Source organism: Saccharopolyspora antiqui (genome assembly GCF_052246905.1).
Classification (GTDB): domain Bacteria; phylum Actinomycetota; class Actinomycetes; order Mycobacteriales; family Pseudonocardiaceae; genus Saccharopolyspora.
In genome coordinates this window covers 115,344-230,686 of record NZ_JBQQBO010000010.1, presented here as the reverse complement: position 1 = coordinate 230,686, position 115,343 = coordinate 115,344, and the positions used below count along the sequence as shown (strand labels likewise).

Genomic DNA, 115,343 nt, shown 5'->3' with positions numbered 1-115,343 from the left:
GCCAGCTGCCGGAGCGGAATCGAGGGTGGCACCGTTGGCGGGATCGCTTTCGAGCAGCCTGGCATGCGCCGAAGCGGGCAGTTCAAGCGCGCTCAACCCGAGCGCCGAGAACATGCAGAGCAGCGCAATGCGAGCGACCCCCCGTCTGACGTCGCGCCGGAAATCCAGAAGTCGGCGAAGACGCTGGATCACACGAGCCTCCCTGGCTGTGCTTGGAACTTGGACTGAAGCCTGCTTCGCCCGAAGGCGGTACGGAGCGACCGCGAAGATACTAGGTCGCATAGTAGAACGCGGTTCGCGGACGCTTGCGCGTGGTGCCCTGACGTGCTCGCGGCCGCATGGGGCAGAAGCAGTCTCGGATCAACTCCGCGTGGACTGCAACTCGTTGGCGTAGAACGGACAACGGCACAAGCGATGGCGTCCTGCGAACAACCGCCGTCCTCACCGCGGCCGGAGCCCGCAGCAAATGGCGGTGGCCCGGAATCCAGCTGCCCACTCGGGCGGCGCAGGTGGCGTACTCGGTTTCGACCACCACCGGTGGTCATTCCCGGCAGTCTTCAGATACCCTACGGGGGTAGTGTTTCGATGTCGAGTCGAGAGGAACGATCTCGTGAGCGAAAGCAAGTTCATCGTCAAGGGGATGACCTGCTCCGGATGTATGACGAAGGTGACCACGGCCGTGACCGGAGTTGCTGGGGTCACCGACGTCGATGTGGACATCAGCAACGGTGAGCTGACGGTTGTCGGCGAATCGCCCGTCGATCCGGCGGCCGTTCACAAGGCGGTCAACGCGGCGGGCTACGAGATCGCCAGCTGACGGATTCGATCGGGTGAAGGTTGGTGTCGATGGAAGAACCGACTCCGGTTGAACCGGCAGTGGTGATCAAGACGGTGGACAACGGGCCGTACCAGGTGAAGGGGCCGGTCCGCGTGGTGGACCACGAGAACAACGCCTTCGACCTCGGCCCAGGTCGGACCCGACTGCTGTGCCGCTGCGGGTTGTCCGCGAAGAAGCCGTTCTGCGACGGCTCGCACGCGCGGGAAGGCTTCGCCGCCACGGAGCGGGCCAACGATCAGAAGACCGAATAAAGGCCCGGATAAAGGCAGTGGTAGGGCGAATCCGCGAGCTCGCCCCACCACTGCTTCGTCGTTATTTTCGCGGTGTGCCACGGCAGGCGGACACCGCTGTTGCAGTGAGTTCGACGGCCACTTCTCCGAACGTTCCTCTCCGGCGGATTCCGGCCCTGATAGAGGGAACGAGCCGCTTGCAGCAGAGGCGCACGGCAGCCGCCATGCTCGTGTGCACCTGTCCCCATCGATGTGTCCCTTGTAGACGAACGATTGTTCGCATCGGTATCCCTTTCGCGTGAGGATCAACTCCGGAAGTTGGAGCGATCTGGCGAGCGACAGTTGCCTCCATCTCGTGATCACTGATGCTGAAGTGCCGCTGCTCCAAGTGAACCAGTCGTTCCTAGGTCAGGTGATGCCATCTTGATACTCCATTGTGGAATGTTGGACGTCGACTGAGTGGTGTGGTTGGCGAAGACGTACTGCAGGTCGACCCAAGGCGCCGTGGAGGATCTCGCGGGTGACTCGGCTGATCCGTGCTGTCGGTGTGGTCCTCTAGGCTGCGGAGTTGTGCATCTCAAGGAGCTGGCCGAAGAGGTTGAAGCCGTGTCGGCGGTTTACGCGCACAAGCACGGCATCGAGCGGACCCCGGAGTGGTTCGTGTTGAAACTGCAGGAGGAGGTTGGTGAGCTGGCCCAAGCTTTCCTGATGAGAACGGGGCAGGCGCGCGACAAGGGCAAGACCACGCAGGAGCTGGACGCCGACTTCCGTGCGGAGCTCGCCGACGTGTTGTGTCAAACCCTGTTGCTCGCGCGCTACCACGGAATCGACCTGGAGGCCGCGGTAGCGGATAAATGGCTGGTGTGGGGATCCAATACCTAGACAGCGCAACCTCCGCTGCTGCCAGACGTGTTGGACGCGATCGGGTGCGGTTGCGGTATTAATCGGAGTCGTGAGCGTGTTCCCGGTCTCGTCTGTTCTGAGCAGATGATTGCCGTCGTGGCTGAAGGTGCCAATGCCGGGATTTCGGTCTCGGTCGCCGAGGTGTGGAGACGCCCTCTTTGAGACGGTTTCGCCAAGGGGTGTGCGGGTTTTCGGCCTGGCCGATGCGGCCCGTCGTGGTCCCGGGCGCCTGCTGCCCGGGTGTCCTTGGGTAAGCCTTTCCTGTGGTTGATAAGGCTTACCTGAAGTATTCGAAATGCGGCGCCAGGAGGGAGGTTAGGCATTCCTTGTTTTTCTCCGGATTAGGTTTGGCTAATTAGCGGAAGGGGAATTTCTGTTGCTATTGTTGTGGTCATGGTCGCCCTCTTGGAGAAAATCCGTGCCGACGAGAAGGTCTTCGTGCTCCGATATGTCCAGCCCGGGCTCGTGGGGCTGATCGACGGCACGCTGTCCACCCTGGCGCCGATTTTCGCGGCCGCGTTGCTGGCCAGTTCGCACGCAGCGCTGTTCGTAGGCCTGGCAACGGCGCTGGGCGCGGGCATCAGCATGGGTTTGTCGGAAGCGCTGTCGGACGACGGCAGTCAGACCGGCCGCGGCTCGGCGGTGACCCGCGGCGTTGTGACCGGCGTGATGACCGCCCTGGGCGGTGTCTTCCACACGTTGCCCTTCGTCATCGACCACCGGCCGACCGCGATCACCTTGGCGGCGATCGTGGTGGCCATCGAGCTCGCCGCGATCGCGGTCGTCCGCAAGCGCTATCTCGCGGTCACGCTGCGTTCGTCGGTGCTGCAGGTCGCCGTTGGCGGTGCGCTCATCGTCGCGGTCGGGTTGCTGCTCGGCAGTGCCTGAGGGCCCGGCGCCTTCCTGCTCCCTGCCGTCCCATACGCGCGGGGTCCGCGTGGTGGTCGCAAACGATCATTCAAGGCCGCCACCGTGTTCAGCTTCGACGCGTTCCCCACCGCTGCCCTCGGCCAACGGCTGGCTGGCAACCTCGCGGGCACTTGAGACGTGTGCTCCGAGACCTCGGGTGGCGTGTTGGAGGGCGGATGGACATCGTCGATGTCAACGAGCTGGGTGTCCGAGTGGCGGTGTTCGAGCTGCGCGCGAGGGACAGCCGGTGTCGTTTCACCGTCTATCCGATGATCCATCTCGCCGATCCCGCCTTCTACACCGAGGTCGCCACGCGGCTCCGAAAGCACGATCTGGTGGTGGCTGAGGGCGTTCGCGGGGGCAGCACCTGGATGAAGGTGTTGACTTCCGTCTACCGGTTCGCCGCGCTGAACCGCAGGCTCGGACTTCAATTGCAACCGGCGAGCCTGTACGACGTTGGTGTGCCGGTCGTCATGCCTGACATCACCGGTGCGGAGTTCGACCAGCGCTGGCGGCAGATCGAGCTTTGGGAGCGGGCACTCGTCTTCGTGCTGGCCCCGTTTTACGGCGTCTACCTGCGGTTGTTCGGATCACGCAAATTCATCTCCTACCACCTTGCCTTCAACGACGACATCCTCAACCTCGAAGAGCCGACCGATTCCGGTCTCGATGAGCTCATCGGAGACCACCGGGATGTCCTGCTGGCCAAGGCGTTGACGCACATCCACGACACGCGGCGCGATGAGGAGATCAACGTCGCTGTCGTCTACGGCGCTGGACACGTGCGTCCCGTGGTCACCCATATGCGGTCTCGTCACGGATATGTCGTCACCAACGGGACGTGGATGACGATCTACGACCTCTGAGCCAGCGGATCGTTCATCGTCCACTTTGGACTTGATTATGGCGCGCGAGTTGTCCCCCGGACGCGGTTCTCCCGTCGACGGTGCCTGGCAGGTATGCGCGGCTACTGGTCTTCGGCCCGAGCTTCCAGACGCTGCGCCAGGTTTTTGACCTGCCGCAGGTGGGTACTACTCGCTCGGACAACACCTGGTGATGAGTCTGGACGCATCCCATGAGGTCGGCTGGGGCTGGTGGGACAACGGCCGAGCCGCCGAAGGGACCAAGAGGTCCTGGTCGATCTACAGCCGAACGGGGGGTCGTTAGCTGACGACGTCGAAAAGGCCAGCTCACCGTCCACCGCTTTCCTGACGGGGCGGTGCGAGGGCCGCGAAATCAGGAGGGTTGTGCTGTCACGAACTCCGGTCTCGCGAGGTGAGCGGACCCTCCACAGCCCATTCCGCAGGGAGGTCTTCCATGTCGGACATCGAGTCGACGACCGCCGGGCGCAAGCCTCGATCGGACGCGTGGCGGTCGGCGATCACCGTGGTGCAGGAGGCGGAGCCTCCCTTCATCCCGGCGGGTGCGCACGCGATGACCATCGTCGTCGAGTTCCCACCGGGCGACCCCGGCACCCCTCCGCATCGGCACACCGGACCGGCCTTCGGCTATGTGCTGGATGGCGAGATGGTGTTCGAGATCGAGGGTGAGCCAGCGCGTGTCGTCCATGTCGGCGAGGCGTTCTGGGAGCCGGGTGGCGACGTCATCCACTACCAGGACGGCAACAACCGCGACGACATCCCCGTGCGCTTCACCGTCACCATGCTCTGCGAACCGGACAAGCCCATGCTCACCCTGGTGGACGAGGAAGAACTCGTTCGGCGCAAGGACCGCCGAGCCCCGCGCACGAGCTGACCTCGAACTCAGGCCGCGCCGCCCGTCGTACCCAACTGCTCGGACGTCTCTCATCCGGGAACGAGGAAGGTCAAAGGACATGAAGATCGCTGTCATCGGTGGGACCGGGCTCATCGGATCGCAGGTGGTCAGGATCCTGAACGCGAGGGGGCACGAGGCGGTGCCGCACTCGCCGTCCACCGGTCTGGACCTGCTCAGCGGGCAGGGCCTGCCCGAGGCGCTGAAAGGGGCTGACGTCGTCGTCAACCTGACGAACTCGCCAACCTTCGACGACGCCTCGCCCGCGTTCTTCCAAACGACCATGGACAACCTGCTTACCGCCGCCAACGCCGCGGGCGTCGGCCACGTGGTCATCCTCTCGATCGTGGGCGCCGATCAGGTGCCGGATCTGGTCTACTACCGCGCCAAGGTGTTGCAGGAGAACATCCTCAAGGCCGGTCCCGTGCCGTATTCGATCGTCCGCGCCACGCAGTTCTTCGAGTTCATCGACGCGGTGCTGTCCTGGACCGCTGACGAGAACACCGTCCGCCTGCCCGCCACGCGCGTCCAGCCCATGGCCGCGGCCGACGTAGCCGAGGCCGTCGCCAGCGTCGTCGTGGGCGCTCCGCTGCGGGGCACCCGCAACGTCGCCGGGCCTGAGGTCTTCGCGCTCGACGAGCTGGGCAGGATCACCCTCGCCGCCCACGGTGACCATCGCACCGTCATCACCGACAACAGCGCCGGTATGTTCGCCGCCGCTTCAGGCGACGTCCTCATCGCCAAGGACGATGCCGTCATCGCCAAGACCACCTACCAGGAGTGGCTCGCGCGCTGACCTGGCGGTCGGCCGGTGGTCGGAAGGGGAGCATGAGCAATCGGTGGGCAGGACGCTCCACCGCGTTGGTGAGCAACCAGCCGAGGACGGTGCCGGTCGCCAGCATCGCGAGTGTCTGCGCGGTGGTGTCCGCGCCGAGGTCATGCAATCGTCGCACCACCAGGTAGCCGACGGACTGGTGCATGAGGAAGACCCCGTAGGAGATGCCCGCGAACCACTGGATGGGGCGTTGGACGGCACCGGGGATGACCGCGTTCCAGTCCGGGCCGCGAGCGACGAGCGCGATCACGCACATGCCTGCGCACACCGCGGTCGTCGATCCCCAGTCCGCCAGCAGTCCTTCGGGTGTGCGCGTGTAGTTGTGCACCGCCTGCGCGGTCATGCAGGCGGCGAGCAAGCAGGCGAAGTGCGGGGTGCGGACGCGCCTGACCGACCACAGCCATATCGCCACGCCCGCGACGAACAGGTGCCAGCGGTGCAGGCCGAATCCGTCCACGACGGCCCGGTAGTCCTCGACCGGGTCGGCGATGCGGATCGGCCACTGGGCCAGCGCAACGATCACCGCCGCCCAGAGCACGACCACCAGCCGACGCCCGTGGCCCCAGCGGCTCTTGTAGAGCAGCGCGGCCGCGGTGAACCCCATGAGCTGCAGGGGAACGGTCCAGTGGGAGCCGTCGACGAACGGGTAGTACTGCGGTTTCCAGTGCCACAGCATCAGCAGGTTCCAGCCGAGATCGGCTGCGGTGGGAACGAACCAGCCCTCCACCGGGAATGCGCGCAGCACGAGGAAGATCACGACTGCCGCGGCGAGGAACGGGGGCAGCAGCCGAGCGACGCGTCCCCACCAGTAGCGCAACGCCGATCCGCGGCCGATCGTCACGCAGGCGAAATACGCCGAGACGACCAGCAGCAGGCTGGCCCCGACCTGGTACGGGAACACGAAGGCGCGGGGCTGCAGCTCGGGGTGCAGGTAAACGCTGAGGAACGTCGCGTGGTACAGCATCACCAGCGCGACGCAACCGGCGCGTACGAGATCCCAACTGATCTTGCGGCGGCTCCCGCCGCGCGGTCCGGGCACTGCTGCCACGCGTTGCCTCTTCTCTGGTCCCTTCCCGGATCGGCAGTCGCCTGCGGCGAGCTGGCTGGTCACCGGTCGGGGTCCTCGCTGGCTCGGATGGTCTTCAGAGACATCGGAAACCAGCTGCGGTTGCTGGACTTCATCCCGGCGGTCGCCGTGTTCGAGGACGGGCGGTGACGCGAACCCCGCACCGCGCCACCGCCTCTGCTCCCACCGTCACCCACGCGGACCAACGCCACCATCCGGTCCAACACCCATCTCTGCGGGAGGCGAACCTGTAGCGGCAACCAGCGCCACCCGCGCACCGCAGCGGAGTTTGAGTGCTGCCACCGATGGACGCCGACGCCACTGACACCCCAACCTGGCATCCAGATGGCCAGGCGCTGGCCAAGGCACGGGCCGACTCACACGAAAGGGTCAGGTGGGTGATAGTGGAGGCAGCGACGGGTGAGGAGGTCGGGCGACGTGTCCCTGTTCTGGCGGGTCTTCCTGCTGAACGCTGCGGTGTTCACGGCGGCGGTGATCCTGCTGCTGCTGAGCCCGGCCACCGTCTCCACCCCGGTCCTGCCCGCCGAGGCCCTGATCTTGGCCGCTGGGCTGGCCGCCATGCTCGTCGCCAACGCCCTCCTGCTGCGCATCGGCTTCGCCCCGCTACGGCGGCTCACCGGCGCCATGACCACGATCGACCTGCTGCGCCCCGGTTCCCGCGCGACGGTTACCGGCCACGGCGGTATCGCGGAGCTGATCAGGGCCTTCAACGCCATGCTTGACCGGTTGGAAATCGAACGCGCGACCAGCAACGCCCGCGCGCTGTCCGCGCAGGAAGCCGAACGCCGCCGCATCGCGCAGGAGCTCCACGACGAGGTTGGCCAGAGCCTCACCGCGGTCCTGCTCGAACTCAAGCGCGTCGCGGACCAGGCACCCGAGTCCGTGGCCGCCGCGCTGCACAACGTCCAGGAGACCACCCGGGACAGCCTCGACGAGATCCGCCGCATCGCCCGTCGACTCCGCCCCGGCGTTCTCGAAGAGCTCGGCCTCGCCAGCGCTCTCAAGTCGTTGGCCAGCGAGATTCCGGGCCACAGCGGGCTTTCCGTGCGCTGCAGGTTGGACAGCGACCTGCCCGAACTCGGCGACGCGGCCGAACTCGTCGTCTACCGCGTGGCCCAGGAGAGCATCACCAACACGGTGCGCCACGCCGACGCCGGACACCTGGAGCTCTCCCTCCAGCGTAGGAAGAGATCCTCAAACTGGTCGCCGAGGGGCACTCGTCCAAGGAGATCGCCGACATGCTGGTCATCAGCGTCAAGACCGTCGAGCGCCACCGGGCCAACCTGATGCGGAAGCTCGGCCTGCGCGATCGGCTGGAACTCACCCGCTACGCGATCCGCACCGGCCTGATCGAACCCTAGCCCGGTGGCGACGGCGATGATGGAGTGCTGTGGCCGCTGGTAGTAGTTGCGTTGAGATTGCTGGGTGAGGCGTTCTGGCGGCAGGCGATCGACTCCTACCGCGAGAACCGGCGACTGTGGTTGGCCTCGGTCGATCACTCGCCGCGCGTGGGCGCACGTTGTCCTTTCGGCCACCCAGCGCCTGGCCACAGGCGGGGTTCAGACTCGATCTGGCGGGACGGCGTGCAGGGCATGCACTTCAGTTCGCAGTTGGCGAACTTCGTCGAGCAGTTGCCGCAGCGTTTCTTCGTCGTCCGGGTCGTGGCCGTGTTCCCGGCCGACTTGGGATTCCATGGCGCTGACGGCGACGGCTGAGAAAGCGATTGGTAGCGGTCAGAATTCGTCGGCGTCGGCGTCTCGCTGGCGGCCGGGAGGCGGGGTGAGCACTGTTTCCGCAACGGTCACGCGTGGCAACAGCAATGATCACCGTTGCGGAGGCGCTTATGCCTCGTGCGCGACTCCCTCGGACAGATGCGCGTGAACGACCTTCCAGGTGCCGTCGATCCTGCGCAGCACGGCGGTGAACCGCGCATCGATCAGACCCTCGTCGAGCAGGTCGATCGTCGGTGTGTCGAAGACCCAGGCGAAGTCGCCGTGGACGAAGCCCTGCGGGTTGGACGCCACGACCTCGCGCGGCTCGTATTCCCCCAGATGGCCTTGAAGCCGTTCCAGTGTGAGTCCTCCGTCTGGTCCGGAAGCGACCGTGTGCACGGCGTTCTCGTCCTCGGTCCACGAGTGTGCCGTGATGAACTCGATGTCGCGATGATGTCCCGCGGCCAACCACTCCTTGACCAGGTTCACGACCTCGGCCGGTGCCGTCGCCATTGCAGTCCTCCTCACCTGTCGGTGTGCGTGGTATCGGAAGGCGAGTGCTTCGGGCCGCGCACGCGGCGGCCGTTCTGCCAGACTTGCGCTATGCGCTCGCCGTAGCCGGTGAGGTCCAGCGGGTCACCGGCCACGAGCACGAGATCAGCGGCCTTGCCGGGTTCGACGGTGCCGATCACGTCGGCCAGCCCGAGCAGTCGTGCGGCCGACGCGGTACCCGCCTTGATCGCTTCCAGAGGGGGCATTCCGGCCTCGGCCAGCAGCGCCAGCTCGTCGAGGTTGTCCCCGTGCGGGAACACACCGCTGTCGGTACCGAAGGCGATCGGCACACCGGCGTCTACCGCGCGGCGGATCGACGCCAGGTGCTCGTCCGCCACCGCCTGTGCCTTCTCCAGCACCGCGGGCGGGAGCCGGGTCATTCCGGCGTCAACATCCCGCAACAGCGCACGACCCGCGATCAACGTGGGCACGAGCCACGTGCCGTTCGCGAGGAGCAGGTCGATCGCCTCGTCGTCCAGGTAGATGCCGTGCTCGATCGAGCGGACCCCGGCGCGCACCGCGTTCTTCACCCCGGCGGCGCCTTGGGCGTGGGCCATCACGCCGAGTCCGGCCGCGGCGGCTTCGGCGACGCAGACGGCGATCTCCGCCGCGGAGAAGTGCGCGTGTCGCGGATCATCGCTGGTGGAAAGGACCCCGCCCGACGTGCAGATCTTGATTACATCCGCGTCGGCACGCACGAGTTCCCGAACTCGCCTGCGCATCTCGTCGGGTCCGTCGACGATCATGTCGGGGCGTCCGGGGTGCGGCACGAGCAGCCGTACGGTCTCGCCGCTCGCGCTCCAGCCATCGGTGTGCCCGCCGGTCTGGCCGAGGACCGTGACGGCGGTGCGCAGCCGCGGGCCTTCGATCAAACCATCGGAGAGGGCCTTCTTGATGCCAGCGTCGGCGCCTCCCGCGTCGCGAACCGTGGTCACCCCGGTGCCCAGCGTCATCGCGAGGTTCCGGGCCGCCGCGTAGAACTGGTACGAGAACGGCTCGTGTTGCATGCGGAACGGATCGACGCCGGAGAACACCACGTGCACATGGCAGTCCACAAAGCCCGGCAGGATCGTCAGCCCGGTGACGTCGACCTCGTCATCGGCGTCCAGCCCGGTACCGACCTCGGCGATGCGCCCGGCATCGAGGACCACGTCACCGTCGGTGGGCGCCGCGCCGGTGCCGTCGACGATGCGGCCGCCGCGCAGTACCGTGCGCGTCATCGCGCCGCTCTCGTATTCGCTTCCACGGGCAAACTCGCTTCCACGGGCGAGAAGTCGACGTCGTAGCCGAACCGTCGCGGGCCCGCCGCGCGCAAACCCACCTCGGTGCGCCACCGGTCGTCACACGGCAGCCCGATCACCGCCACGCGGTAGCCGTAGCGCATCTCCTCCGCCGGAATCGGCGCGCCGCTGTCCAGTTCCAAAGCCATCAGCAGATCGGGAGTTGTGGCCACGATCCGCCCGTCCCGGGCGCCCACCAGGTATTCGTTGCGGAACCGGAGCCGAAACTCCTGGCCTTCGAAATCGTCCAGTCCGCACAGCACGGCCTCACCGACGGTCCAACCGCCCTCGGTGGCTCGTTCGACACCGACGACCTTGCCGTCGAAGAGCCGGGCGCCGCGCTGCTCGGCGACCACCGCGTCCACGGGTGACTCGTGGCGAGCCCGTGCCGTGCGCACCACCTCGCCCAACCGCGTGGCCAGGCTCAGCGCGCCGCGAACGAGCCATTCCTTGGCTTGAGCGCCGGTCATGGGATAGAGCGCCGACATCATCACGCAGCCGGACGTGATCATTGCCGCGCGGGCGATCCGGTCCGCCCAGTCGCTGGACTCGGTCGTGAGCACGATCCGATTACCATGCTCGTCCACAAGGGACAGTGGCGTCGTCGAGGCGCCATAGAGCGCAGGGGTCACCAGATCGAGCGAGGGGAACGCCCGGCCCATGCCGTCGGCGTCGAGCATCGGGATGCCGCGCAGCGCTGCGGCCGTCACGGGTATGACGGCGTTCAGGCCACCGGCCTCCGCGGGCGCGATGTGCGTGAACCGGTATCCCACGTGGTCTTCCAGCGCTTCGAGCGCTGCCACCACTTCGCTCGCCCGAGGCAGCTTCTCGACCACCACGCTGGGCGCGCCCATACTCGCGACGAAGGCGATCCTGGCGTCGTCGGGAACTTCGGCGACGTCGAGCAGGGGGACCGGCCCGTGGTCGCGAATGGACCGGCGCGCCATCAGCTTGCCGATGTAGGGATCGCCACCCCCTCCGGCCGCGAGGATCGTGGCGCCCACCACCAGGTCGTCGAGCACTGACTCATCGAGCTGCATGCGCCTGCTCCCTCTCCGACGTGACGAACGAGCCGATGTCGCCGACGGCCCGCACCCGGACGCGCGTCGCGTGCGGCAGGTAGGCGAGGGGGAGATCCTCCTCGTCCACGATCCGCACCGTCGATGCGACGGCACCGGCCTCGACCGCGCGCGAGTGCGCCTTCTGCCGCGCCTCGGCGAGAACGTTGTCGCGAGTGCGTTCGGCGAGCGAGAAGATCTGGTCGACCTCACCGCCCACGTTCGCCGTGGCCGCCCCCACCGCGTTCGCGACCGGCGCATGGTTCGGCCGAAGCACGGCGGCGACGCCGGGCATCGGCTGGCCGACCACAAAAGCACCGCCGCCCACGGCGATCACCGGAATCTCCGCGGCGCTGAGCTTCGCGCGTTCCACCGCCTCGGCGATGCGGCGCTGCACGTGGTCCATCACCCGGCCGACGAAGGCGGCGTCGAGATCGCCGACCAGTGCGGCGTCACCGACTTCGGCGAGCCCTGCTGCGACGGCGACGTCGGTGAGGGTGAGCGTGTCGCCGCCGAACACCAGCGCCCGCCTGGTCAGGTCGTGCCCGACGCTCTCCGGGCCCACCGTCACGTGGCCATCGCGCTCCCCGACCAGGCTGCCACCACCGAGCCCCAGCGAGACGACGTCGGGAATCCGGAAGTCGGTACGCACTCCGGCAAGCCCGATCGCGATCGCCGACTCGCGGGGGAACCCGCCCTGCATGAGACCGACATCGGTGGTGGTGCCCCCGACGTCGACCACGATGCAGTCCTGCTCGGCCGCCTCGAACGCCGCGCCGCGCATCGAGTTCGTCGGTCCGGAGGCGATGGTGAGGATCGGGAAGGCGCGCGCCAGCTCCAGGTTCATCACCGTGCCGTCGTTCTGCGACAGGAAAAGCGGTGCGTCGAGCCTCGCGTCGGCGAGGGCACCGACGAATCCGTCCACTACGCGGTCGGCCAACGGACGAAGTGCGGCGTTGAGCACGGCCGCGTTCTCCCGTTCGAGGATGCCGAGACGGCCGATCTGGTGGGACAGCGTGACCGACCCGTCGGGATGGACCTCGCGGATGGCCGCCCGGACCGCTTCCTCGTCGCCTGGGTTCACGGGCGAGAACGTGGAGCTGACCACGAACTCGCTGTCCGCGCTCGCCCCGCGCGCAATGGCGCGAACGGCTTCGGTGTCCAACCGCCGCAGGGGTTCGCCGGTGAACTGGTGGCCCCCGCCGACGACGTGCACCTCGGCCCTGACCGCATCGGCGAGTCGCGTCGGCCAATCCACGAGCGGTTCGAGCGTCTGCGGCGGTGTCGCCACCCGGATCACCACGACCGGAGCCAGCCGCCGGGCCTCGACCAGGGCATTGACGAACTGGGTCGTGCCGATGACCACCGCGTCGACCTGGCCCGGCTCAGCGTGCGGCGCTACGTCGCTCAATGCCGTGACGACTCCGGTGAGCACGTCGGCCGTGGTCTCGGTTTTCGTCCACGCGACGATCCGGTCGCCGTCCAGCACGATCGCATCGGTGTTGGTGCCTCCGACGTCGATTCCAATGCGCATCGAAGTCCCTTCCGGACCGGTCGGGGTCTGACCACCACTAATATCCAGTAAGTAGAACAAAAATCCAGTAAACTGAACTTGGCGGGAAGCGTACGAGCCCGATCCGATCAGGTCAACAGGCAGAATCCACTAAATCAAACTTCCTTCCAGGAAACTGGACGCTTCGGGTATCGTCTGCGCCATGTCAGCCGGGCCGAGGAAGCCTCCCGACGAGGCGACTCCCGAGATCGGACCCAGCCTGCGCGCGCTCCGCAAGCAACGGGGGCTCTCGCTGCAGCAGGTCGCGTTGGCGACCGGCATCTCGAAGTCGTTCCTGTCCCTGGTGGAGAACGGCACGAATGACATCACCTTCGGTCGGTTGCACCGGTTGCTCACGCTGTACGGGGTGGACCTCGCGGACTTGTTGCCGACCCGGGAACCGACGGACGACATCGTGGTGCGCGGGACAGCGCGCCGCCACCTCTACAGCCCCGCGCCCGGGATGGACGTTTTCATGGCCTCACCCGACACGCGGCGAAACCTGCTGGCGGGGATCGCGGTGCTCGCCCCGGGGGCATGGATGACGGAGGACTCGACGCACGACGGCGAGGAGTGGGTGCACGTCGTCAGGGGCACGGCCGAGCTCGTGCTCGACGACGGAGAGACGACCGTGGAACTCCTGGCCGGTGACAGTGCGTACCTCCGCGCCGGTCGGCGGCATCGACTCGGCAACCCGTCGGCACACGAAGCCGAGGTGATCACCGTGCTGGCCCAGGGCTAGCTGGCCGCTGCGTGCGACTCGGCGGCCAACGGTTGCGGCGACTACGCCTCATACGAACCGTGGAAGCGGGGAACCCCAGGGGACACAGCCTCAGCCCATGGGGGAGGCCGCGATGGGCCACTTCATTCGAGATCGTACGACTGCGCTGGCCAGCGTCGGGTTGGCCGGTGGTGTGCTGGCTCTCGTTGCCGCATGCGTTCCCAGTGGAGAAGTTGCGGACGGCAGCGGAGTTGGGACACCTCCACCGCCGACGACGGCTCCACCGGTCACCGGCGTTGTCGTTGTGGTCCAGACCCATGAGGTGCCGAACCTGGGTACCGTGCTCACTGGTCCGGACGGTCGCACGGTGTACCTGTTCGACAAGGATTCCAGCCCGCAGTCGACATGTCTTGCCGGGTGCGCGAAAGATTGGCCGCCACTGACCACGACCGGTCCGCCTGTTGCTGGTGCGGCCGTGAACCCCGCTCTGCTGACCACGAGCAAACGCCCGGACGGCAGCACGCAGGTTGTCTACAATGGACATCCGCTGTACTACTACATCGGTGATGAGCTGCCCGGCCAGGCCGATGGTGGGGGCCTGTATTCCGACGGGGGAAACTGGTACGCGGTCTCGCCTGCTGGGGACAAGATCGAGCAACGCTGAGGTTCGTGCCCGCACGCGGTCTGTCTGCCCAAACCCGCAGGTCACGTAACGTGGTTAACCCATTGAGCCCCACGAGGTTCAATGGGTTGGCGCGACACCGCTCGGTTCCTGGGCATCGGGAAGACGACCTGATCTCGTTCGCCCGCCGCAACCTACGGTTTACACGCAGTCACCGGTGGACTTGGCGCTTGATCTCGACGCGGTCAGTGTATGCAGTATACAATCATGATGATGGTGTTGCCCCCAGGCGGCCCTACCGAAGGGAACGGAGGCTCGCGCACTCATGTACTCAGTCACGGACCCGGCCACGGGTGAACTGATCGAGGAGCTCCCGAACACGACCGACGAGGAGGTCAGGGCAGCGATCGATCGCGTCCACCGCGGGTACTCCTCGTGGCGGCGTCGGCCGGTCGCTGAACGCGCGGAGATCGTGGCGCGCGCGGCGGAGTTGTTCGCCGAGCGGGCTGACGACTTGGCCGCGATCATGACGTTGGAGATGGGCAAGCGGATCAACGAAGGCCTCGGCGAGGTCGGCATCGTCGTCGACATCTTCGAGTACTACGCGAACAACGGTCCGGCACTGCTGGCGGACGAACCACTGGCGCTCAAGAGCGGCAAGGCGGCCATCGCCAAGGAGCCGATCGGCGCGCTGCTCGGCGTCATGCCGTGGAACTTCCCCTGCTACCAGGTCGCCAGGTTCGTGGCGCCGAACCTCGTGCTCGGCAACACGATCCTGCTCAAGCACGCCTCGATCTGCCCTCGATCGGCGGCCGCGATCGAGGAGGTGCTGCACGACGCTGGCGTGCCCGACGACGCGTACGTGAACGTCTTCGCGTCCAGCAGGCAAATCCCATGGGTGCTCGCGGACCCGCGCATCCGTGGGGTGTCGCTGACCGGCAGCGAGCAGGCGGGCATCTCCGTCGCCGCCGAGGCGGGGAAGAACCTGAAGAGATGTGTCCTGGAGCTGGGCGGGTCCGACCCGCTGATCGTCCTGGACACCGATGACATGGATGAGACCGTCAAGGTCACCGCGACGGCCCGGATGCGCAACTGCGGCCAGTCGTGCAACGCGCCGAAGCGGATGATCGTGATGGGCGACATCTACGAGGAATTCGTCGAACGGCTGACCAAGCGCGTCGCGGAGTACTACGTGCCCGGTGACCCCGCGGATCCTGCCACGACGTTGCCGCCGCTGGCGTCCATCGCAGCGGCCGACGAGGTAGCCGCTCAGGTCGAGACCGCGGTCCAACAGGGTGCGACACTGCGCGCCGGTGGAAACCGGATCGGGCCCGGCGCCTACCTGGAAGCCACCGTCCTTACCGATGTGACACCGGAGATGAACGCCTACTACGAGGAAATCTTCGGTCCGGTCGTTCTGGTGTTCCGCGCGGAGACCGAGGACGAGGCGATCGCGATCGCCAACGACTCGCCGTTCGGGTTGGGCGCCAGCGTGTTCGGCACCGACCCGGACCGGGCGCGCCGCGTCGCCGACCGGATCGAGGCGGGCATGGTGTACCTGAACAAGTCGGGTGGATCCGTGGCCGACCTGCCGTTCGGCGGGATCAAGCGCTCCGGCATGGGCCGGGAACTCGGCCCGCTCGGCATCGAAGAGTTCATGAACAAGAAGTCCATCCGCCTGTAGTCGACCTCGACGAGGTCTGCTGCGGATGGTGTGCACTCGGTGGATCGTCAAGTCGGGCTTTCGGTTGGCTGAGGTGCTCGTGGAATGCGGCGGTGCGTTCCGCTCGGCGTGACCGCGGTGGTCGGTAACCGGCCACCGCGAAGCGGCGCAACTCGGTCAACTGAGCATCGAGGCGCACCTCTCCGGGCACACTTCCACATCTCATTGCCTTCCGGCAGCAGAACGAGCTGGATATTCGTTGCGTGGCAATGAGTCCTTCCATTCGGAACACGTGCCCGGTCCGGGCAACAGCTTCATCGCGGAGTCGGCAACTTGACGACAAGCTGGCCCAACCTTCTGGATCGCTAAGCCGACAGTGAGCACGTACTGAGCGGGAGGTCTCATGGCGAAGGTTCAAGATACCGCGAAGAAGCTCGTCAAGCGGTTGCGTTTCTGGTTGCGCGTCGTCGGGCTGGTGTTCGCCGCGTTCCTCGTCGCCGTGGTCGTGGTCGCGGTGTTCATCGCGCAGGACCCGTCCCGTGCCGCCAATGGGGTCAACGGGGTTCTTTCCGCTCTCGACGATGGGGCCAAGGCTGTCGTGCACGCGCCGATCGCTTTCTTCCAAGCCTTGCTCAGCTTCGTTGACCAAGTGCTCAACTGACGTCAGCTCTCCGGGAAGAGAATTCCTTTCCACACCGGGACCATCGCGGCGACCGAGACCGGTTAGACCGCCGCGAGGGCCTGGGTCGGGCTCAGGTGCGCGGCGCGGGTTGCCGGGTAGAGGCCCGCGACGAGGCCGGTGGCGATCGCCGCCGCGAGACCTCCGCCGACCGCGACCCATGGCAGGGTGACCGGCAGGCCCCTGCTGAGCGAGTAACCCACGCACACCGCGAGGCCTGCCAGGACCCCCAGTGCGCCACCGATGGTGGACATGAGCGCCGACTCGGCGAGGAACTGCGCGCGGATGTGGCTCCGGGTGGCGCCGAGGGAACGGCGCATCCCGATTTCACCGCGGCGTTCCAGGACCGAGATGATCATCGTGTTGGCCACGCCGATCCCGCCCACGAGCAGCGCCACCGCGCCCAGGCCGAGGAACAACTGGTCGAACGCGGAGCGGGCGGCCAGTTGTGCGGTCAGTGCGTCCGAAGGCCTGCTGACCGCCACGTCCTGCGGGTTCTCCGGATTCGCGGTGGCCGCGAGCACCGCTCGCACCCTCGCGACGGCGTCGTCGTCGGACCGTTCGTAGATCGTCGTCGGGCGGCCGCCGAAGCCCAGCTCCGCCTGGGCGACCGGCCAGCCGATCAGTGCCGCGCGGTCGATCTCCGGCGCCAGCGGCAGCGGTTCCAGCAATCCGGTCACGGTGAACCAGCGGTTGCCCAGGTAGACCTGATCGCCCGCGGAGCCGATACCGAGCCGCGCGGCGGCCACCGATCCCAGGACCACCGCGGGATAGCGTTCGGTCGCCGGGGTGAGGAACGAACCTTCGGCCACCGAACCGCCCAGGGTGCCGAGGAGATCCAGGCGGGACGCGAGCACCGCGATGCCGTTGGTGTCGGCCGGGTCGATCTTGTCCGTGCGCCGCACCGAATGGCCGGTCACCGCGCCCACCGCGCTGACCGACCGCACCCCGTCGATCCGGGCGACCATGGCGACCGACTCGGTCGGCAGTTCGGTCTGGCCGCCGAACAGATCCCGCCCCGGGGAAACGGTGAGCATGTTGGTGCCGAGGTTGCTGATCTGGGCGATCAGGCCGGCCTGGCTAGCCGCGCTGATGCCCAGTACCGCGACCATTGCCGTCACGCCGACCGCGATGCCCAGCAAGGACAGCGCCGCGCGGGCGGGTCGGCCGCGCAACCCGGATGTGCTCTCCCGCAACAGATCCGGCAGTCGCAACGCCGAGGGCGGCGGCAGCTTCCGCGTGGGCGCGCTCATCTGGCACGTGCCGAATCCTCGACCACCGAGCCGTCGAGGACGCGCACCCGGCGGGGCAGCCGGTCGGCCACCCCGGTGTCATGGGTGATCACCACGATGGTCGTGCCCTCCCGGTTGAGCCGGTGCAGCAGATCCAGGACGACCGCGCCGGAGGCGGAGTCGAGATTTCCGGTCGGTTCGTCGGCCAGCACGATCGCCGGATCCGCGACCAGCGCGCGGGCGATGGCCACGCGCTGCCGCTCGCCGCCGGACAGCTGCGCAGGCCGGTGGTCGAGCCGGTGGCCGAGGCCGACCCGGTCGAGCACTTCGGCCGCGCGCTCGCGGCGACGGCGGCCCGGCACACCGAGATACGTCAGCCCGGTCGCCACGTTGTCCACAGCGGACAGTGTGGCGCCGAGGAAGAACTGCTGGAAGACGAAGCCTATCCAGTGGGCGCGCATCGCCGAGAGCGTGCTGTCCCGGACCGCGGACACGTCGTGGCCCAGCACCCGGACGGTGCCGCTGGTGGGCGGGTCGAGCGTGCCCATCAGGTGCAGCAGGGTGCTCTTGCCGGAGCCGGAGGGGCCGACGACGGCCAGCAGTTCACCTTCCCGGACGCTCAGCGAGACGTCGGTCAGCGCGGGCACCCCGCCCTGGTAGACCTTGCTCACCCGGGTCGCTGTGATCATCTCGGTCACCGCGCGGGCACCTGCACCTTCATGCCTTCGGACAGGCCGTCGCCCGAGACTTCGACCTGGCCGGTGGCGAAAAAGCCCAGCCGCACCACGACCCGGCGCGCCGTCCACGACCCGTCTTCACCCGTTTCGATCACGTCGACCGCGTAGTCCCCGTCGGGCATCGCGAGCAACGCGACCAGGGGCACCGCCAGCACATCCCGGTGCGTGTCGCTGACGAACTCGACCGAAACCGGTGCGCCGTCGAGAGTTCCGGCCGCTTCCGGCCTGTCCAGGGTGATCCGCACCGGGATGGTCGCCGCCACCTCGTCGCCGCCCGCGTCGTGCGGCGCGGCGGTCGCCACGGTGCCGACGAACGCGATCTTCCCCGGTGTGAGTGCCCCGCCCGGCAGCAGAACCCGCACCGCCGCACCCGCGACGGCGAGGTTCTGCTGCGCGACGGGCATGTCCAAGGTGACCACGCGGGTGAGGCCGGACGCGGTCGCCACCACGGGAGGCAGTGGAGCACCGAGGGTCGCCCGGATCTCCACGATCCGCAGGTCCGCCGGTGCCACCACGACCTGGCCCGGCCGGACCTTTTCGTCGTCCGGCACGTTGAGCGCGCGCTGCCAGCGGCCGACGGCCGCGCCCACCGCGGCCGAGAAATGGTCGCTGTCCGCGAGATCTGGTCCGAAACCCAGGGCACGCAGGTTGGCGCGCAACAGCCGCACGTCCGGGCCGTCGTCAACGCCGACGGCAAGTTCGCGCCACAACGGGATTTCGCCATGCAGCAATGGAATCGGCCGGTTGTCCACCAGGTACACGCGCTCGCCCAGGCGTATCACCGCACCTTGCGCGGGCAGCCAGGTGGCGATGCCACCGCCCGGTGCGGCGGGAACCGGGAAGCTGCCGTCGAAACCGAGGGTTCCTGCCACCCGGGTGGTCTGAACCAGATCCGTCCGCGCCACCGCGGCGGTGGGCGGCACGGGTCGCGCACCCGCGACCGCGGGGCGGTCCGGGCGCAGCATCACGAAGGCCACCGCGGCGAGGACGACCACCCCGGCCAGGCCAGCCGCCCACCAGCGACGCTTACCTGCCACCGGGCTGCCCTCCGGTGCTCCGCGCGTCCCGGCGGCAGTCCTGCACCGCCTGCATCGCCTTCGGGTCCTTGGTGTCGAGATCGAGCCGCAACGGCTGCCCCGGCGCCGGGTCCTGCACTGGGAGGCCGTGCTCGCGCAGGCACCGGGCCAGCGCGACGGCGCGGTCCTGCGCCTGCGGGTCACCGGCGTTCTTGCCGCTGCCCTGGCCGAGGAAATGCCTGCAGGCGTCGACCGCGGCGGCCATCCCCGGATCGTTCTTGGCCTGGGCGGGCAGTTCGACGGTCTGCGCACCGGCTGGCGGGTCGGGCAGGGGAAAGCCCTGTTCGCGGACGCACTGGGTGAACCGGACGGGACCGTCGGCGGCCACCGGGGTCGCTGGGGTCGGCGAGTCACCGGATATCGGCGAACACGCAGCGAGCAGCGTCACGCCGAGCAGCACCGGCCCGACGAGGCGGACGGACAGCGAATTCAAGGCGAAGACCCTTCCTCCAGGGCGCGCGCCCTTCGCGCGCCACCCGGAAAGCTCTAGTCGGCAGCGGCTTTCCACGGCGTCTCGGTTCGCCGATACGCCGGTGAAACATCGCGACCGCTACCCTGACCGCAACGGGCTCGGGGGAGGACTGGGGAACGTGCGAGTGCTGGTCGCCGAGGATGAGCCCGTGCTGGCCGAGTTGATCGCCGAGGGCCTGCGCCGGGACGCGCTCGCCGTGGACGTCGCGCTTTCGGGGACCGAGGCGCTCGACCGGCTGGCGGTGAACCCCTACGCGGTCGTCGTGCTGGACCGGGACCTGCCCGGTGTGCACGGCGACGAGGTGTGTCGGCGGATCGTGGCGGGCCCGTGCGGGAGCCGCGTGCTCATGCTCACCGCGGCGGCGGCGAAACAGGACCTCATCGCCGGGCTTTCGCTCGGCGCGGACGACTATCTGGCCAAGCCCTTCGACTTCGACGAGCTGCTGGCCAGGGTCCGGGCACTGGGGCGAAGGCCGGCTGGCGTGCTCTCCCCGGTGTTGCGCCGTGACGACCTTGAGGTGGATGTGCCGCGCCACCAGGCAGTCCGGGGTGGACGGTACCTCGCATTGTCCAAGAAGGAGTTCGCGGTCCTGGAAATGCTGCTCGCCGCCCGCGGCGCGGTGGTCAGTGCGGAGAGCCTGCTGGAGAGCGTGTGGGACGAGAACGCCGATCCGTTCACGAACGCGGTCCGGATCACGGTCAGCAGGCTGCGGGCCAAGCTGGGCGATCCGCCGCTGATCGTGACCGTGCCCGGCGTCGGCTACCGGATCTGAGTGCCTGCGGCGGTGCGAGTTGATTAGGTGGGCCAAGCGGCTGGCGCCGCGTGAAAAACCAGATCAAGGACAGGTTCTGCGGCGGCGCCGTCACGGCGTCCGGCTGCGGCTGACGGTGCTCTACGGCGGACTGTGCCTGGCATCGTGCCTGGTGTTGCTGACCGTGGTGTTGCTGCTGTCCGGGCAGACGCTGGCGGGCGGTGTAGAAGTGGTGATCCGCGACGCGTTCGCCGGTGAGCGCCGCACGAACGTCACGGTGCTGCCCAAGCGGTCCGTGGCAGCCGCGCTGACGCCGGGCGAGATCAAGAGCCTGGCCGAGGACGTCCGGGACAAGGCGCTGCAGCAGCTCGTCATGCTGTCCGCGATCGCCGTCGGCGTGATGGTCCTGTTCGCCTCGGTGGTCGGCTGGTGGGCGGCGGGCCGGGTGCTGCGTCCGCTGCACACGATCACCGCGCAGGCCCGCAGCATGTCCGTGCGCAACATCCACGAACGCATCGCCCTCGACGGCCCGCTCGACGAGCTGCGCGACCTGGCCGACACGTTCGACGGCATGCTGGACCGGCTCGACCGCTCGTTCACCAGCCAGCGCCGGTTCGTGGCGAACGCTTCGCACGAACTGCGCACCCCGCTGGCGATCCAACGCGCGCTCATCCAGGTTCGCCTGACCGGCGCCGCACCCGGGGACATCGGTGGCATCCGCGACGAACTGCTCGCCGCCAACCGCAGGCTCGACCTTCTGCTGGAAGGGTTGTTGCTGCTCGCCCGCAGTGAGAACGGACTGCCGCAACGCCATCCGGTCGACCTCGCCGCGGTGGCCGAGCGCGTCGTCGGCGAAGCCCTGGCCAGCGGTGGCCCCGCCAGCATCCGAGGCGAGGTGGTCGTGGCCCCGCTGACGGTCCTCGGCGACGAGACACTGCTGACCCAGCTGCTCGGCAACCTGGTCCGCAATGCCGTGCAGTACAACGTCCCCGACGGCTGGTTCACGCTCCGCCTGAGTACCGATGGCACCATCACCGTCGCCAACAGCGGCCCGGTCGTCCCATCGGACACTGTGGACGGTCTGTTCGAGCCGTTTCGCCGCGGCGCGGCCGAACGGCTCGCCAGCGGCCCCGGCGCGGGCCTCGGGCTGGCGATTGTCCGGTCCATAACTGAAGCCCACGACGGCACCGTCACCGCCACCGGCCGCGCGAACGGCGGCCTCGACGTGACCTTGCGACTCCCGGTGTACCGGCCCGGCCGGACCTGAACCGGTCCCGGGTCCTGACGCCCGCCGATCAGTTTGGCCGTCCCGAGCGCCTGATCCGGCGATCTGCGCCGCAGCGCCCTGACAGGTCGGGGGCGGTTCTTCGTCCTGGCCCATGGGGGCAGAACGAGGACACGTTCGCGGCCCCTCAGTCGAGACAGAACTCGTTGCCCTCGATGTCCTGCATCACGATGCACGACTCTTCGTTGCCATCGGCAGGCAGTAGTCGCACGCGTACCGCGCCGAGCGCGACGAGTCGTGCGCACTCGGCCTCAAGTGTGGCGAGGCGCTCTTCACCCACGAGCCCGGTGCCGACCCGCACGTCAAGATGCAGCCGATTCTTGACGACCTTGCCTTCGGGAACGCGTTGGAAGAACAGTCGCGGGCCCACACCTGAGGGATCAATGCAGGCGAACGCTGAACCCTGATGCTCAGGCGGCAGCGAGCGATCGAAATCGTCCCAAGTAGCAAACCCCTCCGGTGGCGGCGGTACGACGTACCCCAACACCTCGCACCAGAAACGAGCGACGCGCTCAGGTTCTGCGCAGTCGAAGGTGACCTGGAACTGCTTGACCAACGCCATCGGTCCACCATAGTGGCGCGTGCTGTTCACCGAGACCCCGGATGTCATCGCCGCGCGGGTCGAGGTCTCGCGTGACATGAGTTGGTGAGATATGGGACGAGGCCCGTTTTGTCCTTGTTCGCTTGGTGGTCCGGACTTCGAGTCGCGACCGCATTCACAAATTCGTCCGAACCAACCACGAGACGCGGACGGCACACCCATACTCGGCAGGGTTGATCTTCGTAAAAGGAGAGTCATGACCAACCCGCCAGGGCCGTCTTCGGCGTCGGACGGGACGCACCATCCGCCGGAATCGCGCAGCAACGGTCTGGCCATCGCATCGTTGTGCGTTTCGGTGGCCGGGCTCGTCACCTGCTACGGCGCTATCCTACTAGGACTGATCGGAGCGATCCTCGGGCACATCGCGCTGGGAACGATCAAGCGCAACCCAGGTCACTACCGCAACCACGGCGTGGCACTCGCTGGCGTCATCGTCGGCTGGATCGCCTTCGGTCTCGTGGGCATCGGCCTGTCCTTCTTCCTCATCACAGCGCCCAGCCAATCCGCCGACATCCTCAGGACCGTCTTCGGCGGCTAGGTGACTGCGAGTTGATCAGGGCGAACGCGGGCACGTGCTCACTGACAGTGGGGGACTGCAACTGACCACGGGGATCTCAGCGGTCAACACCCCGGGCGCGCTGGCGCTCAAGCCGCTGGTCAACGGCATTGCTGGGGCCGCCGCATCGTAGCCACCCGCGGCGCGCTGGGCGCATTGAACCCGCAGCAGTTCGAGGCCGTGCTCGCGCACGAGCGCGCGCACCTGCGCGGTCGCCATCACTTCGTGCTGATGATCAGCGCAGGAGTCGCAACTGCTCGCGTTTCTCTGTTGAGACTCCCCGCCGCAGTGCGATGGTGGGTTGAACGCTCTGACGATGCCGGTATCGCTGTGACCGAAGGGATGGCGAGCACCGTGTCACCATCCAACGACGGGAACGGCTCAAAGCCGGAACCGTCGAACGGCTCGCAGCCACCAAATGCCGACCAGCCGGTACCCAGCGGAATTGAGGTTGATATCGCTGCTCGGCCAGACCTGCGGACCTTGCTGGATGTCGATGACCGCATCGACCAGCCCGACAGTAGCGGTCAGGCCGCAGGCGGCGGCGAACAGCCGTAGATCCTGATCTGTCGTGTCAGCGAGGCTTGTCCTGGCTGGCCTGGGACCGGTCGTCACTTGCCGAGCAGGTCGTGGATCGCTTGCAGTACGGCGTCGGGTCGGCGCCAGTGGATGGAGGCGTGTCCGGCGCCGTGGACGAGGCGGTTTTCGCCGCGCGGGACCGAGGCGGCCAACGCGTCGCCGAGCCGCCGCTTGCCGTCGATCTCCGCGCGCAGCAGCGCCTCGGACTCACCGATCAGCACCGCCTTCTTGAAATCGTCGATATCCATGGCGGTGAGGACGATCAGCGGCACGTCGGGCAGCGGCCCCGCTTGGCGCATCTCGTCGAGGAACCGGTCGCGGTACGGCACCAGCCGGTACCCGTCCATGATCCATTCAGGGCTGACGTGGCGCTCGACGAGCGGCTCGCGGATCTCCTCCGGCCAGTCCGCCACCATCCGCGCGAACAGTCCGCGGTAGAGCTGGACGGCCTCTTCCGGCAGCTCGTCGGGCAGCTCCTGGTCGGGGTCCCAAGCGGCCCGCATCTCGGTCAGCTCCCGGGGCATGTAGGCGTCGTAGTCCTCGTGGTCGGTCTCCATCAGGACCAGGCCGGCCACCTCGTCGGGAAAGCGCGTCGCGTAGTGCCGGGCGAAGGGGCCACCGAGGGAGTGACCGACCAGCACGTAGGGGGCGGGCACGTCAGCGGCGCGCAGCAGCTCGCGCAGTTCGTCGGTCACCTCGGCAGAGGTGAGCGGCACGGTGACCCGGTCGCTCCACCCCGTCCCGGTCCGGTCGTAGACCACGCTCGTGGTGAGCTCGGCGGCTTTCTCCTGGACGTTCCAGTAGTCCAGGCCGACTCCGCCTCCCCCGGGCAGGAACACCACTGCCGGGCTCCCGCTGCCCGAGCGGTGCAACAGCAACCGTCGGCCCTCCACCTCGTAGTACCGCCCCAGCGGCGGTTGCTCCTGCATCGCTGCCTCCCGTGTTCCCAGTTTTGGGAACAGTACCAGATATGGGATCGTGCCCTGGTGGACACACTCGACCTGCTCTTGCACCCGGTGCGGTTGCGCATCGTGCACGCCATGTCCGGGGGGCGCACCCGCACCACCTCCGAACTGTGCGCGCGCCTGCCCGACATCCCCAAGACCACCCTGTACCGGCACGTCGGCTTGCTGGCCGAGGCGGGGGTGCTGGAGGTGGCGGGCGAGCAGCGGGTGCACGGCGCCGTCGAGCGCCACTACCGGCTGCGCCGGGAGCGGGCGAAGATCGGCCGGGAGGCGGCCGCGTCGATGTCCCCGAACGATCACCGCCACGTGTTCGCCGCGGCCATGAGCGTCCTGCTCGCCGAGTTCAACGCCTACCTCGACCGGGAGAACGTGGACCCGACCGCCGACTCGGTGGGTTACACCCAATTCCAGCTCTGGCTCAGCCAGGACGAGCGTGCCGAGCTGATCGACGAGCTGGTCGCCGCCATCAAGTCCAGGTTGGACAACAAGCCCGCGCCGGGCCGCAGCCCCCACCTGCTGAGCCCGATCCTGTTCCCGACCGAGGAACCACCGCAGCACAACTGACGGCCGACGAAAGTCCGACACACAGCGAGATCACGATCTACAGACACAGCGACTGGCCGTCTGGTTCACAGCGGTGCGCGACACGATTAACCGAGCCGTCGGATACTTCACCGCGACCGCCCGAATCGTCGGTGTCTATTACCGCCAGTAGTAGCGGCCGTTGGCCGTCCAGGGGGTTGGGGCGTACTGGACGATGCGGAACGCCAGCCCTTTGCCCTTGGCGATGAACTGGTCGCGGCGCAGTTTCTCGCGCAGCAGCCCGTCGTGGTGCTGGTTGTCGTCGAGCCACCGCTCGTACTGCTTCAGGCAGCGTTGCCCGGAGTGGTACAGGTTCGAGCACGGCCCAGGTGGGAACCACAACTGCTCGTGCCGGAACCGGATCACCGTCCCGGACGATTCCTCGGTGATGGTTCCCTCGGCGATCAGGCACACGATCGACGAAGGGACCTGCCACGGCACGTAGTGCTGCCGATCCCCGTCTGAGGGGATCGACTGCTTGTTCGTGCAGTCGAGCCCGTCGCCGATTACCTCCGAGTCGACGCGCTGCCGGTAGTAGGTGCCGTTGTCGGACCAGCCGTCCAGCAGCATCCAGCCGCCGGACTGGATGAACCGTTCACTGCCGTCGGGCGGCCACGTTGCAGGATCGCCCCATGCCAAACGGGATTCCGCGGTGCCCTCCTGCGGTGACCACGTCCACTGGTTTCGCCAACCGTTCTGGTCGTGCTGGTTGCTGTCCTCAGCCCAGAACTGGCCACCGGAGTGGACTCCGGCCATCGAGAAATCCGCGTAGGTCTCGGTGGCCGCGGTTGCCGGGGGCGACACGACCACACAAACGACCGCGGCCAGAACCAGCCGAGTCGCCCTCATGAGGCACGCCCCGACGACCGGGCAGGAAGCACTTCAGGGCGCGGCATCCACGGAGAACTCATGACCGGGTCCCACACCGGCGGGCCGACATCGGGTGCGCGGGAAGCAGCTCGCCGCAACCCGCCACGTCTCGTAGGGCGAGTGCGGTTACCGAGGCGCGGCAGGGCCGCCGCTGGTCGCTTCTTGGGTTGTTCATCCGCTACTCCGCAGATCTGTCCACTGTGGTCGCGAAGGGCAGCAAACGGGCAGCATGCCGTACTATTCGACGCTATGCCTGGCTACCCATCGCGTGGTTGCCGCAGCCGGTTTGACCTGCGGTGGAGCCGCCGCGCTACACGGGGCTATGTGGTGCGCTGCGGACCTCGACCGCTGGCTTGGGACGAGACCATCAGGCTGGTAATGGCCGATGTCGCCGCCCGCGGGATGACTGCGGTGATCTCCTCGCACCTGTTCGGCGAGTCGCGGGAGGCGTGCGACCACCGCCGCCAGGCCAGCCGTTTGTCCATTTTTGTGGGGTCTCCACAACAGGGCGGCTGCGGCATGCGCGACGCGGCACATTGGTGTCGCCGACGGTGATCTAGCAGGGTATTGGGCAGGTGTAGGCGACGTTCGGAGCCCCGGGCGTCGCCTTCTGCGCGTGTTTGGGAGGCTTAGCCGGTGTTCAGTCGTGTCGCGATCGTCAACCGTGGAGAGGCCGCGATGCGGCTCATCCATGCCGTCCGGGATCTTTCGGCAGAAACCGGGACGAGGATCGAGACGGTCGCGCTCTACACCGACGTCGATCGCAACGCGACCTTCGTCCGTGAAGCTGACGTCGCCTACTCGTTGGGCTCGGCGTCGGCGCGCCCGTACCTCGACCACGCTGTGCTGGAACAGGCGCTGGTGGAGACCGGGGCCGACGCGGCTTGGGTCGGTTGGGGATTCGTCGCCGAGGACCCGGCGTTCGCCGAGCTGTGCGAGAAGATCGGCGTCACCTTCGTGGGGCCGAGCGCGGAGGCGATGCGCGAGCTCGGCGACAAGATCGGCGCGAAGCTGATCGCCGAGAAGGTCGGCGTCCCGGTCGCGCCGTGGAGCCGCGGCGAGGTCGCCACCCTCGAAGAGGCACTGCGCTCGGGCGATGAGATCGGCTACCCGCTGATGCTCAAGGCGACCGCGGGCGGCGGCGGGCGCGGCATACGCATGGTCGCCTCGCATGCGGACCTGGCGGACGCCTACGAGCGCACCAGCCAGGAGGCGCTGCGCGCCTTCGGCTCCGGCGTGGTCTTCCTGGAGCGCCTGGTCACCGGCGCCCGGCATGTCGAGGTCCAGGTCATCGCCGACGGACAGGGCACCGCGTGGGCGCTGGGCGTCCGGGACTGCTCGGTGCAGCGGCGCAATCAGAAGATCATCGAGGAGTCCGCCTCCCCGGTACTGGCGCCGGAGCAGATCGCCGAGCTGAAGGCGTCGGCCGAACGACTGGCGCTGGCCGTGGACTACCGCGGCGCCGGCACCGTCGAGTTCCTGTACCACCCCGGCGAGAAGCTGTTCGCCTTCCTGGAGGTCAACACCCGGCTGCAGGTCGAGCACCCGATCACCGAGATCACCACCGGCACCGACCTGGTCAAGCTGCAACTGCACGTGGCTGGCGGCGGCAAGCTCGAAGGCCCGCAGCCGGTCGAGAACGGCCACGCCATCGAAGCGCGGCTCAACGCCGAGGACCCGGACCGCGACTTCGCGCCCGCCCCGGGCCGCATCGCGCGACTGGTGCTGCCCGCTGGCCCCGGCATCCGCGTCGATACCGGCGTCAGCGAAGGCGACCGCATCCCAGCTGACTTCGACTCGATGATCGCGAAGATCATCGCCTACGGCCGCGACCGCGACGAGGCGCTGGGCCGACTGCGCCGCGCGATAGCCGAAACCACCGTGATCATCGAGGGCGGCGCGACCAACAAGAGCTTCGTGCTCGACCTGCTGCACCAAGCCGAGGTGGTTGACGCGAGCGCCGACACCGGCTGGATCGACCGCGTGCGCGCTGAAGGCCGCCTGGTCACCCACCGGCACTCCGCGATCGCCCTGGCCGCGGCCGCCATCGAGGCGTTCCAGGACGAGGAGGAGGTCAGCCGCCATCGACTGCTGTCCACAGCGCGCGGCGGACGCCCGCAGGTGCAGCACGAAAGCGGCCGTCCGCTGGGCCTCAAGCTCCGTGGTGTCGGCTACCGGGTGAGCGTGGCCCGCGTCGGGGAGAAGCGCTTCCGCGTCGGTGTCTCCGGCGGCGGCGACGTGCACTCGGCGGACGTCGAGATCGAGCAGTTCGACGCGCACAGCGGTCAGATCCTGGTCAACGGACACCGGTTCCGGCTGGTGTCGGCCACGCACGGCCCGATTCATCTGGTCGAGGTGGACGGCGTCACGCACCGGATCAGCCGCGACGAGGGTGGTGTCGTTCGCTCCCCGGCGCCCGCGCTGGTCGTGGCGACGCCGTTGTCGGTCGGCGATGAGGTCGAGTCGGGCTCGCCGATCCTGGTGCTGGAGAGCATGAAGATGGAGACGGTGCTGCGCGCGCCGTTCCGCGCCCGGGTCCGTGAGTGCCGGGTGTCGGTGGGCAGCCAGGTCGAGACCGGCGCACCGCTGATGCGCCTGGAGCCGCTGGCCGCCGAAGGCGCCGAGGAGGAAGCCGCGGACACCGGCGAGACCGTCAAGATCGACCTGCCCGCCGAACCGGCGGGGTTGTCCGCGGCCGACCGGGTCGAGCGCGGTCTGCAAGACCTGCGCAGCCTGCTGCTGGGCTTCGACGTCGATCCGCAGGACCGCAAGCGGGTGCTGTCCGGGTATCTGGCCGCACGGGGCGAACTCGGTGGCCGACCGCTGCCGGGCGAGTTGGACCTGCTCGCGTTGTTCGCCGATCTGTCGGAGCTGAGCCGCAACCGGCCGGGCCGTGAGTTCGAGGTGGAGCCGGACAGCCCGGTGCACAGCCCGCGCGAGTACTTCCACAGCTACCTGCAGAGCCTCGACGTCGAACGCGCTGGCCTCACCGAAGGGTTCCAGGCGAAGCTGAAGCAGGTGCTCGGGCACTACGGCATCGCTGACCTGGACCGCACGCCCGAGCTGGAGGCCGCGGTCTTCCGGATCTTCCTGGCGCAGCAGCGGATGTCGGCCGACGTCGCGGTCGTGTCGGAACTGCTGCGGCAGTGGCTGGCCGGGGCGCCGCCCGTCGAGTCGCTCAGCGAGCGCGCCGGGCTCGCTCTGGGGCGCTTGATCGAGGCCACGCAGGTGCGCTTCCCCGTGGTGTCGGACCTGGCCCGCAGCGTGGTGTTCCGCTGGTTCGCCCAGCCGCTGCTGCGCCGCAACCGCGCCAAGGTCTACGCCGCGGTGCGCGACGAACTGCGCTACCTCGACCGCAATCCGGACGCGCCGGACCGCGCCGAACGGATCCAGACCATGGTGGCCAGCTCCGAGCCGCTGGTCCGGCTGATCGGCCAGCGGATCGGGCGGCCCGGCCGGGACCACGCGCCGCTGCTGGAAGTGCTGACCCGCCGCTACTACGGCAACCGCGGGCTCTCCGAGGTCACCACGCGGGAGACCGCGGGCTGTCGATTCGTCACCGCCGAGCACACCAACTCCGGCGGCGTGACGCGCTTGGTCACCACCGCCGTCGACATCGCCGCACTGCCCGACGCCATCGGCGCGGTCGGCACGTTCGCTACCGACGTCGCCGAACACGGGCTGGTCGCCGACCTCTACGTCACGTGGGAGGGCCAGCCGGACGCCGACGCGATCGCGGTGCGGCTCGGACAGCTCCTCGCCGAACACCCGCTGCCCGCGAGCGTCCGCCGGATCACCACCACCGTCGCAGGCACCAGCGGCGCGGTGATGCACCACCACTTCACCTTCCTGCCCGACGGCGCGGGCTTCGCCGAGGACCGGCTGATCCGCGGCCTGCACCCGCAGATCGCGCAGCGCCTGCAACTGCAGCGGCTGCGCGAGTTCGACCTCACCCGGCTGCCGTCCGCGGACGAGGAGATCTACCTGTTCAAGGCCGTCGCGAAGAGCAACCCGGCCGACGAGCGGCTCTTCGCGATGGGCCAGGTCCGCGACCTGACGCCGCTGCGCGAGGCCGACGGTCGGCTGGTCGCGCTGCCCGCGGTGGAGGACGCGATCACCACGTGCCTCGACGCGATCCGCAACATCCAGGCGCAGCGCCCGCAGAACAAGCGGTTCGACACCAACCGGATCATGATGTACGTCTGGCCGTCGACCGAGCTGACCACCGACGAGCTCAACACGCTGGTCCAGCGCCTCCTGCCGACCACGGCGGGTACCGGGCTGGAGGAAGTCCAGTTCCTCGCCCGCCAGCGCACCGCCGCGGGTGAGCTGACCGAGGTAGCCGTGCGGATCACCCTGACCCCGGGGCGCGACGCGCGCCTGCACGTCGGCGAGCCGTCGACGGAACCGGTGCAGCCGCTGGACGACTACCGCCAGAAGGTGCTGCGCGCGGCCCGGCGCGGGAACCTCTACCCGTACGAGCTGACCGGCCTGCTCGCCGGGCCGGACGGCAGCTTCGCCGAGCACGACCTCGACGACCACGGCGTCCTCGTGCCGGTGAACCGGCCGAAGGGCAAGAACACCGCCGCGATCGTCGCCGGTGTCGTCACCACGCCGACCGAACGGCACCCCGAAGGCGTCACCCGCGTGGTGCTGCTCGGCGACCCGACGAAGGCGCTCGGCGCGCTGTCGGAGCCGGAGTGCTCGCGGGTGATCGCCGCGCTCGACCTCGCCGAGCGGATGCAGGTCCCGCTGGAGTGGTTCGCGCTCTCGGCGGGGGCTCGGATCTCGATGTCCTCGGGTACCGAGAACATGGACTGGGTCGCGGCGGCGCTCAAGCGGATCGTCACGTTCACCCAGGACGGCGGCGAGATCAACATCGTGATCGCCGGGATCACCGTCGGCGCCCAGCCGTACTGGAACGCCGAAGCGACGATGCTCATGCACACCAAGGGAATCCTGGTGATGACGCCGGACTCGGCGATGGTGCTCACCGGCAAGCAGTCGCTGGACTTCTCCGGCGGCGTCTCGGCCGAGGACAACTTCGGCATCGGCGGCTACGACCGGGTGATGGGCCCGAACGGCCAAGCGCAGTACTGGGCGCCGAACCTGCCAGCCGCTCGCGACGTGCTGATGACCCACTACGACCACACCTACGTCGCGCCCGGCGAGACGGCGCCGAGGAAGGCCGACACCACCGACCCGGTCGACCGCGATGTCTCCGAATTTCCGCACGCGATCGTCGGTAGCGACTTCAAACGCGTCGGCCAGATCTTCTCCGCAGAGCACAACCCGGACCGCAAGAAGCCGTTCGACATCCGCACGGTGATGCGCGCGCTGTCCGACCAGGACCACCCGGTTCTGGAACGCTGGGCGGGCATGGCCGACGCCGCCACCTCGGCAGTGCAGGACGTGCACGTCGGCGGCTGGCCGGTCTGCCTGATCGGCATCGAGTCGCGGTCGGTGCCACGGCGTGGCTTCCCGCCCACCGACGGCCCGGACACCTACACCGCGGGCACGCTTTTCCCGCGGTCGTCGAAGAAGATCGCGCGGGCGATCAACTCGGCGTCCGGCAACCGGCCGCTGGTCGTGCTGGCGAACCTGTCCGGTTTCGACGGCTCGCCGGAGTCGATGCGCAAGCTCCAGCTGGAGTACGGCGCGGAGATCGGCCGGGCGATCGTCAACTTCGACGGGCCGATCGTGTTCTGCGTGATCTCCCGCTACCACGGCGGCGCGTTCGTGGTGTTCTCCAAGGCGCTCAACCCGAACATGACCGTGCTGGCACTGGAAGGCTCGTTCGCCTCGGTGCTCGGCGGCGCCCCGGCGGCGGCCGTGGTGTTCACCGGTGAGGTGAACAACCGCACCGCGACCGACCCACGGGTGACCAAACTGCAGGCGCAGGTCTCGACGGCCAGCGGCGCCGAGCGGGCGGCGCTGAACACCCAGCTCGTCGAGGTCCAGTCCGCCGTTCGGGCGGAGAAGCTCGGTGAGGTCGCCGCGGAGTTCGACCGGGTGCACAGCATCCAGCGCGCGGTCGAGGTCGGCTCCGTGGACGCGATCATCAGCGCCGCGCAGTTGCGGCCGCGGATCATCGAGGCCATCGAACACGGCATGAAGAGCTGACGCTTCGCGAAACCGGCCGCCGCCCAGGAGCGCCGGTTTCGCGGATTCGTCCCGTGCCGCGATGTCCGGCGGCCTGCGGTTGGCGCCGCACGATGCACCGCCTGGTTTCAGATGGTGCGCCGACTGGCGGGCAGCGGAAGATCGGCGTCGCGCACCCCTGTGCCAGGGTTCCACCCGAGACGGCGCGAGATGCTGAACGCGCTGGCCAGCACCGGGGCAGCGACGGTCGTGAGGTCGCGTGAGCCCGATCGGACGACGACGGAAAGTGCCGCGACGACTCGTCCGTCCCCATCGGCGACGCGGGCAGCGACCGAATCGGCCCCCTCGGTCATTTCCCCGTGCACCGTCGCCGTTCCCGAACGCCAGCAAGCCGTGAGCTCGGCACGCAGCTCTGTCGGATCGATCACCGTTCGCGGGGTGAAACGGGGGAGCTCTGCGGCGAAGACCTCGTCGATCAGTTTCCGCCCGCCATGGGCGAGGAGGACCTTTCCCACCGCCGAACTGTGCAGCGGAAGTCTCCCCCCGACGTGCGAGACGAGGCCGACGGCGTTGCGTGCCGAGAAGCGCTCGACCACGACGGCTGCGCGGCCGTCGAGCACCGCCAGCTGCACGTGCTGGTGCAGGGCGGCGTGGAGGTCCTCCATGAATGGCAGCGCGACCGTGCGCAGCGGCACCGAAAGCGGTGCGAGCGTGCCCAATTCCCAGAGCCGGAGGCCGATCGTGAACCTTCCATCCGCTGTGCGGTCGAGAGCCCCGGCAGCGAGAAGCTCCTGGACGAGCCTTCGGACCGTCGTGTGCGGTAATGCCGTGTGACGGGTCAAGTCGGCAAGGGTCAGCGCGCTCTGCTGCGGCCGGAACGAGAACAAGACCTGCAGCAGCCTTGAGCTGACGCTGCGACCTGGCTCGTTCGTGCGTGGCATGACACCTCTGTCCGACCGGCTGGCAGTCGCACCCTACGCTCCGACCCGACTCCCACTTCGTGTTGTTCGTTCAATGAACAACCGCGTTCCGGCGCGGTGGCGGAGGTGTTCACAATTGCGTCTCCGAATCAGGCGAGGGAGGGAACCCCGGTGTCAGTGTCGTCCGCGCATCAGCCTCGAATCGCCGTCGTAGGGGGTGGCATCGGGGGACTGGCCGCCGCCGCGTTCCTGGGCCGGGTGGGACTGCGAACCACGGTCTTCGAACAGGCGCCTGAGCTCGGCGAGGTTGGAGCCGGGCTCGTCGCCAGCCCGAATCTCGTCCGGCTCCTGCGCAGGCTGGGCGCGATGGGCCGGTTGCTTGAGCGCGCGGTCCCGCTCGACGTGGGGTGGGAGTTCCGCCGGTGGGAGGACGGCCGCGTCCTGTCCGCCGAGAACCTCTCCGAGAGCTGTGAGCGCCGGTACGGAGAACGGACCTACACCACGCACCGCGCTGACCTGCTGAGCGTCGTCCAGTCCGCGGTCCCGGACGGCTCGGTCCGGCTCGGTATGCGCTGCCTGCGGGTGGAAATCGGGGACGACCGCGCGGTGCTGACCTTCGCCGACGGCAGCAGGGTGGCAGCCGACGTCGTGATCGGAGCCGACGGCGTGCACTCGTCCGTCCGCAGCGCCGTGATAGGACGGTCGCCCGCGGCCTTCTCGGGACTGTGCGCTTTCCGCGCACTCGTCCCGGCCGAGCGTGCTCCGGCCTTCGCCCTGCGCCGCGCCCAGACGCTGTGGATCGGCCCTGATCATCACCTCGTCCACTACCCGATCTCGGCGGGAAAGTCGGTCAACCTCGTCGCCTTCGCCCCGGCGGGGCCGGAAGCCATCGAATCCTGGAGCGCGACTGCGACCACGGCGGATTTCCTGGCGGAGTTCGAGGGTTGGGACCCCCGGCTTCGCGAACTGATCCGCGCGTCCGGCACCCCGGGACGCTGGGCCTTGTTGGACCGTCCGCCGCTGGAGCGGTGGAGCCGGGGCCCTGTCACCCTCCTCGGCGATGCCGCGCACCCGATGTTCCCGTTCTTCGCCCAAGGCGCCGCCCAGTCCGTCGAGGATGCCGCGGTGCTCGCGCGGTGCCTGGCGGCCGACCTCGCGGATCCGTCCCGGGCGCTGCGGCGCTACGAATCCATCCGCGGGGAACGCACCGCCCGCATCCAGGCGGTGAGCCATCAGCGGGCCCACATTAACCACCTTGCCGACGGCCCGGAACAGCAGGCTCGTGATGCGTCGCTGCGCGGCTCCGACCCGCTGGTGGCCAACGGGTGGATCTACGGCTACGACGCCGAACTGGCGGAGTCGGAGGCTTCGCGGTAACCGCGTCACCGGTTCGTCGGTTTGGGTGATTGCTTGGGACCTCCGTGGTCAGGCTCACGGTCGCGTTTCAGCTGATCTCCGCGAGTCGGGATCCGGGGAAGTCGATCTCGGTCCGGATGGGCCGAGGGCAGGTGCCGACGACGTTGCTGGCTGCCGGTTCCACCCGGGGTGTCCCCACACCGTATGCATGCCCTCTACCAGTGCAAACGTCGCCCGCCGATGAGGACGTGGTGGCGGGTCCGGTGCGCTTGCTCCGGGAGCTGCTCGGCTCCGTTGGTTGGTTTCCCGCTGATCAGCATTTGTCGCTACGGAGAGGAGTCGATTGCGGCATAGACATTGCGCCGATCGGGTGATTCGTTTGAAGCGTTCGCGACTCTTAGTTACGTTGTCGGCAGCAATGCATCACGATCCGGTCACGACGCCTTGCCTCCGAAAGGCCACCGCACCCCGGCGGTGGTGACCGGATCTTCCCCCGACACGGAAGGCGCACGTGCAAAAGCATCGCAACGCGGGCGGCCATACCCCGAAGGCCGCAGTCCGCGCACTCCTTCGCAGGTTCCACCCGAGTACGGGTGGCGCCAGGACTCACAGGGTGTCCGGCAAGGTCCTCTCGGCGGTTGTCGCCGGTGGCGCGATCGTGGCGGTCGGTCAGCCGCTGATGGCGGCCGCGGGTCCGGAGCCAGCGTCCGTCCCGGCACCGGTCCAGGTCCGGGCCGTCGAGGCGGCGCCCCCGGCTCCGGCGGCGCCCCCGGCGCCGGTATCGGCTCCAGCGATCAGCCCGCAGCCAGTCGCCAAATCCCTCACCGTCGACTACCAAGCGCAGCAGACCGGCTACTGGTGCGGACCCACGGCGGCCCGCATCGCACTGTCCAGCAAGACCGACAAGCTGCCGGGCCAGGACGCGCTCGCCGCCGAGCTCGGCACCACCGAGAACGGCACGGACCACATCGGCCAGGTCGTCGACGGGCTCAACAAGGAGCTGGCCGGAACCGGAACCCAATACGTCACCAGGGACTGGGGCGGCCGTCCGCTGACTGCGGAGATGACCGAGCAGTTGTGGTCGGACACCGTCCGCGACGTCGACGACGGCAAGGCGATGGTGGCCAACATCGTCGCGGCACCTGGCAACCAGCCACCCGGCTACCCCTCAAGCCAGACGATCTACCACTACGTGGCTGTCGTCGGCTACAACGCGGCGGACAGGACGGTGCACATCTCCGATCCGGCACGGTTCAGCGGTATCGAGGATTACTGGCTGAGCCTCGACCAGCTCGCTTCGTTGATCCAGCCCAAGGGTTACGCCGCCTGACAGGCCAATAACCGCCCTGGAAGCGGTGAAGGCCCGCCGATCCCCGGCGGGCCTTCACCGCGTGTGCGTGCCTGATCGACACGCCGGAGGCCACCCGCATCCGCTACCGCGTTCGCCGCTGACCCGATCGATCAGCTACCCCTTGCTCACCGCCGGTGGGCGATGGCGATGCTCAGCGGGTGTGGATCGATACCGCGTAGTCGCCGTCGGTGAAGGGAGCTCGGCCCCACGTGGCGAACCGGTCGGTCAGCGTGAGCCCGGCCGCTGCGGTGTGTGCGTCGTAGTCGGTGATCCGGTAGCCGCGGTCGAGGCTGAAACCGGCGACGAGCAGGCCCGCGGGGCGCACGTGGCGGGCCACACCCGCCACGAGCGCTGCTTGGGCACCGGCCGACGTGAACAGCGGAACGTTGCCAGCCATGAGGACCACGTCGAAGGTCCGCCCGAGGGCGAGTTCGGCCAGATCAGCCTGTATCCAAGGGATCTCGGGGGCCAGGTGTCGGGCGGTGGTCAGCATCGAGCTGTCGAGGTCGGCTCCTACCACCTCGATGCCGTGCCGAGCCAGTTCGATGGCCACGCGGCCTGTCCCGCAGCCAGCGTCGAGGACGCTCGTGGGGGAGAAGGAGCGGACGAAGTCGGCCTCGCCGTGCACCTCCACCCCGGAAGCCGCCAGCGCATCGAAGTGCCGCTGGTAGTTGTTGCCGTCCCACTCGGCGGGTCCGTTCGGGGCGGTGCTGCGTCCGGTTCCTTCAGTCATGGTCCGATCTTCGCAATCACGTCGGGCTGGGTTGCGGTCTGGTGCCATGTCCGGCGGCTCGACCGGCACGGCGAGCGCGTCTGCCTCGGGTGACCCGCAAGTACCACCGACAAGCTTGCGCCGAGCTGGCTCTTGGTAGTACTTGCAGGTGATCGGCTCAGGCGACCGGTTCCTCGGGCTCTGCCCGTGCGGTTCGCGGGGTTGCGCCGACACCTGCCGAGTCGGCCTCCGGCGCCTTGCGCACGCGCTGCTCGGCTTCTAGCCGCTCTGCCTCCGCACCGCCGATCGCTTCGCCGCGGGCGACGAGCCCGGCGACGTCCGAGAGCGGGATCTGCTTGAGGAACAGGGCGAGGATGAAGGCGATGCCGATGAACGGCAGGAGGTACCAGAAGACCGGCGCGAGGGCATCGGCGTAGGCCGCGACCACGCCGTCGCGGAGCGGTTCGGGGAGCTGGTTCAGCGTCTTGGGATCGAGTGTCGCGGTGGCGATCGAGGCATCCGACGTCGAGGCGCCGCCGGTGGTGAAGACGCCGGTGAGGTTCTCGGTGAGGCGGGTGGTGAAGATCGTGCCGAACACCGCGGTGCCGAGCGCGCCGCCGACCTCGCGGAAGTAGTTGTTGGTGCTCGTCGCGGTGCCGATCATGGCGGCGGGGACCGCGTTCTGCACGACCAGCACGACCACCTGCATGATCAGTCCGAGTCCGGCGCCGAAGACGAACAGGTAGACGCAGATCAGCCAGATCGGGGTGTCGGCGGCGAGTGTCGTCATCAAGACCATGGCGGCGGCGGTGACGATCGTGCCGAGGATCGGGAAGATCCGGTACCGGCCGGTCTTGGTGATCGCGGTGCCCGAGGCGATCGACGTGCCGATGAGGCCGACCATCATCGGCAGGAGCAGCAGTCCGGAGGCGGCCGCCGAAGTCCCCGACGACATCTGGAGGAACGTCGGCACGAACCCGATGGCGGCGAACATGCCGAGGCCCAGCGCGAGGCCGATCGCGGTGGCGTTCACGAAGATCGGGTTGCGGAACAGGCTCAGCGGGATGATCGGGTCGGCGGCGCGAGCCTCGGTGACGACGAATGCGACCGTCGCCGCGAGCAGTCCGAGGCCCCAGGACCACGTCTCAAGCGCGCCCCAGCCGTGCGCCTTGTCACCGCCGAAATCGGTGAAGAAGATCAGGCACGTCGTGGCGATCGAGAGGAACACGACGCCGAGGACGTCGATCGGCTGGGTCGCCTTCTTGTTCGGCAGGGTCAGCGCCACGAGCGCGATGATGAATGCGGCGATGCCGACCGGGATGTTGATGTAGAACGCCCACTGCCAAGTGAGGTGGTCGACGAAGAACCCGCCGAGCAGCGGACCGCCGACGGCCGACAGGCCGAAGATGCCGCCGAGCGGGCCGAGGTACTTGCCGCGCTCGTTCGCCGGGACGATGTCGGCGATGATCGCCTGCGACAGGATCATGAGCCCGCCGCCGCCGAAGCCCTGCATGGCCCGGAACACCACGAACACCCAGAAGTCGGTGGCGAACGCGCAGCCCACCGAGGCGAGGGTGAACAGCGTGATCGCGACGAGGAACAGCCGACGGCGGCCGAGGACGTCGCCGAACTTGCCGTAGATCGGCATGACGATCGTGGTCGCGAGGAGGTAGGCGGTGGTGATCCACACCTGGTGCTCGACGCCGCCGAGATCGCCGACGATCGTCGGCATGGCGGTTGCGACGATCGTCTGATCGAGGCTGGAGAGCAGCATGCCCGCGATGAGCGCGCTGAAGATGATCCAGATCCGCCGCTGTGTCAGCAGTAACGGGGCGGGAGCGGTGGACGTCATGATTTCCGTTCGAGGTCGGGATTCGGTGCGAGGATGTCGCGGGCGGCGGCGAGCCGACTTGCGAGGATCTCCGCGAAGGGGTCGGTGTTCGTCAGGGTGAGGAACTCCCGCGCAGTCGCCCCGGTCAGGGCGCGGATGAGCTGCACGGCGGCGGCGGCGCGGAGATCGCCGGAAGCGAGGCCCTCGCGGTGCTCGACGAGTTCCACATCGGATTGTTCGTCGCGCAGCATTTTCTCCATGATCCGGGTGAAGAGCCGGGGCTCGCGTTCGAACGCGTTGAGGACGTCGCGGATGCTCTCGGCCGTGATGTCCGAGCGGTCCCAGCGCTGCACTGCCAACTCGGCGAGGTCGTCGAGCAGGGTTGGTGAGAGCCCGGTGCTCGCAGGATCACCGCGCGCCAGGAACCGGGCCTTGAGCGCGTCGTCATCCCCGCGTGCGGGAATTCCGAGGACGGCGTCGTCCTTCGAGGCGAAGTAGTTGAAGAAGGTGCGGCGGGAGATGTCGACCTGTTCGCAGACCTCCTCGATGGTGAACCCGGACAGCCCACGTTCCGCGGTCAGCCTGCGGCTGACGGAGGTCACCTGCGCAGCGGTCGCCGCCATGCGCCGCCTGCGCATGCTTGTTGCACGATTCATATCATAGTGCATTATTGCACTCTCGATCGAAGAGTGCACCAACGCCCGACGGCCTGCCGCGCCCGGTCAACGCTGCCCAAGCTCTGGAGCGGGGGATGGGGGTTTTGCAGGCGTTATCACAGGTGTGATAATTTGATCGCCATGACCACCCCCGCTGCTGCGTCCACCGCGTCGAAGCGCCGCATCGTCGACGCCGTGTTCCGGCTCGTCGCCCGCGGCGGGGTCGGTGAGGCGTCGCTTCGCAAGGTGGCCGAGGAGTCCGGGATCAACATCGGTTCGGTGCGGCACTACTTCGGCAGTCACGAGGGGCTGATGGTGGCCGCCGCCGAAGAGGTCGGCGCGCGCATGGCACGGCGGCTCCACGACGCGTTGCCGAAGACCGCCGGTCACTTGGACGTGGCCGGTCGGCGCGAGTTGATCGAGGCGGTGTGCCGTGCCGTACTGCCCGCGCCTGAGGGCGACCTCGCTGAGGCGATCGTGTTGATCGAGTTGATCACCGCGGCGCGGCTTCGCCCGGAGTTCCGGCCGCTTGCGGTTCGGATGGGCACCGATCTGCGCGCTGTCCTTCGCGAAACGCTGGAGGCAGCGCACGTCCCCGATCCCGGTGTGGAGGCGGAGCGGCTGACCGCACTGGTCGGCGGCTTGACCTTCGAACTGGTTTATCCGCACGGTTCGAACGATGGCGAGCTGATGGCCGAGGTGCTGCGCCGCCACATCGCTGGTCTGATCCCGGAGTAGTTCGACGGCCACCGCCACCGAACTCTCTGCTTTGCGCGCTTAGGAGCCAACCGCTGTGGGGCATGTTGAGTCGCAGAAAGTGCACTACGTTCTGCCGGACGGGCAGATGCTGCTGGACGATGTGTCTTTCCGGGTGGGCGACGGTGTCAAGGCGGCGCTGGTGGGTCCCAACGGTGCGGGGAAGTCGACGCTGCTTCGGTTGATCTCCGGCGATCTGGCGCCGACCGAGGGCAGCGTCACCCGCTCCGGCGGGCTCGGCGTGATGCGCCAGTTCATCGGCCACACCCGCGACGACTCGACGGTGCGGGACCTACTGGTGTCGTTGGCCGCGCCGCGGCTGCGCGCCGCGGCGGAAAACCTGGAGCGGGCGGAGAACCGCCTCATCGAGCACGATGACGACGCCGCGCAGCTGGCCTACGCGGAGGCGATCGTCGAGTACACCGACTCCAGCGGTTACGAGGCCGAGGTGCTCTGGGACCGCTGCTGCACCGCGGCGCTCGGCCTGCCCTACGACCGAGTTCGCTACCGCGAGTTGCGGCACCTCTCGGGCGGCCAGCAGAAGAAACTCGCCTTGGAAGCGCTGCTGCGGGGGCCGGACCAGGTACTCCTGCTGGATGAGCCGGACAACTACCTCGACGTGCCCGGCAAGCAGTGGTTGGAGGAACAGATCCGGGAAACGCCGAAGACCGTGCTGTTCGTGACGCACGACCGAGAACTGCTGCACCGAACCGCCAACCGCATCGTCACGGTGGAACTGGGTGCGGCTGGCAACCGCGTGTGGGTCCACGGTGGCGGATTCGCCAGCTACGACCGAGCCCGCGAGGATCGGGTGTCCAGATTGGACGAACTCCGCCGCCGATGGGATGAGGATCGGGCCAAGCTGGTCCGGTTGGTCAACGACCTCAAGCAGAAAGCGTCCTACAACGACGGCATGTCCGCCCGTTACCAAGCGGCACGAACACGTCTGCGCAAGTTCGAGGAGGCAGGTCCGCCGGAAGCGGTCCCGCGCGAGCAGCGGGTTCGCGTGCGGTTGCAGGGCGGGCGCACCGGCAAACGCGCGGTCGTCTGCGAGGACCTGGCGCTGGACGGGCTGACCAAGCCGTTCAACGCCGAGTTCCGCTACGGCGAGCGGATCGCGGTGCTGGGCGCCAACGGCACTGGCAAGTCCCACTTCCTGCGGCTGCTCGCCCGCGGCGGCAGCGACGACGTCCCGGTACCTGACCAGGAGGCGCTGACCCCGGTGTCGCACACCGGGACCGCGCGCCTGGGGGCGCGAGTGGTGCCCGGGATGTTCGCGCAGACGCACGAGCATCCCGAGTTCGCCGGGCGCACGCTCCTGGACCTGCTCATCGGCGGTGGGCAGCGCCGTTCGGGCATGTCGCGCGAGGAAGCCAGCCGCGCCTTGGCGCGGTACGACATGGTGCGGACCGCACAGCGACCGTTCGACACGTTGTCCGGGGGGCAGCAGGCGAGGTTCCAGATCCTGTTGCTGGAAATCGAAGGCGCCAACCTGCTGCTGCTCGACGAGCCCACGGACAACCTGGACCTGATCTCGGCGGACGCCCTGCAAACCGGCCTGGACGAGTTCGCGGGCACGGTGCTCGCCGTGACCCACGACCGGTGGTTCGCCCGCTCGTTCGACCGGTTCCTGGTGTTCCACGCCGACGGGCGAGTGCGGGAATCCGACGAACCGGTGTGGAGCGAGTAGTCCGCCGCACCTCCTTGCGACCGCCTCGCGGCCCTATCGAGAAAGTCCTTGCACGCTCGGGATTTCGGCTGCCGCGCGGGTCTGAGGTGATGATTCCCGGGCTGGGCTGATCCTCGGTCGATGGAACGCCGCAACCGGTATCCACGCCCGGCTTGATCATTTCTGCTACAGTCCTCTAGTGTGCTAGCTGTATAGAACAATTTGGGCGGGTGGGTGTGTGGAGTTCCGGGTGGATCGGGCCGGGGGTATGCCGCCGTATCGGCAGCTGATGCTGCAGGTCCGGGACGCGGTGCGGTTGGGGTGGCTCAAGCCGGGAGATCGCCTGCCGACGGCACGGGAGGTGGTGGCCGCGAGCGGGGTGAACCAGCACACCGTGCTCAAGGCCTACCGGGAACTCGAACTCGCCGGGGTGCTTGAGGTGCGCCAGGGGTCGGGCACCTTCGTCAAGGACTCGGCAGGCACGTCCGCGGGCGCGGGGGTGCTGACCGAGTTGCAGCAACAACTGGAGAACTGGGTGCGGATCGCACACCAGGCGGGATTGGACGACGAGGACATGAAAGCACTGCTGAGTGCCGCGCTCGCGCGGAAAGTGAGCAAGAAATGACTACCGGCGTTGAGGTGGAGTCGGCTTCTGCCGCCCGTGGGGATAGTGGATTCGCGATCGCCGTCGAGGGGCTGGGCAAGGAGTATCGGCGGTTGTGGCGAGGCGGGTCGACCTGGGCGTTGCGGGACTGCACGTTTCAGATACCGGCCGGGCGGGTCGCTGCGCTGGTCGGTCACAACGGGGCCGGGAAGACCACGCTGCTCAGCGTGCTGGCCGGGCTGCTCGCCCCGACCCAGGGCACGGCGAGCATCGACGGGATCGCCGCAATGGCCACCCAGGGCGCCTGCCAGGGCCGGGTGTCGTTCGTCGCGCAGGACAAGCCGCTGTATCGGCGTCTCGACGCGACCGCGATGTTGCAGATCGCCGCCCGATTCAACCGCGTCTGGGACTCCCGGCGCGCGCGGCGGTGGCTGGAGCGGTTCGAGATTCCGCTGGACCGACCCTGTGGCAGGCTTTCCGGTGGCCAGCAGGCTCAGGTGTCCTTCGCGCTGGCCTTGGGTGCGTGCCCGTCAGTGCTGCTGCTGGACGAGCCGCTGGCCAACCTCGACCCGCTGGCCCGCCGTGAGGTCACCCGCGAGTTGCTCGCCGAGGCGGCCGACACCGGGATGACGGTGCTGCTGTCCACCCACGTGATCGCGGAACTCGGCGGCGTGGCCGACTATCTGCTGCTGCTCGCCCGTGGGGCGTTGCTGGCCGAGGGGGCCGTTGATGACATTTTGGACAGTCACCGGTGCTACCTGGGGCCGCGCGCCGACGCCCCGCCTGTTCCCGGTCAGGTCGTACACGCCGGGCACACCGGCCAGCAGTCCACGTTCCTGGTCCGGACCACATCCCACGACCGGTTACCGCCGATCAGCCCGCCCTGGACCAGTCGCGAGGTGACGCTGGAGGACTTCGTGTTGGCGCATCTGGAAAACAGCAGGGACGCAGGGCAGGAGGCCGCAGCATGACCACCGCGACCGTGTCACCGGACACCACTACCAGCCGGGGTCCCAGTGTTGTCGATCTGGCCTGGGTGGCCTGGCGGCAGCACCGCGGGCTGATCATCCTCACGGCACTCGCGGTGGCCGTGGGCACCGCTTGGTGTTTGTGGGCCTACAGCCGCGCCGGTAGCCTGCCGCCCTGCGACGTGAACGGCTGCCTCGATGGGGAGGACTCCGCCCGAGAACTGTATTCTCTGGCGCAGCAGGCCACGTACCTGGCGTACGGAGTCGCAGCGTTCTCCGGAGTGGTCGCCGCGTTCTGGGGTGCACCGCTGCTCGCCAGGGAATTCGAGCAGCGCACGCACTTGTGGGCCTGGACCCAGGATGTGTCCCCGGTCCGCTGGCTGCTCACCCGAATCCTGTTCCTCGGTGCGGTGATCACGCTGCTCAGCGTCGTGCTGGCAACCACCACCTCGGCACTGGCACGACGAGTGCACAGCTTCAGCGACTGGGTGATTCCGCCGTTCGCAACTGTCGGTTTCGAGCTCTCGATACCGGTGCAACTGGGCTACGCACTGTTCGGCTTCTCCCTCGGGCTCGCGCTCAGCGCGCTGACCCGCCGAACCGTGGCATCGATGGGCATCACCTTGATCGTGTTCACCGCGGCGCGCGTATTCATCGCAACCGTGGCTCGCCCGTCCTACGTTGCCCCGGTACGGCAGACCACCTCGCTGGAAGGCCCGTATCCAGGCATCGCTCTCGGTGCGGACGTCATGCACCTCGACGCTGGTTACCTCGACACCGCGGGCAATACCGTGTCCTACTCGTCTCCGGCTTACGACGGGTGCAGTCGCGTCGCCAGCAATTCCCCTTCCCCGGACACCTACCAAGCCATCCTGAACAGTTGCCTCACCGACCACGGCGTCATCCACCGCTACGCCGACTACCAACCCGCGGACCGGCTGCTCACCTTCCAGCTCATCGAAACCGGGATCTTCCTCGCGCTCGCCGCGGCCCTACTCGCCGTGACCTGGCTCCGAATCCGCAAATCCACCACGATCTGACCGGGCCACGGTCAGATCGTGCCGCCACACTTGGGGGCTGGCGCGCGCCAGCCCCCAAGTCCAACTTTCCGTTGCACAGGGCGCTTTTCAGCCACTGCCTCACAAGTATCTGGAGACCGACGAACGCAGCATCGGTCTCGGGGATTGTTGCAGGCGTAGCGCTACCAGTAGCAGGAGCGCAGCGCTTGTTGCCGAGCCGATCGTGAATCCCGCGGCCAATACCGTGATGATGCCGCCAATGGCGATGACCACACCGGCTGCGGCGAATCCGGGCGTGCGGCGAGCGGCCCCGGTGGTCCCGCGCTCGAACCGGCCCAGCCAGGCGGCGAGCGGGATGAGGACCAGTGCGATTCCAGCCAGCCACATGCCGCGGGTCAGCCACCACGCGGCGCCGAGCGGCTCCGGCCACGGAAATCCCAGCGCCAGCAGTATGGCGGCGAGCAGCACCAGTGCGGGCATGTGCCAGAGATAAATGGTCAGCGAGTGCTTGCAGATCGCGTCGACGCACGAGCGCAGGCCCGGTCGACTCATGAGGACCGCGAGGCGTGCGGCGACGAGTGATTGCAGGCATATCTGGACGACACCGAGCAGCACCAGGTTGCTGGTCGGCGGGTTGAGGTTGGCCAGCATGTCGGCGGGGTAAGGTCCGGCGGCCGTGCTGGTCACCAGCAGCGCGAACGCACCGGAAGCCATGGCCAGCAGTTGACCGTTCGACCGAAACCGGAACCAGCCGTCGGCGTACCAGAAACCGATCTGCTGGATGGCCAGCCAGACGAACGCGAGATTGCAGAACCCGATCTCCGGCGAATCGGTGGCGATCGACAGCAGATCGACGCCGAGTGCGAGCGCGACGAGCAGCGCCAGCGTTGCTCGCGGCGCTCGCTCGTGCTGTCGGCACAGCAGCGGGACCAGTGCGGAAGTCCCCAGGTAGACGCCGATGAACCACATCGGTTGGCTCATCCGGAACCCGACTTGCGCGAGTAGGCCCGGCGAGACCCCGGCCGCGTTCGCCACCGCCAGCGCGCCTGCGATCGCCGCGAAGGCGACGAGTGCGGGCCGGGCGAGCCGGGTGAGGCGAGTCCGGACGAAATCGGCTGGCGTCGCACCGGCGGCGCGCATTCGGCGCCACTGCGTAATTCCGGCGAATCCGCCGACAATGAAGAACAACGGCATTACCTGGATGATCCAGGAGACCGGGACAAACCATTTCTGGTTTTCGAAAGCATTCGTGATCTGAATGCCCGAGGCGGTGACCTCGATGCCCGCCATCATGGCGTGCAGGACGACAACGACAACCAGGCAAGCGGATCGGACCAGGTCGAGAACCCGGTCGCGGGCCGGTCCTGGGCCGGTAGTCGACTCCGGTGTCGGTGCGACAGGTGTGCGCAGAACGGCCACTGTGGCTTCTCCCGTGAAAAGGTCCGGACGAGTTCCGGGCCGGAAAAGCGTATGTATTCAGCGGCTGTGATCGCGTCCGTCCTGGGAGCGCATTGAAGACCCCTACCACGGTAGGGGGTCAGGTGAACTCTCCATCCCCGGTGCTACGGGCCCCTCATGCGCCTGGGGAGACCAGCCCGCATTCGTAGGCGGCGATGACGGCCTGCACCCGGTCGCGGATTCCCAGCTTGCCGATGATGCGGCTGACGTGGCTTTTCACGGTCTGCTCGGAGATGAACAACGCACCGGCGATCTCGTTGTTCGAAAGTCCTTGCGCCACGCGGACCAGTACCTCGCGCTCCCGCTGGGTGAGCGCTGAGAGCTGCGGTGCGGTGGACTGGCGCGGTGGGGCCGACCGGGCGAAGTGCTCGATCATCCGGCGCGTCACCGTGGGCGCCAGCAGCGCCTCGCCACCGGCGATCACGCGCACCGCCGAAACCAGATCGGCAGGCAGCGCATCCTTGAGCAGGAAGCCGCTGGCCCCCGCCCGGATCGCCTCGTACACGTAGTCGTCGATGTCGAAGGTCGTCAGCATCAGCACGCGGGGCACGTGCGCGGCGGGTGCGGGCTGGTTCATCAGGTGCCGCGTTGTGTCGATCCCGTTGAGCACCGGCATCCGCACATCCATCACGACGACGTCCGGGTGGTGGGTGCGGGCGATTTCGATCGCGCGGGCGCCGTTGTCCGCCTCGCCGACCACGTCGATGTCGGGCTGGGCGTCGAGCAGGGCGGCGAACCCGGCCCGCACCATTGCCTGGTCGTCGACGACGAGCACCTTGATGGTCACTGGATTTCCCGCTCCTGCGAATCGTTACCCGTGTGGTTCAGTGGAAGAACCGCTCGCACCTCGTAGCCACCGTCGCCAGTGTGTCCGAAGTGGACAGATCCGTTGACGATCGCGGCCCGCTCTTGCATGCCGACGAGACCGTGCCCACCGCCCTGCACCGGGTTCACCACCCGGTCCGGGGCGCTGTTGCGCACGGTGATCGTCAGCACTCCGCCGGATCGGGCGAAACGCACCTCGGTCCGCGCGCCAGGGGCGTGCCTGGTCACGTTGCTCAACGCTTCCTGCACGATGCGAAACGCCGCGATGCCCGCGATCTCCGTGCCCGTTGCGTCTTCCAACAACTCCGTGCCGTGCGCGGAAACGTCCACGCCTGCGCGGCCTGCGCTGTCGATCAGCTCTGGAATGCGGGCCAGGCCGGGCTGCGGAACCAGCTCACCGCCGGTCTGGCCGTCCCGCAGCACCCCCAGCACGCCACGCATCTCGCGCAACGCCCGCCGTGACGCCGCTGCCATTTCGTCGAACTCCGCGGCGAGACGTGGATCGAGGCCCGGGTGCCGGTACTGCGCGGTGGTCGCCTGCACGTTGATGAGCGACATGCTGTGCGCGATCACATCGTGCAGCTCGCGGGCGATCCGCGTCTTCTCCTCGGCTACCACCCGCTTGGCGTGCTCGGCGGCGCTGAGCCTGCGTTCCTGCACGAGCTGCGAGGAGATCTGCCGCCACTGCCGCACCACCAGCGTGCCGCCGAACGCACCACCGGTGACCGCGCCGAACAGGAAGAGGTTTCCCGCCACGGCATCCGCCGACACGCCTTGCGGTGCGAGCACGGCGCCTCCGGTAGCTGCCACGACACCACCGAGCCAGCACCGCAGGCCGGTCGGCCATGCTTGGTGCGCGCCGAGCACGATGATCAGCAGCCCCTGGCCGATCAGCGTCGTCACCGAGACCGGCCAGATAGTCGTGGGATCGTCGCCGCGGGCCGCCATCGCCAGCAGGAAAACGGCTGAACAGGAGATGACGGTGGCGGACCGCGGGTAGAAGAGCGCGATGCCGACCGATCCGGCGTGGGCGATGCCGAGCAGGAACGCGATTGCCAGCGGCATCCCGAATACCGCGGCGTTGAGCGGGATCGCCACGGCCGCCAGCGACAGGGCGAGAACGCCGAGCGCGGCCGCGAACCAGACAACGGGCTTCACCTGGGGTCGCGGTGGCCCATCCGGATCGCGCCTGCGCTTGGATTTCGCCATCTGGGAAGGTCCAACTCCGCTGGTCGTAGTGGTCTTCGGTGAGGATATCCGCTGCGATCGGCACGCCGAATTGTCGATTTCGTCGTGAATGTGGTGGTCGGCACGCGACGATGCCTTGCGCTTGTTGCGGGAGATCGGGGATCTCGCGAGCCGACCTGCCGTCTGGTCAGCCGTGGTCGCCGTCGACGTAGAACCAGGTCTTGTCGGTGCGCGTGAAGCGGCTGTGCTCGGTGAGCGTCCCCGCTTTACCGTGCAGTCGGTAGTGGGCCCGGAAACGTACGGTGCCTTCGCTGTCGAACAGTCCGCCGCCGGTGCGGTCGAGGATGTCGAGGCGGACCCAGCTCTGCTCGGGATCGAGGCTGAGCTCGGCTGGACGGGTTGTGGGATGCCAGGTCTTGAGCAGGTATGCCGCATCGCCGACGGCGAACGCCGAGTAGCGCGAGCGCATGAGTTGTTCAGCCGTGGCCGCTCGACGCTTGCTGGCGTGCAAAGGTGCGCAGCACTCGGCGAACGGCTCGCCGAGTCCACACGGGCAGAGATGGATCGCGCTCACCTGCGAAGTTTCTCATCCGTGTCGCCCACGGAGGTGCCCACCCTGCGCGCCGCGTCACGTGTTCCAGGTACTCCTGCGTCCGGCGTCGGGGGAGAACCCGCAGACTCCGCTCCTCCCTGCTCGGGGTGGATGCCCAGGTATTCCCCCGCGACTTCGCGGGTCTGGTCCGCGCGCACCGGGCGCTGAGCCGGGGTGCGGCCGTGCTACGACCTGCCGCAGCCGCGGGAGCTGGCCGAGGTGGCCGCGCTGCTGCGGCAACAGGCCGGAGTGGACTGGTTGCCTACCTCGGCATGACCGCGTGCCTTCGCGTGCTGGCGAGCCGTCCGTCCACCGGCGGTGCCGGTAGCCCCGCCGGTCGGTCACCGGTCGCGGTGCGGGTGAAAGCGGCTTCGATGACCGTCTCGGCCTCGGCCCGGGCTTGCCAGCCTCGAATCTCGCCGCTCTTGCGCGGCTCCAAGTCCTTGTAGGTGGCGAAGAAGTGGCTGATCTCCTCCAGGTCGTGCTGCGGCACATCCGCGAGGTCGCGGATGTGATCAGTGCGCGGGTCGCCAGCGGGCACGCAAAGGATCTTGGCATCCTGGCCGTGTTCGTCGTGCATCCAGAACACTGCGACCGGGCGGACGCGGATGGTGCAACCGGGGAACGTCGGTTCGTCCAGCGGCACGAGCGCATCGAGCGGATCACCGTCCTCAGCGAGAGTGCCCGGGAAGTACCCGTAGTCAGCGGGATACTGAGTGGCGGTGAACAGAGTGCGATCCAACCGGATCCGCCCGATCCGGTGGTCCATCTCGTACTTGTTCCGGGACCCCTGCGGGATTTCCACGACCATATCCAATTCCACGGTGCACTCCTTTCACCGCGTCGGAACATGAGGTCGGCACAAGAGCCGCGTCGCGACGCAAACACCGCAACCGACTCAGCTGGCGTCATCAAGCACATTCGTCTCGGGCGAATCCCATCGCCACCACTCCAGTGTCGCGCGCAGGCGACTGTCGAGCAGGACCAGCCGCCCTGGCGGCAGAGGTCACCTCGTGGCGAACCGCCGCAGGTCACGACAAGGCGAATGCCGAGGTGGCGAGCCCTGCGGAGGATGCGGCTGGAGATCTCTCCACGCTGCCTCGCCTCGTATCTGGTGGGGAGCGTCGGTCAGGTCGACGTGACCGGTTTGCGCGCCGGTCAGGGCGACTCGGACCGGGTGGACTTCGGCCGGTCGGCCGGTTGGCAGCCAGCCGCGGCCGGGAGCTGCGAGGATGAGTGTGTGGGCTCGCCTTCCGAGAAACGCGAGACCGTCGGGGCTGTGCGGCTCGCCCAGCCAGATCGTGAGTCCTAGTGCGTCGTCGAGGGCTTCTGCGGCTCGGGCCCTGTTGGGCGTGACCAGGCCGATCTCGGAGACACCGATGAGCTCATCGGCGGAGAATGTCTCGCTGGGCGCCGCTGACTCGGCGAGTCCACGGTGTGCGATCAGTTCGACGATGTTGTCCGCCGGGTCGTGGAAGTAGCAGGCATGAGCGTTCAGGGAGGCGAAATCGAACACCGTGTTCTCGGAATCGAGTTGGGGGAGGATTTCGGCCCGGGCCGCCAGCCACGAATACGCGGGCTCGAACCTGTTTCCGGGAACTAGGAAGGCGAAGTGGTAGAACGGATGCCCTTCCCCGGTCGTCTGGCTGAACTGCACGGTGCTGTGGCCAATGTGCAGCTCCAGCTGCGAATCGCCGTGGACGGCGGTGGGAACACCGAGCCGTTGCCCGTAGAAGGCTTCGAGCGCCTCGATCGATCCGCGTGGAGCCGCGATCTCGACCCTTTCGATCTCCACGTCCGTCATCGCTGACCTCCAGACCTTGTTCGTTGCCTCGCGGCAGAAGCTAGAACCTCGACTGCGGTCGAAGTCAACTTCCTTTCCTCGACGACCAAGTGGCCCATCCCGTTCGAGCTGATCCGGCAAAGACCGTGCTGGTGCAAAGGGAAGCCTGATCAGTTGGCCGAGATCTCTGTTGACTGTGGACTTTGTTTGGGCGAGGAGGCTCTCGCGATGTCGCCCTCGACCAGCTGGATTCAGGTTTTCCGCAGGAGCAGGTCGAAGGCTTCGTCGACCGCTCGCTTCAGTTTCCGGGGGTCAGCACCGGCGGTGGCTTTGCCAGCTCGGTAGCAGGCGAGGGCGAGGTGGGCCGCGAGTGCGGCTTCTTCCGGTGCGGTTCCCTGTGCCGCCAGTGCGGTGATCATGGCGTCGGTGAGGTGCAGCAGTTTGCGCTCGCTGCGGTCGTGCAGTTCGGGGTTGTCGGCGATGAGCTGCTCGTGCAGTCGATACCGCTGTTCATCGACCGTGACCGCCGCGCACATCGCGTCCACCGCCGAGCGGGCCTGATCCAGCGCCTCGCCGAACGTCGGCGGCTTCGATGGAGGCTCGCTGCCCCGCTGGAGCAATTGCTCGACGAGCTCGCGTTCGTCGGCGAAGAGGACTTCCTGCTTGTCGCCGAAGTAGCGGAAGAAGGTGGTGCGTCCCACTTCGGCTCGTTCGGCGATCTCGGTCACGGTCGCGTCGGCGAAGCCCCGTTCGGCGAACAGCGCGAACGCCGCGTCGACGATCGCCTCCCGCGCGCGCCGTCTCTTCCGTTCGCGAAGCGGAACCTGCTGGGTCATGTCCCCATCCTAGCGCGCACGAAACCCGATACTTTATGGTATCCAGTACCAAAAGGGTTCGAGTATCGGAGGATGCGGTGAAACCCACGGGAAGCCTGCTGATGACAGGCGCGAGCAGGGGACTCGGGCGGATCGCGGCCGAGAAGATCCTGCGTGACCATCCGGAATTCCATCTGGTGGTGACGGCGCGGGGTTCGGGTCAGCAGCTGGTCGGGGAGCTGGCGAGGGCGACAGGTAACGCGAACGTGTCGGCGGTTTCGTGTGATCTCGCCTCGATGCAGTCGATTCGTTCGGCTGCTGCTGAGCTGGGGGAGAGTCTGCGGTCGGGTGGGTTGCCGCCGCTGCGCGGGTTGGTCGGCAACGCCGGACTGCAGATGACCAGTCGCACCCACCCGAGCGCTGACGGCATCGAGACGACTTTCGCGGTCAACGTGCTGGCCAACTACCTGTTCGTGCGGCTGTTGTGGGAGGAGTTCACCGTCCCGGCGCGGATCGTCATCGTGGGCAGTGACACGCACTTCGGGGATCTCCGCCACAACATGGGCATGGTGCCCGCACCCCGGTGGGAGAGCGTGCCCGCCCTGGCCAGGGCCCGTGACGACGCAGCGGCGCGGACGGCCGCTGAAGGCCGGACCGCGTACTCCACCAGCAAGCTCGCGGTCCTCTACCTGGTGCATGCGCTAGCGCGGCGGCTGCCGCAGGGGGTGGATGTGTACACGTTCAACCCCGGCTACGTCCCCGGTACCGGGCTCGTGCGGGACGCGGGCCCGTTCGTCCGGTTCCTCTCGCGCACCCTGCTGCACGGGTTGACCGCCACCCCGCTGGCTCTCTCGTCCGCGACGGCCGGTGACCTTCTCGCCCGCGCTGCAACCGGCCCTCGCCCGGGGGAAAGCGGCGCCTACATCGACCGGCGCGCCGTCGACGACTCCTCACCGGAGTCCTATCACCGGGACCGCGAGGACGAACTGTGGCACACCGCGGCCGCGCTGTGCGGTCTTCCCGTCGAACTCGGCCACGGCGGCTGACACCAGAAGGCCGAAATGCTCTTTTTCATCGCGGGTGGTGCGGCGCAATTGTCGAACGGGTACCGGGAATCCGATTTAATGTGACAACGGTCACCCGTCGAACGCGCCTCCTCGCATCGCCAGTGATGCGGGGAGGCGCAGAAATGAATCCGATGCGGACCGACTACTCGCGTGGACCGCGTCCCGGGTGGTTGGAGATCTGTTGCTGTTCCAAGTTATCCGTTCACCCGCGCTGTGGCCGCCTTAGCCGCTATCGGTCTTGCCGTTGTGGTTGTGTCCGTGGGAGTGGCTGTGGCCATCGTGGCCGTTACCCGAGTGGCTGGCCAGCACCATCGTTGTTGGTGCTGCCAGCGGGGTCGCCGTAGCGGCCGACGCCACTCCACCGATGCCCACCGCAGCCGACGCGGCTAGCGCCAATGCGACCATTGCTCGCGCGCTTGTACGCATTGCAGTGTTCCCCTGTCCTACAAGTGGAGATGATTGATGATGTGAGCTCCGATCACCACGACCGCGGCGAAATGGAAGCTCATACTTGTACCCAACACACTTGGACGAGCAAAATATTCCCATTCCTGCCAGTTGGCATTCGAAGATCTTGGGTCGAGCAACTGATTTTTTCGGTTGGTCGTCGCCGTAGGGGACAAGGTCCCGAGATTCTGAGGACTAATTACCTGGAAATGGATCAAAACGCTGACAAAATCGGTAAGACCGCCTTTTTCGAGTGGTAGTCGTCACAGTCTGCGCAGTGCTTCGTGGCCCGGGGGCGACGGCAGCACCTCAGGCGTGAACCGGACTCGGCGTGGTTGTCGGACCATCCGCGTCAAGGCTGTCCCCAACGACTGCCGTTGTCGGTTTCGCGGTGGGCTACGTGGTCGGCGGAACTGCTGGTCGCAGCCTGGATGGTGAGCGACTGGACGAGCGGATCGTGGCGGAGGGCGTCCGCGGTGCTCCGGGGGTCCAGGACCTCGTCCGCGAAATGCACCCCTGGGCGGACCTTTTCTCGGAGAACGGCCACCGCGGCCAGCGCCGCCACCGCTCCGCTGAGCTGGTACGGATCCGCCGCGTGCAGGGCCACTGACGATGACTTTCCGGAGTCGGCGAGAACACGTGCGGACAGCACGTAGTACGGGTCGCGGCCGCGCAGGTCGGACATGGCCGCTCGGGTCAGCGTTTCGATGTAGCCGCCCCGGAACTCGGGGTCGTCCGCCCATGCCATCACCAGGGCGCTCGGGATGGCCTCGGAGACGTAGGCGGTGTAGAACCGCAGCTCGGCCAGGCCGAGATCGGCCGCCATCCGGGTGCTTTCGGTCGGCAGGAAGGGCATCGCGTCGACGGGTTCGGGAAACTCGGGCAGTTCGACGCGGCGCAGCGGCGTCAGGGCGCGCGAAGTCACGGTGCCGCTGCGCCACGCGGCCAGCGACTCCCCGAAATCCGGGCCGTTGGCGAGGAGGATGTCCGCTGCCGAGGCCGGTGTCATGCGCACCGCGCCGCCGACGTGGATCTCCACCCGGTCCCCGGCCGTGGCGACGAGGCGGGGAAGTAGCCCGGTCAGACCTGGCATGAGGCCCGCGGAGAAGACCGCCGCTCGATCCGTGAACGTCGTCGTGCCGAGTGCGCGGCGTGCGGGCACATCTCCGGCCACGTCGACGTAGTGCGCGCCCGCCGCGGCGGCCGCTCGGGCGACCGTGTCGAGGATCCGGTAGGAGGGTCCGGCGCAGTTGAGCACGAGTTCCGCGTCGGAGCAGAACTCGGCGAGGCTTCCCGGGTCGTCGATGTCTACATAGGACACCTCAAGGTTCGGAATCTCGCCGAACAGGGTGCGGCCCCGGATCGGGTTGCGTCCGCCCGCGCGGATGCGGGTGTAGCCGTGCTCGGCGAGTCGGCGGACGGCCGTGGCGCCGACCTCGCCGTAGCCGCCGAGTGCGGCGATGAGCCGATCCGCCATCGGGCCCCTTTCGGAGAACGTTCATCACAACGATAATCGTTTCCATTAGTTCCGACTAGAGGGAGTCAGCGTGTTCGACGTGATCGTGATCGGCGGTGGGCCCGCTGGGCTCAGCGCCGCTCTGGTGCTCGGGCGTCAGCGCCGCCGTGCGTTGGTGGCCGACGGTGGTCAGGTCCGCAACGCACCGGCGGACGAGATGCACATGTACCTCAGCCGGGACGGTTTCTCGCCGCACGAGCTGCTGTCGCTGGGACGTGCCGAGCTGACCGCCTACCCCGGCGTCGAACTGCGGCCCGGCCAGGTCACCGCGGTCTCCGGCGGCATCGACGACTTCACCGCGGAATTCGCCGACGGCAGCCGCGCACGGGCGCGGCGACTGATCCTGGCCACCGGGCAGGTCGACGAGCCGTACGACATCCCGGGAGTGCCGGAGCGCTTCGGCCGCAGCATCTTCCACTGCCCCTTCTGCCACGGCTGGGAAGCCACCGGCAAAACGTTGGCCGTCCTCGGCCGCGACGTGCCGCAGGTGATGCTCGGCCTGTACCTGGCCGATCGCTACAGCGACGACGTCGTCGTGGTGACCCACGGACCGCACGAGTTGCCCGACGAGGTGACCGCCAAGCTGGCCGCGCACGCGGTGGAGGTGCGCACCGAGCCGCTGGCCAAGGTGACCGGCGAACTGGACGCGCTGCAACTGCACTTCGCCGACGGTTCGACGCTGCAGCGGCAGGCGATGTTCCACCGCGCCCCGACCCGGCAGCGCTCCCCGTTCGCCGCCGATCTCGGCTGCGCGATCCTGGAGGACGGCTGCGTGCAGGTCGACGAGTTGCAGGCCACCACGGTCCCCGGTGTTTCGGCGGCTGGGGACATGGCCCGAGTGCCAGCTGTGCCGGACGCCCTGACCCTGGTCAGCCAAGCGGCCGCCGACGGGGTCCGCGCCGCGGTCTGGCTGGAACAAGGCCTCTTCCGCGCGTCCCTGACCTGACCTCGTGAGTGCGCAAGCGGGTTGGAGCCCGCTTGCGCACTCACGACCCGAATGTGGTGGATCAGCGTGCGGGTTGGGCCAGCGCGGCCAGACCGGCGATGGTCGGGGTTTCGAGGAAGTCGCGAATCGCCACGGTGATCCCGTTCTCCCGGGCGAGTTTGCCGAGGATTCGGACCGCGAGGAGGGAATCGCCGCCCAGGGCGAAGAATTCGGCCGCGCGGTCGACGTCGCTGATCCCGAGCATCTCCTCCCACACTTCGGCGATCGCGCGTTCCAGGTCGGTTCGGGGAGCACCGGCCTGGCCGCTGCGGTCTTGGCGTTCGTACCGGCCGATGCGCAGGTCCGTCGGTTCGGGTGCGTCCGCTGCGTGGGGGAGCGCCACCGGAGCGTCCCAACTTCCCGGCGCTGCGAGCGTGCGGGCGATGCCGGTCAGCTCGCGGAACATCGCGTCCACCGCTTCCGCGTCGAAGAGCTCGTCCACCAGCGAGAACACCAAGAACATCTCGTCGCGCAGCTCGAACATCCGCACCTCCAGCGCGACCTGCGGGGTGCGCAGCTGCTGGTGGTGGTCGGCCATGTCGATGCGCCCCAGCGGACCGGCGGTGTCCGGCACGCGCTCACCCATGGCCGCGTCCATCCCCAGGGTGCTTTGGAAGACGATCGGCGCGACGGGCCGGTGCGTGCCGCGGCGGCGACCCAGCTCCCGGGACACCTCCACGCCGCTGATCAGGTTGTGCGCCGCTGACTCGCTGAACCGGCGCTGGCTGTCGGCGGCCAGGTCGGCGAACGAGGCCCCTTCGGTCAGCTCCACCGGGATCAGCATCGTCGAGGCGAACGCGCCGACGATCCGGTGCACGTCGGGGTGCAGCGGCAAGCGGTTGAGCTGCAAGGAGTTCAGCAGCATGCGGCGGTGGCCGGCCCGGCGGGCCAGCACGATCGCGTAGGCGGTGAACATCGCTGCCGACGGCGTCACCCCGTGCTGGGTGCACTGCCGACGGAACGCCGTCCAGGTTTCGGCGTCCACAGTGGTCTGCCGGGTACCCATCAGCTCCGGCCGAACCTCGCGTGGGTCGGCGACCAGCGGCAGGGCTGGCGGCAACGGAAATTCGTCGAGACGGTCCCACCACCAGTCGCGGTCGGCTTCCCACGCGTCGGTGTCCGGCAGCGTGGACACCGAGGTGACGTAGTCGCCGTAGTCGACCTCCAGCGGGGGCAGCATCGCGTTCCAGTCGGCCACCAGGGCGAACAGGTCCCGGTAGAAGACGTTGGACGACCAGCCGTCGATGATCAGCAGGCTGACCGCGTTGTGCAGCCGGGCGCGGTCGCCAGGCAACAGGGTCAAGCGCATGGCCACGCCGGGGCCGTGCGCGGGGTCGGGGCCGCCGGTGCTCAGCTGCGATCGGATGGCGGCCACCGTGGCGTTGGCCTCCTCGTCGGATGCCGCACGCAGGTCGATCACTTCGACGGTGGGCACCGCTTCGGGGTCGTCGGCGGCCAGGATGCGCTGCTGGCCGTCGGGCAGCACGCGGGCTCGCAGCGTGGGTTGGTGCTGCACGAGTCGGCGCAGCGCGTCTTGGAGCGCTTCGGGCGCTTCATCCGGGTCGACGTCGGTGAGCCCGATGTCGACGTAGTGGTGCGCCGATTCGTAGGACAGTTCCCAGCCGTCCTGCTGTCCGACGAAGTAGCCCTGCTGCAACGGCAGCAGCGGGAACGGCGCACCCGGATCGGGTCGCCGGGACACTTCGACCGGCAGCACCCGACCGCTGGATGCTCCGGCGCCGCGCCGGGCCACGAGGTCGCCCAGTTCGGCGAGGGTGATCTCCACCCGGACGTCGGACAGGGCGAGTGCCACGCCGAGCTTCCGGCGGACCAGCGCGGACATCCGCACGGCGAGCACCGAGTCCCCGCCGAGGTTGAGGAAGCTCGCGTCCGGCGGAACATCGTCCAGGCCGAGCAGTTCTGACCAGATCTCGGCGAGCACGGTGCTGATGTCGGGTTCGGCGGTCATGGTCGCTCCAGTTCGTCGGTTCGGGCGGCGAAGATGTGCTGGCCGAGGGCAGCGAGCGGATGGCCTGGTTCGGGCAGGTCGAGCAGTGAGGTGAAACCGGCCGCGGCCAGCTCGCCCAGCCACTCGTCGCGCGTCAGGAAGATGCGGTCGGTACCGGCGCGCACGTCGGTGGCACCGGGTTGCGGTTCGCCGTCGCGCGGGGACATCAGGAACTGCATCGAAGTCATGGCCTGGTAGTGCTCCCGGCACGAGTCGATGACCACGAGCAGCCCGCCGGGCACGAGCAGTCGCCGCAACCGCGCGAGCACTCCTCCGATGTGCACGGAGTTGTGCAGCACGTTCGCGGCCAGCACGGCATCGGCCGAGTGGGGCCGCACGGGGGCGTCGGCGTTGATGTCGAAGATGTCGTAGCGGAGGCGGTCGCCGAACCGCTGCCGCCCGGCGTCCAGGAAGAACTGGGAGACGTCGGTGAACAGGTAGTCCACGGGCTCGTCACCGAGCGCGGGCACGACGACGGCGGCAGTTCCGCCGATACCGGCTCCGAGTTCCAGCACGCGGAGCGTTTCGGAAGCGCGTCGGCGTTGCCCGCGCAGCAGTTCAACCGCTGCCGCGTTGAGGTAGCGGTTGATGACGTTGTCCTTGTAGGCGCCTTCAGCGGTCGAGAGATCTCCGTCGGGGAACAGCAGCGCCTGCACGGCCACCTCGTCCCGGAGCAGGCGGGGAAGCTGTGCCATCGCAGTGCGGAAGAACCGGGCCATTTCCGCGGGATACCCCAGGCCGTGCGCGGCTTCGGCGACGAGCGCGGCGGTGTCGTCCGCCTCGGATCGGCGCACGGCGCGCAGGTCGTGCACGAACCCCGTGGTCTCGTCCTGGTGCAGCAGGCCCTCGTCGCGCAGGACGGTGAGCCAGCGGCGGAGGATCCAGTGGTGCCGGGGTGCGACGCGCAGCCGATCGGCGATCTGGTCCCAGCGGTGGCGGACGCCCGGTCGGAACAGACCGTTGCGGCCGAGCGTGCGAGCCATCGCCAGCAGGGCGGCGTGGTCGAGCTGCCGCATGAAGCCGGGCAGTGCGGCGGTGTCGACCTCGTGGATCGCGGTCGCGGCGGATCGGGCGACCCGGTCCAGGACGTCAGCGCGCATGTTGGCCTCCGGACGCGACTGTGATCGGCACCGCGCCGTGGCCTGCGCGCCGCAGTTCCCGCCGGGCGACCTCGGCCAGCCTGCGGCGCACGAATCCGTGCAGCGGCTCGTGCGCCGTTGCCGGACCTGGGATCTCCGGCACCGGCCGGGCGGCTGACGCGGCGGGGGCGATGACTTCGAGCAGCCGCGGATCGGTCGGGTCCAGGCCGACCACGGCGTCCAGGTCGCCGATGGCGTGGTGCAGTTCGGCGGCGGTCGTACCGGCGTCGGGGGTGAGCAGCCGGTTGGGGATCTGCTCGATCCGCACCGGCGAACCGTCGAGGCGGGCGCGCAGGGCCGCGATCCGGTTGTCGGCGGGGAGATCCAGCCAGCGGGTCACGGTCGGTGCCATGGCGAAGGCGCCGGGATCGACGTGGAGCACTGCGTCGAAGCGGTAGCGGGTCAGTTCGGTGTCGGCACGCATGGTCTTCGCGAAGGTGGCCATCCGCACCTCGCGGTCCGCCGCCGCGGCCAGCGAGGCCAGCAACGGCGGGTCGAAGAGCAGTTCCTCGTCGTGGTCGGCCCGTTCTTCCGGGGCCTCGTGGTCGAGCCAGCGGTGGTGATCGAGAAGCAGACCGGCGTGGCGAACGTCGCCGATGATCACGGTGCCACCCGGCGCGACCATGCCGATCGCGTCCTGCACCACCGCGCGCAGGTACTCCACGTTGGGGAAGCACTGCGTGACGGAGTTCAGCAACACGCAGTCCGGCCGAGCCCCGGGAAACGAGGTGGCGATGGCGGCCTGCACGGAAGTGCTCCCCGCCTCGTGCGCGGCGGCCCGCACGACCACGGCACCGTCCGGAGCTGAGGCTGACAGCGTCCGAACGGCATCAGCGGCGACGTCGGTGCCGACGTAGGCGTCGACGTGCGGATGCAAGCGGTGCATGAGCATGCCCGTGCCGCAACCGAGTTCGAGCACCCATCGGGGTTTGCCGCGCAGCACGAGTTCGACAGTGTGGCGCAACCAGTCGGTCATGTGCTCCACCGGGAACGGCTCGCCGGTGTCCGATGCTCGCCAGCCCGACAGGTCCAGGTCGTCGGCATGCCGCCCCGAGGCTTGGGAGTAGGTCCAGTCGTAGACCTCGCTCCACTGGTCGAGGTGTTCGGTGAGCAGCCCGCCCGGTGTCGGCCGCACGGCGAGCGCATCGCGGGCGGGGACGAGCCGAACCGCCCCGCCATCCACTTCGGTCGCGGCGATCCAGGGGTGAGCGCTGAGGTGCTCGGCCGCTCGCCGCAGCGCGGCTGTGTTGTCTGCGGGCACGGGGTCGTCACTGGGCACGGGGTCGTCACCGGGCAAGGGGTCGTCACCGGGCACGGGATTCCTCCGATCTGTCGGAACTGGTGGCGATCAGGCCGCGCTCGTGGAGCCGGACGATGCGGTCGGCTCGGTCGGCGAGGGTCCGGTCGTGGGTGACCAGCAGGACGGCGAGGCCGTCGGTGCGCAGCCGGTCGAGGAGATCGAGCACGTCCTGCGCCGTGGCGTCGTCGAGAGCGGAGGTGATCTCGTCCGCCAGGAGCACATCGGGTTCCGCGGCGAGCGCTCGTGCGATGCAGACGCGTTGGCGTTGTCCTCCGGAGAGTTCGCGCGGAAATCGTTTCGCGGCACCTGCAAGCCCCACCACGCGCAACAGTTCGTCGGCTCGTTTCCGCGCGTCGGCGGGAGAATCGCCGTGCAGCACCTGTGCGGCGCGGGCGATCGCGGTGCCGACGCGGTGCGCGGGGTTGAGAGCGCTGGCGGGATCTTGGGCGATGAACTGCACTGCCCGCAGTTGGGAGTGGGTTCGATGCTCGACCTGACCGGGGAGGAGATCACCCTGCCACCGCATTTCGCCCGCATCGGCCGCGTGCAATCCGGCCAGCGTCCGCAGCAGCGTGCTCTTGCCGGAACCGGACGGCCCCAGCACGACGACGAGTTCGTGCTGGCGGAGTTCGAAGGAACCGTCCCGGAGCAGCGGCGTGCCGCCCCGCGAGATCGCCAGGTGGGATGCCGAGAGCACGGGGGCAGCAGAAATCCCCAGGCTCGTTCGCTGCTGGACGGACGTTCTCGCTTGCCCGAACGAGACGACTCGATCGCTCACCCTCGTCACGAAGTCCCGGTCGTGCGAGACCAGCAGCGTCACCGAACGCCCATCCCCGCGCCGGTTCGTGATCGCCCGCTCGACGAGTTCGAGGACGTCCGGATCCAGACCGGTCGTCGGCTCGTCGAGCACCAGCAACGCGGGATCACCCACCAGTGCGCGGGCGAGGGCAACGCGTTGCGCCTGCCCACCGGAGAGCTGGTGTGGGCGCCGCCGCCACAGCTGGGTGCTGTCGAGTCCGAGGTCGTCGAGGGCCCGCCGGGCCAGTTGCGCGTCCGGCGCACCGTCGGCGACCAGCGAATGCACGCGCTGCAAGGGGTTCAGCGCCGCAGCGGGGTCTTGGCCGACTACGCCCGCCGTTCGATGCCGCCAACGTCGGGCGGCGCGTCCTGGTAGGACCATCCTTCCGGCCCAGCGCACCGTGCCGCTGGCTCGGCGCAGTCCGGTCGGCAGGGCGTCCAGCAATGCGCGCAGCAGGGTGGATTTCCCGCTGCCGGACGGGCCGACCACCGCGACGACCTCACCAGCGGCGGCGTGCAGCGAGACGTTCGAGAGCACGGCGCGTCCCCGTCGGTCGAGCACGGTCATGCCGTCGACTTCCAAGCGGTTCACGCCGACCTCCGGTCGAGCAGCGACGCCGCACCCGCGACACCGGCTGTGAGCACGGCCAGGGCGACCGCCGGGGCGATCACGCCTGCGGGGTTGAGGGCGGATCCGGGCAGGTTCTCGCGAATCATCAACGCCCAGTCGGCCGCTGGCGGTTGGGCGCCGAAGCCGAGCAGGCTCAACGCGGCCGCGATCTGGACGCCCACCACGAACCGCATCCCCACGTCGGCCGAGATCAGACCGGCCATCGAGGGCAGGACTTCCCGGACCAGGAGCACCGCATCGCGTTCGCCCCGGCAGCGCGCCGCCTCGACGTAACCGGAGCCGCGGGCCAGCCGGGTGGCGTCCCGGACCACCCGCAGGGTCAGCGGACTGCCGCCGCAGACGGTCGCGGCCACGACAGCGGCGTCGGCGGGCAGCGAAACCGCCAGCACCAGTGCGACGAGCAGCAGCGGTATGGCGAGCAGCACGTCGGCGAGTGCGGTCAGCAGCCGGGAAACCCAGCCATCGGACCAGCCGGAGAGCAGGCCTCCGGCAACGCCGAGCGAGGTGGCCAGCAGCGCAGCGAGCATCGAGATCAGGACGAGGTCACGGCCCCCGGCCAGCACCCGGGACAACACGTCCCGGCCGAGCCCGTCGGTGCCCAGCAGGGCGGTTCCGTCCGGGAATGCGTGCGGCGAGCCGATGATCTCGGTTGGGAGGTAGGGCGCGAGCAATCCGCCCAGAACGGCCGTGCCCACCGTGGCGATCGCAAGGCTGCAGACGATGGTCGTGCGCTTCATGAGGTGCCGCCTCGAACCACGTCGGCCAGCCACAACCCGGCGAGCACGACTCCCGCGCCGAGCAACGCCGTGGCCTGCACCGTCGGCACGTCACGGCTGGCGACGGAGCTGACGAGCAGCTCTCCGAGGCCGTTGTAGCCGAACACGGTCTCCACCACCGTGGTGGCGGCGAGCAAACCGCCGCAGATGACCGCGAGCACGCGGAGCAGCGGTGCGAACAAGTGCGGCAGGACGTGCCGGGCTGCGACGCGCCAGCGCGGTACTCCGCGCAGGACGGCGTCCTCGACGTGCGGGAGCCGCCGCACGTCCGATATCGCTCCGGCGAGCAGGCCCGCGCCGAAGGCCGCTGCCGGGAGGGCCAGCGACAGCGTTGGCAGCACGAGCAGTTCGGGTTGCTGCCACGGCGATTGTCCAATGGGGAGCAGCGAAACTCGCGGCAGCCAGTGCAGGAGGCCGGAGAACAGCGCGACCAGTGCCCCGGCGACCACGACCTGCGGGACTGCGGCGGCAGCGGCGATCGCGCCGCTGGCTGCGGACCGCAGGCGTGGCGAGCTTCCGGCCCAAGCCGCCAGCAGCATCAGCGGTACTGCGACGAGCAGCGCACCGGCGGTCAGCGCCAAGGTGGCGGGCAGCCGTTCCGCGATCAGGACCGATACTCGTCTATCGCTGATCAGCGACCGACCAGCGTCACCCTGCAACAGACCCGTCAACCAGCGGCCGAAGCGCTGCCAGCCCGGATCGTCCAGTCCGGTCCGCGCGCGCAGCCGGGCCAGCTCCACGTCGCTGGCCCGACCGCGGGTCCTGGCCTGCGCCGCGTCGCCGGGCAGCAGCTCGGTCGCGGCGAAGACCAGGACGGCGACCGCGAGCAGCAGCAGGGCGCTGCGCGCGGTCGAGCGGATCAGCTTCGGGATCACGCGGCGTTGATCCGGACCTGGTCGATGAACAACCGCTGGAACCCCGCTCCGGTGGGCAGTCCTGCCACCTGCGGGCGAGCCAGGTCGAGCCCGTCGCCGACACCCCACACCAGGTAGCCGCCCTCGTCGCGCACCTGCTGCTGCAACCGGCCGAGCTGGGCGCTGCGCCCGGCCTCGTCGGGGGTGGCAAGAGCCGCGTCGAATCCGAGGTCCCAGTCCGGCCGGTGCCACGCGGTCTCGTTCGTCGGCGACGTCGACAGCAGTGCCACCCGCGCGACGTCGAGGAACGGGATCCCACCGAGGTAGCTGACGTAGAAGTCGGCCTGCGAGTAGACCTGGGTCCAGTAGGTGTCCTGCGGTTCCACCTGCACGCGGATCCGGATGCCGACGGCGTTGAGCTGGTCGGCGAGCAGCGTCGCGGTTGTGTCCATGCCCGGGTAGGCCGTGGTGGTCCGCAGCGTGAGGTCCAAGCCGTCCGCGTGCCCGGCCTCGGCGAGCAGCTGGCGCGCCCGGTCGAGGTTGCGCTGCCGCTGCGGGAGTTCTGGTGCGGTCGGGTCGGCTGGGGTGAGCAGGTCGTCGCCCACCACGCCTTGGCCGAGGAAGACGGTGTCCACCAGCTGCTTCCGGTCCACCGCGAGCTTGATCGCCTCGCGAACGCGTGGGTCGTCGAACGGCGCCCGATCCAGTCGCATGACCACCGGGTACACCGTCACGGCTGGCCGGTGCACGACCCGCAGACCGTCCTGTTCGGACACTCGGGCGGTCGCCGGGTTCACACTCCCAGCTACATCGGCTTGTCCGGCGGCGACCGCGTCGGCTCGGGCCTGTGGGTCGGCGATGGCGCGGATCTCGATGCGCCGCAGTGGCGGTCGCGGTCCCCACCAGCGGTCGTTGCGCTCCAACACGGCGCCCGCGGCGTCGCCGCCGACCATCCGGAACGGTCCGGACCCGGTGACCGGGTTGCTGAAGTCGGTGCTGCCCTCGGGGACCACGAAGGTCGCCGACTCCAGCGCTCTGCCGACCTCGGCGAACGGCTTGTGCGTGACCAGACCCAGCGTGCGGTCATCGACCACAGTGGACGCGGTGAGGTCGAACATGGCCATCCGGCCGTAGTTCTCGGCGGCCTTGTCCTGCATCCGGCGCAGCGAGAACAGCACGTCCGCGGCGCGCACCGGTCGGCCGTCGGTGAAGGTCGCGTCCGGGCGCAGTGCGAGTTTCCAGCGGGTCAGGGTCGTGTCCGGCGTCCAGGACGTCGCCAGCCGCGGCTGGGTGCTGCCGTCCACACCGGGCACGGTGAGCACGTCGTAGAGCAGCGCGAAGCGCATGGCGTCGGACTCGTTGCCGAGCCCGCCGTGCGGGTCGTTGCTGGCGGCCGCGGGAGCGCCGACAGCCGCGTAGCGCAGCGTGTCGGGGCTGGTGTCGGCCGTGCTGTTGGCGGCGCACCCGGTGGCCACCAGTGCGGTGGCCACGGCAGCGCCGAGGACGAACTGTCGTCGTCGCATCGATGTCCTTCGTCTGATTTCGGTTGTTCGAGGCCGGAAGTCCACGGTCGGATCAGCGCCGATCCAGCACCGTTTCCAGCGCTTCGTTGATGGCCGCGGCGACGTGCGTGATCGCCGGTGGCCGCAATAGCGAGTAGTGGTGGGCGCTGACGCCGACCACGTCCAGCGGTCCGGCAAGGTGGTGGCCCCAACCCAGGTCCGCGAGTCCGGGCGGCGTGTCGTCGACGCCCATGCCCACACCGGAGTTGCGCGGCGCCGAATGATCGGCGCGGACCAGGAGAGTCCTGGTGCGCTCGTCATCCAGCAGCCCGGGTTCGTGGTCGGCCAGCGCCCGCAGGTGTCGGGCGAAGACCGCGACCCGTCGCCGGGCGCTGTCGCGGCGCCCGAGCAGCCGGGCGGATCGCAGCCGCCGGTCGATCTCGTCCCAGCGCTGGTCGGGCGGGAGTTCCCGGATCACCTCGATGACCGCCGAGGTGGCCAGGTCGGGGCCCGCGCCGAGGTCCGTGCCGACGAACCCTTCCAGCGCGCCCAGGAAGCGCCAGGCGACGGCCAGATCTACCTCGTCCGGGGTGCCCCCGATGTGCGTGATGTAGCTCGGGTCGTTGGAGTCGAGCATCACCAGCAGTTCGGTTCGCTCGCCGAGCGCGTGGAGCTGACGGGCCATCTCCTGTGCGAGATCACCGCCCATGGACCAGCCGCCGAGCAGGTACGGCCCACCAGCCTGGGTCCGCCGCACCACGTCGAGGAAGCGCCCGGCCATTCCGACGATGTCGGTGGCGCCAACGCCGTCGACCAGCTCCGGATCGGTCAGCGCGACGACGTCCACGCGGTCGTCGAGCAGCCGGGCCAGTTCGGCGTAGCAGACGACGTCGCCGCCGGAGGGGTGCATCAGGAACAGCGTGCGCTGCCCGCCGCTCGGCCGGACCGGCAACGCGATGTCCTCGTCAGCGACCTCTGCGCTGTTCCAAGTGGACAGATCGGTCGCGAGCCGTTCGACGCGCTGCACGTAGTCGGCGAAGGCCCGGTCGAGCTGATCCGGCGGCAGGACCGGTTCCAGCGCGTCCCACTGCAGCAGCAGCCGCCCGCCCTGCTCCAGCGCCTGGTGGTCCAGCAGTGTCTGGGGTGTCTGGCTGAGCGCCGCGACCTGCGTGCCGACCCACTCCGGATCGTGTTCCGCGCCGATGACGTCCGGCAGGCCCAGCGCGCTGGTGAACACCACCGGAACCGAGACCCGGTGGCCGAGGCGCGACGACAACCCGGCAAGCACCTCCAGACCGGAGAAGTCCCGGTGGTCCAGGTCTGCGAACAGCACCTCCTGCGCGGCCCGGGCCCGGTTCAGGAAGGACGTCGGCCGGGAGTGGTCGACCGCGTGCAGCACCAGCGACGTGAAATCGCCGACCACGTCGGAGACCTGGGGGTGGATGTCCGGGCGGTCGAACAGGGTAAGCATGATCGAGAACCGGTCGCTGCCGGACCACGCCGAGAGCGTTTCGGCGTAGGCGGTGAGCAGCACGGCAGTGGGCGTCACCCGGTGCCGAGCGGCGGCGGCCCGCAACGCAACCCAGGTTTCCCGGTCCAGCGCCGCGGCCCGCCGGACGAACTGAGTTGGTGCTTCGGATTCGCGCACGGGCAGTGCGGGCGCTTCGGGTAGCGAGTCGAGCTTGGCACGCCAGTACTCCGCCGCTTGCTGCCCGCGTTCGCCCCGGTGCCGCTGCTCCAGCGCCGCCGCGCACGAGGCGAAGTCGATGCTGATCTCCGGCAGCGGCTGGTCCGGTGAACGGTAGAAGTGCCGCAGCTCGCGGTCGATGATCCACCAGCTCGCCGCGTCGCAGATCAGCACGTCGACGCCGATGAACAACCGGACCCGACCACCGGGCAGCCGCGCGGCTTGCACCTGCACCAGCGGCCACCGGTCCGGCGGCCCGGGCTGGCGGCTGATGCGCTCGCGCAGCCTCTCCAGCCGAGCCGCCCCGCGCTCCTCCGGCAACGAGGTCAGGTCGTGCACGCGGATGCGGTAGGCGGGCACGTCGTCGAGCACCTTCGCCCGGCCCTGCGGGGTGATGGTGGTCCGCAGCATGGAATGGCGCGCGAGCACCTGGTTCCACGCCCGTTCGTACCGGTCGACGTCGAGGTGCTCGCAGTCGTACTCCACGTAGAAGTGACAGGGCACGTCACCCCATTCGTAGCCGCCGTCGCGGCCCACCCAGTAGGCGTGCTGGACGCGCGTCAGCGGGAACGTGCCGTCCGGGGCCATGACCTCCACAGCGGGTGCGGGAGCGGGTTCAGGTGCTGGGACAGCTGCTCTGACGCGTGCCGCGATGGCACCGACGGTCGGCTGTGCCAGCAGATCGCGTAGTCGCAGATCGACGCCGAAGCGCTCCCGCACCGCCGCCAGCATCCGCGTCGCGAGCAGGGAATGCCCGCCCAGCAGGAAGAAATCCGCCTCGGCCGAGGTCACCGGCGAGCCGAACAACTCGCTCCACAGCTCGGCGACCGCCCCTTCGACCGGATCGGCCAGGCTCCCCGAAGCCTCGACGCGATCGGTGAAGGCGGCCTGCGCCATCCGGTCAGCCAGCCCGGTGGCGGCGATCGCCACCACCGGCGGTGTCGCGCCCGCGAGGATCCGATCGAGTGCGGCCATGCCGGTCTCGGCGTCCAGCGCGTGTTCCAGCACGACCGTGCGGTCCGCTCCCAGCGGTCCGACCCGCCAGCCGTCCCAGACCGCGCTCACCCAACGGGTCGAATCGTCGCTGGCGGACATCGCCAGGGCGTCCAGGAAACCGTTGGCTGCCGCGTACGGCCCCATCCCGATGCCGCCGATCATGGTCGTCACCGACGACATCAGCAGCACCGCGCGAGGCCGCAGCTCGGCGGGGAGGGCGTCGAGAGCAGCGCGCAGCGCGAGCGCTCCGCCCGCTTTGGCGGTGATGTGCGCGCTGACGTGCTCGGCAGTGGTTTCCCGCAGTGGAGTCGCCGCAGTGGTGGCGACGACGCCCGCCGCGTGGATCACGACGTCGAGGTGCCCGTCCGCGGACAGCTCCCGCAGGAGTGCCGTTGTCCCCGGCGCATCCGCGGCATCGAGCGCGCGAACCTCCACCTGAGCACCCGTTTCGGTCAGCCGCCGGATGGTCTGGAGCCGTTGTTCGGCGGTGCTTCCGGGCTCCGGGTGAGCGGGTAGGCCGGTGCGCGAGGTGAGCACGACGCGGTAGCCGTCGCGGGCCAGGTGCGCTGCCGCGGTCAGTCCCACGTCCCCCAGGCCGCCGGTGATCAGCGCGATCCCACCGGATGCCGGTTCGGTCCTGCGCGGTCGCCACGGTACGACGGTCCGCAGCCACCGGGAATCTCCTCGCACCGCCAACTCGCTGCCCGAGGACCGCTCCGCGGTGCTGAGATCGGCGAGCTCGGCCACGACTGCCGCGGCGTCGTCCGCGCCGGGCGGGAGGTCGATCGTCCGCCACCGCAGGCCGCGCAGTTCCTGGCCCAGCACTCTGGGGAGCACGCGAAGCGCGCCTTGCACAGCGTCGGGCCGGTCCCGGCTGTCGACCTGCGCGGCGCCCCTGGTGACCTGGAGCAACAGCGGCGGGATCGGCTCCAGAGCGGCAAGAGCGCGCGCCAGCTCGGCGTGGCGGAGGATTCCGGTAATCACATCCTCGCCCGCGGTGAGCACGAGCACACCGGCGAAGGGCTCGGCAGCGTCGCGGAGTTCATCGAGCGCGACGCAGTCGGCACCCCGCACCTTCAGCTCTCGCCGCACGGCGGCGGCCAGCACATCGTCCGCGGCAGCGGCGAGGATCCAGCGCCCCGCCAAGGAGGTCGGGCAATCGATCGGTGGGAGTTGTTGCCAGCGCGGGATTTGCAGCGGCTCGGTGGCCTCGGGTTCGTCTGCGGTGCGAACCTGGCGGGGCTCAGGGGGATCGATCCACAGCCGCCGCCGTTGGAAGGCGTATCCCGGCGCGGCGATTCGACGACGTGGCTCGGTGCGCTGGGCGGCGAAGTCGATGTCGAGTCCGCGCGCCCACAGCTGGCCGACGGCGTCCCGGACGGCGAGCGATTCGTCGGGTTCCTCCGCGGAGAACGTGGTCAACGCGGCGTGCAGCGCGGCGAGACCGTTGCGCCGCGCGAGACCGGCGAGCGCACTGCCCGGCCCGACCTGCAACACGATCGCCGGGGTCTCGTGGCCGACGGCGGTGCGCAGCGCATCGGAGAACCGCACGGTGTTCCGCAGCTGGTGAACCCAGTGGTCCGCCGTGCTCAACTCCGCGTCCGCGTAGGTTCCGGTGACAGTCGTGACCATCGGAACCGCCAGTGACTGCGGCGACAAGCCTTCGGCAGCGGCCCGAAGCGCTGGCATCGCGGGCTCCACCAGCCGCGAGTGCAGCGCGGCATCGACGCGGAGCAACGTCGATCGGTTGTCGTGGCCCAGACTTGCGGCGAGTGCCTCGACAGCCGGTCGCGGACCGGAAACCACGCAGGAATCGGGTGAGTTGACCGCTGCGAGGTCCACTTCAGGATGGTTCGCGAGCAGCCTGGCGACCTCTGCTTCCGGACGCTGGATCGCAAGCATGCTCCCGCCGCCAGCGGCACGCGATGCCCCGGTGCACCGGACCGCGACGAGACGAGCGGCGTCCGGCAGCGAGAGACCACCAGCCACCACGGCGGCGGTGTACTCGCCGAGACTGTGGCCGAGCACCACGTCCGGCCGCACGCCCCAGGAGTCGAGCAGTCGAGCAGTCGCCAAGGACACCGCGAACAGCGCGGGCAGGCCGTAGGCCGCGTCGCGAACGCGTTCCTGCGCGGCTTCGCCGATCACGGCCTCGCGGATGTCGGTCCCCAACAAGGGGAGCAGCAGGTCAGCGCATTCGTCTACGAAGGCTCGGAAGGCGGGTTCTTCGGTGTAGAGCCGCGAACCCATGCCCGGGTATTGGCTTCCGGCGCCGGGGAACGCGAACACCATGCGTGGTTGCGTCGGCAGGGCCTGCACCGCGGTGCCGTTGCGCAAAGCTGCGGCGATGTCTCCATCGCGCGCGGCACTGGCGAGGCGGTGGGGAAGTTCGGGTCGTCCGGACTGAAGCGTGTGAGCCAGGTCCGCGGCGTTCAGGGGTTCGGCGTCGGCGATGGCGGCCGCGGTCTGCTCGGCCGCCGCGCGGTTGTGCGCGGACACCGTCAGGATCTGCGGTCGAGGATCCGGTTTCGCCGCCGGGCGGCTCGGAGCAGGACCGAGCACGACGTGGCAGTTCGTGCCGCCGATGCCGAACGAGCTGACACCGGCGAACTCCGGGCCCTGCCACGGTTTGGTCTCGGTGATGACCTCGAACGGCGAACCGTCCAGCTGCAGCAGGTCGTTGATCGGTTCGGCGTGCAGCGATGCGGGCAGGATCCCGTGCTGGATCGCCAGCGTGGTCTTGATGAACGAGGCGACGCCTGCCGCGGTGTTGGCGTGCCCGATGTTGCTCTTCACCGAACCCAGCCCGCACCAGGCGGGACCAGCACCGCCGAAGATCCGCCGGAGCGCGGCGGTCTCGACCGGATCGCCCAGCTGCGTGGCGGTTCCGTGTGCCTCGACGTAGCCGACCTGCCGGGGGTCGATACCGGCGATCCCCTGCGCCTCCGCGATCACGCGCGCCTGCCCGCGCAACGAGGGAGCGGTGAACCCGGCCTTGTCGGCCCCGTCGTTGTTGACCGCCGAGCCGTGCAGGACCGCCAGCACCGGGTCGTCGTCGGCCAATGCGTCTTCGAGCCGCCGCAGCACGACGGCGCCGACACCCTGCGAGTAGACGATGCCGCTGCCCTCGGCGGAGAAGGGACGCACCTTTCCGTCGGCGGAGTAGATGCCCTCGGCCACGTGCAGGTAGCCATGTCCCTGCGGAACGATCAGCGACACGCCACCGGCGATGGCGGTGTCGCACTCCTCGTTGAGCAGCGATTGCCCGGCGATGTGCACCGCGACCAGCGACGTCGAGCACGTCGTGTGCACCGCGATGGCCGGGCCGGTCAGGTTCAACCGGTAGGCCACCTGCAGCGGAAGGTAGTCGGCGTGCGTGGCCATCGCGGTCTGCAGGCTGCCCACCGGATCCGCACCTCCGCCGGTCGGGCTCCACCGGTCCGCGAGGTTGCTGGCCAGGTAGGAACTGTGCGCGGCCCCAGCGAAAACCCCGACCGAACCAGCGCCGAGCCCGCCACCGTGCCCGGCCTGCTCCAGCGCCTGCCAAGCCACTTCCAGGAAGAGCCGCTGCTGCGGATCGAGCAGGGCGGCTTCGGCATCGGTGAGACCGAACGGCTCCGGGTCGAACAGGTCCTGCCCATCGATCAGCCCACCGACCGGCACGTAGTCCGGTCGGTTGCGCAGTCGCGGTGGGACGCCACGGACTGCCAGCTCCGCTTGGGAGAACCGGGTGAGTCCTTCGCGGCCCGCCACCAGCATGTCCCAGAACGCGGCCGAATCCGGTGCTCCGGGCAAGCGGCAGGCCAGCCCCGTGACGGCGATCATCGGGTCAGCTCCGCGGCGTGAGCGCGGGCGGCTCGGCGGCTCGACGGTGGCGCAGCGGGCCGCGCGGGTGCTGGTTCCGTGCGCTGTGCGATCACCGCGGCCAGGTCGCGGACCGTTGGGTTGGCCAGGAAGTCGACCACGGTGAGGTTCGGATCGAGTTCCGCGCTGAGCCTGCGTTGGGCTTGGACCAGGGTGAGCGACGTGGCACCCAGCTGGAAGAACTGCGTCGTGGTGTCCACTTCGGATTTCAGCAGTTCGCCGAACACCTTTCGGATGGCTGCCTCGATGTCCACGACCTGCCGCGACGGCGCTGCGGGCGGTGCGGCTACCGGTGGCGGGGCAGCTACTGGTGGTGTGGATGAACGCGCGGCGCGGCTGAAGGTGAGCTCGATCAAGGAGCCGTCCCGCAACCGTTCGGTCGCGCGCAGCCCGGCGGAGGCGGCGGCCGACAGCAGCTGCTTGCCGCATTCCCCGGCTGCCGATAGCGCATCCACCGGGGACAACACGCCGGGGGAGAAGCTGATCGTGACATCAAGACCACGAGCTGCGACGTCGTTGAGCACCGCGTCGAAACCGACGCGTTCGGCCGGTTGGTCAGCTTCGAGGACTTGCCGTGGATCGGCCGACACCGGAATCTCGGCCACTTCTAGCGCACCGGCGTCATCGTTCGCGACGGCCCGCCGATAGGGGTTCCCCAGCGCCTTGTAGTCGATCTTCCCGTTGGCGGTGACCGGGAATTCGTCCATCGTGACGAAGCGGGTGGGCACCATGTACTCGGGAACGTTCTCGCGCACCCGTCGGCGCATTTCCTCGTCAGCCATCTCGGCGTCGGTGTGCCGGACGACGTAGGCCACCAGCCGGGGCCGGTCGTCGGGGCCCGGCACCGATAACGCCACCGACTTGCGGATCCCGGGCAGGCGGTCCAGCACCGATTCGACCTCGCCGAGCTCGATGCGGTGTCCTCGGATCTTGACCTGCCGGTCCAGCCGTCCGAGGAACTCGATCGTCCCGTCGTGGCGCCAGCGCCCCAGATCCCCGGTGCGGTAGAGCCGCAGGCCCAGCTGCGGATGCGTGATGAACCGATCGGCGGTCTGCCCGGGATCCCCGACGTAGCCGCGCGCCAGCCCGCCGCCTCCGATGTGCAGCTCACCGGGCTCGCCGACCGGCTGCGGGCGGCCGTGCTCGTCGAGGATGTGGAACAGCTGTCCCCGCAGCGCTCTACCGTACGGAATGCTGCGCCAGCTGGGATCCACGTCGCCGATGGGTTGGCAGATCGACCAGATCGACGCTTCGGTCGCCCCGCCGAGGCTGACGATCTGCGCGTTCGGGGCGAGCGCGCGCACCCGGTCCGGCAGCGTGACCGGGATCCAGTCCGCCGACAGGAACACCAGCCGCAGCGGTGCGAATGCTTCGCGGGCCAGCTCGGGGTCGACCTCGGCGTACTCCACCAGCATTTCCATCAGCGCCGGAGCGGTGTTCCACAGCGTCACCCGGTGCTGGTGCATGAGTTCCAGCCAGTGGCCCGGATCGCGTTGGCGCTCGGCGTCGGGAACCACCAGAGTTCCACCGACCCCGAGCACGGCGAAGATGTCGTGTACCGACAGGTCGAAGCTGAACGCCGACAGCGCGAGCATCCGGTCATCGGCACCGATCGGGAAGCGGTCGACGAGGTCGTCGATCGTGGTACGCGCGGCCCGGTGCTCGATCGCGACGCCCTTGGGGCGGCCGGTCGATCCCGATGTGAAGATGACGTATGCCAGGTCATCAGGCTCCGGCCGCCGCAACGCCGGTGCCTCCGCCACCGTGCCGGTTGCCGGTAAGCGGTGCACGGTGACGTTCTCAGGCCACTCCACCCGTGCGTCGGGGCCCACCACCGCATGCCGTATGCCAGCCTGCGCGCAGATCGAGGCGATGCGGTTCGTCGGCCACGACGGCTCCACCGGCACGTAACCCGCGCCACTTGCGCCCACCCCGAGGATCGCGGTGATCTGCGCCGAGCTCTTCTCGACGGCGACCGCGACGAGATCCCCCGGACCGACACCGGCCGCGGCGAGCACCGCAGCCGTCTGCGCGGCATTCGACGAGAGTTCCTTGTGGCTGACCGAATTCTCGGCGTCCAGCAGCGCTGGTTCATCCGGACATCGTTCGGCAGCGGCCCGCAGCGGATCGTCGAGCAGCGAGCCGACCGGGCCGAATGGCGCGCACTCCAGCTGTTCCGTCGGCAGGAACGAGGGATCCCAGCCGAGGGCAGTGTCGGTCCAGGCTTCGGGGTCTTCGGTCAGTCGCCGCAACAGCCTGGTGTGGGCGGCGAGCATTCCGCTCACGAAGCCTGCTGGGAAGGCACCGTCGACCGAGTCCCAGCACAACGTCAGCGCGCCGTCTTCGGCGTAGACGATGTGGTCCAGCAGCACCTGCGGGGTCTGCGAGATTCCGAAGACCTCTTCGCCCAGCCACCCCGCGGGAGCATCGTCTCCATTGGACAGACCTAGTCCGCTGGTGAAGACGACCGGGTACTTCGGTGTCGACGCGGCCTCTCCGGCGACGTGCTGCGCCTCCATCCCGGACACCGCCCGGTGGTCCAGGTCGGTCCAGAACTGCCGGTTCGCCCGCGTGGCGTAGTCGGCGAACCCCGACCACCGCGTTGGATCCAGCTCCGGCATCGCGACGAGCGCGGTCGAGGTGAAGTCCCCGACAAGAGAATCGAGCTCGGGATCGTCGGGCCTGTCGAACAGCGTGGTGTTCAGGCAGAACGGTTCGGTCGCGCCCCAGCGGTTCAAGGTGAGCCCGAATGCCGCGAGCAGCACCCCGGTCGGGCTGAGACCGTGATCGGCCGCACGCGCGCGCAGCGCCTCCCACTCCGCTGGTGCCAACCTCGCCGACACCCTGCTGAACCGGTGGTTGCGCACCTGGTCGATGTCGCACGCCAACGGCAAGGCCGGTCCGGGCGGCAGCGATGGGGCGCGTTGCGCCCAGTAAACGCGATCGTTCTCCCGGCGCCGCTGCTCCTCGGGATCGGCTTGTCGGCTGCGAACCACGTCGGCGAACGTCGTGCGGGGTGCGGGCAGCTCTGCTGATGGGTCGTCGACCAGCGCACCCCACTCGGCCAGGAGCTGCATCCACCCGGCGAAGTCCAGTGCGAGCACGTCGATGCCCATGCACACCCGGGTTCGACCGCCCGGCAGCAGGATCGCTTGGATGTCGAACAACGGCCAGCGGTCGGCCGGGCGCACCTGGTGCGACCATGCCTGCCGCAACTCCGCCGCAGTGCGTTCGGCAGTCGCGGCGTCGACGTTGCGCAGATCGGTGATGGGGATGTCGTAGCGGGGTACGGTGTCCAGCACGCGTTGTCGGGCATCTTCGCCCACGACCATGCGCAGCATCGGATGCCGCTGGACGAGCGCGTTCCACGCCGAGCTCAGGCGGCCCAGATCCGCTTCCGGGTCTGCGGTCGGGATGCGGTCGTACTCCCGGTAGAAGAAGGTCGCCACCCCGCCGAGCGGGAACGCCGGGTCGCGGCCGACCCAGTAGGCCGACTGGATCGGGGTGAGCGGGAACGCCCCTGCGGCCTCGCCGGGCTCCACCACGCCGTTGGTGATCGAGCGAACCGTTGCCGCGCCGAGGAATGCCGTGAGCGGGAGGTCGAGATCGAAGTCCTCCCGGAGGCGACGGCGCAGCCGAACCGCGGTGAACGACTCCAGGCCCAACTCGACCAGGGGTGTGTCGGTCTCGATCGCGCTGGTGGGCACGTCCATCACCTCGGCGAGGGCCGTGGCAACGGCGTTGAGGTCGACCGACGGTCCCGTCGGGGTCGCGCTCATGGTCCTCCTTCGGAGATCAGGAGAGGTCGATTGATCACAGAGCGTCAGCGCACTGGACAAATAAAACGACAATCGTTTTCAATTATGCGCCGAACGATCACGATCGTGTCAAGGGGAACCGCGAACAGTGATCTCCGGTGACGCCGAGTCGATGAGAGTGGAGGGCTCGTGTTGGAGCAGTCGGAATCGGCCCTGCGCTGCTACGACCCGAGACCGACGGCCCGAGTGCGGCTGTTCTGCCTGCCGCACGCCGGCGGGGCGGCGAGCTTCTTCCGATCGTGGTCCGCACTGCTGCCACCGGACATCGAGGTCTGCGCAATCCAGTACCCGGGGCGCGAAGACCGCTGGAACGTCCCGGCCTGCGGCACGATGTCCGACCTCGTCGACGATGTAGTGACCGGTCTACGCGATCGGCTCGACCGTCCGTTCGTCCTATTCGGACACAGCCTGGGTGCCACCGTCGCCTACGAGACGGCATTGGCGCTGCGCTGCGAGCTGGGACGAGCGGCGAGCCACCTCCTCGTCTCGGCGAAAGAGCCGCCGCAGCACCATCGTGCGGGCGACTTCCACCGCCGCGCGGACGACGAGCTGTGCGCCGAGCTGCTCCGGCTCATGCCCGACGCCGACGTGCTGGGGGACCCGGAGGTGCGAAGCCTGCTGCTGCCCGCGGTCCGCGCGGACTACCGGGTGAACGAAACGTATCGGCGGCCGAACGCGGCGCCCCCGCTCGACTGCCCGATAACGGCGTTCTGCGCCGACGCAGACACCGAGACGACGTTGGCCGAAGTGCACGAATGGCGGCAACTCACCCGAGGTCGGTACAACGTCGTGGTCCTCCAAGGCGACCACTTCTACCTGGTGCCCCAACGCAATGCTGTCCTCGCCACGATCAACTGCGCAGTGTCAGCCCTACCACCGGACAGTTGAGCCCCTACCGGAAAAGGGCTGCGCGAGCATCCGCGGTGCCCGTGTTGTCGCGCAATCGCTGCTATGACCCTGAGGTTTCCCCTGCCGAGTCCCTTCGGCAACGTGCTGTCCTCGCTGCCCAAGACCGCCCACCCGGGCGCGAAGAAGGCCCTCGCCCAGATCTGGAACGCCGAGGACCGCCGCCACGCCCTGGACGCGGTCACCGCGTTCAAGGCCGCCTACGGCGCGAAGTTCGGCAAAGCCGTCGTCAAGATCACCGACGACATCGACGAGCTGCTCGCGTTCTACGACTACCCGGCCGAGCACTGGGTCCACCTGCGCACTACCAACCCGATCGAGTCCACCTTCGCCACCGTCCGACACCGCACCAAGGTCACCAAGGGACCCGGCTCCCGCGCCGCCGGCCTGGCCATGGCGTTCAAGCTCATCGAGTCAGCACAAGCCCGTTGGCGCGCCGTCAACGCATCCCACCTCGTCGCCCTCGTCCGTGCTGGCGCCCGCTTCGACGCGGGCAAGCTTGTCGAACGACCCGACGAACACACCACACCCACCGCAGTCTAAAAGATCTTCATCCACAGGTATTGACTATTTCTCGTTCCCATGCTTGATCACCGACTCCTGCCAGTCTCGACCCCCGTCCGCAGTGCTCAGGCCGTCGTGTGAGCCGCTGGCGCGGACATCTCGTTGGTCGGCTCGGCCTGCCCGCCGCAGAAGACCTCCGTGACGAGCCGCTGCTTCGCCTGCTCGAACGCTTGGGCCACGGCGGCGAAGTCGAGCTCGGCGTCCCCGTTGGTCAGCGATGCGGTGAGGGTCGTGCTGCCGTCAGGCGTGCTGTACATCAGCGCCGCCCAGCCGGCGAAGCCGCCGTTGTGGTGGAAGACAGTGCCGCCGCAGTCGGTGTCCTCAACGAACAACCCCAGGCCGTAGTGGAAGTCGCCGCTTTTGGGGTGGGGCGTGCGCATTTCGGCCAGCAGCGGGGCCGGCAGGAGCCTGCCGCCCATGAGCGCGGAGATGAACGTGTGGAGGTCCTTGGTGGTCGAGATCATGTCGCCGGCGCTGGAAGCCCAGGAGGGATTCATGCGGGTGACGTCGGCGACCTTCGGCCGGCCGTCGTCCTCGTACCGGTAATAACCGTGGGCGTGCGGGTCGGGGATCTCCGGCGAGGCGTCCGGCACCACGGTGTTCGACAGCCCCAGCGGCTGCAGGATCAGCCGCCGCATCTCGGCGGCGAGCGAGCGGCCGGTGACCTTCTCGATCAGCAGCCTGGCCAGCACGTAGTTGGTGTTGGAGTAGCTCCAGTCCGTTCCCGGCTCGAACTGGGCCGGCTTGGACAACGCCAGCCGGACCAGCTCCTGCGGCTGGTAGGTGCGGGACAGGCTGTCCACGTACTCCTGGCCCTGCACCGGGATCCCCGGCAGGAGGGTCCCGTCGGGGTCGAACTCGCCGGTGAAGTTGAACACCCCGCTGGTGTGCTGCAGCAGCATCCGCACCGTGATCCGCCCGTCCAGCCCGAACCCGGGCAGGGAGTCGACCACCGGGTCGTCCAGCCCGATCGTGCCCTCGGCCACCAGTCGCAGGACCACGGTCGCGACCAGGGTCTTGGTCGTGCTGCCGATCCGGAAGTGCCCGTTGGTCGGCGGCTTGGCGGTCTCGCCCAGCTTTCGCACCCCGGCGCTGCCGACCCACTCCCGCCCCTGTTCGTTCACGCGCAGCTGCATCCCGGCAAAGCCGAAATCGACGATCTCCTGGATGGCCGTCTGCAGTTCCGGGCGATCCTGCCCGCTGGTAGCAGAGCTGTTCTGGTTGACGCTGTTCGTTTCGCTCATGCCCCGAGCGTTCACCCTGACCTCGGGTCAAGGTCAAATCGCGATCTTCGCAGCAGGTTGACCCTGACCTTGGGGCAGGGTGCACAATCATCATGTGACCATGGGGAGTCGGGCCGGCGGCGTCACGATCGGGCAGGCGGCGGCATTCGTTGGCGTCACGGTGAAGACGGTGCGGCACTACCACAAGCTCGGCCTGGTCGAGGAGCCGGAACGCGACAGCTCCGGTTACCGGCGGTACGGATCGGACGAGTTGTTGCGGCTGGTGCAGGTCCGGACGCTGGCTGCCGCCGGGGTGCCGCTGGCGGAGATCGGGCCTCTGCTCGACGCCGACGCCGCGGGGTTCGCCGCCTCGCTCGCCGACGTCGAGCGGCAGCTCACCGAACGGATCGAGGACTTGACCGCGCGGCGCGACAGTCTGCACCGCCTTGCCGGGAGTGACCGGGCTCTGTTGCCCGACCGCGCCCTCGCGGTCCTGGACCGGATGCGTGGCGTCGGGTTCAGCTCGGACTATGTGGCCGGCCAACGGGAGGCCCTGGTGCTGTTCCGGGCGCTGGCGCCGGAGGGTTTGGATCATTTCCTGACCAACCTCGAACACCGGCTGGACGACCCCGAGTACGTCGACCTGATCAAGCGCAGCGTGGCGGCAGTGTCCTGGAAACCCGACGACCCCCGGATCGAGGAACTCGCCACAGCCGTTGCCACCAACCTGCTGGCCAATCGCGAGCTGCTGGCGATGCCGGCAGGCTTCAGGATCGGGCCCGACACCGCCACCCGGTACGGGCTGATCGACCACCACCGCGAAGATCAGGTGCCGGCCTGGGCCCGGCTCAACGCGCTGGTCGAGACCAAACTCCGCTCCGCGGGCGTCCCCATCCCACACCATTGACGGCCGGTGTGGGCGAGGTAGCGACCTATGCGGGCAAGCTTGTCGAACGACCCGACGAACACACCACACCCACCGCAGCCTAAAAGATCTTCATCCACAGGTATTGACTATTTCTCCGCGAACGGCCAGGACATCTACCACGACCTCGAACAGATGACGCGGGTCATGGACATGGCGGGCGAACCGAAGCGGCTGGTCGTGCTCGGCTACGACGGGATGGGCATGTACGTCGAACCCGGCCTCGGCGAAGCGATGCGCGCGACCATCGGCTGGTTCGACCACCACATGCGCGGCACGCCGTTGCCGCCCGTCGTCCCTCCCGGCGACACGGCGATCACGCCCTTGGCCCCGGGGAAGCGGTGCGGGCCGGGCTCGTCTCGGGAACCCCCAATTGGAAACCCAGCTGGGACCCGGCGACCGAACGCTGACGGCCGTCAGCCGCTGCCGAAACACACCAGCGGTCAACGACCCGAACCACGTGAAAGCCTCCCGGCGGAACTGCATAGAGCCACCAGCGTGCGCCGAGTTCTCTCCACTATGGACGCCCCCGGCATCAAGGCGACCTGACTTTCTCTTGGATCGTCTACTGTGGACGCCTTTGACGCGCCCCCGGGGATGCGGAACGCTCGAAGTCGTCCTCGCCGGGGTGTTTTCGTCGGCCAACACCGCGGATGAGCTAGCGATCACGGCTGGGGCTGCTGCGTCGCCTGTCCGCGGGCGACGATCCCCACCAAGTGGTTGGCGAGGAGTTCGGCGAGTTGGTCGGCGAATGTCTCGGCGGGTGCTGGTTGGCCCCACTCGGCCGTGACCTGCGCGGAGACTTCGCTGGGATGGGTGTAGGGCCAGAGCCCGGAGGTCGTGACGACCACTGCTTCGGTGAACTGCGCGGCCGCTGGCTCCGGCAGGCCGACGTGTTCGGCGACCAGCCGGGTCATCCTGCCGTTGTGCTCCGCGGCACTCGTTTTGAAGCCTCGGGCGAACTCCAGGCTGACGTTCCGTTCGAGGACGGTCGCCATGGCGCTGGCGAGCTCGCACAGCACCGGGCGCCGGGCCAGCGTTGTGGCGACCCGTCCGGCGACGGCGACCGCGCGCGCGAAGCCGGGCTCGGCTGCGGCCGGTAGGTCGCGGAGCGCTGCCTCGACATCGTCGAGCGATGCCGCCCACTCCTCGTCGAGCACGGTCAGCAGCACGGCTTCCCGGCTGTCGTAGTAGCGCAGGACGTTCGACTTGGCCAGGCCGACGCGCTCGCTGAGGGCGCGCAGCGTCAGTTCGGCCACCCCGGTCGTGGTCAGGAGTTCGCGCGCCGCGGCGATGATCGCCTGCCGACGCTCCGCCACCTGCGAGCGGCAACCTGTGCCGCTGCGGGGCTTACAACGGGATCGTCGCCGCCATCGACGAGGTCGCGGGAGCGGACCGGTGAAGGACTTCGCCTACCTGCGGCCTACCGACACCGCTGGCGCGATCGCGGCGATCGCCGAGCGTCCCAACGCGAAGTTCCTCGGGGGCGGCACGAACCTCGTCGACCTGATCCGGGAGGAAGTGGAGGCGCCCGACACCGTCGTCGACGTGACGGGGCTTGGTCTGGACGCGATCGTCGAGACGGCGTCCGGAGGTCTTCGGATCGGGGCGGGGGCCCGCAACAGCCACGTCGCCGCGCACCCGATCGTGCGGGAGCGCTACCCGGTGGTGAGCCAGGCGCTGCTCAGCGGTGCGTCCGGGCAACTGCGCAACATGGCGACCATCGGCGGAAATCTGCTGCAGCGCACCCGGTGCCTGTACTTCTACGACGGTGAGTCGCCGACGCCATCATCTACATCGGAATGCCGACGCCGAACTTGTCGAACACAGTCGAAGAGGAAGCTCTCAAACAGCTCGAAGCCGGTGGGCTTCGGGTAGTCCGGATCACCGGCGGAGCCGACGCGGGCGAGCTCATCAGCCAGGCGCTGGATCCGAAGATTCGCCCACGGGCGGTGGAAATGGGCCTTCGCGACGGCGGCGCAGCAGCCGAGAGCGTCGCCAAGATCCTCCACCATTGACACCAACCGGGTGGGGCTGGCGTCGACGGGCGCCAGCCCCATCGCGATGCATGCTGGAACTCGACGGCGGGCACGGTCTTCTCCATGAGCAGACCGGTGCGGTGGTAGCGGCCATCACCGATCTGATCGGCAGAACTGCGTGACAGACAGGAGGATTCGCGCGCCACGCCGTCGAAGCGAGCCTCCCCGGCCCATGCTGCCGCGTGTGGTTTCGAGGTGATCGGCCGCTCGCTCCAACGCGGAAGGCCTAGGCGGGCAGGAAGTCGAGGTCTTCGGCGAGCAGGCTGGTCAGGTCCGCGGTGGAGGTGTGGGGCATGGTTCCCAGGCGGGACGCCTGCCGGGCCACCATCGCTTCGAAGGTCTTGCGCGCCGTGCGCCCGTTGCCGAACGTGCCGTCCTTGGGGATCCGCTCGAAGTACTCGTGCAGCACCTCGCCCGCCTTCGGGTCGAGCTGGTAGTCGTGCCTGTGGCACTGCTGGCGGACGATGGTGACGAGTTCTTCCGCGTTGTAGTTGGCGAACTCGATGGTCTGGTTGAACCGGGACTCCAGGCCGGGGTTGGACGCCATGAACTCCCGCATCTCCTTGGAGTAGCCCGCGACGATCACAACGACCTCTTCGCGGTGGTCCTCCATCAACTTGACCAGGGTGTCGATGGCCTCCCGGCCGAAGTCGGGCCCGGTTCCGCCCTTCTGCGAACTGAGTGTGTAGGCCTCGTCGATGAACAGCACGCCCCCGAGCGCCTTGGTGAACGCCTCGGTGGTCTTGATCGCGGTGCCGCCGATGATCTGGGCGACCAGGTCGGCGCGGGCGACTTCCACCAGATGCCCGGAACTCAGCACGCCGAGCTCGGCGAGGATGGCGCCGTACAGTCGGCCCACGGTTGTCTTGCCGGTGCCGGGTGCGCCCGCGAACACCAGGTGGCGGCTCATCGGCGGCACGGACAACCCGGCCTGCTGGCGGCGCTTGGCCATCTTGTTCAAGTCGACCAGGCTGGCCACGTCCCGTTTGACGCCGTCCAGGCCCACCAGCGCGGTCAGCTCCTCGAACGGCTTGCTGGTGGTCGGCTTCGCGGCTGGGCCGGATCGCGCAGCACGCTGCTCGCTGGCCGACGGTGTGCCCGGTTCCGGAGCTCCGCCCTGCGGGCTCGCTGTGCCGTGCGCATCCGGGAAGCCGTTGCCCGTGCTGGTCAGGTCGGTGACGTTCAGCGCGGCGGAGGCAACGGCCTGGCGCAGCCCGGCGCCGCCGTTGTCGCGCGCCGTGCAACGTCGCACCAGGACGTCGTTCTCGGTGTGCACCCGGATGCCGTCGCCGTCGTTTTCCAGGAACTCGCAGGCGGTGATCTCGGCGCGCCCGGAGGCCGCGACCTGGATGCCGTGGGCGTCGCCGGAACGGAACCGGCAGCGGGTCAGCGACACGTCGGCGTCCGCGCCGACCACCGCACCGTCCTCACCGCTGCCGTAGACGTCGCAGTCCTCGAACAGGGCCTGCCCGGCTTGGACGACGGCGAGCCCGGCACCGGCGGCGGCCCGCACGCTGCACCCGTCGACGCGCGCGCGGGCCTTGCCCGAGACGAGCACACCGGCGCCGCCGCTTCGGTCGATCTCGGCGTTCTCCAGGTTCGCCCGGCCGCCGTCGACGATTTCCACGCCGACACCGCCGCAGTCGTGCACCCGCAACCGCCGCAGCCGGGGCTCTGCCTCGGAACGCACGGTGACGCCGGATTCAGTGCAGGAGCTCACGGTGAGGTGGTCGAATTCGAAGGTGGCGCCGTCGGCGATGCAAACGCCGGTGCCGGTCACCTCCGACACGGTGCACTCTGCGGCCAGTCCGGAAGAACCGGTGGTGACCCGGATTCCGTATTTCGCGCTCCGCCGGATCTCGCATTCCGCGAGGGTCGCGGTGGTCGCCCCGGCGATCAGGACCCCGTCCGCGCCCGCGTCCTCGACGGTGCAGGCTTCCATCCGCGCCGATTCCGTGGTGGCCAGATAGAAACCGACGCCGTCGGTGCCGCGCACGGCTACTCGCCGCAGGGTCGCGGCCGCCTGCTGCTCGACGGCGACGGCGGGCTTGGTCGCGCCGCTGACCGTGAAGTTCTCGACGGTCGCCTGGCCCTGACCGTTGAGGCAGATCCCGTTGCCGTCGGCGCGTTCGGCGCCGCCGCCGCGCACGTCCATCCGCCCCTGCTCGGCCACCACGATCGCGGAGGTGCCCAGATCGTGCAGACGGCAGTCGTCCAGCGAACTGCCGTCCGGGGAGGTGACCACCACGCCCGCGCCCTGGGGGTTGCGGACCTGGCAGCCGCGCATCGCCAGCGTGCCGGACCCGTACGCGTAAACCGCCGCCCACGAAGCGCCCTCGATCTCGCACTCGGTCAGCGCCAGCCGACCCTGGCCCACCACGACTGCCGACTGCTCGGAGTCGGCGCAGCGGATGGTAATGCCGCTGATCGTCGCGGCACCGCCCGCCAAGGCGACCGCACTGCCCTCGTCGACGCGGATTTCCACCGTCCCCGGCCCGTCTTCGGCGGTGATGGTCACCGCTCGCCTGAGCACCAGGCGCTCGCGGTAGGTCCCGGAGCTCACGTTGATCACGGAGCCCTCGGGAGCGGTCGCGACGGCATCGGCGATGGAGCGCTGGCAGCCGGGCATGACCGGCGAAACCGAGATCATCTGTGGCTCATCCTCGGGGTGCGGTCGTGGCGTTCGGGACTTCGCCGCCGCCTTGCCGCTGCGAAGGCAGGTCCTCGGTGCTCGCCCGGACCGCAAGCCGTCCTTCCAGCTGCGCCGCCGCCAGCTCCAGTCGGGAACGACAGCCGGTTCGGGCGAACAGGCGCGTCAGGTGGCTCTCCACGGTCTTCTCGCTGATCCCCACCACGGCCGCGATCTGGCGGTTGGTGAAGCCGTCGCTGACCAGGTCGATGATGCGCATCTCCGTGCCGGAGAAGGACGTCTGCCGAGTTCGGGACCGGGGCAGTGGCACACCGCGTTCCCGCATCAGGTCGTACAGCGGACCGCGACCGCGGGTGCACCCGAAGCGGTGCGCGAGCTCGTAGTACTCCTGCCGCCAGGGTTCCGGGTCGGAGCTGAGATCGCTCACCAGCAGGTACCCCATGGCCGCCCGCGGCTGGTCGCCGCGTTGCCGGGTCAACTCCAGGCCCCGCAGCGCCTGCTCCCGGTCCTGGTGCAGCAACGCCCGCATGAAAAGCACCGCCTCCCGCGATGAATCGGACCTGAGCTGGTCGTCCAGGCCTTCCAGTTCCGCCAGCAGGCGGTCGGCCAGCGGCCGATCCGTTTCCCGCCACGCGTACCTGATCAACCTGGTCAGCAGGCGCTCCAGACCGGCGAGCACGCCGCGTTCGCGGTGCCGGAGGTAGTCGCGCCAGCCGACGCGCAGTGCGTCTTCCCGATGTCCCAAGTGGTACAGCAGGCCGCACCGCACCCAGCTCACCAGGTGACCGCCCGCCATCGCGCGGGGAATCCGGTCGAGCCACCCGGCGGCCCGCCGGAAATCGCCTCGCGTGCAGCAGATCTCGGCGGCGAACACCCGGGCCAGGTGCCGGGCGGTCCCGCCGTGGCCGTCGCGGTGGTCGGCTTCGATCCGGCGCGCCACGGACAGGGCCGTGTCCCAATCCCCGGCGTGGTAGGCGCGCAACACCTGCTGGTAGCCCAGCAGGCTCCCGCCGCCCGGGCGGCCGTAGGCCTCGCCGAGGATGAGCTCCAGCGCGGTGGCGTAGTCGCTGAGCGCGCCGGCCTCGCGCAGCCGTTCCTGGTCCACCTCGCGCGGCGGGTCGTCGGGCTGGTGCCAGGCCGACCACGCCTGCTGGAACTCCTGGTGGCTGCCGCTGACCGCGTTCAGCAGCACCAGGACCTCGCCGAGGTCGACGACGTGGCGGTCGGCGTGCGGGGCTTCCCGTTGCCACCGGCCGAAAACCGTGTTGATGATGGTGGCCGCTTCGCGGACCCGCCCGCCGAACACCGCGGACAGGAACCGGCGGATGTCGGCGTCGAAACCGGACGCACCGCCCAGCACGTCGAACATGCCGATCGAGTCCCGGATCTCCGCCGGGCGCTCCTCGTGCATCAACGCGGACAGCCAGCAAGCGCCGATGTCCACGAGCAGCGCCATCCGCTCCCGCTCGGCGCGGTCGTCGTCGGTGCTCGCGGCGAGGACCAGCGGCGTGACCAGACCGACGTCCCGGGCCAGTTCGCGGTACTGGCCCAGCGACATCCGCAGGCGCAGCAGGGTCCGCACCAACCGCGGCCACCGGGGGTCGGAGTGCGGCAGCCGTTGCAGCGCGCCCCGGTACCAGGTCGCGGCCCGGGCGGCGTCGCTGTCCGCGATCCGGTCGGCTTCCGCGACGAGGATGTCGCCGCACAGCGGGGAATCCGGGTCCGCCCCGGCCTGCGCCAGGTGGTTGGCCAGCAGCGCCCGGTCCACCGCGATCCCGCGCTCGACGCGGCTGAGCATCCGCTGGGCGAGCGCGGCGTGCACGGTGCGCAGCAGGCCCGGGTCGATCGCCTGCCGAACGGTGACCGCGAGCGCGGGTACCGCGAACCACACCCGGCCCTGTTCGTCCACGCGGAGAATCCCGTCGGCGACCAGCTCGTCCAGCATCCGGCCGGTGCATTCGAGGTCTTCGGCAACGGCCTCGGTCACCACCGCGAGGTCGTCCACGGACACCGGATCCCAGGACGCCAGGATCGCGGCGAGACCGTGCGGGCCGTCCCCGAATTCGCACATCGAGCGGACGAGTTCGTGGTCCTCGGGCAGGGCCACCGGCTCGTGCGATGGGGAGAGGCAGTAGTGCCCGTCGACGACGACCAGCCGCCCCTGCTCGTGCAATGCCTGCACAGTGGACAGCAGGGTGCCCGGATTGCCGTACAGCGGACCGAGACCGGTGCGCAGCGCGTCGACCGTGAGCGGATCCAGTGCCGCCCCACCGGTGGCCGCGCCCCACTTGGACAGCAGCGCGCGGGCGTCGTCGGCGGGCAGTGGCGCCAATTCGACGATCTCGTCGGCGAGATCGAGGAACTGCGCCGGGGTCGGGGTCGGCCGGGTCGACACGACCACCAGGCACTCTCCCGCGCGCAGCGCCCGGACCAGCGTGCCGAGCGCGACCGCCACCAGCGGTTCGGTCCGGTCCACGTCCTCGATGACCAACGCGATGCGCCGCCGCCGGGCGATCCGGATCACCGCGCGGCTGAGCTCGTGCATCATGGCGAGCAGGTGTCGCTGCGGGTCTTCGGCGATCAGCTGCCGCCGCGCGGTCGCTTCGGCGACCGCTTCGAGCAGGTCCGGATCGAGGCCGCGGTCGACGTACCGCCGCACCGCGTCGAGCAGTGCGTCCAGCAGGCTGGTGTCCGGGTGCTGGGCGGCGCTCAGCGAGATGATCTCGAAGCCGTCCCGCCGCCAGTCGGCGGTGACCGCCTTCAGCAGCGCCGTCTTCCCCTCCCCGGGGCGGCCGCGCACCACCAGCAGGGCACCGGTCCCGAACTCAGCGGCGCGGTCGAGCCTCGCCCGTTGCTCGTCACAGCCGAGCACCGGTACGCGTTCCCGCGCCATCGGGCTCCTCACTTCGATCTGCCGCTGTCGGGTCACGGACGGTCGCCGGTGCGATACTGCGAATACCCTGAATCGGTCTTCGGGCGCATACCCTGTTGATACTGGTCCAGGCCACGGTTGCGCGGTGTGACGATGCCAGCGTCCACCTAGGTCGAGGGATATCCCTCGCGTAGGCCACAATGCTGACCCATGGAACCGGAGCGCATGGGGCCGTGCACGCAGGGTTCGAAGTGAAGCGGGGAACGGGGGCGGCGCCCCAATCGAACGCGCCGGACGGCGCGGCATTCCTGTCCGAATCGGTGGTGGACGCCGGTTGCGCCGCGGGGCGGGGGACCGGGCCACCGCGTCTGATCGGGCGCGACGACGTCATAGCCGAAGTGGTCCATTCCGCCCGGGACTGCTCGCCACCGCTGACCGTGGTCGTCGGCGACGCGGGTGTCGGTCGCAGTGCGATGCTGGCCGAGGTGCGCGCCGCGCTGGCAGGCGGTCCGACCCGGGTGTTGGCCCTGCGGGCCAGCGCGCATGATCAGCATACCCGGTACGGCGCGCTCTACCGGCTGCTGACCGACGTGGACGAACCGGCGGCCAGGGCCGGACGAAGCGGGCGGATGTCGGTGCTGGGACTGGTGGCGAAGCTCAGCGCCATCCCCGATCCGCGCGATCCCCGGGCCACCGCGGTGCAGTTGGCGTCGGCGGTTTTCTCCGTCGTGCGCCGCCATTCGCCGATGGTGGTGCTCATCGACGACGCGCAGTGGCTGGACGAGGCAACGGCATCGCTGGTGGAGCCGTTGGTCCGGCGGTTCGTCCACGTGGGCTGCTCGATCGTGCTGACGGTGCGGTCCGACGCGATGCCGAAACCGGGTGCTGGCACGGCGATTGCCGACGCGATGCGCCGGCTGGGCGAGTCCGGGCTGCTCCGACTCGTCTCGCTGCGCCCGCTGACCAGTCGGCAAAGCGGTGCGATGATCGCCGAGACGCTCCAGGCCATTCCGGACTCCCAACTGGTCCACGAACTGCACACGGCGAGCCGGGGCAACCCGTCCGCCCTGGTGTCGGGGATCAGCTGCTACCGGAAAGTGGAGGCGCTGCGGATCACCGACCGGCACGCGTACCTGATTCCGGCCATCGACCGGCCGGTTCCGCACACCTGCCACCAGTTGCTGGCGCGGGTCCGCGAATCCGGGTCGCTGGCCTGGCCGGTGGCCCGGGCGATGGCGGTCCTCGCGCCACTCGGTCCGGCCGCGCCGCGGTTGGTGGCCGAATGGGTCGGGTCGGACGAGCGGGCCGTGCGTGACGCGCTCGCCCTGCTGGAGCGCCGCCACGTGCTCCTCCGGCGGCGCAGCGCCGACCGGAACAGGTTGTGGGGCTGGCGGTTCCGGATTCCGATGGTGCGCGCGTTGGTCGAGTCTTGCCTCGGTCCCTACGAACGCCGTCGGTTGTCGGCATTGGCGGTGACCGCGCTCTGGAACGGTGCGGCGCAGGCGGAGGACCCGCACTTCCTGCCCGACCGGCTGGTCGGCGCGGGAAAACTGGTGGACCCGCAGCGGGCGAGCCTGGAACTGCTCGCCCTCGGCAGCGCGGTGATGTTCAGCGATGGTCCGCGGGCGGCCCGCTGGCTGCGGGTCGCGGCGGACCGGTCCTCGGACCCGCATGCGCGCGCGATGGCGTTGTTCGCGCACGCCTCCGCGTGCGTGGCCCACAACCGAATGGCCGAATCCCTGGACAGCGCGCGCACCCTGCTGCAGGACCATTCCGCCGAGTTGTCCGACGATCGGCTGCAGGAAGCCCTGAACGCTTACGTCCTGTCGCTCGTGCGGTGTGGGGATCATGCGGAGCTGACCCGGATCGCTGAGGAGGACCCGCCCCCGATCCCCGGCGGCCCAGCCGTCCGAATCGTCGCGAAGGCGCTCGCGTTGAGCCTGCTGAAGCGCTGGGAGGAAAGTTGGCGGCTGCTCAACGAGACGTACGACATCTGGAGCCGCGCCAACGATGTCACCGCGGATTTCGGGAACCAGTTCCGCAGCGGTGCGGGTGTGCTGCTGGGCGAGCCGCAGGAACTGTTCCGGTTCGTCGCCGAGCCGGAGCGTTGGCGCGCGCACGACCAGCCGCAGCACCGGTTCTCGCAGGTCCGCCACGAGCTGAAGATGCTGCTCATGCTCGGGGAGCTGGACCGGGTGCGGGAGGTGGCGGACTCCTACGGCCTGGTGCTGGAGCAGTTGCCCGATCCGCTGCAGTTCATGGTGCGCTGCCTTCGCGGTGACTGGCACCAGGCGATGGACGTCGCTCGGCGCGGCATCGCCGCCCGGATCCACCTCGGTTGTCCGGTGGAAGGGCCGATGCTGCACCTCGGCGCGGCCCGGGTGCTGATCGCGAGCGGCTGGCTCAGCCGGGCCCGCCAGATCATCGAGCTGGGGCGTCAACACGACCTGGAGTACCTCTTCGACAGGGCCGACGCCGCGGTGCTGTCGACCCTCGGCGAGAACGACGACGTCGTCGGCTCGCTGCGCGACGCGCTCCGGAAAGCTGAGGAGGGCGGCTACGAAGTAGGCACCGAGGACATGTGGGCGGAGCTCGCCCACCACGAACATCTGGCGGGGCACCACGAGGAGGCGAGCCGCGCACTCGATCGCGTCCGGCGGCTGGCCGAGCGGATGGGGACCGGCCGCGCCGAACTCTGCCACCTGGTCACCAGGGTGCAACTGCTGGACGACCAGGCGAGCGCCGAGGCCGCGGTGAAACTGGCACGGGACCGCGCGCAGCCGTACGAGTCGGCGGTGACCTTCACGCGGCTAGCCGTGCACGGCTTCCGCACCAGCGAACTGCTCTCCGAGGCGTACGAACTCTGCGGAGATCTCGACGCGCTGCTGCTGCGCGCCCAGATGCGGCAGACCATGCGGGTGCACAACGTGCCGGTGCCCGGCCGAGCCGCCACCACGAACGAGAACGAGCGGCTGCTCGCGGTCCTGGTCACCGAGGGGCTGACCAATCGCCAGCTCGCCGCCGTGTTCGGGACCACCGAGAAGAGCGTCGAAGGACGGCTGACCCGGATGTTCGCCCGCAGCGGCTACCGATCGAGGGTGGAACTCGCCGCGGCCATGCTCACCGGCGAATACCAGGGCTGAGAACGCCGTCGGTCCACGAGCCGCACCAACGCTCGCCTCCGCAACGGCGCGTGGGGGCGGTGTCCTACGCCTGCGGTGCTGTCATGGCCGAGTAGTGGTTGTGCCCGTTGTAGTAGACGTGCAGCGGTTCGGCGGATTCGTCGGCCAGCCAGCGGATCGGCGGCTGGTTCTGCTGCACGACGACGATGTTCAGGTCGAGTGCGCGGGCCACCGTGCCGGGCACGTCCTCGAAGAACGGTGTGGTCCACATCTGACGGTCCACCAGCGCCAGGGCGACCAATTCGCTCGACCGCATCCCGGCGAATGCCGCCGGGCCCGCCGCGAGGTCCTCGAATTGCGGAAAGCGGTCCAGCAATCGGTGCCAGACAGCGTCGCCGCCATCGCCGAGCAGGCGGAGCCGGGCCTCGTTGCGCAACTCATCGGGTTCGGTGGGCCGCTCCGCGTCGCTGCGGTCGTCGAGCAGGCGCCGCAGCGCCGGGCCGTCGAGGTCGTTCAGCAGGGTGTCCAACGGGTTGGTGGCGTCGATGGCCGCGCGCATCGGCGCCGCTTCCGGACTGTTGAACCAGTCCGATGCCTGATCGCGCAACTGCCCCACGTCCAATTGCTGCCACGGCAGGTCGGGGAGCTGACGCGCGGCGCCCGCCAGCACCGACGTGAAGAAGCAGTCGCCGTCGCCCGGAACCCCCAGGACGCCGAAACGCTGGCCTTGCACGGAAACCCGGCCCAGTTCGGTCCGTTCCACGGTCGCCACCTCCGAACCCCTCGGCGGGGGCGGCGGGACCGGCGGCTTCGGAGCGAGGAAATCCGCCAGCGACTGGCTCCGCGGCGGTGGGAGCGCAATGTCGTCACCGGCGGAGCTGCGGTCGCTCGACTCGTCCCAGTGGTCGAGCGCGTCGAAGAACTCGTCGTCGGAATCCGCATGTTCCGACGACGATTCGAGATCTTCTCGGGAGGAAGTGTCGGAGTCCTGCGACGAGGTCGCTTCCGGGCCGAGCCCCGAGGTCCGGGCCAGGCCCTCGTCGTTCGCCGCGGTGAGCCTGTCCTCCAGTTCGGCGGGCGCCGTCGACGCGGAGTCCAATACAGACATCGGCGCAGCCGGAGGGGTGCCCGCGGTGGACGATTCCGGAGTGGTGGCGGAGGCAGTCGTTGCCGAAGTCTGGGGGCGGTTGAACTCGGCGATCTGCCGATCGAGCTCTCGCTTCGCATCCCACCACTTCTGCTGGGCGTCGTTGGCCTCTTCGCGTGCGGCCGCGACCTCGTCAAGTGCTGCGGCATGGCGGGATCGCAGGTCGGTGGAGTCGCTGCGGTGCTCGTTCAACGCCGCTTGGATCTGGCGTGCCTGGTGCCGCGCGGCCGCGTGCTGGCGCTCCAGCTCCAGCAACCCGGCATCCAGGTCCGCCACGGCCTGCACGGCCAGCCGGTGCTTCGCGACAACGTCGGCCCGCCGAGCCGCGTCCGGCTCAGCTTCCGCGGCACGAGCCAGCACTTCGCTGGCGTGCTCGCGCAACCGGTTCAGCTCCGTGTTGCCTTTGTCCAACGCGGCACCGATCTTCCGCGCTTCCTTCACCGCGTCGACCAGCGCACCACGCATCGCGCGCACCGGGTCCCCGGCCAGCGGTGTTCCGGTGGGGACCGCCTTGGCCAGGCGCTTGAGCCCTGGGCGTTGGTCGAGCCACCGGTCGTCGGCGATCCGCTGGGCCTGGTCGACGGCCTCTTCCGCGGTCCGCCACGCCGCAGCCGCATCCTGCACCGCATCCTGCGTCTTCGTCAGCGGGTCCGGCAGGGCAAGTCCCAGCTGCGCCAGGTCGGTCGCGGTCATCCGCACCAGCGCCGACCCCGGCACACGCAGATCGACCGCAACTTTGCGCCCGCCGCGCTCGGCGACCACGCGGTATTCCACGTCGAACCCGACCAGCGCGGTGCGGCCATCCGGCTGCACCACCACCGACCGCTGCCCGTCGGCGTTGCCCGAGGAAACCGGGACCGGCCCCGGGGTGTTCACGCTCACACCGCCTGGCGAGTGCCAATTGTTGGCCGGGTCGACGACGAAGCCTTCGCCAGCGTTCAGCACGGCACCACCACTGGTGGAGGCAGCGGCGTCGCCGGTGAACGACGCCGTGGTCTTGTTGGACTGCGTGAGCGTTACGGAGTCGCTGAGTGCCGCCAGCTCGGGGTTCTTTACCCGTGCGTACACCTCGACCTCGCTGTGCCCGTTCCGGAGCAGAGCGGACTCGTACAGTTCCGGCGCACTGAGCGGCTTGTCGAGCATGGTGGGCAGATTCGCCTGCACCATGGAGTTCGTCAGCGCAGAGACGAGGGTGTTGGCCGCCCCGGTGCCCGGCGTCGTGAACCGGTCGCCCGCACCAGCGATGCGCAGCGCTCTCTCGGCGGCGGCACGAAGGTCGGCGGCACCGCGAATCCCCTCGACCATCGCCGTCGAGGGCAGGTTGCCGATGCTGGCCTCCTGCCATTCCCTCAGCTTCTCCGGGGTGATCTCCTCAGCCGGGACCTCGTCGGTCGTCACGTCGTGCGGCCGCGGATCGGGGGTTTCCTCGGAGGTGATCTTCTGGTCGTCAGCCGAGGACCGCACCGTCATCGCGGTGTCCAGCGAGGTGACGGGGAACGTCCGGCTGCCGCGCTCCACCACGAGGTCGAACCGCACGTTCGCGCGGTAGCGTGCGGCCGGGCCAGCGGCGGAGGCGATCCGAATGCTGGTCCCACCGTTGGCGACCGTCACCTGGTCGCTCTTGGACCGAGTGCCCGACCCTCCCGCAGACATCCCTTCTGAGCCGCTGACCCCGGTGTTGCCATCGGTGAACAGACCGCGGCCGACCAGGCGGAGCTGACCGCCGTACGAGGAGCCGTGTTCGTCGGTCTCCTTCGCGGTGTTGGTAGCGGTGACGGTCTCGTCCACCTGGCCGCCGTCGTGCACGACGTCGAGGAATTCGGTACTCGTTATGGTCCCTTTGAGGAGCACCTGGTAGGTACGGCTGGTGACGAGGCCGGGGTCGTGCAGCAGCAGCGGCACTCCGCCGTCCAGCGCACCGTCCACAAGGGATGTGACGCTTTCCGGTGAAGCCAGGTCGAGCAGCCGCTGGAGGTTGTTCATCGAGTCGTCCAGAGCAGACTTGGGCAGTAGCCGTTTGCCTGGGCCACCGAGCGCGGTGCGCGCGTTCTGGATGAGTTCGATGAGGTCGGGAGCGTCCTCGATCACGGAAGCACCGAGCGAGCTGGACTGCTCGCCCACCAGCGCGGGCGGGGTGAGCGCACCGGGTGCAGGTGTGCGCGGTTCCACCGGCGGGAGGACTCCCTGCGCCCGAGCTTGGTCCTCGGTCATCCGGACGAAAACCGCGCCTGGCAGCTTCACGACAGCGCCCGCGCGCGACGTCGCACCGTTGACCAGGCTCTCTTCGCGAGTCTCGGCCACCATCCGCACGTCCGCGTCGTACTCCACCAGCACCGTGCGTGTCTTCGACGCCGCCCGCTGCGTGTGGCCGACGTTGCCGGAGAACTCCTTGGACTTCGCCGATTTGTGGCTCCACGGCGTCCAGTTGACCCCGGTCGCGAACTGCCCGCGTCCGCGCGCGTCCGCGTCGGACGCGCGGGCGTAGAAGCCGAGCTGGGCGCCACCCGTCACAGCGCGCTTGCGTGACGACTCCGCACCTGCCTTGCCGCCACCGGCGAACGTGGTCTCATCCGGACCGCCTTCGGAGGCCAGCACCAGTTTCGGGTTGCTCAGCGACATGTTCATGCCGAGCCCACCGACCCGGTCTGCCAGGCGCCGCTCGTAGCGGAACCCGCCGGATCGTGCGCCCTGCGTGAGCAGCTTCGGCAGACCGGCGCGGAACGTCTCCGGCGAGAACATCCGATCGATCCGCTTGTAAGCCTCGCTGCCCGGCAGGCCGAGCACACCGTCGCCGTCGGCCGCCCTGGCCAGCTGCCGCACCGCTTCGTCGCGCAGGGCCTCGGTGCCGACGACGGCCTCCACGTGCTGGAACGCCGGAGGTGGTGTCCGCTGGTCGAGCAGGTCGTTGATGCTCGGCGTCTCCTTGGCGGTCAGCGCCACCACGCCGGGCTTGCCGGGGGTGAACTCAGCCGGATCGGTCCGCGGCGCAGCGGAATCGCTGACCCAGAGATCGACTTTGCCAGCTATCTTCGGCAGTCGCTTCGGCGCGTCCGGCCCTGTGCCCGCCACCGTGGACACCGTCGGCGTGACGCGCAACGGTGAGCCTGGCGTCAGCCGCCGGACCCACGGCCGAGCGCGGGTGTAGCTGGTGATCTCGACCTCGAACTCGACGTCGTGCTCGAACACGTGCGAATCCGGACTGCCGGCTGCGATGGTCGTCGTGCTGACGGTGGGCCCACCGGTGTTGTTCCACGTTCGGGTATCGGAATAGCGCGCCGGGACGACGGTGGGGGTGCTGAACGTGTCCACGCCCGAGTTCGAGGTCGGAATCATGATCCGGCCCTCAACACCGACGGACCAGCCCCGCTGCGCGGTGGTGGCACTGGTGAGCGCCGGACTGGTTGCCATCGTGCCGATCACGCTCCGGCCGGTCGCCTGGCCGAGGTGGCGGCCAGGCGACGCCTTCGCCTTGGCGGTGACGCTGAGGAACTCATCGGTGAACAGCCCGCGGCGCTTGAGCTGCACCGACACGCCCGGTCCGAGCAGGCTGTCGAGCTTGGACCGCAGTGCCGCCGGGGAGAAGGCCGCGGTGAGCTTGCGCAGGTTCGCGAGGCGTTCGGCTGCGTCGAAACCGGACCGCTTGACCGTGTCACGCTGCAGTTTGTCCCACCGGGGCAGGAACTTCGCGAACCCCGGTCGGTCGCGCAATGCGTTCTCGATTTGCGGCTGGACGCGCGCCGCTGGGGCGAAGGAACCGGCGCGCACGTGGCCTGCCGCCGCGGCGGCCGCCAGGTACGGCGGCTCGAACCGCTTGCCGGAATCGACGAGCTTGTCACGGGTACCGTCTGGCACCGGCAGCCCCTGCGCCTTCGCCTCGGGCAAGCCCATGCGGACGTACGCGGTGGCCGGTGCGGTGATCCGCTCACCTCCGGAAGTCACCACCTCCACGTCCACCGCGAGCTTGTACATCCCGATGTCGCCGGTGACGTTCAGCCCGCTCCCGGATGTGCTGCCGGTGCCGCTGTTCGCGGTCTGCGTGACGCTTGTGGATGCGTCACCGGTGGCGCCCACGACTCCGTAGATGACGTTGGGCACGTTGCCGCCACCGCCGAACGCACCGCTGACTCCGCCCCCAGACGTCGACGCGGCCGCTTTGTTCTCATCGTTCTGAGAGGAGTCGTCGAAGTACAGCTCGCCCTTGCCGGGAACCACACCGACCAGTTCGACCGCTTTGGGCTTCGCCTTCAGCTGCACGGCCTCGCGGTAGCTGCCGTGCGGGCTCGCCAAATCGGGGGACACCACGGGACTGCTGGAGAGGGCCGTGCCGAGCACGGTGCGGATCCCCCCGCTACCCAGGAAATCCTGCAACGCCGTGCGTCCGGGCGCGCCGAACTTCGTGACGGATGGATGGAGGCTGCGACTGACCTCGTTGAACAGGCCCTGTTCGTCGAGCAGTACGGCCTCGGGAGCGAGGAACTCGATCCGTTCGGCCCAGTCGTCCCGCGGCGGACCGGTTTGCTCCGTCGGCTGGTGCGGGATGATGTCGCTCAGGTCCGTGGGCAGCATCAGGGTCACCTGGCCATCCACCATGGACCCTGTCACCGCCCCGGCTGCGTCGGTGATCGTGACGTGGAAACGGACACCGACGTCAGCCCGCTGCGCTTCGCCCATGGGGCGGATGACGCTCTTACTCGTGGTGGTGACGCCGGAGGAGTGCTCCCGAACCGGCGCCGCGGACTGGCCTTGCAAAGCGGCCGAGACGTACGGGCCAGCGGCGGGGAACATCCAGAACCCGGACACGCCGATATCGCGCGCGACGGTGTCCGTGTGCGGGTCCGAATGCGTGACCTGGTTCTGGTCGGTGACCTCGCCGCCTTTCAGCGACGACGGCCCCTGCACCTCGTCGGCCGTCACCGAGTCGAGATCGAGCTCGGCCCGGACATGCACCTCGAACCACTTCTCACCGACCCGCACCATGGACTTGCGGCCAGCCCCCACGAACGACTCGAACCTGGAGCGGCCCAGCTTGCCGGTGATGGCGTCAACGCCGACGGGCTTACCCTCGGCGAGCGTTCCGAGCATGGACTCGATCTGCTCGCGGAGCTGCTTGCCTCCCTTGACGTCCGTGGGAACCACGGACCCGAGGGACTGTCCATCGCGGGCGTACTCGGGCAGGCGGTCGCGCAACGGTCGGGTGTCGGATGCGGGCTCCGGGGCGCTGGCCGGAGCATCGAGCAAGGGCGCGCTACCGTCGACGCCCCTGCTCCTATCGGCGAACCGGCCGTCCGGGCCCCTGTTGTCGCGGTGGCTGTCGCGATTCCCCGAGCCTTCGCGGTCGCCGGAATGCTCATGTGCGGCCGGTGTTGTCCCGTCCTTCGGTGAGCTCGGTTCCTTCGGTTCGGGTGAGCTCGTGGTGTTGGTCGTGTTCGGGCGTCGGGTCGGGGCGTTCGGTGGGGAGTGCACCGGAGGCGTCCGCAGGTGCCGGTTCAGACCGTCGATGAGGGCGTTGCGGGTACCGATGGCGATGTCGGCCAGGGCCTTCGCTGTCTGTTGATCCTGTTTGGAGGCATCCCGGAATGCGTCCCGGTCCACCTTCGGAAGCTCGCCGATCACCTCGGAGAACTTCTGCTTGGGCGGCACCTGGCCGTTCGGGTTGATGCCCTGGAACGCGATGTTCGCGAGGTTCTTCGACAGGTTCGGATCGAGGCTCGTGGTGTTGGCGATGTAGTGCGAGATCTGGTCGGTCCAGGTCTTCTTGTTGGCGTGGCTCTGCGTCAGCTCTGTGATCTTGGCGGTGTTGGTGCCCACCTTGCTCGCGATCCGCGAGCCGTCGGTGGTGATCGCCAGGTCGGAGGCGAACTTCGCGATGTCCTTCGGGGCCGGGGTGTAGTCCCAGTCGATCTTGCGCTGCTTCAGGACGGAGTCGGACAGGCCCTGGCCCTCCTTCTCGTGGTAGCGCCATGTGCCGTTGTCGGTCTGGGTCCCGAACGTGATGTCGTTCTCCAGCCCGCTGCTCACCTTGGGGTCGAGGCGGACGAACGTGTTGGGCTCCGGGTAGTACACGCTGCGCGGGTCGACACCGGCCATCGCTTGGCGCACTTCGAGGTCGAGCTCCGCAGCGGACACCGCGGCGCTCCCGTCCCTCGCGGGCACGTGGTATCCGCCGCTGACCACCTCGGGTGGGTACTCAAGGCCGACGACCTTGTCGCTCGTCTTGTCGAAGACGTGGCCGCCGTCGGCCGTCTTCAGCGAGTGGACGTCGGCGTCGCCGGTGTGGAGGTAGACCGGCTTCCCACCGGCTGCGGTGTGCATCTGCCCGATGAGATCGACGGCGTCGGGGTGCCGCGCGATGGTCTCGCGGATCGCCCCGTACGGGATGGTCTTCTGGTTCGCCCCCTCCTTGAGGGCCTGGGAGTTCTGCCAGGAGAACCCGACGACGCTGACCGGGAACGTGCCGGATGCGGCCCACTTCGTCTTGAAGGCGTCGATCTTCTGCGTGATCGCGGCGGCGTCGATGTGCCCGTCCAGCCCGTTGACACCGATGACGAGGCCGAACCGGCCCTGCGGCGAGTCCGTTCCGCGGAACCCCTCGGCGTACTTCTCGGCCAGATCGGTCAGGTTCACGTCAGCCGTCGCGGCAACGGTGGCGACGAACCCGGCCGCGTCCCGGTTGTCGGCGTTGCGCGAGCCGACCTGGCCGATGATCCCGGTGCTGGCGAACTGCTTGATGCGGTTTTCCTGGAGCGCCCGCTGGAATCCCTTGCTCCCGCCATCGATGATCCCGGCCGCGGTGGTGTTCGTGCTCGTACCGCCCCGGTTCTTCGGCGCGGCCGACGGCTCGTGCGTCGAGTCGTGGTGCGGCGCCGGGGAGTTCCCGCCGTCGCCCCGCTGGTCCTGGTGCCGCGGTCCCTCGCCGATGGCACCGGGGTCGCCGAGCTTGTGGTCGCGCACCACTGCCGACAACGACACTTCGTGGATCTTGTTGAGGTTCTCGGGCGTCAGCGAGCTGTCGTGCCACGCGTTCAGCCCCATGACACCGGGCTGGTTCTGGCGGTTGAACAACAGATCGGGATCGCGGTACCCCTCGCCGAGACCGAGGTAGTGCATGATCTCGTGCGTCAGCCCAGTGCTCGGGTCGTGCACGTCCCAGTTCGTCTGGTTCGTGTCCGGCACGTCCTGGTCGACCGTCGAGTCGTGCACGTTGACCGGGATGTTGCGCTGCGGGTCCGACTGCCAGCTGTCGTCGTTGATGTTGACGGCATCCGTGGCGTGCGCGTCGACGACCACGTGCAACTGGTCGCCGCCTGGCAGCCGGTAGCGCTGGTTGACGGTGTCGTCCAAGTGCTGCTGCAGGTTCGCCGCGACCTGGGCGCGCTGCTCGATCGACACCGAACCGCTCGACGACACCAGATCGAGCGGAACGCTGAACTCGCGTACCCAGTTGCCCGGGCTGGTTTCGAAACGACGCACGTCGTAACGAATCTGCGTGATCCGCCCAGCGAGCAGGCCGCCACCCGTGCGACCGGTCTTGTCCGGATCGAAGCGCTCCGACGACAACCGCGATGGCGGCGCTGTGTCCCGCCGGTCGGCCCAGTCCTTCGTCGAGCCCAGTTCTTTCGTCGAGCCCAGTTCCTTCGGCTTCGGTGGGTCCGTGGTGCTGCTCGTGTCCGGGTGCTGCTTCGGGGCGTTCGACGGGGATTGCAACGAAGGATCCCGCGGTTGCCGGTTCAGACCGTCGATGAGGGCGTTGCGGGTGCCGATCGCGATGTCGGCCAGGGCCTTCGACGTCAACTGGTCTTGCTTGGAGCCATCCCGGAAGGCGTCCCGGTCCGACTTCGGAAGCTTGCCGATGACCTCGGAGAACTTCTGCTTGACTGGTACCGGCCCGTTGGGGTTGATGCCCTGGAACGCGATGTTCGCGAGGCTCTTCGACAGGTTGGGGTCGAGACTCGTCGTGTTGGCGATGTAGTGCGAGACCTGGTCGGTCCAGGTGGTCTTGTTCGCGTGGCTCTGCGTCAGTTCCATCGCGTTGGCCAGGTCGGTGCCGACACCCCGGGCGATCCGGGTGCCGTCCGTCCGGATGGCCAGGTCCGCGTCGAACGCCGCGATGCCCTGCGACAGGTTGTTGTGCTGCCAACTCATGTTGCGCTGCTTCAGCACCGAGTCGAGCAGTCCCTGGCCTTCCTTGGCGCCGTAGTCGAACTTGCCGGTGTTGGGGTTCGTGGTTCCGAACGTGATGTCCTTCTCAAGCCGGTCGTTGCTGAGGCGGACGAAGGTGTTGGGTTCCGGGAAGTAGACGCTGCGCGGGTCGACGTTCGCCATCGCCTGCCGCACGTCGAGGTCCAGCTGTGCCGCCGCGTTGGCGACCGCACCGTCTTCCGGGCGCACCTGGTAACCACCGCTGATCACCTCGGGCGCGATGTCCCCGTTGTTGCGCACGGCCGTGTTGATGGCGTCGAAGAGCGGGCCGTTGTTGGTGTTGAACGAGTGCACGTCGCCGTCGGCCACGTGCAGGTACACCTCGTTGTCGCCGCCCTCCTGGCGGATCTGCGTCGTGATCTGCTCGGTCAGCGGGTGCCGCACGATCGTCTCGCGGATCGCGCCGTAGGGGATCGACTTCTGGTCGACCACGTCCGTGGTGGGGTTCTTCCACGTGAAGCCCACCACGGCCACCGGGAACGTGCCGCTGCGCTCCCATTCGCGCTGGAAGGCATCGATCTTCCGGTGGATTTCCGCTTCCTTGCCGTGGACGCCGTTGAGACCGATGACCAGCCCGAACCGACCCTGGTGCGAATTGTTGGAGAATCCGTCGGCGTACGTCCGGGCGATGCTGACGAGGTCGTCGGCGGTGGTGGCGGGCACCGTCCCGACGACTCCGACCGAATCCGCGTTCCCAGCGTTGCGCTTGGCCAGCGGGCCACCGACGAAGTTGGTGTCGCTCACCGACCTGAAGGCGAAGGACTTCACGGCCTGCTGGAAATCGCTGTTGCCCCCGGTCGCCTTCGGCGCCGAGGTGTTGTTGGCGTCGGCGACCGGTGCCGGGGCCGCCTGCGCGGTCTTCCCGTTCTTCCTGGGCGCGTTCGCCGGTGTGTGGAGGGAGTCCTTGTTCGAAACCGTGGCGTGCACGTTCGTCACGCCGACGATCGCGCCGTCGGCCGAGCTCTTCGACGTTCCGGTGCGCGCCAACGGGACCTCGCGCAGCTGCGGGTCGGGCCGGGCGGGTGTGGGTCCGGTGTTGGAGGACGAGCCGGAATGCGGGGGATTGGCTGGGGCAGTGCTCGTTTGCGGGCCGGTTTGGGGCTTGGTAGTGGCCGGGCCGGAGTTGGTCGTGTTCGGCCGGTCCTGGCTCGGGGACGTCCGGGTGTCGCTGGGCGTGGATTCGGCGTGCACCGGCGGTGCGGTCGTCCCGCCCTGGCTCGTGACGACGGGGCGGGAGGGGCCGGGTTGCGCGTTCGCGGTGGCCGACTGCGAGGTGGGGTTGGGCGAGCCGGTCGTAGTGCTGCTCTGCGGGGTGGTGTTCGAAGTCGTCGCAGGGCCTGCGTGCGAAACCGCGCCGCCCGTTTCGGACGTGGCGGGCGGCCGGTTGACGGTTTCCTGGGGCGACGACTGCGAATCGGGGGAGTGGGTGCCGGACGGGGTGCCCTGGTCGGTGTCGGCGTTTTCGTTGCCGCGCCCGACATCCACGTGCGATGCGTTGCCGTCCGCTTGCGGCCGCGGCGTGTTCTGGTCGGGCGTCGGCTGGGACTCCGGCCGCGAATCCGGCGTGCCGGATGTCGAATTCTCGTGGGAAGCGGTGGAAGTCGCGCTGGCACCGGTATCGGGCTGGTTGGGCGTTGCGCCGGTCGTGTCGACTCGGCCGGGGTCCGGGGGAGCGCTGGTGACGTTCGGGGTGTTCGGCCCGGATGTGGTGCTGGTGGCCGCGTTCTGGTTCGGCGAGCTGGTGGTGTTCGGCGTGCCCGGCCCGCTGGTGACGTTGTTGCTCTGCCCGCTGGTTTGCCCAGGCGCACTGTTGGCGTTCGGGGTGCCCTGGCTCGGCGTCGCGGTGGAGTTGAGCGCGGTCTGACCCGGCGTGCCGGTGGTTCCGGGTGTGCCGGTGCCGTGGGCGGGCGTGATGCCACCGCCGATGTTCTGGCCGGGTGTGCCGTTGACATCGGTCGCGCTCTGGTTGGGCGAGGGCGCGGAGCTGTCCGGGGAGTGCTGGCTCGGTGTGCCGGTACCGCTGTCCGCGTCCGGCGCGTGCTGGCTCGTTGTGCCGTTGACGGCGCTTCGGTCGGATGTGGTGGCGTCCGGGCCCTGGCTCGGATCGGCCGTGGTGTTCGGGGTGCGCTGGCCCGATGCGCCGGTGCTGCCGTCAGCGGTGTCCTGGCCGGGTGTCGTGGTGAGGTTCGGCGCGCCCTGCTCGGGAGAACTGGCCGTGTTCGGCAGACCTTGGCCGGGTCCGCTGTTGGCGTTGACGGTCGTTTGTCCCGGCGTGCTGTCGAGGTTCGTCGTTCCGCGGTCGGGAGCGCCGCTGCCGTCGGTCTGCCCCGGTGTGCCGGTCGTGTTCGGGGTGCCCTGACCGGTGTTCGCTTGCCCCGTCGTTCCTTGCGCCGGCGTGCTGTTCGGGGTCCCCTGGCCGGATGTTCCGTCGGGGTTGGTGATGAAGTTCGACGTGCCCTGGTTGGGGCCGCCCGACGCGTTCCCGTTGCTGGGCGCGTTGGAACCGCCGCCCGTGGTTGTCTGGTCTGGCGTTCCGGTGGTGTTCGGCGCGCCTTGCCCGGGCGCGGTGGTCGTTCCCGAACCGCCTTGGCCGGGGGAGTTGGTGCTCGTGCTGCCGTTTCCGGGCGAGTTGGTGGTTTCCGGCGTGCCTGCCCCGCCACCCGTCGAGGTGCCGTCCGGCGCGTTGGAGTTGTGGTCGGGCGTCGCGACGAAGTTCGTCGCCCCCTGGCCAGGAGCCGTGGTCGTGTTCGGCGTTCCCTGGCCGCGCGTGTCGTCGCCGCCCGAGGTGTTTTCGCCTGGCGCCGCCGTGAAGTTCGTGGTGTCGCGCCCCGGCGCGTCGCTGGAGTCCGTTCCGCCGCTGCGCTGCGAGCCGGTGGAGCCGTTCGATTCGGTTCCCGGGGGCCCGGACGACTCGGTGGTGATGCCGTCCCCGCCGGTTCCCGTCGGTCCAGGTTGGACGGCCGGTGGATTCGGTCCGCCGCCCGCGTTGTCGGACAGGTTGTTCAAACCTCTTGTCGCGTCGCCGATGTCGACGTTGTTGCCACCACCGGTGTTGCCGTAGTCGCCGATTCCGCGATTGCCCCGGCCACCACCGCGGCCTTCGAGACCACCGAGCGCACTGGAGGTGAAGGTGCTGTGGTTGGCCTCGCCGGAGGCCGCCTCGCCCGCGGTCTCCCCGGCGCCTTCACCCGATGCCTTGACGATGTCGTAGGTGCCCTTGCCGACGGCGCTGTTGAAGAACTTTTCCGTGAAGTTGCCGACGGTGCTGTCCGACGCTCCGCCAGCGGCCTGCTTGATGATGCCACCGGCCCCGAAGCTGCCGCCCGCCTTGATGAACCCGACGATGCCGCCTGCGGCGGCGCCACCCACGACGCCGCTGATCACCGCGCCCTTGGTGAAGTTGGTGTTCCACTCGGTGCGCTGCCCGGTCAGCATCTGGAAGCCCTGGATCGCCGCGTCCAGGGCGAGCTCGAAGGCGGTGTTCAACACGATGCCCTTGAGGATGTTCGTGATGACCGAGCGGATGACCGCCCAGATGACGGCACGGGCCGTCGCGGCCGCCGCGGCGACGAGTGCCTGCCCGATCCCCGGAATCCACGACAGCGCGAGCGTGGCGGCGAGCATCACCAGCTGCACGATGATGCTGATCTTGGCGTACTGGATGTCCGCGGCGGTGTTCTTCGTGAGGCTCGCATTGCCTTCCGAGTTCTTCCGCAACTCCTCGATCGCGGGGAGCAGCTTCGACCTCGCGTAGTCGGCGTAGGCGTCCGCGAAGTCGCCGCGCATGTTCGACTGCACGGCGTTGACCGAGCGCTCCACGCCGGTGGTCAGGGCGTCGAGCTCCCGCACCATCACCGACCAGGCCTCGCTCATCCGGTTGAGGCCAGCCTCGTCTCCCTCCGGCCACGGCTGACCGCCGACGATCTCCAACGCCTTCTGGAGACCCGAGGGAAGTTCTGTGGGCATGCGGTCGGTCCTTCGCGTCGGTGCCGTCCAGCCGGGTCACGGCCGGTGGAGCGGAGCCGGATCAGTCGATTTGCGAGCCGAATTCGTCGAGCTGCGAGCCGTACTTGTTCAGCACTTCGCCGTACTCGGAGTCCACCTCCTTGATCAGCCGCACGGTGCCGGGGAGTCCTTCGTTCGCGAACTCGCCGAGCGAGTCGCCGAGGTCGGTCAGCCCCTGCTGGGTTTGCTGCGCCGGGCCGACGTAGGTCTGCGCGAAGCTGTTGCCGATCTTGTCGTCGCTCCAGCACCCCTCGTCGCGTGCCAATGCCTGCTTCAGCCCGTTGACGGCGTCGCCGAACTGCCCCGCCACCGTGGCGAGTTCACGCGCGGCGTCCTCCACACCGGGAGCGTTCAGGTAGGTCTCGGATGCCACGGCGGGTCTCCTTCCATCCGTTCCATCGGGTTACCGGTGCCGATCAGCGTTCCCAGCCGTCGTTCTCCGAGTCGTCGCGTTCGGCGCGGCGCGGCGCGGGCGGGCCGCCTGCTTCCTGGACCAGCCGCAGCGAGGGCTCCATCACCTTGCCGAGCACGGCGGCGAGATCGGCCTCGCCGGTGGCGATCTCGTTGATGTCCAGTCCGGCCACCGGGCCGCCCATCAGCTCCTGCATCGTGCGCAGGCTTTGCGCACGGGCCTTCTGCAGCGTCTCGGTGATCACCGAGGCCAGTTCCGCCGGGGCCATCGACCGGTAGGCGGTGGTGTTGAACTTGAGCTCGCTCAGCTCGCCGTTGCCGTCCAGCGTGACGGTCAGCAGGTGGTTGCGGGACTCGACCACCGTGCTGGTCTCGGCCAGCCTGCGCTGGAATTCCGCCAGCTTGGCCTGCTCCTGCTCGAACATTTCGAGGGCCGAACCGAGGTCCGGGAAATCGTCGCGGGGATGCGTCATGGTCGTCTCCGATCTGTCAGTCCCGGCCCAGGACGCCGGTCGGCATGCCGCCGCCGTCCCAGGTGTCCGGTTCCTCGACGTTCAGGGTGTTGCGGTCGCGTTCGCGGTTGGTGGCACCGGCCCCCATCCCCATCGGCGGCATGAACGGTGTTCCGCCCGGACTCGCCGAGCCACCCGGCGGTGGCGCTGCGGCCACCTGCGCGCCGCGCGGTGTGTTGGCGGTCGGCGCGGAAGTGAACCCGTCGTCGGCGAGAACGGGATTTGCCATCGACTGGCCCGAAAACCCCTGGCCCGAAAACCCAGTGCTGCCACCGGACACCCGAGACGCCGCCGATGGGCTGAGCGCCTCGGTGGCGGCGGAGCCCGGGCGGTTCGCGAGACCGCCTTCCACGGCGACGGCGTGCGCCGGGTCACCGGCTTGGGCCGAAGCCGTGGTGACGTTCGTCGGCAATCCCGTTCGCTTCTGGGTGCGCGCGTCCTCCGGCCCGGCGGCGCTGGTGGACATCGGAACCGAGATCGGTCGGCCTGCCTCGGGCGCGAGCGCCGGTCCAGCGAGCGAGGAGACCTGCGGTTGGGACAGCGCCAGCATGCTGGGATCGACGCTGGCCAGCTCGGTCTGGGTGGCGGTGCGTTTTTCCCCGGACTTCCCGACTATCCCCGAACCGGCACCGCCCATCAGCGCGTTGGGTGCGGCCCCTGCCGCAGCGGATTCACCCGCCGTCGCGCCGCTGCCTCGGCCGAGTACGCCGCCGGTGGTTGTCGCCGTCAACGGCGTTGCCGCGCCACCCGCGGCAGCGGCACCGGCGGGGGCGGCCACCGGGGTTGCGCCACCCGAACCCGATCCCCCGGCGGACGCGCCGACGAGCGGTGTCGCGTATCCGCCCGCCCCCGAAGCTCCTTGCGCGGCACCGCTGTTGCGAGTCGCGAACTCCTGGAACTGGCCACCGATCTGCTGGTAGCTGGCGCTCAGCTGGGCCATGATCCGCTGGGCCTGCTCGTTAAGCGCGTTCTCCTGCTGCTGGTGCGCGGCCTGCGCGGCGGGATCCGCAGCGGCCTTCGGGTCCGCCGCCATCGCGTCCCTGCCCTGCTGGCGCTGCGTTTGCAGCTCCGCGATCTGCCGTTGCGCGGCGGCCAGCGCGTCACCGAGCTCGCCCATCAGGGCGGCGTAGCTCGGCGCGCTCAGGACCTCGACCATGCCGTCGATCCGCTGCGAGAACCGTTCACCCGCAGCGGAGAACGCGTCCGCTCCAGACCCCTGCCAGAACTGCTCCAGCCGGAGCAGTTCGCGGCGCAATCCGTCAGCCGTCGAGCGCAGCCACTGGGCGACCGCCTCGAATCGCGCACCGTCCTGGTAGAACCGCTGCACGTCGCCCGAAGCGAGCGCGGCCGCGGCCGAGTCGAGCGTGTACTGCGTCGCCGGGTCCGGCGCCGGTTCCGCACCACCGGGGTCGAGTTGCGCTTCGCCCGCGGACGGATCCTGGTCCGTGGCGATCGGACTCATTTGAATTCCTCCTTGGTTCGGATCGCTCGACTACCCGTCGCGTCCCAGCACCGGCGGCACGGTTCCGCTGGCGTCCTCCGCCCAGGAGTCGCCGTCCTCGGTCAACCAGGTGCTCCGCTGCCGTTCGCCGTTGCCTGCACCGCCCATGCCGCCGCCCATTCCCATCGGCGGCATCATCGGCATGCCGCCCATCGGTGCCCCGGCACCCGGCCCGCCCGCCACGCCGACCTGGGGTCGGACGAGTTCGGGTTGCGGGCCCGCCGGTGTCGCGTCCAGCGAGGCACCCATCGTGGCGCCGAGGTCCGCCGAGATGCCGCCAGCGCCGACGCCACCCGGCAGCGACACCCCACCGCCCGCGCCGCCGCCCGCGGGCGCGAGGAAGTCGGCCAGGCTGCTGGCCGCCGGACCCTCCTGACCGGTGAGCTCGGCCATCGCCTGGTCGCCCGCGGTGCGGCTCGCCTCGACCACGTCATCGATGACGCCGCCGACCTCGTCGAGGTTCAGCGGCCCACCGTCGGCCGACAGCTCCCGCAGGCTCTCCTCCCCGGCGGAGCGGGCCTGCTCCACGACCTGGTCGAGCAGGGCCTCGGCCTCCGGGGATTTGGCGGCGTCCGGGCCGAGGAGCGCTTCGAGGGACTTCTCGCCCGCGGCCCGGGCTGCCTCGGCCATGTCGTCGACGATGTCGCCGACCTTGTCCGGGGAAACCTCGCGCGCGCCGTCCGCGCCTTCGGAGCCGCCACCGGTGAGCTGGTCGGCGGCGTCCTGCGCCGCGTCGTTGGCGGAGTCGGTGACATCCCCGATGGCGCCTGCGGGGTCGAATTCGCCTCCCGCGCCGGTCCCGCCGCCGGTCGCACCGTCGCCGGTTCCGCCGCCGAGCTCGGAAAGTGCCTGCTCGCCCGCTTGCTGGGCTGCGTTGGTGGCGTCGCCGAGTGCTTTGTCGACGGCGTTGGGGTCGATGCTGGACGTTTCCGGCGTGCCCGGTCCGCCGCCAGCTCCCGCGCCGCCGTTGAGACCGGCGAGTGCTTCCTCGCCAGCTTGCTGGGCTGCGTCGGTGGCGTTGCCGAGTGCTTCGTCAACGGCGTTCGGGTCCACACTGGACGTTTCCGGGTTGCCGGTGCCGTCCGCGGAGTCCGGTGTGGTCTTCCCGGTCGTCGGGTTCTTCCCCGACCCGCCGCCGCTGCCGGTCGCACCCCCGCCCGGCGCACCCCCGCCCGGCGAACCGCCGAGTCCGCCGCCGGGAACCATGCCGCCAGCTCCGGAACCGCCGGTCTCCGAACCGCCGCCACCGGCGCCCTCGGCTCCGCCACCGAGTCCGGCGAGCGCTTCCTGGCCCGCTTGTTCGGCGCCCTTGGTGGCGTCGTCCAGCGCCGCGTTGACGGCGCCCGGATCGATGCCGCTTCCGCCGGAACCGCCGCCGGTGCTGCCTTCTTGGCCGGAACCGCTGCCCGACCCGCTGCCTCCGGAACCGCTTTCCGAACCGCCCGAGCCGGACCCGGCTCCGGTACCGCCACCGGAACCCGTTTCGCCACCCGAGCCCGATCCGCCACCGGCGCCCAACCCGTCGATGGCGTCCTGCCCGGATTGCTCGGCCGCGTTGATCTTCTCCTCGGCGGCCCGCTTCTCGTCGCTGTAGTCCTCGTCGCCGGAGCCGCTTCCGCCCTCGGAACCCGACCCGCCGCCGGACCCCGATCCGGAGCCAGATCCGTCGCCGGAGTTGGAACCGCTGCCAGATCCGCTGCCGGAGCCCGAACCGCCGCCTGAACCGGATCCACCGCCTGAGCCGGAACCGCCGCCAGATCCACCGCCGGACCCGCCACCCGAGCCAGACCCGGACCCGTTGCCGGAGCCCGACCCGCTGCCGGAACCGGAGTCGCCGGTGTCGGGCAGGGTGGTCTGCAGCGGCTGGAGGCCGCTGCCGTTCGACTCGTAGCTGTCGGCGAGGGTGCTCACCACTTTGCGCGCGTTGTCGAGGATTTCCTCGGCAACCCGCGAGGCCGTCTGGGCGGCGGCCTCCGCGCCCTTGACCGAGGACGGCAGGGAGCCGAACGCATCCGCGTAGGCGGCGGCCTGGGTGTAGGCCTTCACCAGGGGAACCACGGCGTTCTTCGCTCGCGCGGCCATGTCCGCCGCGTCCGCGATGCGCTCGGCGTACCGGCCTTCCTTGAGCGCGTCCACCACCTCACCCGACGAGTCGAGCAGCCGTTTCCCGAAGTCCTGGAAGGCTTTTCCGGCGGCACCGTCGAAGGAGCCCTTGAGCTTCTCCACCTGCCCGCGCAGCGACTCGTGCGTGTCGGACAGCCGCTGGGTCGTGGTGCCGAACGCTTCGCTCGCCGAACGCAGACTGGCCGGATCGCCGTTGAGCGCCTGGATGACCTGCGACATGGAGAAGGAGTTGTAGTCCTCCATCGGTGCCGCGGGTGTCGCCCCCGTGGTGCCGGAACCGCCGCCAGAACCGGTGTCCGAGTCGCCCTCGTCGTCCGAACCGGTTTCGTCCGCGGTGTCGGAGTCCGGTACGTCGAGGTTCTCGTCCGCCTCGCTCGCATCGTCTTCGGCGCCGTCCAGGTACTCCTCGGCAGTGCCCGTCTCCTCCGGGGAGAACTCCTCGTCCCGGTCCATCGCCCCGTCGGACTCGTTCCCGGAGTTGTCCCGCAGGCCGTCGAAGTAGCCCTGGTTGACGGAGATGTTGTCGTATTCCCCGCCCTTGTCCCGCACTTCCTCGGGGGAGTCGTAGTTGCGCACCCCGTCGGAATCGTTGTTGCCGTATTCCTCGCCGCCGTCATCGCCGCCCGAGTCCTCGCCCGTGTTGGAAGCGTCGTTGTCGTCCGGGTCGTCCTTCTTCGGAACTCCGTCCCGGTCGTGGTCTTCGTCATCGGCAACAGTGGGCACCGGTTTTCCTTCTTCGTGTCGGGTGGCGAGGAGTCCCCCGGAGTGGACGCGGTGCCGTCCGGCGCTACCTGGCGGGCAGGCGCGTGCCGCGGGCCGCGGGAACTCGTGGTTGGCGGGCTGATCCGGTCGGGCGGTCCGACCGCCTAACCCGGGGTGGTTCGGAAGTGTCGTCAGCAGGGCCGAGTCGCATCGGTCAGGACGCGTCGCTGCCGGACGAGTCGCCGCCGAGACTCGGTGCCACGGTGCCGACCCGGGTCTCCATGTCGTGCACCGTGCTTTCCAGGTCGGAGTTGAGCTTGCTCACCTTCTCGCCGTTGCTCTGGTCCGTGGACTCGATTTCGGTGGCGATCTCCTGCAACTTCCGACCCACTTCCTCCAGCGCCGCGCTCAACTCGTTGCAGTGCTGGTACAGCGTGTCGCGGCGGGTCGTGACGAGCTCGTTGAGCCAGTCGCCGACGAGGAAATCACCGGGCTTGGGGTGGATGTCGTTGAGCGAGGAGAAACCGTTGACATCCGCCCCGAGTTGCCCGATCGCGGTGCCGGAATTCTTCACCTCGGCCGGGTCGAGAGCGGTCTTGTCACCGTTGGGCATGATGCGCTCCGGAATCGTGGATGCGGGGGAATCGTGGCTGCGGCAGGCCAAATCACGTTCGAACGGACGGCGGCGCGGTGCCGGGTCGGCGAAGCACGCTCTCCGGCACCGCGCCCTGGGAATCGGGCGGTGATACCGCCGACTCACCCCTGGAAGTTCGCGGCCATCGTCCGGTCGGTGTTGCGCATGTCCTCCTGGCCGGAGTCGACCGCCTGCATGACGTTGGTCAGCATCTGGTTGATGCCCTCGAAATCCGTGCTGATCTGACCGGAGAGGACGCCGTACGTCTCGGCGGATGCGGCGTCCCAGTCCTGCAGCGCCCGCTGGGTGTCCGCGCGCAGCTGGTCGACCTGGCCCTGGATCTGCTGGGTGGCGGCCCGCATGCTGGCGACGCCCTGTTGCAGGATCTGGTACTGGTAATTGATTTCGTCTGCCATGGAAGCTCCTTGGAGGTTCGCGCCTTCTTCGTTCTCGGTGGGGTCGCCGCGCTCAGGACAGGAAGCCGGACAGCTGCGGGCTGCTCATCTCCGCGGCCGGAACCCGGTTCACCGCCTGGGACAGCTCGACGTCCTTGTTCTCCACCTGGTCCGCGGTTTGGCGCACCTGCTGAGCCATCGCCTGCAGGTTCTTGACGATGCGACCGGTGATCTGCTGCCAGTTCTCGTGCACGTTGTCCAGAGCCATGATCATGTCGCCCTGGTTGGCGCCGGTCACCGAATCGATCTCGCCGCGCAACCTGGTCTGCTCGCGGGTGATCCCTTCGGCCACACCGTCGTGCTGGTTCGCCTTGTCCCGCAGCTGGGAGGCGGTGAGCTTCGTCCTGTCGCCGGGCATGTCAACCTCTTCCGATCCGGGTTTTCCCGCGCTGTCCGCAAATGCGGGAGCTCTGACAGGCGCAAGTCCACCATCGAACGAGCGGCCCGGTGGATCCGTCCGGCGGACAATTCCGCTTTGCGAGGGGTATCCCTCAATTGGCGGCGAGGGGCAGCGCACCGACCGGATGCATCCGGACCGCGGCCGTCGGATCCAGTGCCGGACCGGTCGGCAGCAGCGCGAGCAACGGGCTCGGAACCGGAACCGGGGCCACCCCGCCGTATCCCAGGACCGCCGCCACATCGAGGCTCGGCAGCGGATATTTCACCCCGAGGTCCGACACCAGGTAGTGGGTGCCGGTCGGAACGTTCGGCGCGGGCAGGTCGCGCACCAGGATTCCCCGGTTCGGGGGCACCGTGATCCGCTCGGCCGCGCCGGGCGACAGCTGCCCGGCGCCGGTCGCTTCGGTGCGGCTGACCAGCCTGATCGTGGTGTCGCCCGCGGTGGGGCCGCTCACCTCGAACACGGCGCAGGGACGCGTGCTGCCCCCGATGCCGACCGACCGCACCCGTGGTGGGGTGGGCGGATATCCCGGCGGCGTACCGATCGTCGCCGATTTGGGGATGGTGGCCAGCACTTCGGGGCCGACCCTGATCGGGGTCGGCGGCCTGCCGGGGTAGGCGAGCGCGATGGCGGGGTCGGCCAGCAGCAGGCTCGCCATCGTCGGCGTCAGGGGCGCGAAGCCGTCCGCGAGCAGCAGGTAGAAGTCGGCCGTCCCGAGAACGGGGTTGCGCACCTCGTAGATCTGCCCGACCCGGCTCGGCTGGCCCGCCACGCGCGGCCCGGTGGCACCGGCGCCGGGAACCTTCGGCGGAACCAGATCCGGTCCGGAGGCCAGTGCGTTGATCCAACCGGTCGGCACCGGGAAGGGGATGGCGTCACCGTAGCCGAGGGCGTTGACGGCGGTGGCGTTCGGCATGCGCAGCCGCTTTCCCTGCCACACGAGGAAGGTTCCGGAGTCCGGAGTGGACACCAGCAGCCCTTCGTCGTCGGCCAGCGGGGCACCGGCGGGGGCGCGGACCTGCAGGTCGATGATCGGCACCTCGGCGCCGGAAGCCGACGCGACGGTGGCGACGCACGCGACCCACGGGTCCCTGGTCAGGTTCTTGGCCGGTGGCAGCGAATCCGGCGCGTCCGCGATCCCGATCGGCGTTCCCCTCGGCACGCCCTGCAGGGAGTTCTGCGACACCGATTTCACCGTCGACTGCGGACTGTTGCTGGCCAGCAGCGCCGAGGAGTAGTTGACCACCGGGTGCAGCACGCCGTCCAGGTACAGGAACCGGGCGCCGGTCTCCTTGGCCACGATGATGGTGCCCGGGGCCCGCCACGAGTTGTTGCCACCGGGGACGACCATTCCGTAGATGCCGAAACCGGCCACCACGAGTCCGCCGAGGAGGGCGCCGATGACGGCTCCCACCACGAACCGCCGGGTCGGGGTGGTCTGGTCGTCCGGGCGGCCCCGCATCAGTGCCGAAACCAGCCGCCCCACCATGAAGAAATAAGCCTGCACCTGGTCACGGCGCGACTGCATGCGCGTACTCCTGACGGTTCGTATTCCGGCGGACGGTTGATCGGGGTACCGCGTCAGCCCGCGAGTCCGCGCACGAACATGTAGACGTCGAGCACGGCCAGCAGCAACGGGATCAACGCGAGCGCCGAGAGGGTCTCCAGGATGTCCACCGCCCGACCCCAGTACGGGCGCAGCTTGCGTCCGGGCAGGGTCTTGCTCGCCACCACGAACAGCAGCGCGAGCAGGAGCGCACCGGCGAACGCGAACCACAACCTGTTGAACGGATCGAGACCGGCGGCGAGCCGGAGCGCGTCCGCGCTCAGGCAGAACCCGGCGGGCACCAGCAGCGCCCACCGCTGGCGGGCGCCATCGATGTGCCGGGAGCGCAGCAGGAGCAGCAGTCCGGCCACCGCCACCATGATCATCGACCACATCGAGCCGGTGTGGACGATGACCGCGAACAGCACGACCTGCAGCACGCCCAGCGTCAGGTACAACGCGGTCATGTAGCGGTCCGCCACGACGGACCGCTGCACCACGATCCGGTGCGGTATCGGATCGGTGTCCTCGGTGAACTCATCGGCGCTGGTCGGCAGCATGGGCAGGCTCAGCCCGGCGAGCCGAAACGCCGACGTCGGCACGAAACCCAGCGTGATCAGGCACAGCACCAGACCGATCGCCGCGGCTTGGCCGGTGTCGGCAGGTGTGGTCGTGTTGATCAACGCGGTGACCGCGGCGAGTACGGCGGCGAACAACGCGCTGACGAACAGCAGCGCGGCATCGGCCGTCCCGAGCAGACCGGCGGCCAGCGCCACGACCACGAGCACGGCCGCGCACGTCACGTTCACGTCGGTACCTGCGTGGGCGTCGACCGCCAGCGGCAGGAACCAGCCGCACACCACGGCGTAGGGCACGGACAGCAGCGCCAGCACCGTGGCTGTCACGGTGTCCGATGTGCTCCGCGCGATCGCGGTGGCGGCCACCAGCAGCGCCGCGGCTGCCGCCCCGGACGCGATCGTCCGGGTGAGCGCCGATCCGTCCATCCCGAGCACCAGCAGGCCGAGCACGAGCGAAAGTCCTGAGAACGCCAGCAGCATCCACCGGCTGAGCGCATCCGTCCACCGGTCCGGACGACGGCGGACCTGGTCCGCGATGCCGTCCACCAGGTCGTCGAAGTCGATCTCGGGAAGGCTCGCCGCCCGAGGTCTCAAGTGGACGGTCTCACCGTCGAGCAGACCGATTTCCGCCGCGGTGCGGTTCTCGTCCAGCGGCGCCTTGCCGAGCCGCTGCAACACCCACCCTTCGTGCTCCACGCCTTCGTCGGCCAGTTCGGGACCGGCGTGCTGCAGGATCGCGGGCAGCATGTCCACCAGCGCTACATCGGTGGGCAGCGCCAGTTCCACGGACCTGTCCTTGACGAGTACCCGTAGTCGGCAGAGCTGGCTTGTGACATCCTTTGCGACGTCTTCCACTTTGGTGTCCGGTTTCCTTCCTGGCTGGCTGGCCGAGACCGTGACACGGCGGAACGTAGTGGTTCGCGCGCCGCGCGCGCGGACCACAACGCTTCCGCCGGGCAATCCGAGGGGAACCCCGCACCAGAGGAGACTCGCGTTGAGCACGACGCTGTTCCGCCGACCCGCCCGCCGTGCGGGTCCGGCGATGCCCGCGGACGAGGTGGAGCTGCAGGAGCCGCCCGCGGTGCCGGAGCCGCAGAGCGGCGGCCTGAGCATGGTGCTGATGTACCTGCCGATGGCGGTGATGGCCGGTGCCATGATGCTGTTCTTCATCCAGCCCGGCCGGACCGGTCCGCTGACCTACGTCGCCGCCGGTTTGATGGGGGTGGCCATGGTCACCATGCTGTTCAGCCAGCTCCTGCGCGTGTCCAGCGACCGGAAGCGCCAGCTCGGCGGCGACCGGCGGGACTACCTCCGCTACCTAGCCCAGGTGCGTCGGCAGGTCCGCGACACGCTGGGGAGCCAGCACCGGGCCGCGACCTGGACCCACCCGGACCCGGGATCCCTGTGGTCGCTGGTGATGAGCTACCGGCGCTGGGAACGGCGGACGCCGCACGACGACTTCGGCGAGGTCCGCATCGGCCTGGGCCCGCAGCGCGCCGCGGTGAAGCTGGTACCGCCGCAGACCAAGCCGGTGGAAGACCTCGAACCGCTCGCCGCGCACGCGCTGCGCCGTTTCCTGCGCGCCTACACGACCCTGCCGTCCGCGCCGATCGCGGTGTACCTGCGCGGCTTCGCCCGCGTGCAGCTGCGCGGCGACGCGGCGGCCCAACGCGCACTGGTGCGGGCCATGCTCTGCCAGACCGCCGCCTTCCACTCGCCGGGCGATGTGCGGATCGCGTTCTGCGTGGGGGAGCGGGAACGCGCCGAATGGGACTGGGCGAAGTGGCTGCCGCACGCCCAGGACGACGATCGCCGGGACGGCGCCGGGCCGCTGCGGCTGCTGTCGGACAACGTCACCGAACTCGAAACCATGCTCGGCGGGGAGTCCTTCACCGAACGCCCCCAGTTCGAACCGTCCACCCCGATCACGGCGGCCGAACCGCTCGTCGTCGTGGTCGCCGACGGCGCGAAGATCCCGGCCGGCCACCGCCTCGCGGGCTCCGGTTTCCGCAACGCCGTGCTGATCGACATCGACAGCACGCTGACCTGGCAGGCGAACCGGTCCGTGCTGCACCTCGAAGTGGCCTCCGGGGACGCGGGTCCGCCGGAGATCAGCACCGTCAACTTCGACCGCGCCGGGCGGGAGAGCAACAGCCCGCTGTGCCGGGCGGACGCCACCACCATCGCCGAGGCAGCCGCCCTGGCCCGCGCCATCTCGCCGTACCGGATCGGCGTCGCGAACGACACCAGCGAACCGCTGACCACCGACTACGAACTGACCTCGCTGCTGGGCATCTCCGACGCCCGCACCTTCGACCCCGACGAACTTCGGCACGGCCGCTCGCCCTGGCAACGGCTGCGGGTGCCGATCGGGATCGCGGGCAACGGCACGCCGATCGAGCTGGACCTCAAGGAATCCGCCGAGGACGGCATGGGGCCGCACGGAATGCTGGTGGGAGCCACCGGTTCGGGCAAGAGCGAACTGCTGCGCACCCTGGTGCTCGCACTGGTCGCGACGCACTCCTCGGAGGAGCTGAACCTCGTGCTCGTCGACTTCAAGGGCGGTGCGGCGTTCCTCGGGTTCGACGAGCTCCCGCACACCGCCGCGGTGATCACCAACCTGGTCGACGAACTGGAGTTGGTGGACCGGATGCAGGACGCGCTGACCGGGGAGATGAACCGCCGCCAGGAACTGCTGCGCTCGGCGGGCAACTACAACTCGCGCCGGGAGTACGAGAAGGCCCGTCGTTCCGGCATCCCGCTGGACCCGATGCCCAGCCTGTTCGTGGTGGTCGACGAGTTCAGCGAAATGCTGGTGAGCAAGCCCGAATTCATCGACACCTTCGCCATGATCGGTCGGCTCGGGCGCAGCCTCGGCGTGCACCTGCTGCTGGCCTCCCAGCGGCTCGACGAGGGGCGGATCAGCAAGGTGGAAACGCACCTGTCCTACCGGATCGGGCTGCGCACCTTCTCCGCGATGGACAGCCGGGCCGTCATCGGCGTGCCGGACGCCTACGAACTGCCCTCCAGCCCCGGCAACGGCTACCTGCGGACCGACACCCAGACCCTGATGCGGTTCAAGGCCGCCTACGTCTCGGGCCCCTACCGCACCGCACGCCGCCAGCGCAGCCGCGAGGTCATCGAGGAACAGCTGGTGTTCTTCACCGGGCGGCACGTCGAACCGCGACTGCGTCGCATCGAAGAGCCCGCCGTCCCCGAGCAGACCGGCGAGGGCGAGCCCCGGAAGTCGTTGATCGACGTGCTGATCGAGCGGCTGAGCGGGCTCGGCCCGGCGGCGCACCAGGTGTGGCTGTCGCCGCTGCGGAACTCGCCGACCCTCGACGAACTGCTCCCGCCACTGCGCGAGGACCCGGAATCGGGTCTGCGCACCGCGGACCGCGGCACCCCGGACGGACTGCGGGTGCCGGTCGGGCTGATCGACCTGCCCGGCCAGCAGCGCCGCGACCTGCTGGTCGCCGACCTCAGCGGCGCCGAGGGCAACATCGCCGTCGTCGGCGGCCCGCAGAGCGGCAAGAGCACCCTGCTGCGAACCCTGATCACCGCACTCGCGCTCAACCACACCGCCGCCGAGGTGCAGTTCTACTGCCTGGATTTCGGCGGCGGATCACTGGCGCCGCTGCTGGGCCTGCCGCACGTGGGCAGTGTGGCCGGGCGGCTGGACCGCGACCGGGTTTCCCGCACCGTGCAGGAGGTGGTCAGCCTGCTGGCGCGGCGCGAGCAGTGGTTCCAGGCGCACAACCTGGATTCGATGGCCGCCTACCGGCGGGCCCGGCGGGAAGGCCGGTTCGTGGCCGAGGACCCCTACGGCGACGTCTTCCTGGTCGTCGACGGTTGGTACACCATCCGACAGGAGTTCGAGGAACTGGAGGACAAGTTCGGCGAACTCGCCGCCCGCGGCCTGACCTTCGGCATCCACCTGGTCGTCGGCTCCGCCCGCTGGGCGGACATGCGGCCGTGGTTGCGCAGCGTGCTGGGAACCCGGTTCGAACTGAAGCTGGGCGACGCCATCGAGTCGGAGGTGAACAGCAAGCTCGCCGCCAAGGTCCCGGCCGAGCCCGGCAGCGGGATCACCACGGACCGGCAGAACTTCCGCACCGCGCTACCGCGCATCGACGGCCGGGCCACCACCGACGACCTGCCCGACGCGGTGTTGGACCTGGTCGATGCGGTCGCCGTGCCGGGGGCTGCGGAGGCGCCGCCGGTGCGGATGCTGCCGATGGAAGTCAACGCCGTCGACCTGCCCGCGCCCGAGGCCGGTGCCGACGGCGACCTGCCCAAGATCGCCCTCGGGATCGACGACGTCGACCTGGCCCCGCTGTGGCACGACTTCGACCTCACCCCGCACCTGATGATCTTCGGTGACACCGAGTCCGGCAAGACCAACCTGCTGCGCCACATCGCGCGTTCGGTCCGGCGGCACTACGCGTCGGACCAGGCCCGGCTGATGTTCGCCGACCTGCGCCGGGAACTGCACGACACGGTGCCGCAGGAGTACCAGATCGGCTATTCGGTGTCCGGGGACACCTTCGGCCAGACGATCGAGGAGACGGCCGCGCTGCTCACCAAACGCCTGCCGGGCCCGGAGATCACCCCGGACCGGCTGCGCAAGCGCGACTGGTGGAGCGGCGGGCGGCTGTTCATCGTGGTGGACGACCACGAGCTGATCCAAAGCGGCATGACCAATCCGCTGGCGC

At 69.1% G+C, this 115,343-nt stretch carries 83 protein-coding genes and 1 pseudogene (2 of these 84 cut by a window edge); 36 read left to right on the top strand and 48 right to left on the bottom strand.

Translation table 11 applies throughout. The features are described 5' to 3' along the window. Positions 1–114: the 5' end (the start) of a copper resistance CopC family protein gene (locus tag ACTWQN_RS18415; protein ID WP_443204726.1), read on the bottom strand. Its footprint begins 402 nt before the window's first position; only the first 114 of its 516 coding nucleotides appear in the window; it begins with the start codon at positions 112–114; its stop codon lies beyond the left edge, outside the window. A gap of 496 nt (positions 115–610) precedes the next feature. Here ACTWQN_RS18415 and ACTWQN_RS18410 point away from each other — a divergent pair, with 496 nt between their 5' ends. The 7 genes from ACTWQN_RS18410 (at position 611) to ACTWQN_RS18380 (ending at position 5,449) form a co-directional block, all read left to right on the top strand. Beyond that, on the top strand, positions 611–817 hold the full coding sequence (locus ACTWQN_RS18410) for a heavy-metal-associated domain-containing protein (protein WP_443204725.1): 207 nt from the start codon (positions 611–613) through the stop codon (positions 815–817). 29 nt (positions 818–846) lie between these two features. Continuing rightward, positions 847–1,089: a CDGSH iron-sulfur domain-containing protein gene (locus tag ACTWQN_RS18405; protein WP_443204724.1), complete on the top strand. Its 243-nt coding sequence runs from the start codon at positions 847–849 to the stop codon at positions 1,087–1,089. A gap of 549 nt (positions 1,090–1,638) precedes the next feature. Further along, positions 1,639–1,950 carry a MazG nucleotide pyrophosphohydrolase domain-containing protein gene (locus ACTWQN_RS18400; RefSeq protein WP_443204723.1) on the top strand — a complete coding sequence of 104 codons (312 nt, stop codon included), beginning with the start codon at positions 1,639–1,641 and terminating at the stop codon, positions 1,948–1,950. Between the two features lie 414 nt (positions 1,951–2,364). Continuing rightward, on the top strand, positions 2,365–2,859 hold the full coding sequence (locus tag ACTWQN_RS18395) for a VIT1/CCC1 transporter family protein (protein ID WP_443204722.1): 495 nt from the start codon (positions 2,365–2,367) through the stop codon (positions 2,857–2,859). A 197-nt stretch (positions 2,860–3,056) separates the two neighbouring features. Then, positions 3,057–3,746, top strand: coding sequence for a hypothetical protein (locus ACTWQN_RS18390; protein ID WP_443204721.1), 690 nt, complete (start codon positions 3,057–3,059; stop codon positions 3,744–3,746). Between the two features lie 451 nt (positions 3,747–4,197). Then, positions 4,198–4,635, top strand: coding sequence for a cupin domain-containing protein (locus ACTWQN_RS18385; RefSeq protein ID WP_443204720.1), 438 nt, complete (start codon positions 4,198–4,200; stop codon positions 4,633–4,635). Between the two features lie 79 nt (positions 4,636–4,714). Next, on the top strand, positions 4,715–5,449 hold the full coding sequence (locus tag ACTWQN_RS18380; protein ID WP_443204719.1) for an SDR family oxidoreductase: 735 nt from the start codon (positions 4,715–4,717) through the stop codon (positions 5,447–5,449). Here ACTWQN_RS18380 and ACTWQN_RS18375 read toward each other — a convergent pair. Continuing rightward, a complete protein-coding gene (locus ACTWQN_RS18375) occupies positions 5,409–6,536 on the bottom strand; it encodes an acyltransferase family protein (RefSeq protein ID WP_443204718.1) in 1,128 nt (375 codons plus the stop codon). The genes ACTWQN_RS18380 and ACTWQN_RS18375 overlap by 41 nt on opposite strands. Positions 6,537–6,992: 456 nt before the next feature. On the opposite strand from ACTWQN_RS18375, the gene ACTWQN_RS18370 reads away from it, so the two are divergent. From ACTWQN_RS18370 to ACTWQN_RS18360, 3 genes are all read left to right on the top strand, one after another. Next, entirely contained in the window at positions 6,993–7,862 is an 870-nt protein-coding gene (locus ACTWQN_RS18370) for a HAMP domain-containing sensor histidine kinase (protein ID WP_443204717.1), read from the top strand. Beyond that, positions 7,814–7,936 carry a LuxR C-terminal-related transcriptional regulator gene (locus ACTWQN_RS18365; RefSeq protein ID WP_443204716.1) on the top strand — a complete coding sequence of 41 codons (123 nt, stop codon included), beginning with the start codon at positions 7,814–7,816 and terminating at the stop codon, positions 7,934–7,936. The genes ACTWQN_RS18370 and ACTWQN_RS18365 overlap by 49 nt, the downstream gene beginning before the upstream one ends. 231 nt (positions 7,937–8,167) lie before the next feature. Next, complete coding sequence (locus ACTWQN_RS18360) at positions 8,168–8,290, top strand: hypothetical protein (protein ID WP_443204715.1); 123 nt, start codon at positions 8,168–8,170, stop codon at positions 8,288–8,290. A gap of 126 nt (positions 8,291–8,416) precedes the next feature. Here the strand turns inward: ACTWQN_RS18360 and ACTWQN_RS18355 are convergent, their stop codons facing one another. Genes ACTWQN_RS18355 through ACTWQN_RS18340 form a run of 4 tightly spaced genes read right to left on the bottom strand, consistent with a single transcriptional unit; the run spans position 8,417 to position 12,771 of the window. Further along, the gene (locus tag ACTWQN_RS18355) at positions 8,417–8,800 is read right to left on the bottom strand and encodes a nuclear transport factor 2 family protein (RefSeq protein WP_443204714.1); all 384 of its coding nucleotides are present in this window, start codon (positions 8,798–8,800) and stop codon (positions 8,417–8,419) included. An 11-nt stretch (positions 8,801–8,811) separates the two neighbouring features. Further along, complete coding sequence (locus tag ACTWQN_RS18350; protein ID WP_443204713.1) at positions 8,812–10,059, bottom strand: metal-dependent hydrolase family protein; 1,248 nt, start codon at positions 10,057–10,059, stop codon at positions 8,812–8,814. After that, positions 10,056–11,141 carry an S-methyl thiohydantoin desulfurase family protein gene (locus tag ACTWQN_RS18345; RefSeq protein WP_443204712.1) on the bottom strand — a complete coding sequence of 362 codons (1,086 nt, stop codon included), beginning with the start codon at positions 11,139–11,141 and terminating at the stop codon, positions 10,056–10,058. The genes ACTWQN_RS18350 and ACTWQN_RS18345 overlap by 4 nt, the downstream gene beginning before the upstream one ends. Positions 11,142–11,145: 4 nt before the next feature. After that, entirely contained in the window at positions 11,146–12,771 is a 1,626-nt protein-coding gene (locus tag ACTWQN_RS18340) for a hydantoinase/oxoprolinase N-terminal domain-containing protein (protein ID WP_443204711.1), read from the bottom strand. Between the two features lie 121 nt (positions 12,772–12,892). Here ACTWQN_RS18340 and ACTWQN_RS18335 point away from each other — a divergent pair, with 121 nt between their 5' ends. The 4 genes from ACTWQN_RS18335 to ACTWQN_RS18320 all read left to right on the top strand — a co-directional run bounded on the left by ACTWQN_RS18335 (position 12,893) and on the right by ACTWQN_RS18320 (position 16,396). Then, on the top strand, positions 12,893–13,471 hold the full coding sequence (locus ACTWQN_RS18335; protein ID WP_443204710.1) for a helix-turn-helix domain-containing protein: 579 nt from the start codon (positions 12,893–12,895) through the stop codon (positions 13,469–13,471). 97 nt (positions 13,472–13,568) lie between these two features. Continuing rightward, positions 13,569–14,114, top strand: coding sequence for a COG4315 family predicted lipoprotein (locus ACTWQN_RS18330; RefSeq protein ID WP_443204709.1), 546 nt, complete (start codon positions 13,569–13,571; stop codon positions 14,112–14,114). A 283-nt stretch (positions 14,115–14,397) separates the two neighbouring features. Beyond that, complete coding sequence (locus ACTWQN_RS18325) at positions 14,398–15,756, top strand: NAD-dependent succinate-semialdehyde dehydrogenase (protein WP_443204708.1); 1,359 nt, start codon at positions 14,398–14,400, stop codon at positions 15,754–15,756. 382 nt (positions 15,757–16,138) lie between these two features. Next, the gene (locus ACTWQN_RS18320) at positions 16,139–16,396 is read left to right on the top strand and encodes a hypothetical protein (RefSeq protein WP_443204707.1); all 258 of its coding nucleotides are present in this window, start codon (positions 16,139–16,141) and stop codon (positions 16,394–16,396) included. A 62-nt stretch (positions 16,397–16,458) separates the two neighbouring features. On the opposite strand, the gene ACTWQN_RS18315 is transcribed toward ACTWQN_RS18320, so the two are convergent. Genes ACTWQN_RS18315 through ACTWQN_RS18300 form a run of 4 tightly spaced genes read right to left on the bottom strand, consistent with a single transcriptional unit; the run spans position 16,459 to position 19,892 of the window. Beyond that, the gene (locus tag ACTWQN_RS18315; protein WP_443204706.1) at positions 16,459–17,667 is read right to left on the bottom strand and encodes an ABC transporter permease; all 1,209 of its coding nucleotides are present in this window, start codon (positions 17,665–17,667) and stop codon (positions 16,459–16,461) included. After that, entirely contained in the window at positions 17,664–18,344 is a 681-nt protein-coding gene (locus ACTWQN_RS18310) for an ABC transporter ATP-binding protein (protein WP_443204705.1), read from the bottom strand. The genes ACTWQN_RS18315 and ACTWQN_RS18310 overlap by 4 nt, the downstream gene beginning before the upstream one ends. Continuing rightward, on the bottom strand, positions 18,341–19,420 hold the full coding sequence (locus tag ACTWQN_RS18305) for a peptidoglycan-binding protein (RefSeq protein ID WP_443204704.1): 1,080 nt from the start codon (positions 19,418–19,420) through the stop codon (positions 18,341–18,343). Before ACTWQN_RS18305 ends, ACTWQN_RS18310 begins: the two co-directional genes overlap by 4 nt. After that, positions 19,410–19,892 carry a hypothetical protein gene (locus tag ACTWQN_RS18300; protein ID WP_443204703.1) on the bottom strand — a complete coding sequence of 161 codons (483 nt, stop codon included), beginning with the start codon at positions 19,890–19,892 and terminating at the stop codon, positions 19,410–19,412. Before ACTWQN_RS18300 ends, ACTWQN_RS18305 begins: the two co-directional genes overlap by 11 nt. 157 nt (positions 19,893–20,049) lie before the next feature. Here ACTWQN_RS18300 and ACTWQN_RS18295 point away from each other — a divergent pair, with 157 nt between their 5' ends. Together ACTWQN_RS18295 and ACTWQN_RS18290 are read left to right on the top strand one after the other, a co-directional pair. Next, complete coding sequence (locus tag ACTWQN_RS18295) at positions 20,050–20,703, top strand: response regulator transcription factor (RefSeq protein ID WP_443204702.1); 654 nt, start codon at positions 20,050–20,052, stop codon at positions 20,701–20,703. A 19-nt stretch (positions 20,704–20,722) separates the two neighbouring features. Next, entirely contained in the window at positions 20,723–21,949 is a 1,227-nt protein-coding gene (locus tag ACTWQN_RS18290; RefSeq protein ID WP_443204701.1) for a sensor histidine kinase, read from the top strand. Between the two features lie 145 nt (positions 21,950–22,094). Here the strand turns inward: ACTWQN_RS18290 and ACTWQN_RS18285 are convergent, their stop codons facing one another. Next, positions 22,095–22,529, bottom strand: a complete 435-nt coding sequence (locus tag ACTWQN_RS18285) for a VOC family protein (RefSeq protein WP_443204700.1) — start codon at positions 22,527–22,529, stop codon at positions 22,095–22,097. Between the two features lie 235 nt (positions 22,530–22,764). On the opposite strand from ACTWQN_RS18285, the gene ACTWQN_RS18280 reads away from it, so the two are divergent. Then, positions 22,765–23,106, top strand: a complete 342-nt coding sequence (locus ACTWQN_RS18280) for a DUF4190 domain-containing protein (RefSeq protein ID WP_443204699.1) — start codon at positions 22,765–22,767, stop codon at positions 23,104–23,106. A 174-nt stretch (positions 23,107–23,280) separates the two neighbouring features. Next, positions 23,281–23,682, top strand: coding sequence for a M48 family metalloprotease (locus ACTWQN_RS18275; protein ID WP_443204698.1), 402 nt, complete (start codon positions 23,281–23,283; stop codon positions 23,680–23,682). A gap of 53 nt (positions 23,683–23,735) precedes the next feature. Here the strand turns inward: ACTWQN_RS18275 and ACTWQN_RS18270 are convergent, their stop codons facing one another. After that, positions 23,736–24,632, bottom strand: coding sequence for an alpha/beta fold hydrolase (locus ACTWQN_RS18270; protein WP_443204697.1), 897 nt, complete (start codon positions 24,630–24,632; stop codon positions 23,736–23,738). A gap of 57 nt (positions 24,633–24,689) precedes the next feature. On the opposite strand from ACTWQN_RS18270, the gene ACTWQN_RS18265 reads away from it, so the two are divergent. After that, positions 24,690–25,232 (top strand): helix-turn-helix domain-containing protein, encoded by a 543-nt coding sequence (locus ACTWQN_RS18265; RefSeq protein ID WP_443204696.1) that lies wholly within the window; start codon positions 24,690–24,692, stop codon positions 25,230–25,232. Between the two features lie 138 nt (positions 25,233–25,370). Here ACTWQN_RS18265 and ACTWQN_RS18260 read toward each other — a convergent pair whose 3' ends face one another. After that, positions 25,371–26,099, bottom strand: a complete 729-nt coding sequence (locus ACTWQN_RS18260; protein WP_443204695.1) for a hypothetical protein — start codon at positions 26,097–26,099, stop codon at positions 25,371–25,373. 657 nt (positions 26,100–26,756) lie between these two features. On the opposite strand from ACTWQN_RS18260, the gene ACTWQN_RS18255 reads away from it, so the two are divergent. Next, positions 26,757–32,243, top strand: a complete 5,487-nt coding sequence (locus ACTWQN_RS18255) for an ATP-binding protein (RefSeq protein ID WP_443204694.1) — start codon at positions 26,757–26,759, stop codon at positions 32,241–32,243. Positions 32,244–32,350: 107 nt separating this feature from the next. Here the strand turns inward: ACTWQN_RS18255 and ACTWQN_RS18250 are convergent, their stop codons facing one another. Next, on the bottom strand, positions 32,351–33,163 hold the full coding sequence (locus ACTWQN_RS18250; RefSeq protein WP_443204693.1) for an IclR family transcriptional regulator: 813 nt from the start codon (positions 33,161–33,163) through the stop codon (positions 32,351–32,353). 150 nt (positions 33,164–33,313) lie between these two features. Between ACTWQN_RS18250 and ACTWQN_RS18245 the strand changes: the two genes are divergently transcribed. Further along, a complete protein-coding gene (locus ACTWQN_RS18245; protein WP_443204692.1) occupies positions 33,314–34,519 on the top strand; it encodes an FAD-dependent monooxygenase in 1,206 nt (401 codons plus the stop codon). A 592-nt stretch (positions 34,520–35,111) separates the two neighbouring features. Further along, positions 35,112–35,828: a C39 family peptidase gene (locus ACTWQN_RS18240; protein ID WP_443204691.1), complete on the top strand. Its 717-nt coding sequence runs from the start codon at positions 35,112–35,114 to the stop codon at positions 35,826–35,828. 172 nt (positions 35,829–36,000) lie between these two features. Here ACTWQN_RS18240 and ACTWQN_RS18235 read toward each other — a convergent pair whose 3' ends face one another. From ACTWQN_RS18235 to ACTWQN_RS18225, 3 genes are all read right to left on the bottom strand, one after another. Beyond that, positions 36,001–36,582 (bottom strand): class I SAM-dependent methyltransferase, encoded by a 582-nt coding sequence (locus tag ACTWQN_RS18235; RefSeq protein ID WP_443204690.1) that lies wholly within the window; start codon positions 36,580–36,582, stop codon positions 36,001–36,003. Between the two features lie 157 nt (positions 36,583–36,739). Continuing rightward, on the bottom strand, positions 36,740–38,413 hold the full coding sequence (locus tag ACTWQN_RS18230) for an MDR family MFS transporter (RefSeq protein WP_443204689.1): 1,674 nt from the start codon (positions 38,411–38,413) through the stop codon (positions 36,740–36,742). Next, positions 38,410–39,015, bottom strand: coding sequence for a TetR/AcrR family transcriptional regulator (locus tag ACTWQN_RS18225; protein WP_443204688.1), 606 nt, complete (start codon positions 39,013–39,015; stop codon positions 38,410–38,412). The genes ACTWQN_RS18230 and ACTWQN_RS18225 overlap by 4 nt, the downstream gene beginning before the upstream one ends. Positions 39,016–39,189: 174 nt before the next feature. Between ACTWQN_RS18225 and ACTWQN_RS18220 the strand changes: the two genes are divergently transcribed. The 5 genes from ACTWQN_RS18220 (at position 39,190) to ACTWQN_RS18200 (ending at position 44,085) form a co-directional block, all read left to right on the top strand. Beyond that, the gene (locus tag ACTWQN_RS18220; protein ID WP_443204687.1) at positions 39,190–39,786 is read left to right on the top strand and encodes a TetR/AcrR family transcriptional regulator; all 597 of its coding nucleotides are present in this window, start codon (positions 39,190–39,192) and stop codon (positions 39,784–39,786) included. 55 nt (positions 39,787–39,841) lie between these two features. Continuing rightward, positions 39,842–41,494, top strand: a complete 1,653-nt coding sequence (locus ACTWQN_RS18215; RefSeq protein ID WP_443204686.1) for an ABC-F family ATP-binding cassette domain-containing protein — start codon at positions 39,842–39,844, stop codon at positions 41,492–41,494. A gap of 229 nt (positions 41,495–41,723) precedes the next feature. Beyond that, the gene (locus ACTWQN_RS18210) at positions 41,724–42,098 is read left to right on the top strand and encodes a GntR family transcriptional regulator (protein WP_443204685.1); all 375 of its coding nucleotides are present in this window, start codon (positions 41,724–41,726) and stop codon (positions 42,096–42,098) included. Beyond that, a complete protein-coding gene (locus ACTWQN_RS18205) occupies positions 42,095–43,048 on the top strand; it encodes an ABC transporter ATP-binding protein (protein WP_443204684.1) in 954 nt (317 codons plus the stop codon). Before ACTWQN_RS18210 ends, ACTWQN_RS18205 begins: the two co-directional genes overlap by 4 nt. Next, a complete protein-coding gene (locus ACTWQN_RS18200) occupies positions 43,045–44,085 on the top strand; it encodes an ABC transporter permease (protein WP_443204683.1) in 1,041 nt (346 codons plus the stop codon). Before ACTWQN_RS18205 ends, ACTWQN_RS18200 begins: the two co-directional genes overlap by 4 nt. Positions 44,086–44,184: 99 nt before the next feature. Here the strand turns inward: ACTWQN_RS18200 and ACTWQN_RS18195 are convergent, their stop codons facing one another. From ACTWQN_RS18195 to ACTWQN_RS18165, 7 genes are all read right to left on the bottom strand, one after another. Further along, the gene (locus tag ACTWQN_RS18195; RefSeq protein ID WP_443204682.1) at positions 44,185–45,483 is read right to left on the bottom strand and encodes an acyltransferase family protein; all 1,299 of its coding nucleotides are present in this window, start codon (positions 45,481–45,483) and stop codon (positions 44,185–44,187) included. 154 nt (positions 45,484–45,637) lie between these two features. Next, complete coding sequence (locus ACTWQN_RS18190; protein ID WP_443204681.1) at positions 45,638–46,309, bottom strand: response regulator; 672 nt, start codon at positions 46,307–46,309, stop codon at positions 45,638–45,640. Then, complete coding sequence (locus ACTWQN_RS18185; protein WP_443204680.1) at positions 46,306–47,505, bottom strand: sensor histidine kinase; 1,200 nt, start codon at positions 47,503–47,505, stop codon at positions 46,306–46,308. The genes ACTWQN_RS18190 and ACTWQN_RS18185 overlap by 4 nt, the downstream gene beginning before the upstream one ends. A gap of 217 nt (positions 47,506–47,722) precedes the next feature. Continuing rightward, positions 47,723–48,109, bottom strand: a complete 387-nt coding sequence (locus tag ACTWQN_RS18180; RefSeq protein WP_443204679.1) for a YchJ family protein — start codon at positions 48,107–48,109, stop codon at positions 47,723–47,725. Between the two features lie 280 nt (positions 48,110–48,389). Continuing rightward, complete coding sequence (locus tag ACTWQN_RS18175; protein ID WP_443204678.1) at positions 48,390–48,950, bottom strand: inorganic diphosphatase; 561 nt, start codon at positions 48,948–48,950, stop codon at positions 48,390–48,392. A gap of 183 nt (positions 48,951–49,133) precedes the next feature. Continuing rightward, the gene (locus ACTWQN_RS18170) at positions 49,134–50,051 is read right to left on the bottom strand and encodes a hypothetical protein (protein WP_443204677.1); all 918 of its coding nucleotides are present in this window, start codon (positions 50,049–50,051) and stop codon (positions 49,134–49,136) included. Positions 50,052–50,161: 110 nt separating this feature from the next. Beyond that, positions 50,162–50,746: a TetR/AcrR family transcriptional regulator gene (locus ACTWQN_RS18165; protein WP_443204676.1), complete on the bottom strand. Its 585-nt coding sequence runs from the start codon at positions 50,744–50,746 to the stop codon at positions 50,162–50,164. Between the two features lie 77 nt (positions 50,747–50,823). Here ACTWQN_RS18165 and ACTWQN_RS18160 point away from each other — a divergent pair, with 77 nt between their 5' ends. Next, positions 50,824–51,771, top strand: a complete 948-nt coding sequence (locus ACTWQN_RS18160; RefSeq protein WP_443204675.1) for an SDR family NAD(P)-dependent oxidoreductase — start codon at positions 50,824–50,826, stop codon at positions 51,769–51,771. 820 nt (positions 51,772–52,591) lie between these two features. On the opposite strand, the gene ACTWQN_RS18155 is transcribed toward ACTWQN_RS18160, so the two are convergent. Further along, complete coding sequence (locus ACTWQN_RS18155; RefSeq protein ID WP_443204674.1) at positions 52,592–53,716, bottom strand: saccharopine dehydrogenase NADP-binding domain-containing protein; 1,125 nt, start codon at positions 53,714–53,716, stop codon at positions 52,592–52,594. Positions 53,717–53,786: 70 nt separating this feature from the next. On the opposite strand from ACTWQN_RS18155, the gene ACTWQN_RS18150 reads away from it, so the two are divergent. After that, entirely contained in the window at positions 53,787–54,701 is a 915-nt protein-coding gene (locus ACTWQN_RS18150; protein WP_443204673.1) for an NAD(P)/FAD-dependent oxidoreductase, read from the top strand. 61 nt (positions 54,702–54,762) lie between these two features. Here ACTWQN_RS18150 and ACTWQN_RS18145 read toward each other — a convergent pair whose 3' ends face one another. Genes ACTWQN_RS18145 through ACTWQN_RS18105 form a run of 9 tightly spaced genes read right to left on the bottom strand, consistent with a single transcriptional unit; the run spans position 54,763 to position 74,074 of the window. After that, positions 54,763–56,709, bottom strand: coding sequence for a condensation domain-containing protein (locus tag ACTWQN_RS18145; RefSeq protein ID WP_443204672.1), 1,947 nt, complete (start codon positions 56,707–56,709; stop codon positions 54,763–54,765). After that, the gene (locus tag ACTWQN_RS18140; protein WP_443204671.1) at positions 56,706–57,848 is read right to left on the bottom strand and encodes a class I SAM-dependent methyltransferase; all 1,143 of its coding nucleotides are present in this window, start codon (positions 57,846–57,848) and stop codon (positions 56,706–56,708) included. Before ACTWQN_RS18140 ends, ACTWQN_RS18145 begins: the two co-directional genes overlap by 4 nt. Continuing rightward, positions 57,838–59,202 (bottom strand): class I SAM-dependent methyltransferase, encoded by a 1,365-nt coding sequence (locus tag ACTWQN_RS18135; RefSeq protein WP_443204670.1) that lies wholly within the window; start codon positions 59,200–59,202, stop codon positions 57,838–57,840. Before ACTWQN_RS18135 ends, ACTWQN_RS18140 begins: the two co-directional genes overlap by 11 nt. Continuing rightward, entirely contained in the window at positions 59,192–60,577 is a 1,386-nt protein-coding gene (locus ACTWQN_RS18130) for an ABC transporter ATP-binding protein (protein ID WP_443204669.1), read from the bottom strand. Before ACTWQN_RS18130 ends, ACTWQN_RS18135 begins: the two co-directional genes overlap by 11 nt. Then, positions 60,574–61,353: an ABC transporter permease gene (locus ACTWQN_RS18125; protein WP_443204668.1), complete on the bottom strand. Its 780-nt coding sequence runs from the start codon at positions 61,351–61,353 to the stop codon at positions 60,574–60,576. The genes ACTWQN_RS18130 and ACTWQN_RS18125 overlap by 4 nt, the downstream gene beginning before the upstream one ends. Further along, the gene (locus tag ACTWQN_RS18120; protein ID WP_443204667.1) at positions 61,350–62,267 is read right to left on the bottom strand and encodes an ABC transporter permease; all 918 of its coding nucleotides are present in this window, start codon (positions 62,265–62,267) and stop codon (positions 61,350–61,352) included. The genes ACTWQN_RS18125 and ACTWQN_RS18120 overlap by 4 nt, the downstream gene beginning before the upstream one ends. Beyond that, the gene (locus ACTWQN_RS18115) at positions 62,264–63,769 is read right to left on the bottom strand and encodes an ABC transporter substrate-binding protein (protein ID WP_443204666.1); all 1,506 of its coding nucleotides are present in this window, start codon (positions 63,767–63,769) and stop codon (positions 62,264–62,266) included. The genes ACTWQN_RS18120 and ACTWQN_RS18115 overlap by 4 nt, the downstream gene beginning before the upstream one ends. Positions 63,770–63,821: 52 nt before the next feature. Continuing rightward, on the bottom strand, positions 63,822–70,256 hold the full coding sequence (locus ACTWQN_RS18110; protein ID WP_443204665.1) for an SDR family NAD(P)-dependent oxidoreductase: 6,435 nt from the start codon (positions 70,254–70,256) through the stop codon (positions 63,822–63,824). Beyond that, a complete protein-coding gene (locus ACTWQN_RS18105; protein WP_443204664.1) occupies positions 70,253–74,074 on the bottom strand; it encodes a non-ribosomal peptide synthetase in 3,822 nt (1,273 codons plus the stop codon). Before ACTWQN_RS18105 ends, ACTWQN_RS18110 begins: the two co-directional genes overlap by 4 nt. 168 nt (positions 74,075–74,242) lie before the next feature. On the opposite strand from ACTWQN_RS18105, the gene ACTWQN_RS18100 reads away from it, so the two are divergent. Next, the gene (locus ACTWQN_RS18100) at positions 74,243–75,001 is read left to right on the top strand and encodes a thioesterase II family protein (RefSeq protein WP_443204663.1); all 759 of its coding nucleotides are present in this window, start codon (positions 74,243–74,245) and stop codon (positions 74,999–75,001) included. A 99-nt stretch (positions 75,002–75,100) separates the two neighbouring features. Continuing rightward, a pseudogene (locus tag ACTWQN_RS18095) lies at positions 75,101–75,562 on the top strand (transposase); the annotation flags it as partial. An 86-nt stretch (positions 75,563–75,648) separates the two neighbouring features. Here ACTWQN_RS18095 and ACTWQN_RS18090 read toward each other — a convergent pair. Beyond that, positions 75,649–76,827 carry a serine hydrolase domain-containing protein gene (locus ACTWQN_RS18090; RefSeq protein ID WP_443204662.1) on the bottom strand — a complete coding sequence of 393 codons (1,179 nt, stop codon included), beginning with the start codon at positions 76,825–76,827 and terminating at the stop codon, positions 75,649–75,651. A gap of 100 nt (positions 76,828–76,927) precedes the next feature. On the opposite strand from ACTWQN_RS18090, the gene ACTWQN_RS18085 reads away from it, so the two are divergent. Continuing rightward, positions 76,928–77,713, top strand: a complete 786-nt coding sequence (locus ACTWQN_RS18085) for a MerR family transcriptional regulator (RefSeq protein WP_443204661.1) — start codon at positions 76,928–76,930, stop codon at positions 77,711–77,713. 153 nt (positions 77,714–77,866) lie between these two features. Continuing rightward, the gene (locus tag ACTWQN_RS18080; protein ID WP_443204660.1) at positions 77,867–78,280 is read left to right on the top strand and encodes a hypothetical protein; all 414 of its coding nucleotides are present in this window, start codon (positions 77,867–77,869) and stop codon (positions 78,278–78,280) included. Positions 78,281–78,396: 116 nt separating this feature from the next. On the opposite strand, the gene ACTWQN_RS18075 is transcribed toward ACTWQN_RS18080, so the two are convergent. Next, a complete protein-coding gene (locus ACTWQN_RS18075; protein ID WP_443204659.1) occupies positions 78,397–79,050 on the bottom strand; it encodes a TetR/AcrR family transcriptional regulator in 654 nt (217 codons plus the stop codon). Positions 79,051–79,129: 79 nt separating this feature from the next. Between ACTWQN_RS18075 and ACTWQN_RS18070 the strand changes: the two genes are divergently transcribed. Next, on the top strand, positions 79,130–79,609 hold the full coding sequence (locus tag ACTWQN_RS18070) for an FAD binding domain-containing protein (RefSeq protein WP_443204658.1): 480 nt from the start codon (positions 79,130–79,132) through the stop codon (positions 79,607–79,609). A 387-nt stretch (positions 79,610–79,996) separates the two neighbouring features. Here the strand turns inward: ACTWQN_RS18070 and ACTWQN_RS18065 are convergent, their stop codons facing one another. Both ACTWQN_RS18065 and ACTWQN_RS18060 read right to left on the bottom strand, forming a co-directional pair. Next, a complete protein-coding gene (locus ACTWQN_RS18065) occupies positions 79,997–82,420 on the bottom strand; it encodes a right-handed parallel beta-helix repeat-containing protein (protein WP_443204657.1) in 2,424 nt (807 codons plus the stop codon). Positions 82,421–82,427: 7 nt separating this feature from the next. Continuing rightward, positions 82,428–85,313 (bottom strand): helix-turn-helix transcriptional regulator, encoded by a 2,886-nt coding sequence (locus tag ACTWQN_RS18060; RefSeq protein ID WP_443204656.1) that lies wholly within the window; start codon positions 85,311–85,313, stop codon positions 82,428–82,430. Between the two features lie 230 nt (positions 85,314–85,543). Between ACTWQN_RS18060 and ACTWQN_RS18055 the strand changes: the two genes are divergently transcribed. Then, the gene (locus ACTWQN_RS18055; RefSeq protein WP_443204655.1) at positions 85,544–88,435 is read left to right on the top strand and encodes an AAA family ATPase; all 2,892 of its coding nucleotides are present in this window, start codon (positions 85,544–85,546) and stop codon (positions 88,433–88,435) included. A 64-nt stretch (positions 88,436–88,499) separates the two neighbouring features. On the opposite strand, the gene ACTWQN_RS18050 is transcribed toward ACTWQN_RS18055, so the two are convergent. From ACTWQN_RS18050 to eccD, 10 genes are all read right to left on the bottom strand, one after another. Further along, positions 88,500–101,726 (bottom strand): WXG100-like domain-containing protein, encoded by a 13,227-nt coding sequence (locus ACTWQN_RS18050; RefSeq protein ID WP_443204654.1) that lies wholly within the window; start codon positions 101,724–101,726, stop codon positions 88,500–88,502. A 61-nt stretch (positions 101,727–101,787) separates the two neighbouring features. Next, complete coding sequence (locus ACTWQN_RS18045; protein WP_443204653.1) at positions 101,788–102,138, bottom strand: hypothetical protein; 351 nt, start codon at positions 102,136–102,138, stop codon at positions 101,788–101,790. Positions 102,139–102,181: 43 nt separating this feature from the next. Further along, complete coding sequence (locus ACTWQN_RS18040) at positions 102,182–102,649, bottom strand: YbaB/EbfC family nucleoid-associated protein (RefSeq protein WP_443204652.1); 468 nt, start codon at positions 102,647–102,649, stop codon at positions 102,182–102,184. 16 nt (positions 102,650–102,665) lie between these two features. After that, on the bottom strand, positions 102,666–104,150 hold the full coding sequence (locus tag ACTWQN_RS18035; RefSeq protein ID WP_443204651.1) for a WXG100 family type VII secretion target: 1,485 nt from the start codon (positions 104,148–104,150) through the stop codon (positions 102,666–102,668). A 30-nt stretch (positions 104,151–104,180) separates the two neighbouring features. Then, on the bottom strand, positions 104,181–107,036 hold the full coding sequence (locus ACTWQN_RS18030; RefSeq protein ID WP_443204650.1) for a WXG100 family type VII secretion target: 2,856 nt from the start codon (positions 107,034–107,036) through the stop codon (positions 104,181–104,183). A 193-nt stretch (positions 107,037–107,229) separates the two neighbouring features. Beyond that, positions 107,230–107,628: a hypothetical protein gene (locus ACTWQN_RS18025; protein WP_443204649.1), complete on the bottom strand. Its 399-nt coding sequence runs from the start codon at positions 107,626–107,628 to the stop codon at positions 107,230–107,232. Between the two features lie 143 nt (positions 107,629–107,771). Continuing rightward, positions 107,772–108,065 (bottom strand): WXG100 family type VII secretion target, encoded by a 294-nt coding sequence (locus ACTWQN_RS18020; RefSeq protein WP_443204648.1) that lies wholly within the window; start codon positions 108,063–108,065, stop codon positions 107,772–107,774. 52 nt (positions 108,066–108,117) lie between these two features. Then, positions 108,118–108,462 (bottom strand): WXG100 family type VII secretion target, encoded by a 345-nt coding sequence (locus tag ACTWQN_RS18015; protein ID WP_443204647.1) that lies wholly within the window; start codon positions 108,460–108,462, stop codon positions 108,118–108,120. 133 nt (positions 108,463–108,595) lie between these two features. Continuing rightward, on the bottom strand, positions 108,596–110,032 hold the full coding sequence (gene eccB, locus ACTWQN_RS18010; RefSeq protein ID WP_443204646.1) for a type VII secretion protein EccB: 1,437 nt from the start codon (positions 110,030–110,032) through the stop codon (positions 108,596–108,598). A gap of 53 nt (positions 110,033–110,085) precedes the next feature. Further along, positions 110,086–111,741 carry a type VII secretion integral membrane protein EccD gene (gene eccD / locus ACTWQN_RS18005; protein ID WP_443204645.1) on the bottom strand — a complete coding sequence of 552 codons (1,656 nt, stop codon included), beginning with the start codon at positions 111,739–111,741 and terminating at the stop codon, positions 110,086–110,088. Here eccD and eccCa point away from each other — a divergent pair. Further along, positions 111,623–115,343, top strand: partial view of a type VII secretion protein EccCa gene (gene eccCa / locus ACTWQN_RS18000; protein ID WP_443204644.1) — the 5' portion only. 287 nt of this gene lie beyond the right edge of the window; 3,721 of the gene's 4,008 nt are visible here — the first part of the coding sequence; the start codon lies at positions 111,623–111,625; its stop codon lies off the right edge, out of view. The genes eccD and eccCa overlap by 119 nt on opposite strands.

Bases quoted from the DNA above. Each gene is read 5' to 3' on its own strand.
- ACTWQN_RS18405 (WP_443204724.1), top strand. From the start codon at position 847: ATGGAAGAACCGACTCCGGTTGAACCGGCAGTGGTGATCAAGACGGTG.
- ACTWQN_RS18395 (WP_443204722.1), top strand. From the start codon at position 2,365: ATGGTCGCCCTCTTGGAGAAAATCCGTGCCGACGAGAAGGTCTTCGTG.
- ACTWQN_RS18390 (WP_443204721.1), top strand. From the start codon at position 3,057: ATGGACATCGTCGATGTCAACGAGCTGGGTGTCCGAGTGGCGGTGTTC.
- ACTWQN_RS18385 (WP_443204720.1), top strand. From the start codon at position 4,198: ATGTCGGACATCGAGTCGACGACCGCCGGGCGCAAGCCTCGATCGGAC.
- ACTWQN_RS18380 (WP_443204719.1), top strand. From the start codon at position 4,715: ATGAAGATCGCTGTCATCGGTGGGACCGGGCTCATCGGATCGCAGGTG.
- ACTWQN_RS18365 (WP_443204716.1), top strand. From the start codon at position 7,814: ATGCTGGTCATCAGCGTCAAGACCGTCGAGCGCCACCGGGCCAACCTG.
- ACTWQN_RS18360 (WP_443204715.1), top strand. From the start codon at position 8,168: ATGCACTTCAGTTCGCAGTTGGCGAACTTCGTCGAGCAGTTGCCGCAG.
- ACTWQN_RS18355 (WP_443204714.1), bottom strand. From the start codon at position 8,800: ATGGCGACGGCACCGGCCGAGGTCGTGAACCTGGTCAAGGAGTGGTTG.
- ACTWQN_RS18350 (WP_443204713.1), bottom strand. From the start codon at position 10,059: ATGACGCGCACGGTACTGCGCGGCGGCCGCATCGTCGACGGCACCGGC.
- ACTWQN_RS18335 (WP_443204710.1), top strand. From the start codon at position 12,893: ATGTCAGCCGGGCCGAGGAAGCCTCCCGACGAGGCGACTCCCGAGATC.
- ACTWQN_RS18330 (WP_443204709.1), top strand. From the start codon at position 13,569: ATGGGGGAGGCCGCGATGGGCCACTTCATTCGAGATCGTACGACTGCG.
- ACTWQN_RS18325 (WP_443204708.1), top strand. From the start codon at position 14,398: ATGTACTCAGTCACGGACCCGGCCACGGGTGAACTGATCGAGGAGCTC.
- ACTWQN_RS18320 (WP_443204707.1), top strand. From the start codon at position 16,139: ATGGCGAAGGTTCAAGATACCGCGAAGAAGCTCGTCAAGCGGTTGCGT.
- ACTWQN_RS18315 (WP_443204706.1), bottom strand. From the start codon at position 17,667: ATGAGCGCGCCCACGCGGAAGCTGCCGCCGCCCTCGGCGTTGCGACTG.
- ACTWQN_RS18285 (WP_443204700.1), bottom strand. From the start codon at position 22,529: ATGGCGTTGGTCAAGCAGTTCCAGGTCACCTTCGACTGCGCAGAACCT.
- ACTWQN_RS18280 (WP_443204699.1), top strand. From the start codon at position 22,765: ATGACCAACCCGCCAGGGCCGTCTTCGGCGTCGGACGGGACGCACCAT.
- ACTWQN_RS18270 (WP_443204697.1), bottom strand. From the start codon at position 24,632: ATGCAGGAGCAACCGCCGCTGGGGCGGTACTACGAGGTGGAGGGCCGA.
- ACTWQN_RS18260 (WP_443204695.1), bottom strand. From the start codon at position 26,099: ATGAGGGCGACTCGGCTGGTTCTGGCCGCGGTCGTTTGTGTGGTCGTG.
- ACTWQN_RS18250 (WP_443204693.1), bottom strand. From the start codon at position 33,163: ATGCCACGCACGAACGAGCCAGGTCGCAGCGTCAGCTCAAGGCTGCTG.
- ACTWQN_RS18235 (WP_443204690.1), bottom strand. From the start codon at position 36,582: ATGACTGAAGGAACCGGACGCAGCACCGCCCCGAACGGACCCGCCGAG.
- ACTWQN_RS18230 (WP_443204689.1), bottom strand. From the start codon at position 38,413: ATGACGTCCACCGCTCCCGCCCCGTTACTGCTGACACAGCGGCGGATC.
- ACTWQN_RS18225 (WP_443204688.1), bottom strand. From the start codon at position 39,015: ATGGCGGCGACCGCTGCGCAGGTGACCTCCGTCAGCCGCAGGCTGACC.
- ACTWQN_RS18220 (WP_443204687.1), top strand. From the start codon at position 39,190: ATGACCACCCCCGCTGCTGCGTCCACCGCGTCGAAGCGCCGCATCGTC.
- ACTWQN_RS18205 (WP_443204684.1), top strand. From the start codon at position 42,095: ATGACTACCGGCGTTGAGGTGGAGTCGGCTTCTGCCGCCCGTGGGGAT.
- ACTWQN_RS18200 (WP_443204683.1), top strand. From the start codon at position 43,045: ATGACCACCGCGACCGTGTCACCGGACACCACTACCAGCCGGGGTCCC.
- ACTWQN_RS18165 (WP_443204676.1), bottom strand. From the start codon at position 50,746: ATGACCCAGCAGGTTCCGCTTCGCGAACGGAAGAGACGGCGCGCGCGG.
- ACTWQN_RS18155 (WP_443204674.1), bottom strand. From the start codon at position 53,716: ATGGCGGATCGGCTCATCGCCGCACTCGGCGGCTACGGCGAGGTCGGC.
- ACTWQN_RS18145 (WP_443204672.1), bottom strand. From the start codon at position 56,709: ATGACCGCCGAACCCGACATCAGCACCGTGCTCGCCGAGATCTGGTCA.
- ACTWQN_RS18140 (WP_443204671.1), bottom strand. From the start codon at position 57,848: ATGCGCGCTGACGTCCTGGACCGGGTCGCCCGATCCGCCGCGACCGCG.
- ACTWQN_RS18125 (WP_443204668.1), bottom strand. From the start codon at position 61,353: ATGAAGCGCACGACCATCGTCTGCAGCCTTGCGATCGCCACGGTGGGC.
- ACTWQN_RS18115 (WP_443204666.1), bottom strand. From the start codon at position 63,769: ATGCGACGACGACAGTTCGTCCTCGGCGCTGCCGTGGCCACCGCACTG.
- ACTWQN_RS18110 (WP_443204665.1), bottom strand. From the start codon at position 70,256: ATGATCGCCGTCACGGGGCTGGCCTGCCGCTTGCCCGGAGCACCGGAT.
- ACTWQN_RS18105 (WP_443204664.1), bottom strand. From the start codon at position 74,074: ATGAGCGCGACCCCGACGGGACCGTCGGTCGACCTCAACGCCGTTGCC.
- ACTWQN_RS18090 (WP_443204662.1), bottom strand. From the start codon at position 76,827: ATGAGCGAAACGAACAGCGTCAACCAGAACAGCTCTGCTACCAGCGGG.
- ACTWQN_RS18085 (WP_443204661.1), top strand. From the start codon at position 76,928: ATGGGGAGTCGGGCCGGCGGCGTCACGATCGGGCAGGCGGCGGCATTC.
- ACTWQN_RS18080 (WP_443204660.1), top strand. From the start codon at position 77,867: ATGACGCGGGTCATGGACATGGCGGGCGAACCGAAGCGGCTGGTCGTG.
- ACTWQN_RS18065 (WP_443204657.1), bottom strand. From the start codon at position 82,420: ATGATCTCGGTTTCGCCGGTCATGCCCGGCTGCCAGCGCTCCATCGCC.
- ACTWQN_RS18060 (WP_443204656.1), bottom strand. From the start codon at position 85,313: ATGGCGCGGGAACGCGTACCGGTGCTCGGCTGTGACGAGCAACGGGCG.
- ACTWQN_RS18050 (WP_443204654.1), bottom strand. From the start codon at position 101,726: ATGCCCACAGAACTTCCCTCGGGTCTCCAGAAGGCGTTGGAGATCGTC.
- ACTWQN_RS18040 (WP_443204652.1), bottom strand. From the start codon at position 102,649: ATGACGCATCCCCGCGACGATTTCCCGGACCTCGGTTCGGCCCTCGAA.
- ACTWQN_RS18035 (WP_443204651.1), bottom strand. From the start codon at position 104,150: ATGAGTCCGATCGCCACGGACCAGGATCCGTCCGCGGGCGAAGCGCAA.
- ACTWQN_RS18025 (WP_443204649.1), bottom strand. From the start codon at position 107,628: ATGCCCAACGGTGACAAGACCGCTCTCGACCCGGCCGAGGTGAAGAAT.
- ACTWQN_RS18020 (WP_443204648.1), bottom strand. From the start codon at position 108,065: ATGGCAGACGAAATCAATTACCAGTACCAGATCCTGCAACAGGGCGTC.
- ACTWQN_RS18015 (WP_443204647.1), bottom strand. From the start codon at position 108,462: ATGCCCGGCGACAGGACGAAGCTCACCGCCTCCCAGCTGCGGGACAAG.
- eccB (WP_443204646.1), bottom strand. From the start codon at position 110,032: ATGCAGTCGCGCCGTGACCAGGTGCAGGCTTATTTCTTCATGGTGGGG.
- eccD (WP_443204645.1), bottom strand. From the start codon at position 111,741: ATGCTCAGGCCGCCGCTCTGCGGCTCCGGCACCGCGGGCGGCTCCTGC.